The sequence below is a fragment of the Rhizobium sp. BK399 genome, assembly GCF_014194695.1.
Lineage (GTDB): Bacteria > Pseudomonadota > Alphaproteobacteria > Rhizobiales > Rhizobiaceae > Rhizobium.
In genome coordinates, this window is record NZ_JACIAH010000004.1 from 225,381 (window position 1) to 337,939 (window position 112,559).

The 112,559-nt window shown below is 60.5% G+C and carries 113 protein-coding genes; 52 read left to right on the forward strand and 61 right to left on the reverse strand.

Annotated elements, in window-relative coordinates; genetic code table 11:
* Positions 1-38: 38 nt before the first annotated feature.
* The 6 genes from FHT97_RS11835 to FHT97_RS11860 all read right to left on the reverse strand — a co-directional run bounded on the left by FHT97_RS11835 (position 39) and on the right by FHT97_RS11860 (position 6,703).
* A complete protein-coding gene (locus FHT97_RS11835; protein WP_183862331.1) occupies positions 39-1,433 on the reverse strand; it encodes an NAD(P)(+) transhydrogenase (Re/Si-specific) subunit beta in 1,395 nt (464 codons plus the stop codon).
* A gap of 7 nt (positions 1,434-1,440) precedes the next feature.
* Complete coding sequence (locus FHT97_RS11840; protein WP_016557041.1) at positions 1,441-1,839, reverse strand: proton-translocating transhydrogenase family protein; 399 nt, start codon at positions 1,837-1,839, stop codon at positions 1,441-1,443.
* Positions 1,839-2,987 carry a Re/Si-specific NAD(P)(+) transhydrogenase subunit alpha gene (locus FHT97_RS11845; protein ID WP_183862333.1) on the reverse strand — a complete coding sequence of 383 codons (1,149 nt, stop codon included), beginning with the start codon at positions 2,985-2,987 and terminating at the stop codon, positions 1,839-1,841. Before FHT97_RS11845 ends, FHT97_RS11840 begins: the two co-directional genes overlap by 1 nt.
* 101 nt (positions 2,988-3,088) lie before the next feature.
* Positions 3,089-3,313, reverse strand: a complete 225-nt coding sequence (locus FHT97_RS11850; protein WP_114714416.1) for an aa3-type cytochrome c oxidase subunit IV — start codon at positions 3,311-3,313, stop codon at positions 3,089-3,091.
* Between the two features lie 183 nt (positions 3,314-3,496).
* A complete protein-coding gene (locus FHT97_RS11855) occupies positions 3,497-4,249 on the reverse strand; it encodes a hypothetical protein (RefSeq protein ID WP_183862335.1) in 753 nt (250 codons plus the stop codon).
* Positions 4,250-4,399: 150 nt separating this feature from the next.
* Positions 4,400-6,703 carry an EAL domain-containing protein gene (locus FHT97_RS11860; protein ID WP_183755848.1) on the reverse strand — a complete coding sequence of 768 codons (2,304 nt, stop codon included), beginning with the start codon at positions 6,701-6,703 and terminating at the stop codon, positions 4,400-4,402.
* Between the two features lie 330 nt (positions 6,704-7,033).
* Between FHT97_RS11860 and FHT97_RS11865 the strand changes: the two genes are divergently transcribed.
* Both FHT97_RS11865 and FHT97_RS11870 read left to right on the forward strand, forming a co-directional pair.
* A complete protein-coding gene (locus tag FHT97_RS11865; RefSeq protein WP_016557036.1) occupies positions 7,034-7,573 on the forward strand; it encodes a TRAP transporter small permease subunit in 540 nt (179 codons plus the stop codon).
* 21 nt (positions 7,574-7,594) lie between these two features.
* A complete protein-coding gene (locus FHT97_RS11870) occupies positions 7,595-9,133 on the forward strand; it encodes a TRAP transporter large permease subunit (RefSeq protein ID WP_183862337.1) in 1,539 nt (512 codons plus the stop codon).
* Between the two features lie 60 nt (positions 9,134-9,193).
* Here the strand turns inward: FHT97_RS11870 and FHT97_RS11875 are convergent, their stop codons facing one another.
* Positions 9,194-10,303 carry a TRAP transporter substrate-binding protein gene (locus FHT97_RS11875; protein ID WP_114714413.1) on the reverse strand — a complete coding sequence of 370 codons (1,110 nt, stop codon included), beginning with the start codon at positions 10,301-10,303 and terminating at the stop codon, positions 9,194-9,196.
* 294 nt (positions 10,304-10,597) lie between these two features.
* Here FHT97_RS11875 and FHT97_RS11880 point away from each other — a divergent pair, with 294 nt between their 5' ends.
* A complete protein-coding gene (locus tag FHT97_RS11880) occupies positions 10,598-11,374 on the forward strand; it encodes a gamma-glutamyl-gamma-aminobutyrate hydrolase family protein (protein WP_183862339.1) in 777 nt (258 codons plus the stop codon).
* Positions 11,375-11,395: 21 nt separating this feature from the next.
* Here FHT97_RS11880 and FHT97_RS11885 read toward each other — a convergent pair whose 3' ends face one another.
* On the reverse strand, positions 11,396-12,298 hold the full coding sequence (locus FHT97_RS11885; RefSeq protein WP_183862341.1) for an adenylate/guanylate cyclase domain-containing protein: 903 nt from the start codon (positions 12,296-12,298) through the stop codon (positions 11,396-11,398).
* 243 nt (positions 12,299-12,541) lie between these two features.
* On the opposite strand from FHT97_RS11885, the gene FHT97_RS11890 reads away from it, so the two are divergent.
* Positions 12,542-12,913: a hypothetical protein gene (locus FHT97_RS11890; RefSeq protein ID WP_016557031.1), complete on the forward strand. Its 372-nt coding sequence runs from the start codon at positions 12,542-12,544 to the stop codon at positions 12,911-12,913.
* A gap of 48 nt (positions 12,914-12,961) precedes the next feature.
* Here FHT97_RS11890 and FHT97_RS11895 read toward each other — a convergent pair whose 3' ends face one another.
* From FHT97_RS11895 to FHT97_RS11905, 3 genes are all read right to left on the reverse strand, one after another.
* On the reverse strand, positions 12,962-13,909 hold the full coding sequence (locus tag FHT97_RS11895) for a 2-hydroxyacid dehydrogenase (protein ID WP_183862343.1): 948 nt from the start codon (positions 13,907-13,909) through the stop codon (positions 12,962-12,964).
* Between the two features lie 20 nt (positions 13,910-13,929).
* Positions 13,930-14,952, reverse strand: a complete 1,023-nt coding sequence (locus tag FHT97_RS11900; protein WP_016557029.1) for a LacI family DNA-binding transcriptional regulator — start codon at positions 14,950-14,952, stop codon at positions 13,930-13,932.
* Positions 14,953-15,073: 121 nt separating this feature from the next.
* A complete protein-coding gene (locus FHT97_RS11905) occupies positions 15,074-15,592 on the reverse strand; it encodes a MarR family transcriptional regulator (RefSeq protein WP_183862345.1) in 519 nt (172 codons plus the stop codon).
* A gap of 166 nt (positions 15,593-15,758) precedes the next feature.
* Between FHT97_RS11905 and FHT97_RS11910 the strand changes: the two genes are divergently transcribed.
* The 4 genes from FHT97_RS11910 (at position 15,759) to FHT97_RS11925 (ending at position 19,289) form a co-directional block, all read left to right on the forward strand.
* Positions 15,759-16,550, forward strand: coding sequence for a creatininase family protein (locus FHT97_RS11910; protein ID WP_183862347.1), 792 nt, complete (start codon positions 15,759-15,761; stop codon positions 16,548-16,550).
* Between the two features lie 125 nt (positions 16,551-16,675).
* Complete coding sequence (locus tag FHT97_RS11915; RefSeq protein WP_183862349.1) at positions 16,676-17,797, forward strand: GTP-binding protein; 1,122 nt, start codon at positions 16,676-16,678, stop codon at positions 17,795-17,797.
* A complete protein-coding gene (locus FHT97_RS11920; RefSeq protein WP_183862351.1) occupies positions 17,797-18,786 on the forward strand; it encodes a WD40 repeat domain-containing protein in 990 nt (329 codons plus the stop codon). Before FHT97_RS11915 ends, FHT97_RS11920 begins: the two co-directional genes overlap by 1 nt.
* A gap of 5 nt (positions 18,787-18,791) precedes the next feature.
* On the forward strand, positions 18,792-19,289 hold the full coding sequence (locus FHT97_RS11925) for a GNAT family N-acetyltransferase (RefSeq protein ID WP_183862353.1): 498 nt from the start codon (positions 18,792-18,794) through the stop codon (positions 19,287-19,289).
* A 21-nt stretch (positions 19,290-19,310) separates the two neighbouring features.
* Here the strand turns inward: FHT97_RS11925 and FHT97_RS11930 are convergent, their stop codons facing one another.
* Both FHT97_RS11930 and FHT97_RS31550 read right to left on the reverse strand, forming a co-directional pair.
* On the reverse strand, positions 19,311-20,321 hold the full coding sequence (locus FHT97_RS11930; RefSeq protein WP_183862355.1) for a serine hydrolase: 1,011 nt from the start codon (positions 20,319-20,321) through the stop codon (positions 19,311-19,313).
* Between the two features lie 87 nt (positions 20,322-20,408).
* Positions 20,409-20,639 carry a DUF6719 family protein gene (locus tag FHT97_RS31550; protein WP_348649619.1) on the reverse strand — a complete coding sequence of 77 codons (231 nt, stop codon included), beginning with the start codon at positions 20,637-20,639 and terminating at the stop codon, positions 20,409-20,411.
* 614 nt (positions 20,640-21,253) lie between these two features.
* On the opposite strand from FHT97_RS31550, the gene FHT97_RS31410 reads away from it, so the two are divergent.
* The gene (locus FHT97_RS31410) at positions 21,254-21,388 is read left to right on the forward strand and encodes a hypothetical protein (RefSeq protein WP_259128685.1); all 135 of its coding nucleotides are present in this window, start codon (positions 21,254-21,256) and stop codon (positions 21,386-21,388) included.
* A 135-nt stretch (positions 21,389-21,523) separates the two neighbouring features.
* Here FHT97_RS31410 and FHT97_RS11935 read toward each other — a convergent pair whose 3' ends face one another.
* Both FHT97_RS11935 and odc2 read right to left on the reverse strand, forming a co-directional pair.
* Positions 21,524-22,114 (reverse strand): N-acetyltransferase, encoded by a 591-nt coding sequence (locus FHT97_RS11935; RefSeq protein ID WP_183862357.1) that lies wholly within the window; start codon positions 22,112-22,114, stop codon positions 21,524-21,526.
* Positions 22,115-22,253: 139 nt separating this feature from the next.
* Positions 22,254-23,387: an ornithine/lysine decarboxylase gene (gene odc2 / locus FHT97_RS11940; protein ID WP_065694722.1), complete on the reverse strand. Its 1,134-nt coding sequence runs from the start codon at positions 23,385-23,387 to the stop codon at positions 22,254-22,256.
* Between the two features lie 568 nt (positions 23,388-23,955).
* Here odc2 and FHT97_RS11945 point away from each other — a divergent pair.
* The 3 genes from FHT97_RS11945 (at position 23,956) to FHT97_RS11955 (ending at position 26,651) form a co-directional block, all read left to right on the forward strand.
* Positions 23,956-24,849: a LysR family transcriptional regulator gene (locus FHT97_RS11945; RefSeq protein ID WP_183755861.1), complete on the forward strand. Its 894-nt coding sequence runs from the start codon at positions 23,956-23,958 to the stop codon at positions 24,847-24,849.
* 87 nt (positions 24,850-24,936) lie between these two features.
* The gene (locus tag FHT97_RS11950) at positions 24,937-25,578 is read left to right on the forward strand and encodes a DUF1007 family protein (protein ID WP_183862359.1); all 642 of its coding nucleotides are present in this window, start codon (positions 24,937-24,939) and stop codon (positions 25,576-25,578) included.
* 53 nt (positions 25,579-25,631) lie between these two features.
* Positions 25,632-26,651, forward strand: coding sequence for a nickel/cobalt transporter (locus tag FHT97_RS11955; RefSeq protein ID WP_246712616.1), 1,020 nt, complete (start codon positions 25,632-25,634; stop codon positions 26,649-26,651).
* Between the two features lie 16 nt (positions 26,652-26,667).
* On the opposite strand, the gene FHT97_RS11960 is transcribed toward FHT97_RS11955, so the two are convergent.
* The 4 genes from FHT97_RS11960 to FHT97_RS11975 form a co-directional block, all read right to left on the reverse strand.
* Positions 26,668-26,883 carry a hypothetical protein gene (locus FHT97_RS11960; protein WP_183862363.1) on the reverse strand — a complete coding sequence of 72 codons (216 nt, stop codon included), beginning with the start codon at positions 26,881-26,883 and terminating at the stop codon, positions 26,668-26,670.
* Positions 26,880-27,572 carry a GNAT family protein gene (locus tag FHT97_RS11965; RefSeq protein WP_183755865.1) on the reverse strand — a complete coding sequence of 231 codons (693 nt, stop codon included), beginning with the start codon at positions 27,570-27,572 and terminating at the stop codon, positions 26,880-26,882. Before FHT97_RS11965 ends, FHT97_RS11960 begins: the two co-directional genes overlap by 4 nt.
* A gap of 70 nt (positions 27,573-27,642) precedes the next feature.
* Complete coding sequence (locus FHT97_RS11970; RefSeq protein WP_183755866.1) at positions 27,643-28,353, reverse strand: tellurite resistance TerB family protein; 711 nt, start codon at positions 28,351-28,353, stop codon at positions 27,643-27,645.
* A 107-nt stretch (positions 28,354-28,460) separates the two neighbouring features.
* Positions 28,461-29,099, reverse strand: a complete 639-nt coding sequence (locus tag FHT97_RS11975; RefSeq protein WP_183862365.1) for a 2-dehydro-3-deoxy-phosphogluconate aldolase — start codon at positions 29,097-29,099, stop codon at positions 28,461-28,463.
* Between the two features lie 155 nt (positions 29,100-29,254).
* Here FHT97_RS11975 and FHT97_RS11980 point away from each other — a divergent pair, with 155 nt between their 5' ends.
* From FHT97_RS11980 to FHT97_RS11990, 3 genes are read left to right on the forward strand one after another with little or no spacing between them, the layout of a single operon-like run.
* Positions 29,255-29,743 carry a CYTH domain-containing protein gene (locus FHT97_RS11980; protein ID WP_183862367.1) on the forward strand — a complete coding sequence of 163 codons (489 nt, stop codon included), beginning with the start codon at positions 29,255-29,257 and terminating at the stop codon, positions 29,741-29,743.
* Positions 29,721-30,629 carry a CHAD domain-containing protein gene (locus tag FHT97_RS11985; protein WP_183862369.1) on the forward strand — a complete coding sequence of 303 codons (909 nt, stop codon included), beginning with the start codon at positions 29,721-29,723 and terminating at the stop codon, positions 30,627-30,629. The genes FHT97_RS11980 and FHT97_RS11985 overlap by 23 nt, the downstream gene beginning before the upstream one ends.
* A 46-nt stretch (positions 30,630-30,675) precedes the next feature.
* A complete protein-coding gene (locus FHT97_RS11990; RefSeq protein ID WP_183862372.1) occupies positions 30,676-31,617 on the forward strand; it encodes a rhodanese-related sulfurtransferase in 942 nt (313 codons plus the stop codon).
* Between the two features lie 9 nt (positions 31,618-31,626).
* Here FHT97_RS11990 and FHT97_RS11995 read toward each other — a convergent pair whose 3' ends face one another.
* The 3 genes from FHT97_RS11995 to FHT97_RS12005 all read right to left on the reverse strand — a co-directional run bounded on the left by FHT97_RS11995 (position 31,627) and on the right by FHT97_RS12005 (position 35,950).
* Positions 31,627-33,837: an EAL domain-containing protein gene (locus tag FHT97_RS11995; RefSeq protein WP_183862374.1), complete on the reverse strand. Its 2,211-nt coding sequence runs from the start codon at positions 33,835-33,837 to the stop codon at positions 31,627-31,629.
* A gap of 147 nt (positions 33,838-33,984) precedes the next feature.
* A complete protein-coding gene (locus FHT97_RS12000; RefSeq protein ID WP_183862376.1) occupies positions 33,985-34,533 on the reverse strand; it encodes an NADPH-dependent FMN reductase in 549 nt (182 codons plus the stop codon).
* Between the two features lie 43 nt (positions 34,534-34,576).
* Entirely contained in the window at positions 34,577-35,950 is a 1,374-nt protein-coding gene (locus FHT97_RS12005) for a GH1 family beta-glucosidase (protein WP_183862378.1), read from the reverse strand.
* Positions 35,951-36,119: 169 nt separating this feature from the next.
* Here FHT97_RS12005 and FHT97_RS12010 point away from each other — a divergent pair, with 169 nt between their 5' ends.
* Entirely contained in the window at positions 36,120-37,085 is a 966-nt protein-coding gene (locus FHT97_RS12010) for an acetylxylan esterase (protein WP_183862380.1), read from the forward strand.
* The gene (locus FHT97_RS12015) at positions 37,082-37,810 is read left to right on the forward strand and encodes an alpha/beta hydrolase-fold protein (RefSeq protein WP_183862382.1); all 729 of its coding nucleotides are present in this window, start codon (positions 37,082-37,084) and stop codon (positions 37,808-37,810) included. Before FHT97_RS12010 ends, FHT97_RS12015 begins: the two co-directional genes overlap by 4 nt.
* Positions 37,811-37,826: 16 nt before the next feature.
* Here the strand turns inward: FHT97_RS12015 and FHT97_RS12020 are convergent, their stop codons facing one another.
* The gene (locus tag FHT97_RS12020) at positions 37,827-39,428 is read right to left on the reverse strand and encodes an ABC-F family ATP-binding cassette domain-containing protein (RefSeq protein WP_183862384.1); all 1,602 of its coding nucleotides are present in this window, start codon (positions 39,426-39,428) and stop codon (positions 37,827-37,829) included.
* Positions 39,429-39,781: 353 nt separating this feature from the next.
* Between FHT97_RS12020 and FHT97_RS12025 the strand changes: the two genes are divergently transcribed.
* Positions 39,782-40,183 (forward strand): DoxX family protein, encoded by a 402-nt coding sequence (locus FHT97_RS12025; protein ID WP_183755875.1) that lies wholly within the window; start codon positions 39,782-39,784, stop codon positions 40,181-40,183.
* Positions 40,184-40,241: 58 nt separating this feature from the next.
* On the opposite strand, the gene FHT97_RS12030 is transcribed toward FHT97_RS12025, so the two are convergent.
* The 3 genes from FHT97_RS12030 to FHT97_RS12040 form a co-directional block, all read right to left on the reverse strand.
* On the reverse strand, positions 40,242-40,625 hold the full coding sequence (locus FHT97_RS12030) for a hypothetical protein (protein WP_183862385.1): 384 nt from the start codon (positions 40,623-40,625) through the stop codon (positions 40,242-40,244).
* Between the two features lie 124 nt (positions 40,626-40,749).
* Positions 40,750-41,937, reverse strand: a complete 1,188-nt coding sequence (locus FHT97_RS12035; protein ID WP_183862387.1) for a Gfo/Idh/MocA family oxidoreductase — start codon at positions 41,935-41,937, stop codon at positions 40,750-40,752.
* 195 nt (positions 41,938-42,132) lie between these two features.
* Positions 42,133-43,185, reverse strand: coding sequence for a sugar phosphate isomerase/epimerase (locus FHT97_RS12040; RefSeq protein ID WP_183862389.1), 1,053 nt, complete (start codon positions 43,183-43,185; stop codon positions 42,133-42,135).
* Between the two features lie 280 nt (positions 43,186-43,465).
* Between FHT97_RS12040 and FHT97_RS12045 the strand changes: the two genes are divergently transcribed.
* A complete protein-coding gene (locus tag FHT97_RS12045) occupies positions 43,466-45,241 on the forward strand; it encodes a tetratricopeptide repeat protein (protein WP_183862391.1) in 1,776 nt (591 codons plus the stop codon).
* A gap of 63 nt (positions 45,242-45,304) precedes the next feature.
* Here FHT97_RS12045 and FHT97_RS12050 read toward each other — a convergent pair whose 3' ends face one another.
* The 3 genes from FHT97_RS12050 to FHT97_RS12060 form a co-directional block, all read right to left on the reverse strand.
* A complete protein-coding gene (locus FHT97_RS12050) occupies positions 45,305-46,252 on the reverse strand; it encodes a substrate-binding domain-containing protein (RefSeq protein WP_016556996.1) in 948 nt (315 codons plus the stop codon).
* Positions 46,253-46,340: 88 nt separating this feature from the next.
* Complete coding sequence (locus tag FHT97_RS12055) at positions 46,341-47,345, reverse strand: ABC transporter permease (RefSeq protein WP_016556995.1); 1,005 nt, start codon at positions 47,343-47,345, stop codon at positions 46,341-46,343.
* An 80-nt stretch (positions 47,346-47,425) separates the two neighbouring features.
* Positions 47,426-48,949, reverse strand: a complete 1,524-nt coding sequence (locus tag FHT97_RS12060) for a sugar ABC transporter ATP-binding protein (protein WP_183862393.1) — start codon at positions 48,947-48,949, stop codon at positions 47,426-47,428.
* Between the two features lie 169 nt (positions 48,950-49,118).
* Between FHT97_RS12060 and FHT97_RS12065 the strand changes: the two genes are divergently transcribed.
* Entirely contained in the window at positions 49,119-50,150 is a 1,032-nt protein-coding gene (locus FHT97_RS12065; RefSeq protein ID WP_016556993.1) for a LacI family DNA-binding transcriptional regulator, read from the forward strand.
* 21 nt (positions 50,151-50,171) lie between these two features.
* Here FHT97_RS12065 and FHT97_RS12070 read toward each other — a convergent pair whose 3' ends face one another.
* Together FHT97_RS12070 and FHT97_RS12075 are read right to left on the reverse strand one after the other, a co-directional pair.
* Positions 50,172-50,390 (reverse strand): hypothetical protein, encoded by a 219-nt coding sequence (locus FHT97_RS12070; protein WP_183755883.1) that lies wholly within the window; start codon positions 50,388-50,390, stop codon positions 50,172-50,174.
* Positions 50,391-50,520: 130 nt separating this feature from the next.
* The gene (locus FHT97_RS12075) at positions 50,521-51,018 is read right to left on the reverse strand and encodes a helix-turn-helix domain-containing protein (RefSeq protein ID WP_183862394.1); all 498 of its coding nucleotides are present in this window, start codon (positions 51,016-51,018) and stop codon (positions 50,521-50,523) included.
* 113 nt (positions 51,019-51,131) lie between these two features.
* Here FHT97_RS12075 and FHT97_RS12080 point away from each other — a divergent pair, with 113 nt between their 5' ends.
* The 6 genes from FHT97_RS12080 (at position 51,132) to FHT97_RS12105 (ending at position 55,084) form a co-directional block, all read left to right on the forward strand.
* Positions 51,132-51,569: an Ohr family peroxiredoxin gene (locus tag FHT97_RS12080; protein ID WP_183862396.1), complete on the forward strand. Its 438-nt coding sequence runs from the start codon at positions 51,132-51,134 to the stop codon at positions 51,567-51,569.
* A gap of 15 nt (positions 51,570-51,584) precedes the next feature.
* Entirely contained in the window at positions 51,585-52,109 is a 525-nt protein-coding gene (locus FHT97_RS12085; RefSeq protein WP_183862398.1) for a hypothetical protein, read from the forward strand.
* A 150-nt stretch (positions 52,110-52,259) separates the two neighbouring features.
* Positions 52,260-52,424, forward strand: a complete 165-nt coding sequence (locus FHT97_RS12090; RefSeq protein WP_246712608.1) for an antibiotic biosynthesis monooxygenase — start codon at positions 52,260-52,262, stop codon at positions 52,422-52,424.
* A gap of 146 nt (positions 52,425-52,570) precedes the next feature.
* Positions 52,571-53,017, forward strand: coding sequence for a MarR family winged helix-turn-helix transcriptional regulator (locus FHT97_RS12095; RefSeq protein ID WP_183862400.1), 447 nt, complete (start codon positions 52,571-52,573; stop codon positions 53,015-53,017).
* A gap of 94 nt (positions 53,018-53,111) precedes the next feature.
* Positions 53,112-54,107: a nitrilase-related carbon-nitrogen hydrolase gene (locus FHT97_RS12100; RefSeq protein ID WP_183862402.1), complete on the forward strand. Its 996-nt coding sequence runs from the start codon at positions 53,112-53,114 to the stop codon at positions 54,105-54,107.
* 41 nt (positions 54,108-54,148) lie between these two features.
* Positions 54,149-55,084, forward strand: coding sequence for an NmrA family NAD(P)-binding protein (locus tag FHT97_RS12105; RefSeq protein WP_183862404.1), 936 nt, complete (start codon positions 54,149-54,151; stop codon positions 55,082-55,084).
* An 8-nt stretch (positions 55,085-55,092) separates the two neighbouring features.
* Here FHT97_RS12105 and FHT97_RS12110 read toward each other — a convergent pair whose 3' ends face one another.
* The 7 genes from FHT97_RS12110 to FHT97_RS12140 all read right to left on the reverse strand — a co-directional run bounded on the left by FHT97_RS12110 (position 55,093) and on the right by FHT97_RS12140 (position 63,308).
* A complete protein-coding gene (locus FHT97_RS12110; protein WP_183862406.1) occupies positions 55,093-55,482 on the reverse strand; it encodes an ester cyclase in 390 nt (129 codons plus the stop codon).
* A 108-nt stretch (positions 55,483-55,590) separates the two neighbouring features.
* Entirely contained in the window at positions 55,591-56,361 is a 771-nt protein-coding gene (locus FHT97_RS12115) for a phosphodiester glycosidase family protein (RefSeq protein ID WP_183862541.1), read from the reverse strand.
* 143 nt (positions 56,362-56,504) lie between these two features.
* Positions 56,505-57,815: a xylose isomerase gene (gene xylA, locus FHT97_RS12120; RefSeq protein ID WP_183862408.1), complete on the reverse strand. Its 1,311-nt coding sequence runs from the start codon at positions 57,813-57,815 to the stop codon at positions 56,505-56,507.
* 37 nt (positions 57,816-57,852) lie between these two features.
* Complete coding sequence (xylB, locus tag FHT97_RS12125; RefSeq protein WP_183862410.1) at positions 57,853-59,307, reverse strand: xylulokinase; 1,455 nt, start codon at positions 59,305-59,307, stop codon at positions 57,853-57,855.
* A gap of 18 nt (positions 59,308-59,325) precedes the next feature.
* Entirely contained in the window at positions 59,326-60,351 is a 1,026-nt protein-coding gene (locus FHT97_RS12130; RefSeq protein ID WP_183862411.1) for a LacI family DNA-binding transcriptional regulator, read from the reverse strand.
* Positions 60,352-60,498: 147 nt separating this feature from the next.
* Positions 60,499-62,091, reverse strand: a complete 1,593-nt coding sequence (locus tag FHT97_RS12135) for a DHA2 family efflux MFS transporter permease subunit (RefSeq protein WP_183862413.1) — start codon at positions 62,089-62,091, stop codon at positions 60,499-60,501.
* Positions 62,092-62,111: 20 nt separating this feature from the next.
* Entirely contained in the window at positions 62,112-63,308 is a 1,197-nt protein-coding gene (locus tag FHT97_RS12140; RefSeq protein ID WP_183755894.1) for an HlyD family secretion protein, read from the reverse strand.
* A 155-nt stretch (positions 63,309-63,463) separates the two neighbouring features.
* On the opposite strand from FHT97_RS12140, the gene FHT97_RS12145 reads away from it, so the two are divergent.
* The 3 genes from FHT97_RS12145 to FHT97_RS12155 all read left to right on the forward strand — a co-directional run bounded on the left by FHT97_RS12145 (position 63,464) and on the right by FHT97_RS12155 (position 65,933).
* Positions 63,464-64,141: a TetR/AcrR family transcriptional regulator gene (locus tag FHT97_RS12145; RefSeq protein ID WP_183755895.1), complete on the forward strand. Its 678-nt coding sequence runs from the start codon at positions 63,464-63,466 to the stop codon at positions 64,139-64,141.
* Between the two features lie 101 nt (positions 64,142-64,242).
* Positions 64,243-65,082 carry an AraC family transcriptional regulator gene (locus FHT97_RS12150; protein WP_183862415.1) on the forward strand — a complete coding sequence of 280 codons (840 nt, stop codon included), beginning with the start codon at positions 64,243-64,245 and terminating at the stop codon, positions 65,080-65,082.
* A 101-nt stretch (positions 65,083-65,183) separates the two neighbouring features.
* Complete coding sequence (locus FHT97_RS12155; RefSeq protein WP_183755897.1) at positions 65,184-65,933, forward strand: TerC family protein; 750 nt, start codon at positions 65,184-65,186, stop codon at positions 65,931-65,933.
* 31 nt (positions 65,934-65,964) lie between these two features.
* Here the strand turns inward: FHT97_RS12155 and FHT97_RS12160 are convergent, their stop codons facing one another.
* The gene (locus FHT97_RS12160) at positions 65,965-66,897 is read right to left on the reverse strand and encodes a phytanoyl-CoA dioxygenase family protein (protein WP_183862417.1); all 933 of its coding nucleotides are present in this window, start codon (positions 66,895-66,897) and stop codon (positions 65,965-65,967) included.
* Positions 66,898-66,992: 95 nt separating this feature from the next.
* Here FHT97_RS12160 and FHT97_RS12165 point away from each other — a divergent pair, with 95 nt between their 5' ends.
* Positions 66,993-67,820 carry an AraC family transcriptional regulator gene (locus tag FHT97_RS12165; RefSeq protein WP_183862419.1) on the forward strand — a complete coding sequence of 276 codons (828 nt, stop codon included), beginning with the start codon at positions 66,993-66,995 and terminating at the stop codon, positions 67,818-67,820.
* Positions 67,821-67,870: 50 nt separating this feature from the next.
* Here FHT97_RS12165 and FHT97_RS12170 read toward each other — a convergent pair whose 3' ends face one another.
* Entirely contained in the window at positions 67,871-69,439 is a 1,569-nt protein-coding gene (locus tag FHT97_RS12170) for a DHA2 family efflux MFS transporter permease subunit (protein WP_183862421.1), read from the reverse strand.
* A 24-nt stretch (positions 69,440-69,463) separates the two neighbouring features.
* On the reverse strand, positions 69,464-70,663 hold the full coding sequence (locus FHT97_RS12175; RefSeq protein ID WP_183862423.1) for an HlyD family secretion protein: 1,200 nt from the start codon (positions 70,661-70,663) through the stop codon (positions 69,464-69,466).
* Positions 70,664-70,785: 122 nt separating this feature from the next.
* Here FHT97_RS12175 and FHT97_RS12180 point away from each other — a divergent pair, with 122 nt between their 5' ends.
* A complete protein-coding gene (locus FHT97_RS12180) occupies positions 70,786-71,442 on the forward strand; it encodes a TetR/AcrR family transcriptional regulator (RefSeq protein WP_183862425.1) in 657 nt (218 codons plus the stop codon).
* Positions 71,443-71,469: 27 nt separating this feature from the next.
* Here FHT97_RS12180 and FHT97_RS12185 read toward each other — a convergent pair whose 3' ends face one another.
* Positions 71,470-72,018 carry a glutathione peroxidase gene (locus FHT97_RS12185; protein WP_183862427.1) on the reverse strand — a complete coding sequence of 183 codons (549 nt, stop codon included), beginning with the start codon at positions 72,016-72,018 and terminating at the stop codon, positions 71,470-71,472.
* 135 nt (positions 72,019-72,153) lie between these two features.
* Between FHT97_RS12185 and FHT97_RS12190 the strand changes: the two genes are divergently transcribed.
* A complete protein-coding gene (locus FHT97_RS12190) occupies positions 72,154-72,915 on the forward strand; it encodes a hypothetical protein (RefSeq protein WP_183755904.1) in 762 nt (253 codons plus the stop codon).
* 52 nt (positions 72,916-72,967) lie between these two features.
* On the opposite strand, the gene FHT97_RS12195 is transcribed toward FHT97_RS12190, so the two are convergent.
* Positions 72,968-74,002 (reverse strand): aldo/keto reductase, encoded by a 1,035-nt coding sequence (locus FHT97_RS12195; protein ID WP_183862429.1) that lies wholly within the window; start codon positions 74,000-74,002, stop codon positions 72,968-72,970.
* Positions 74,003-74,116: 114 nt separating this feature from the next.
* Here FHT97_RS12195 and FHT97_RS12200 point away from each other — a divergent pair, with 114 nt between their 5' ends.
* From FHT97_RS12200 to lysS, 4 genes are all read left to right on the forward strand, one after another.
* Positions 74,117-74,668 (forward strand): TetR/AcrR family transcriptional regulator, encoded by a 552-nt coding sequence (locus FHT97_RS12200; protein WP_183862431.1) that lies wholly within the window; start codon positions 74,117-74,119, stop codon positions 74,666-74,668.
* 139 nt (positions 74,669-74,807) lie between these two features.
* Complete coding sequence (locus tag FHT97_RS12205; RefSeq protein WP_183862433.1) at positions 74,808-76,577, forward strand: SLC13 family permease; 1,770 nt, start codon at positions 74,808-74,810, stop codon at positions 76,575-76,577.
* Between the two features lie 192 nt (positions 76,578-76,769).
* Positions 76,770-78,227, forward strand: a complete 1,458-nt coding sequence (gene gltX, locus FHT97_RS12210; RefSeq protein ID WP_183862435.1) for a glutamate--tRNA ligase — start codon at positions 76,770-76,772, stop codon at positions 78,225-78,227.
* Positions 78,228-78,243: 16 nt separating this feature from the next.
* The gene (gene lysS, locus FHT97_RS12215) at positions 78,244-79,740 is read left to right on the forward strand and encodes a lysine--tRNA ligase (protein WP_183862437.1); all 1,497 of its coding nucleotides are present in this window, start codon (positions 78,244-78,246) and stop codon (positions 79,738-79,740) included.
* A gap of 64 nt (positions 79,741-79,804) precedes the next feature.
* On the opposite strand, the gene FHT97_RS12220 is transcribed toward lysS, so the two are convergent.
* On the reverse strand, positions 79,805-80,530 hold the full coding sequence (locus FHT97_RS12220; RefSeq protein ID WP_183862439.1) for a hypothetical protein: 726 nt from the start codon (positions 80,528-80,530) through the stop codon (positions 79,805-79,807).
* Positions 80,531-80,711: 181 nt separating this feature from the next.
* On the opposite strand from FHT97_RS12220, the gene FHT97_RS12225 reads away from it, so the two are divergent.
* The 8 genes from FHT97_RS12225 (at position 80,712) to FHT97_RS12260 (ending at position 88,244) form a co-directional block, all read left to right on the forward strand.
* Complete coding sequence (locus FHT97_RS12225) at positions 80,712-81,620, forward strand: LysR family transcriptional regulator (protein ID WP_114714357.1); 909 nt, start codon at positions 80,712-80,714, stop codon at positions 81,618-81,620.
* A 131-nt stretch (positions 81,621-81,751) separates the two neighbouring features.
* Positions 81,752-82,912 carry an ABC transporter substrate-binding protein gene (locus tag FHT97_RS12230; protein WP_183862441.1) on the forward strand — a complete coding sequence of 387 codons (1,161 nt, stop codon included), beginning with the start codon at positions 81,752-81,754 and terminating at the stop codon, positions 82,910-82,912.
* Positions 82,913-83,113: 201 nt separating this feature from the next.
* On the forward strand, positions 83,114-84,100 hold the full coding sequence (locus FHT97_RS12235) for an ABC transporter ATP-binding protein (protein WP_183862443.1): 987 nt from the start codon (positions 83,114-83,116) through the stop codon (positions 84,098-84,100).
* Complete coding sequence (locus FHT97_RS12240) at positions 84,097-85,071, forward strand: ABC transporter permease (RefSeq protein WP_183862444.1); 975 nt, start codon at positions 84,097-84,099, stop codon at positions 85,069-85,071. Before FHT97_RS12235 ends, FHT97_RS12240 begins: the two co-directional genes overlap by 4 nt.
* Positions 85,061-85,876 carry an ABC transporter permease gene (locus tag FHT97_RS12245; protein ID WP_183862446.1) on the forward strand — a complete coding sequence of 272 codons (816 nt, stop codon included), beginning with the start codon at positions 85,061-85,063 and terminating at the stop codon, positions 85,874-85,876. The genes FHT97_RS12240 and FHT97_RS12245 overlap by 11 nt, the downstream gene beginning before the upstream one ends.
* Before the next feature lie 52 nt (positions 85,877-85,928).
* Positions 85,929-87,356 (forward strand): gamma-aminobutyraldehyde dehydrogenase, encoded by a 1,428-nt coding sequence (locus FHT97_RS12250; RefSeq protein ID WP_183862448.1) that lies wholly within the window; start codon positions 85,929-85,931, stop codon positions 87,354-87,356.
* Positions 87,357-87,423: 67 nt separating this feature from the next.
* Entirely contained in the window at positions 87,424-87,918 is a 495-nt protein-coding gene (locus FHT97_RS12255; RefSeq protein ID WP_183862450.1) for an ester cyclase, read from the forward strand.
* A 152-nt stretch (positions 87,919-88,070) separates the two neighbouring features.
* Positions 88,071-88,244, forward strand: a complete 174-nt coding sequence (locus tag FHT97_RS12260) for a DUF1328 domain-containing protein (RefSeq protein ID WP_183862452.1) — start codon at positions 88,071-88,073, stop codon at positions 88,242-88,244.
* 2 nt (positions 88,245-88,246) lie between these two features.
* Here FHT97_RS12260 and FHT97_RS12265 read toward each other — a convergent pair whose 3' ends face one another.
* From FHT97_RS12265 to FHT97_RS12275, 3 genes are all read right to left on the reverse strand, one after another.
* The gene (locus tag FHT97_RS12265) at positions 88,247-89,455 is read right to left on the reverse strand and encodes an adenylate/guanylate cyclase domain-containing protein (RefSeq protein WP_183862454.1); all 1,209 of its coding nucleotides are present in this window, start codon (positions 89,453-89,455) and stop codon (positions 88,247-88,249) included.
* A gap of 71 nt (positions 89,456-89,526) precedes the next feature.
* The gene (locus FHT97_RS12270) at positions 89,527-90,165 is read right to left on the reverse strand and encodes a DUF1345 domain-containing protein (protein ID WP_246712609.1); all 639 of its coding nucleotides are present in this window, start codon (positions 90,163-90,165) and stop codon (positions 89,527-89,529) included.
* A gap of 98 nt (positions 90,166-90,263) precedes the next feature.
* Complete coding sequence (locus FHT97_RS12275) at positions 90,264-90,995, reverse strand: SDR family oxidoreductase (protein WP_183862456.1); 732 nt, start codon at positions 90,993-90,995, stop codon at positions 90,264-90,266.
* 210 nt (positions 90,996-91,205) lie between these two features.
* Between FHT97_RS12275 and FHT97_RS12280 the strand changes: the two genes are divergently transcribed.
* Positions 91,206-92,042, forward strand: a complete 837-nt coding sequence (locus FHT97_RS12280) for an amidohydrolase (protein WP_183862458.1) — start codon at positions 91,206-91,208, stop codon at positions 92,040-92,042.
* Between the two features lie 56 nt (positions 92,043-92,098).
* Here FHT97_RS12280 and tal read toward each other — a convergent pair whose 3' ends face one another.
* Positions 92,099-93,064 (reverse strand): transaldolase, encoded by a 966-nt coding sequence (gene tal, locus FHT97_RS12285; protein WP_016556954.1) that lies wholly within the window; start codon positions 93,062-93,064, stop codon positions 92,099-92,101.
* Between the two features lie 325 nt (positions 93,065-93,389).
* On the opposite strand from tal, the gene FHT97_RS12290 reads away from it, so the two are divergent.
* The gene (locus FHT97_RS12290; protein ID WP_183862460.1) at positions 93,390-94,373 is read left to right on the forward strand and encodes a sugar-binding transcriptional regulator; all 984 of its coding nucleotides are present in this window, start codon (positions 93,390-93,392) and stop codon (positions 94,371-94,373) included.
* 19 nt (positions 94,374-94,392) lie between these two features.
* On the opposite strand, the gene FHT97_RS12295 is transcribed toward FHT97_RS12290, so the two are convergent.
* The 3 genes from FHT97_RS12295 to FHT97_RS12305 all read right to left on the reverse strand — a co-directional run bounded on the left by FHT97_RS12295 (position 94,393) and on the right by FHT97_RS12305 (position 96,425).
* Complete coding sequence (locus tag FHT97_RS12295; RefSeq protein WP_183862461.1) at positions 94,393-94,872, reverse strand: hypothetical protein; 480 nt, start codon at positions 94,870-94,872, stop codon at positions 94,393-94,395.
* Between the two features lie 113 nt (positions 94,873-94,985).
* Entirely contained in the window at positions 94,986-95,858 is an 873-nt protein-coding gene (locus FHT97_RS12300) for a bifunctional helix-turn-helix domain-containing protein/methylated-DNA--[protein]-cysteine S-methyltransferase (RefSeq protein ID WP_183862463.1), read from the reverse strand.
* A gap of 69 nt (positions 95,859-95,927) precedes the next feature.
* Positions 95,928-96,425, reverse strand: coding sequence for a DUF2244 domain-containing protein (locus FHT97_RS12305; RefSeq protein WP_016556951.1), 498 nt, complete (start codon positions 96,423-96,425; stop codon positions 95,928-95,930).
* Between the two features lie 22 nt (positions 96,426-96,447).
* On the opposite strand from FHT97_RS12305, the gene nth reads away from it, so the two are divergent.
* The gene (gene nth, locus FHT97_RS12310; RefSeq protein ID WP_183862465.1) at positions 96,448-97,230 is read left to right on the forward strand and encodes an endonuclease III; all 783 of its coding nucleotides are present in this window, start codon (positions 96,448-96,450) and stop codon (positions 97,228-97,230) included.
* Here nth and FHT97_RS12315 read toward each other — a convergent pair.
* Entirely contained in the window at positions 97,195-97,773 is a 579-nt protein-coding gene (locus FHT97_RS12315) for a TetR family transcriptional regulator (RefSeq protein WP_183862466.1), read from the reverse strand. The genes nth and FHT97_RS12315 overlap by 36 nt on opposite strands.
* 83 nt (positions 97,774-97,856) lie before the next feature.
* On the opposite strand from FHT97_RS12315, the gene FHT97_RS12320 reads away from it, so the two are divergent.
* Entirely contained in the window at positions 97,857-98,282 is a 426-nt protein-coding gene (locus FHT97_RS12320) for a VOC family protein (protein WP_183862468.1), read from the forward strand.
* Between the two features lies 1 nt (position 98,283).
* Here FHT97_RS12320 and FHT97_RS12325 read toward each other — a convergent pair whose 3' ends face one another.
* On the reverse strand, positions 98,284-98,997 hold the full coding sequence (locus FHT97_RS12325; protein WP_183755926.1) for a sulfate transporter family protein: 714 nt from the start codon (positions 98,995-98,997) through the stop codon (positions 98,284-98,286).
* A gap of 227 nt (positions 98,998-99,224) precedes the next feature.
* On the opposite strand from FHT97_RS12325, the gene FHT97_RS12330 reads away from it, so the two are divergent.
* Positions 99,225-100,079, forward strand: coding sequence for a MurR/RpiR family transcriptional regulator (locus FHT97_RS12330; protein ID WP_183862470.1), 855 nt, complete (start codon positions 99,225-99,227; stop codon positions 100,077-100,079).
* A 50-nt stretch (positions 100,080-100,129) separates the two neighbouring features.
* Here the strand turns inward: FHT97_RS12330 and FHT97_RS12335 are convergent, their stop codons facing one another.
* The 8 genes from FHT97_RS12335 to FHT97_RS12370 all read right to left on the reverse strand — a co-directional run bounded on the left by FHT97_RS12335 (position 100,130) and on the right by FHT97_RS12370 (position 109,341).
* Positions 100,130-101,713, reverse strand: a complete 1,584-nt coding sequence (locus tag FHT97_RS12335) for an FGGY-family carbohydrate kinase (protein WP_183862472.1) — start codon at positions 101,711-101,713, stop codon at positions 100,130-100,132.
* Positions 101,713-102,402, reverse strand: a complete 690-nt coding sequence (locus FHT97_RS12340) for an HAD family hydrolase (RefSeq protein WP_183862474.1) — start codon at positions 102,400-102,402, stop codon at positions 101,713-101,715. Before FHT97_RS12340 ends, FHT97_RS12335 begins: the two co-directional genes overlap by 1 nt.
* A gap of 83 nt (positions 102,403-102,485) precedes the next feature.
* Entirely contained in the window at positions 102,486-103,967 is a 1,482-nt protein-coding gene (locus FHT97_RS12345) for a mannitol dehydrogenase family protein (RefSeq protein WP_183862476.1), read from the reverse strand.
* A 105-nt stretch (positions 103,968-104,072) separates the two neighbouring features.
* Entirely contained in the window at positions 104,073-105,071 is a 999-nt protein-coding gene (locus FHT97_RS12350; protein ID WP_183862478.1) for an ABC transporter ATP-binding protein, read from the reverse strand.
* 18 nt (positions 105,072-105,089) lie between these two features.
* A complete protein-coding gene (locus FHT97_RS12355; RefSeq protein WP_016556941.1) occupies positions 105,090-105,920 on the reverse strand; it encodes a carbohydrate ABC transporter permease in 831 nt (276 codons plus the stop codon).
* A gap of 1 nt (position 105,921) precedes the next feature.
* The gene (locus tag FHT97_RS12360; protein WP_016556940.1) at positions 105,922-106,794 is read right to left on the reverse strand and encodes a sugar ABC transporter permease; all 873 of its coding nucleotides are present in this window, start codon (positions 106,792-106,794) and stop codon (positions 105,922-105,924) included.
* A 137-nt stretch (positions 106,795-106,931) separates the two neighbouring features.
* Positions 106,932-108,242: a sugar ABC transporter substrate-binding protein gene (locus FHT97_RS12365; RefSeq protein WP_016556939.1), complete on the reverse strand. Its 1,311-nt coding sequence runs from the start codon at positions 108,240-108,242 to the stop codon at positions 106,932-106,934.
* 145 nt (positions 108,243-108,387) lie between these two features.
* The gene (locus FHT97_RS12370; protein WP_183862480.1) at positions 108,388-109,341 is read right to left on the reverse strand and encodes a sugar-binding transcriptional regulator; all 954 of its coding nucleotides are present in this window, start codon (positions 109,339-109,341) and stop codon (positions 108,388-108,390) included.
* 223 nt (positions 109,342-109,564) lie between these two features.
* On the opposite strand from FHT97_RS12370, the gene FHT97_RS12375 reads away from it, so the two are divergent.
* The 3 genes from FHT97_RS12375 to FHT97_RS12385 all read left to right on the forward strand — a co-directional run bounded on the left by FHT97_RS12375 (position 109,565) and on the right by FHT97_RS12385 (position 112,551).
* Complete coding sequence (locus FHT97_RS12375; protein ID WP_016556937.1) at positions 109,565-110,218, forward strand: response regulator; 654 nt, start codon at positions 109,565-109,567, stop codon at positions 110,216-110,218.
* 2 nt (positions 110,219-110,220) lie between these two features.
* On the forward strand, positions 110,221-111,555 hold the full coding sequence (locus tag FHT97_RS12380; RefSeq protein WP_183862482.1) for an ATP-binding protein: 1,335 nt from the start codon (positions 110,221-110,223) through the stop codon (positions 111,553-111,555).
* A gap of 72 nt (positions 111,556-111,627) precedes the next feature.
* Positions 111,628-112,551 (forward strand): ROK family protein, encoded by a 924-nt coding sequence (locus FHT97_RS12385; RefSeq protein WP_183862484.1) that lies wholly within the window; start codon positions 111,628-111,630, stop codon positions 112,549-112,551.
* Positions 112,552-112,559 lie beyond the last annotated feature (8 nt).

Consider the following 112,559-nt stretch of genomic DNA (forward strand, 5'->3'; position numbering starts at 1 on the left):
CTTATATTTTAACCGAGATCAAGCCGGCTGGCGACGGCTCAGTGGCCGATCGCCTTGTTGATTTCCTCGGTCACCTTCTTGGCATCGCCGAGCAGCATCATCGTGCCATCCTTGTAAAACAGCGTGTTGTCGATACCGGCGTAACCGGAGCCGAGCGAGCGCTTGACGAATAGGCAGGTCTTGGCCTTGTCGACATCGAGGATCGGCATGCCGTAGATCGGCGAGGTCTTGTCGTCGCGCGCCGCCGGATTGGTCACGTCATTGGCGCCGATGACATAGGCGACGTCCGCCTGCGCGAATTCCGAGTTGATGTCTTCCAGCTCGAAGACCTCGTCATAAGGCACGTTGGCTTCGGCCAGCAGCACGTTCATGTGGCCGGGCATGCGGCCGGCGACCGGGTGGATCGCGTACTTCACCTCGACGCCGTTCTTCTTCAGATTGTCGGCCATTTCACGAAGCGCATGCTGCGCCTGCGCCACCGCCATGCCGTAGCCCGGCACGATGATGACCTTGGAGGCGTTCGCCATCAGATAGGCGGCGTCCTCCGCCGAACCGAGCTTGACGGTCTTGTCGGAATTATCCGTGCCACCCGAGACGGTTTCGCCGCCGAAGCCGCCGAGAATGACCGAAATGAACGAGCGGTTCATGCCCTTGCACATGATGTAGGACAGGATCGCACCCGACGAGCCGACCAGCGCGCCTGTTATGATCAGTGCCAGGTTGCCGAGCGTGAAACCGATGCCGGCTGCTGCCCAACCCGAGTAGGAGTTCAGCATCGACACGACGACCGGCATGTCGGCGCCGCCGATCGGCACGATCAGCAGAACGCCGAGCGCCAGCGACAGAACGACGACCGCCCAGAAATCGAAATGGCTTTCCGTTGCCGCGAGACCGGCGATGAAGAGCACGATCAGTGCCAGCAGCGCGATGTTGATGACGTGCCGGAAGGGCAGCATGATCGGCTTGCCGGACATGCGCCCGTCGAGCTTCAGGAAGGCGATGATCGACCCGGTGAAGGTCAAGGCGCCGATCGCGACGCCGAGCGCCATCTCGATCCGTGCCTCGGTGTGGATCTCGCCGATGTTCCCGATGCCGAAGGACGACGGCGTGTAGAGCGCCGACGCGGCGACCAATACGGCGGCAAGACCGACCAGCGAGTGGAACCCGGCAACCAGCTGCGGCATCGAGGTCATCGGAATGACCCGGGCGATATAGGCGCCGGCACCGCCGCCGATGGCGAGACCGAGGACGATCAGCACGAAGCCGCCGAAGGACGGCGTTGCCAGCGTCAGCGTGGTGAGGATGGCGATCGCCATGCCGGCCATGCCGTAGAGATTTCCCTTGCGGCTGGAGGCCGGATGGGAAAGCCCGCGCAATGCCAGGATGAAGAGAACGCCGGAAACAAGATAAAGGAAGGCTGCGATACTGCTCATGCGGTCCTCACTTGTCCTTCTTCTTGTACATCGCCAGCATGCGCTGGGTGACAAGGAAGCCGCCGAAGATGTTCACCGAAACGAGAACGAGCGCGACGAAGCCGAAGCCGGTTGCAAGCCCGCTCGTCGAAATGCCGACCGCCAGGAGCGCACCGACAACGATGACCGAGGAGATCGCGTTGGTGACCGCCATCAGCGGCGTGTGCAGCGCCGGCGTCACCGACCAGACGACGTAATAGCCGACGAAGATCGCCAGCACGAAGATCGCGAACTGGAACACGAAGGGGTCGATCGCGCCGCCTGTGGCGGCACTTGCGGCCTCCGGTGCGTGGGCAGCAGCCGACGTCACGGCATTCACGGCCTGGTTCAATTGCTCCAGCGCCTTGTCCATTGCCTCACTGGCCATCAGTTATCCCCCTTTTTCGCGCCGCCGAATGCCGGGTGCACGACACTGCCGGCATGCGTCAGCATCGTCGCCTTGATCAGTTCGTCCTCGAGATTGAGGGCGACCGCCTTCGTTTCCTTGTTGACCATGGTCTCGAGGAAGGTGACGAGGTTCTTGGCGTAGAGAGCCGAAGCGCTGGCCGCGATCCGACCGGCCAGGTTTGCGTAACCGATGACGCGCACGCCATCGACGTCGGCGACCTTGCCCGGCTTAACGCCTTCGATGTTGCCGCCGCGTTCGACGGCGAGATCGACGGCAACCGCGCCCGGCTTCATCGATTTCAGCATGTCACGCGAGACCAGCTTCGGTGCCGGACGCCCCGGGATCAGGGCAGTGGTGATGACGATGTCCTGCTTGGCGATATGATCGGCGACAAGGGCCGCCTGCTTCGCCTGGTATTCCTTGGACATTTCCTTGGCGTAGCCGCCCGCGGTTTCGGCCGCCTTGAACTCCTCGTCCTCGACGGCGATGAACTTCGCACCGAGCGAGGCAACCTGCTCCTTCGCCGCCGGACGAACGTCGGTCGCCGATACCGCAGCACCTAGACGACGCGCCGTGGCAATCGCCTGCAGGCCGGCAACGCCGGCGCCCATGACGAAGACCTTGGCCGCCGGAACGGTGCCGGCCGCCGTCATCATCATCGGCATGGCGCGGTCGTAGACCGCCGCCGCTTCGATGACCGCCTGATAACCTGCGAGGTTTGCCTGTGAGGAAAGAACGTCCATCGATTGCGCGCGGGTAATGCGCGGCATCAGCTCCATGGCGAAGCTGGAGAGCCCGGCCTTGGCCATGGCTGCGATCGCCTCGTCATTGCCATAGGGGTCCATGACCGCGATCACAATCGCGCCGCTCTTGTAGCCGCCGATCTCGTCGTCGGTCGGACGACGAACCTTCAGCACCACATCGGCGGTTGCTGTCGCACCGACCGAACCCATCCGTGCGCCGACGGCCTCGAACTCCGCATCCGGTATTTTCGACTTGGCCCCGGCTCCCGCCTCGACCACGACGTCAAGGCCAAGACCAATCATCTTCTTTACGGTTTCGACGGACGCAGCAACGCGCGTCTCGTCCCCCGTGGTTTCCTTCGCCACAAAAACAATATTGCCCAACCGCCCCCTCCTCCGGGTCAGCCAGTCTGCCGCAGGCTTCGCCTGCCCAGCCCGAGCATTCAGTCAAAGCTTTGGAAAAAGCGCCCCTCCCCGCGCCGCGCCTAGCGCAGCAGAACGAGGCCAGCGATGAAGACGATCAGCAGGACAACGAGGCCGCCGAGGAAGCCAGCACCGGTGAAGAAGCCAGCCGTCATGCCAAGCAGAAGAGCAACAAGAAACAGCGTGCCGTACTTCGTCGCGGCAAGGAACATGTTGTAAGTCTGCTCATGCTCCTTGTAGTCCATCGGCGCGCCGACTTCGGCAGGTCCCGTGTGATGCTCGGCCATGAATATCGTCTCCCTCAAACTTCCCGGTCGGCACGCAAGCAGCACGACCGTTTGACTGCCATGATTCCCTCGATCCCACGAGGAAATGTCCCTGCAGAGGGATTACACAAAGCGTCGATAAAGCGCAATGCATGAGAATGCCGCAGGCGGGCGACATTCTCAGCCAAATTCAAGCGGATGGGATCACAGGGGAAGATCAGTCCCAAGATCGCCCTCAGCCATGAAACGCGCCGTCGGTATGATGGTCAGCGGCGGCAGCGTGTGATTGGGCGTACGCGAGAACATCATCCGCTGTTCGCTGGCGCTCGAAATGAAGAACGGATAGCGCGTCAGCAGCTTACGGCCGACCTCGATGACGTTGGTCGCCATCAGCGTCAGGTCGAAACCATAGGTCTCGGTCATCCGGCTTGCGACGACGGTGTCGGCGTAGAAGACGCGCTTGTAGAAGGCCGCGTGCGCCGGGCGCACATGCTGCATTACACGGTCCGCGCGAAAATGCGCGGCAGCGACGATGTTCGGACGCAGCGTCAGATAAGGGATCCACGGCATTTCGGTGCTGAGTTCGGGGTCGGCAGCAAAGCGCGCCGGATCGATCAGGCTCAGCCCCGCGTCCAGAAACGCATCCATTTCCGCCGGAAAGATACCGCCCGATTGTGAGACACGGTGGTCCGGCGTCACGTGATGGATGCGAATCGTGCTGACGAGCTGTTCATAATAGTACAGTCCGAAAACATACGCCTGGCTATCGAAATCGGCTTCGTCGATCATGCCTTTGGCGGCGACCGGAAGCACTTCACGGGCCTTGTAGGCCTTGTAGCGCAGGCGCTCCACCGCTTCCATGTCCTCGCCGCTTTCGACGCGACGGTATTCGACGTGGTCCATTATCTCAAGAAGTTTACTGCTGAAATCACTCGTCTTTAAAGGGCTGTCTGCCATAGTTACCCGGTCCGCCTGTTAACGAAGCATTAATCATATGGAACCGGGCGAAGGGCAAGAATGCTTCGAGGATTTGCGTTATATTTGAATTGTTAAGGTTAACGGCCCGCTCTTGAACCAGAGCGCGGTCGGCCGAAGCGGCCGCTCAGATCATGCAACTTTCGGGCGACGACGTGGGGCCGTGCGGCGACTGAGGCTTTGGGAGAGGATGGCGATGTTCTGCGCCGGAACAGCCGGCGAAAAAACGTAACCCTGCACCAGATCGGTGGCACGATATTTGTTGAGCAAGGCCAGTTGCTCGGTGGTCTCGACACCCTCGGTGACGATCTTGAGGCCGAGCTCGCGCGCCAGGTTGACGGTGCCGCGCAGCAACTTGAGGCGGCGCCCGTCCTCGACGATGTTGCGCAGGAACGAGCGGTCGATCTTGACGATGTCGAGCGGCAGCGTGTCGAGGTAGCTGAGGCTGGAGAAGCCGGTGCCGAAGTCGTCGATCGCAATCGTGATCCCGCGCGCCCTGAGTTCCGCGAGAATCGCGCGCACCGCGGCCGGCTCGTCGATCAGGCAGCTTTCGGTAATTTCGAGATGCAATCGCGCGGGCTCGAGACCCGACGCCTCGAGCGCTTCGGAAACGACGGCAAGAATATCCGCGTCGCGCAGGTCGCGCGCCGACAGGTTGACCGAAACGGCGATATGATCCGGCCAGCTCATGCAGTCGGCGCACGCCTTCATGAGGATGAAGCGCGTAATCTCGGAGATGATGCCCATCTCCTCTGCAAGACGAATGAAGACATCCGGAGGGATCGCACCCTTCTCCGGGTGGACCCAGCGCGCCAGCGCCTCGGCGCATTCGATGCGTGTTCCGTCAGCCCTGAACATTGGCTGGTAGGCAATGCTGAGGCCGTGCTTGCCGATCGCCTCGCGCAGATCCGCCTTGAGCTTCTGCTGCTCGATATAGCGGCCATCCATCTCGCGTTCGAAGCCGGCAATGCCGCCGCGCTGTTTTGACTTGCTCTCGAAGAGCGCGAGATCCGCCTTGATGCTCCACTCCTCCATCGCGAAGGCATCGCTCTCGAGAATCGCAAAGCCGGCGCTCAGCGAAACGAGGAACGTGACGTCATCGGCCTCGTAGTTGCCCTGGATGCTCTCATGGAACCGATGAATCTCGGCGTCGAGCGCAGCCATGTCCTTCGCATGCGGGAAGAACAGGATGAACTGGTCACCCATCAGGCGGCCGACGATCGCCTTGCCCGCCTGCTTGGCGATGCGGGCTGCGATGGCACAGAGCAGGCGGTCGCCCGTGATGTGGCCGCGCATGTCGTTGACATGCTTGAACTCGTCGATATCCAGAACCATGAAGCCGACGGGGCCGCGCTTCTTCGGATGCTTGCCTAGGTAGTCTTGCACGAGATGGCTGAAGTACTCGCGGTTCGGCAGGCCGGTCAGCGCATCGAAGCGAACCATGTGCAGGATCTTCTGCTCGGCCTTCACGCGGCTCGATACGTCTTCGAAAATCAACACGGCGCCGCCGTCGGCACGGCGGCTGGCGGAAAACTCCAGCGACAGATCCTCGGGAAAGTGGATCAGCGTGCGCGACAGCTTGCCTTCGGCGACGTGCGTCATCTGCCGCAGGATAAGCTCCGGCTGCGTGGAATCCATAAAGCTGTAGCGGGCGCCGTAGCGCAGCACCGCACCGAGGTCGCGCTCCTTCAAGCGATCCGGATCGCCGATCTTCAGGAGGTCGCAGGCCTTGCGGTTGATGACCTGAATGCGGTTTTCCGGATCGACCATCACCAGGCCGTGCGGCATGTTGTTGAGCGCCGTGTCGAAGCGATCGGCGATCATCGAGATCTGGCGGCGCGCAATGACGTTTTCATAGAGGAACTCGCGCACGCCATTCGCCATTGCTCGCGTCGTCAGGCCGAACGGAATGAGGAAGGCCGACAGGATCGCGCGATAGAAGTCGAGCGCCATCAGGCTGCAAATGATCATCGGCAGACAGCAGGCCAGCGTCTGCAGGTCGATCGCCTTTTGGGATCCGTAGTTTCGGCCGACGACGGAGACCATCGACGCCATGGTGACCGCAATGCAGGCCAGTTCGGCAAACGGATCCTGCAGGAAGAAGATCGCGTAACCGCTGCCGATGCCGAGGATCGCAGCAGTCGAGGCAGCGCCGATGACGTAGACCGTTTCCCAATGTTCGATCTGGTCGCGCGACAGCGTCAGCTTATCGACCTTGTCGAACATGCGGAAGGTGACCATGCGGCCGGCGAAAACCGCAAGAAAACCGAGCGAAAGAACGACGTAGAATGGAGAGCTGGTTTTCAGGGCAACAGCGAGGAAGGCAACCACATGCACGACGACACCCGCGACGAGTGTCATGCGATTCCCGAAGAGGGAACTGACAAACGACAGATAAACGTCGGTAGGGACCCTGTTCGGGTTATGTGGCTTCATCCATACTTTCCCTGTGCGGCGAAACCTTATCCCCAACCCTTTAAAAATTGATTTCGTGTAATCCATACATTTTGTCGAATTTTCCAAAACCCTGGCGTGATTTTTAGCGATTGCAAGGACTTATGCAGCCATGCGGGGAAGTTTTCGCCGTTTCCCGCCTAGCTTCAGGTTGTTTAGATGCTTCAGCACTAACGCCAAGCGGGTTGCGAAAGGCTTATACGACTATATTCCAACATACCCCCTTTGACCTTTCAATTTAAAAAACCGTGGTCTACACCGGTGGAAAGATAAAAGGCGCATAAAACCGCGCGACATAACAGGGGGAATGGCATGCCGGCTTTGCTGACCGTCAGCCGGCTGATCGATGCGGTCAGCCAATTCATGGGCAAATTGTCCGAATACATGGTGCTGCTTTGCTGTCTGATCAGCGCAGCCAACGCGCTGATCCGCTACTCTTTCAACTACAGCTCCAACGGCTGGCTCGAGATCCAATGGTATCTCTTCGCCTTCATCGTCGTGCTAGGCGCAGCCCATACGCTGCGCATGAACGAACACGTGCGCGTGGACCTTATCTACGGCTCCGTCTCCGACAAGGCCAAGATCTGGATCGACATCATCGGGCTCATTGTCTTCCTGATCCCCGCCTGCATCTTCCTGACCTGGCTCTGCTGGCCCTTCTTCCTGGCCTCTTACCTGCAGCATGAGATCTCTGCCAATGCCGGCGGCCTGATCCGCTGGCCGGTCAAGCTCGTTCTGTTCCTCGGCTTCGGGCTGCTGACCCTTCAGGGCATCTCGGAGTTGATCAAGCGGATCGCGGCCCTCACCGGCTACATGCAGATCGACACAACATACGAAAAGCCGCTGCAGTAAGCCGGACCGGGAGGAACACCATTGTTTGATTTCGGCATCATTCCGCCGGCCATGTTCGTGGGCATGGTCCTTTTCATGCTCTACGGCTTTCCGGTCGCCTTTTCGCTGGCTGCCGTCGGCCTGTTTTTCGGCATTATCGGCATCGCCACGGGACATTTCAGCGAAGCCTTCCTGCAGGCGCTGCCGCTGCGCTTTTTCGGCATCGTCTCCAACGATCTGCTGCTCGCCATCCCCTTCTTCACCTTCATGGGCGCCATCCTGGAACGCTGTGGCCTCGCCGAGGACCTGCTCGAGGGAACTGGCAAACTGTTCGGCCGCATTCCGGGCGGCTTGGCTTACGCAGTAATCCTGGTCGGCGCCGTGCTTGGCGCCATCACCGGCACGGTGGCCGCCTCCGTCATCACCATGGGCGTCATCTCACTGCCGATCATGCTGCGCTACGGCTACAGCCCAAGGCTCGCGACCGGCGTCATCGCCGCCTCCGGCACCATCACTCAAGTCATCCCGCCGTCGCTCGTGCTGGTCGTCCTTGCCGACCAGCTCGGCAAGTCGGTCGGCGACATGTATCTCGGCGCCATCGGTCCATCGATCCTGCAGGTCGCGATCTTCATGGGCTATATTCTGGTCCTTTCGATCCTGAAGCCGGCCTCCATGCCGCCGCTGCCGAAGGAAGTGCGCGGCGACTTCAACTGGTCCCTGCTCCTGAGGGTGCTCTCGGGCATGGTGCCGTCGATCGTTCTGATCTTCCTCGTTCTCGGCACAATCTTCATGGGCCTCGCGACGCCGACGGAAGCGGGCGCGCTCGGCGTCGTCGGCGCCATGGTGCTTGCCGCGATGCATCGCCGCCTCACCTGGCCGCTGATGCAGGAAGCGATGCGCTCGACCATGCACATCACTTCGATGGTGGTGATGATCCTGATCGGATCAACCGTCTTCAGCCTCGTTTTCCAGGGCATGGATGGCTCGCGCTGGATCGAGCACATGCTGTCGGGCATCCCAGGCGGCCCGGTCGGCTTCCTGATCTTCGTCAACATCTTCATCTTCGTGCTGGCCTTCTTCCTCGATTTCTTCGAGATCGCCTTCATCGTCATTCCGATGCTGGCGCCGGTGGCCTCCGCCCTCGGCATTGACCTGATCTGGTTCGGCGTGCTGATCTGCGTCAACATGCAGACGAGCTTCATGCACCCGCCCTTCGGCTTCGCGCTGTTCTATCTGCGCTCCATTGCCGATCGTAACGTCAAGACCTCAGACATCTACATGGGCGCGCTACCCTGGGTCTGCATGCAGCTAATCCTCGTCGCGATCGTGATCTTCTGGCCGCAGTCGGTGACCTACTGGCTGGACAAGGGGCCGAAGGTCGATCCGAATTCGATCAAGATCGAGGTGCCGGGCTTCGGCAACAACGGCCTGGGGCTGCCGCCGCTCGGCGCACCGGGCGGCTCGCCACAAATGCCTGGCCTGACCTTGCCGCCGATGAACGGCTTGCCCGGCCAACCGCCGGCACCGGCACCCGCACCGCCGCCGGCAACGGACCTAAGCCAGCCGCCGAAGATCAACTGACAACAAAAAAGCCCCGGATCGAAATCCGGGGCTTTTTCCTTGTCCGTACTGAGCTGCCTGTCAGATCTTGCCGGCGCGCTGCTGGATCATCATGAACGTGTCGAAGGTGTATTCCGACAGCTGTGCCCAGAGATAGGCATCGCGCTTGAACGCGGTCTGGTCCTCGTAGATCTTCTTGAAATACGGGTTCGATGCCGAGATCTCGGCGTAGATGCCGAGCGCAGCCTGGAAGCAGGCTTCCATGATTTCCTGACTGAAGGGACGCAGCGTGGCGCCTTCCGATACCAGCTGTTTCAGCGCCGGCGGGTTCTTCATGTCGTACTTTGCCATCATGTTGGTGTTGGCAAAGGCGCAGGCATCGGTGAGCGCCGCCTGGTAGTGCTTCGGCAGGCTGTTCCACTTTTCCAGATTGAAGAAGGCATGGACGGTCGGTCCACCTTCCCACCAGCCCGGATAGTAATAGTACTTCGCAACCTTGTGCAGGCCGAGCTTCAGGTCGTCATAGGGACCGACGAATTCGGAGGCATCGATCGTGCCCTTTTCGAGCGCCGGATAGATGTCGCCGCCGGCGATCTGCTGCGGAATGACTCCAACCTTGCTGATGACCTGGCCGGCCAGACCGGCGATACGCATCTTGACGCCCTTGAGGTCGTCGAGCGTATTGATCTCCTTGCGGAACCAGCCGCCCATCTGGGCGCCCGTGTTGCCGGCCGGCAGGCCGTAGATGCCCTGCGTGGCGAAGAACTCGTTCATCAGCTTGTTGCCGTTGCCTTCGTAGAACCAGGCATTGGTCAGGCGACCGTTGAGACCGAAGGGGATCGCCGTTCCGATCGCATAGGTTGGATCCTTGCCGACGAAGTAATACGAGCAGGTGTGGGCTGCCTCGACGGTGCCGGCGCTGACGGCGTCAGCGGCCTGCAGGCCCGGAATGATTTCACCAGCCGCGAACGGCTGAATGGTGAAATTGCCGTCAGTCGCCGCGGCAAGATGCTTGGAGATATCGTCGGCCGCGCCATAGATCGTATCGAGGCTCTTCGGGAACGACGACGTCATACGCCAGGAAATCTTGGGGTTCTCTTGTGCAATCGCAGGCGCTGCCAATGCACCTGCAGCAGCAACCGCACCGGCGCCGGCGGTTCCTGCCTTCTTCATGAATGAACGACGATCCATCAAAAACCTCCCGTATAGATGGTACTGCGAGGTGAACCCTCATCTTTGCCCGCAGCGATAGGGGAACTAAGCACGGTGGCGACCGTGTTTCAAGCACTCTCCCATTAGTCTTTGGCATCACGACGGCAATATAGCGGCGAGAAGCATTTCCATCAAAATCAGCGAGTTAGACAGGCCTTGGCGAAACCGGCGGCGGGCAACGCCGTAATTCCGCCCGCGATTGCGCCGAGACGTTGACTTCTAAGCCGTTCTCGGCTCTCACAATAGCAACCGCATCTTCTGACCGGGGTCAAAATGACGAAGCCGATCGTCGCCGTTCCTGCCGATATCCGCACCTTCGACGGTGCGACGTGGCATGCCGTCCAGCATCAATATGTGCGCGCGGCACTCAATGCCGCCGGCGTCATGGCCTTCATCATTCCGGCCTTCGAGGAAGGCTACGGAACGGACGCGATTCTGGACCGGGTCGACGGCCTCCTTGTCTCCGGTTCGGCCAGCAACGTCCACCCGTCTTACTACGGCGCAACCGCGACCGATGCCGACGGCCCCTTCGATATCGCGCGTGATGCCACCACCCTGCCGCTGATCCGCCGTGCCATCGACCGCGCCATTCCGCTGCTCGCAATCTGCCGCGGCATTCAGGAACTCAACGTCGCCTTGGGCGGCACGCTTGCCAGCGAAATCCAGGACCAGCCGGGCATATGGGATCACCGCACGCCAGCCGAGGTTGACCGTGACGGCAAGTACGCGATCCGCCAGAGCGTCTACGTCAAGGAAGGGTCCTGCATCGCGGGCATCGTCGGTCCGGGCGAAATCAGGGTGAATTCGTTGCATCGCCAGGCCATCGCTAAGACGGCCCCGCGCCTGCAGGCGGAGGCAGTGGCCGAAGACGGGACGATCGAAGCGGTCTCCGTGATCGATGCGCCGGCTTTTGCTGTCGGTGTTCAATGGCATCCGGAATACTGGGCCGAGACCGACAAGCCATCGAACCAGATCTTCACGGCCTTCGGCGACGCCGTCAGGGACTACGCGGCTAGCAAGCTACTGAGGGAAAGACACCTGCCTGCCTGACCGCCAGCCAATCGGTCGCTTCTAGCGGCGCATCGCCCATCGCAATCCTACAGTCACGGCCAGGCCCAGAAGCGGCCATATGGCCCAGAATACGCCGTGCCATGACAACAGATTGATCATGACGATCCCGATGCCGACAACCGCGATTCCGGCTATACGCCGGTCAAAACGGTTCTGGCTGCGGACCCACCCCATGGCGACCACAAAGGCAAGGGCAAGAAGCGGCCACGCTGCCCAGAACACGCCCTGCCACGACAGCAGGTTGATTAGCAACAGAGCGATGGCGACAACCGCGAACACGCCGGCCATCTTCCGCACCCTGGGGTCAGACAGGCGGACCGGCTCGGACGCTGCGACAGCCGGCGACGGACCGGCCGCCGGAGCTGGTCCGGCAGATGGTTCTACTCCGATCCGAACGGCATAGCTTGGCACCGCCTCACTGACGTTCTTTACCGTCAGCGCTCCTAGAAAATCGAAGCCGACGGCGACCTTGTTTCGAACCTGATCATAGACGGTATTGGAAATCACGATGCCGCCGGCCGGTGCGGAAGCCTGAAGCCTGGCGGCGATATTGACGCCGTCGCCGTAGATATCGTCGCCCTCGGCGAGGACATCGCCGAGATTAATGCCGATCCTGTAGAGCATCCGCCCGTCCGCCGGCCGAGCTGCGTTCATGCCGACGAGTTCGTTTTGGACGTCGATTGCGGCGCGTACGGCCTCCACGACGCTCGGGAATTCGGCAATCAGCCCGTCGCCCCAGGTATTGATCACCCGGCCGCCATGCGCGTCGATCAGTCGCGACATCGCATCGCGCGACCACTTCAGCATGGCAAGCGTGCCCTCTTCGTCGGCACCCATCAGTCGCGTGTAATCCTGGACATCCGCAGAGAAGATGGTCGTCAGCTTGCGCCGCATTTCGTTCATGATGTCTCGCCTTTACCCAATCAACGCAAGGCCGTCCGAGAAGCGAAATGAATATGCGCGATTGTGATTGATGTAAATTGACGCGACCGAACGTTGCCGAAAAACCTCTCGTGCACGCCCCGCTGACCGCGACATTCTGCCGCAGGCCCATGATCGCGGAACAGCTGTCCCGATGGAGCGTTTCTATCAGTTAGATTGGGTACTACCGGCATTCCGCCGGCGGGCCCGAGTGGGAGGAAAATCATGAAAACGCTGTTGCTCTCAATGGCCGTGCTGGCCACGAGTGCCCTCTCGGCATTTGCCGCCGAACCGGCCAAGATGGTCGATACGAAGATGGGCAAGATCCTGGCAACCGAAAAGGGCATGACCCTCTATACCTTCGACAAGGATGCCAAGGACAAGTCAAACTGCGACAAGGCCTGCCTGAAGAAATGGCCAGCCTTCCATGCCGCGGCCAAGGCCAAGGCGGAAGGCGACTGGACGTTGGTCAAGGCAGCGGACGGCAAGGAAATGTGGGCCTATGAAGGCAAGCCGCTCTACATGTTTGTCGACGACAAGATGGAAGGCGACATGAAGGGCGATGGCATGGGTGGCGTCTGGCATGTTGCCAAATAGCTGAGTCGCCTATCCCGGCGGGCGCGCCTTCGCGCGCCCGCTGGCGAGCTACGCCTTCACCGGAGTCTCTGGTACGGGTGTCAGCGGCTTGCCCTTCCCGAACCACTCGACGAGGTTGTCGACAACCAGATCCGCCATGGCATTCCGTGTCGGCACCGAGCCCGACGCGAGGTGCGGCAGAAGCACCGCGTTCGGCAGATCGAGCAGGTGAGTAGGGACGTTCGGCTCGTCGTAGAAAACATCGAGCCCGGCGGCACCGATGGTTCCGGACTTCAGCGCCTGAGCAAGTGCATCCTCGTCGACTGTCCAGCCGCGCCCTACGTTGATGAAGACGCCGTCAGGACCAAGTGCGGACAGGACTTCCGCATTTATGGTCTTATGGGTCTGTGGTGTCTTCGGGACGATGGAGATCAGCGTATCGACGGCCTCGGCGAGATCCTTCAGCGACGGATAGTAGCCGTACGGCGCATCGGGATGACGCGTGCGCGTGTGATAGCTGATCTTGACCTTGAACGGCTCCAGGCGCTTGGCGATTTCCTGGCCGATCCGCCCAAGGCCGTAGATTCCGACATGCCGCCCCTTGAGGGAGAAACGCGACAGCGGATAGTTCTGCCCTGGCAGCCAGTTGCCGGCACGCAGCCAGTTTTCCGCACGCGGAAACTCGCGGATCGTGTTGAGTAAGAGCCCGATCGCCGTATCGGCGACCTCGTCGTTCAGCACGTCGGGCGTATTGGTGACGATGATGCCCTTGGTCGCAGCATATTTGGCGTCGACGCCATCATAACCGACGCCGAAGCTGGAGATCAGTTCCACGTTCGGAAGACTGTCGATTGCAGGCGCATCGAACGTGCCGGAGACGGCAACACCGCGAATCTTTCCGACCGCCTCCGCGCCAAGCGTCGAGGGATTGCCCTCGATAACATCGAAGCTCTCCTTCAGGCGGGTCAGGACGCGCCCGTGTATCTTCCCTGGAACGAGAACAGCGATGCGGGACATGGCATTTCCTTTTGGCTTACCTAAGGGCGCGGGCGATGAGGACTAGTCGACTGGCGGATGCGCATCTCCGGCTTGATGAGATGGAGCCCGTCAGGCTCGTGGCTGCCGGCCAGACGATCGAGAAGCGCGCGAGCCGCAAGGCGTCCGACTTCGGCCTGGCCATTCCATACCGTCGTCAGCGCCGGCATCGAGATCGACGCTTCCTCGAGGTCATCGTAGCCGGTGACCGAGATATCCTTGCCCGGGACGAGACCGGCGCGGGCAATGCCGTTCATCAGTCCGATCGCGACGAGGTCATTCCAGCAGACGGCGGCCGTCGGCTTCTGCGGCAGCGACAGGAAGTGCACCGCCGCTTCGAAGCCGCCCTGCATCGAGCGCGGGCCGGGGATGCGCAAGCCAGGGTCGACATCTATGCCGGCCTTGCGCAGCGCGTTGACGTAACCCTGGTAACGATCACGCCCCGTCGAGGTCTGGTCGGTGCCGCCGATCATCGCGATCGAGCTGTGGCCAAGGCCGATCAGATGATTGGTGGCGAGCGAAATGCCGTAGCTGTCGTCGCCGCGGTACGTCGGAAGGTCCAAGCCGTCCAGCGAACGGGCAACCAGGATCGCCGGCATGCCATTGTCTTCGGCAAGCTGCATGTCCTCCTGCGGCGTGCCGATCGCCGGCGACATGATGACGCCATCGCCACCGAGCTGCAGCAATGTCTCGATGAAGGTGCGCTGCTTTTCGACCGAGTCGTAATGATTGGACAGGATGAAAGTATGGCGGCTGCGATCGAGCTCGCTTTCGATCGCCTTCAGGATTTCACCGTAGAACGGATTCATGATGTCGTGCACAACGACACCGATGATGCCTGAGCGAGACGTGCGCAGGCTGGCGGCGCGGCGGTTGTATATATAGCCGAGCGCCCGCGCCTGTTCCTTGATTTTGTCTCGGGTGGCGCCAGCCACCAGCGGGCTGTCACGTAAGGCAAGAGATACGGTTGCTGTTGAAATGCCGAGCGTTTCGGCGATCGTCGAAAGCTTGATCTTTTGTGCCACGTGTCCTCCCCAGGCAACGCGCGGATTTCTATGCGCTCAGCCGATGGAGCGGCCGAGCCTTATTAAAATGTTTAATTAAAAGATTAAACGCAGCGAGGCAATTCGTAATTTCACAAATTTGTCAGATTTCCTCAGGCTCGTCGAACGGGATCGCGGCCGACTGCAGATTGGCATCGATGGCCTTCAAGAGACGGACCAGATTGCGGATTTCCTTCTCTGAAAACTCCTGGGTCGCCATGTGGTCGCAGGCCGACGCTGCCGTTTCGATTGCCTGCACGCTGCCGCGACCAAGCTGGGTGAGGTAGACCTTCGTCAGGCGGGCATCTTCCGCGTCCGGCTTGCGCTCGAGGAAGCCTTGCGCCTCCATGCGTCCGATCGTGCGCGTCATGGTCGGCGCCTTGACGCCGAGTTTGTGGGCCAGTCCGCCGGCCGTCATCCCGTCGCTCTCAGCCAGGGAAAGGATCACGCCGTCCTGGCCGGCATAAAGGCCGCTTTCGAGGAGATTGCGCGATAGGACAGTTCGCATCGACCGCGCCGCCTGTGTCAAAGCCGGCGAAAGATCAACGACGGTATATTCGGTCTGGTCCTTCTTCTTGGACTTCTGCTTCTTTCCGTCCTTGTGCTTCTTCCCCATCGCCATCCCTTTGACTTTGCTGCGTTGCGCACCCCTTACGTGTGGGGAGCAGGAACATTCATGATCACCTCCCCCAAATCGATTTCGATTTAAGGGGTTATGCGCTAAGCATTGAGAACGCTGCACAATGACATTGCGCATCATTTCGTCATAAACAAGAGGTCTTAGCCGGATGACGGAGCCTTCTCGCGACTTCGCGGATAACGATACGAACCTGACGCCCGCGGACCGCCGTCAATGGATCGCCGTTCTGCCGCTTGGCGCGCATGAACAGCATGGTCCGCATCTGCCTTTCGATACCGACACCCTGATCGCGAGGGGCATCGTTGCCCGGCTCAAAGCCGCACTTCCCGCCGCCTTGCCGGCGACGTTTCTGCCCACGGAAGAGGTCGGCTACTCGGTCGAGCATATGGACGTGAAGGGCACACAAACGCTGACATATGGCGAGGCCGTCGAGCGCTGGCTGGGCATTGCCCAAAGGCTCGCGGGGACGGGCATCCGCAAGCTGGTGATGCTGAACGCCCATGGCGGAAACTCACCGCTGATGACGATCGTCGCGACCGAAGCCCGAGTCCGGTTCAACATGCTGGCCGTCGCCACCAGCTGGACGCGCTTCGGCGTTCCCGCCGGTGTCATCTCGCCCGAGGAGAAGACGATCGACATCCACGGCGGCGACATCGAGACCTCTGTGATGCTGGCGCTTCACCCCGAAAAGGTGGACATGGAGAAGGCTGCGGATTTCCCCTCCCGCCAGTCCGATTTTGCCGCCCGCTTCAAGCATCTGCGCGCCTACGGCCCGCACGCCTTCGGGTGGAAGATGTCGGATCTCAGCGCATCGGGTGTGGCGGGCAACGCATCGCGGGCGACGGCGGAAAAGGGCGAGGCGCTGATTGCGCATTCGGTAAAAGGGCTGGTCGAACTGCTGCAGGATGTCGACGCATTCGACCCGGCAGAGCTTCATTGAGGCCGCCGCCGCTGCGACGTGATCTTATAACATACGAATCCCTTTGAACTGCCGCGCGCAACTCCTTATATGTGACCGACGAATTTTCAGCCCCGCCCCCGGGCGTGCCATCTCTCGAGGTTCTTATGACCGACGCGATCCCCACCCAGCAGAAGCCAATCCCCGTTACCGTTCTCACCGGCTACCTCGGCGCCGGCAAGACGACCTTGCTCAACCGCATCCTGTCGGAGAACCACGGCAAGAAATATGCGGTCATCGTCAACGAGTTCGGCGAGATCGGCATCGACAACGACCTCATCGTCGAATCCGACGAAGAAATCTACGAAATGAACAACGGCTGTGTCTGTTGCACCGTGCGCGGCGACCTGATCCGCGTCGTCGAAGGCCTGATGCGCCGCCCCGGCCGTTTCGACGGCATCATCGTTGAAACCACGGGCCTTGCCGATCCGGTGCCGGTCGCGCAGACCTTCTTCATGGATGACGACGTTCGCGCCAAGACGGAACTTGATGCCGTCGTCGCCCTTGTCGACGCCAAGCACCTGCCGCTACGCCTGAAGGACAGCCGTGAAGCCGAAGACCAGATCGCCTTCGCCGACGTCGTGCTGATCAACAAGACCGACCTCGTGACGCCGGAAGAACTCGCGCAGATCGAGGATGTCGTCCACGCCATCAACCCATCGGCCCGTGTTTACAAGACCAGCCGCTCGGGCGTCGATCTCGCGCGCGTTCTCGATCAGGGCGCCTTCAACCTGGAGCGCGCGCTGGAAAACGATCCGCACTTCCTCGATCATGACCACGACGATCACGTCTGCGGCCCGGATTGCGATCACGACCACCACCATCATCACCATGCGCATGATCACGATCACGATCATGACCATCATCACGACGATCACGACCATGATCATGACCACCATCACCATGGCGCCGTGTCGCCGATCCACGATGTAACGGTGCAGTCGGTGTCGCTGCGCGGCGGCGAAATGAACCCCGAACGCTTCTTCCCCTGGGTTCAGAAGATCACCCAGACGCAGGGCCCGAACATCCTGCGCCTCAAGGGCATCATCGCCTTCAAGGACGACCCGGAGCGCTATGTCATTCAGGGCGTCCACATGATCGTTGAAGGCGATCATCAGCGTCCGTGGAAGGATGGCGAGAAGCACGAAACCCGCCTCGTCTTCATCGGCCGCGAACTCGACCGCGAAAAGCTCGAGGCTTCCTTCAAGGCGTGTGAGGCGGCAGCCTGATGCCGACAGTTGCCCCGTTTGATCTCGACGGCCATATCCTGGCCGTCGAATTTTTAGGTGACACTCCCTTCTTCGCCAATGCTGCTGGCACCTTTCACCGCCTCGACGGCGGCGAGAAGGTGACCGAAGCCCATCAGGGCATGCTGAGCTGCATCCGCGATCCCGATAGCGAAAGCCTGATTTCCGGCGGCGAAGACGGCAAGGTGCTGCGCATCACGGCCGACGCCAACGTCACAGAACTCGCCAATGCGCCGCGCAAGTGGATTTCCCAGCTTGCCGCCGGCCCGCAGGGCTCCGTCGCCTACTCCTACGGCAAGAGCGCCTTCGTCCGCCTCGCCGATGGTACGACCAAGGAATTTACCGAAGAACGCACCGTCGAAGGCCTCGCCTTTGCGCCGAAGGGCATGCGCATTGCCACGGCGCGCTATAACGGCGTATCGCTGCATTGGGTCGGCACCGCTGCCAAGCCCGTCGACCTCGAATGGAAGGGTGCTCATACCGGCGTCACCTTCTCGCCTGACGGCAACTTCCTCGTCACCACGATGCAGGAAAACGCGCTGCACGGCTGGAAGCTCGACAGCAAGGCCGGCGCCGAGGCCCGCCACATGCGCATGACCGGCTACCCCTCCAAGGTGAAGTCGCTCTCCTGGTCGGCGAAGGGCAAGTGGCTTGCCTCCTCGGGTGCACCGGCCGCCATCGTCTGGCCCTTCCAGGGCAAGGACGGCCCGATGGGCAAGGCACCGCTCGAGCTCGGCACCCGCGCCAACATCATGGCGACGTCGGTCAAGTTCCATCCCGTGGAGGACATCCTCGCAATCGGCTTCATCGACGGCATGATCCTCGCAGTGCGTCTCAACGACAGCAAGGAAGCGCTGCTGCGGCGCCCCGGCAAGGGCGCCATCACCTCGATGAGCTGGAGCAAGAACGGCAAGCTGCTGGCCTTCGCCTCCGAAGCCGGCGATTGCGGCGTCGTCGACATCGCGGCCTAGCCGCCATGCGCCGCGGGATGCAGCAGCCCGACGTTGTCCGGCTTGAGGCCAAACATATGCGAGACGCCGCAATGCTGCGTCGTCTCGCGCTTTCGGAGCGGCTCCCCTGGTTGTCGGATGTTCATACCCCGGAAGAAGACGAGGTTTACTGGCGCACGCAGCTTTTCCCCAACCGCACGATACTCGGCGCCATCTCGGATCAACGGCTCGTCGGAGTTATCGCGTATGGCGAAAATGAAATCGAGCAGCTCTATGTCCTCCCCGAGTTCCAGGCCAGGGGTATAGGCAGCATGTTGCTTCACCGCGCTCAGGAAGAGATGGACGAAATAGAGCTCTGGACGTTCCAGAAGAACACCAATGCGCGACGGTTCTACGAGCGCAACGGTTTTGTCGCCGTAAAAGAGACGGACGGCGCTGGCAACGAGGAGCGGGAGCCTGATGTTCTGTATCACTGGCGCCGCCCGCCGTCATTGAGTGACCAACTGAAGTCTTCGGACACTTAGCCCGCATCCGGCTTTCGCTGATCAGCTTTGGCGGCTGGCAATGATAATCTCGGCCAATACACCATGCAGGGCATCGCGATAGCCGGTGCGCGCGGATGGGCCGGTTTCCTCCGATGTCATAACAACGGTCATCCCGATCGAGGGGACGATATAAAGCATCTGGCCGCCATAGCCCCAAGCGAAATGGACCTCTTCCCCGCCGATCCGGCGTGAGAACCAGCCATAGCCGTAGTCGTCACCAGAGAAGCGCGAATTGGTACGATGCTGCCAGGACTGGGCGATCCAGTCCGCCGGAACGACCTGCGTCCCGTTCGCCGTCCTGCCGCCATTGCGGTAGAGTTCCCCGAAGGCCAGCAGCGAGCGCGCTGTCATCGCCATCTGGTTGCCGCCGAGATAGATGCCTTGCGGGTCCCGCTCCCAGGCACCTATGCGAAAACCGTCGACGGGTGCAAGCCATTCGCGGGCGAGCGCCAGCGTCGACTTCCCGCTGACCTTCGTGAGGATAGCCGAGAGAAGGTGCGTGGAGGCTGTCGAGTAAAGCATCTGACCGCCGGGCTCGTCGTCGAAAGGCTGCGCAAGCGCGAACCGCACCCAATTCTGCGAGGCAACCCAGCGGCCGTAGTTGGGACCGGAGAGCCGCCCAAGCCCCGCCTGCATGGAAAGCAGGTTGCCAATCGTGATCTGGTTGAGACGCGGATCGGGATCGGCAGGCAGGTCGCCCTTCAAGATGGGAGCGATCCGCTGATCGGGGGCCTCAAGGAGCTTCTTCTCGATCGCAATGCCGACGAGGCTCGAAATGATCGATTTCGACGCGGACTTGATGTTGACGGACTCGGTCGTTGTGTGCCCGCGATATCCTTGCTCTGCCACGATCCGACCGTCTCTGGCGACGATCACGGCTTTCAGTGGCTTGAGATCCGTGCGGGACGACAAATTCTCCAGGAGAGCTGCCGTCCGGCCGTTTTCCTGCTGCGCGAAGGCAGCAAACGGCGACAGCAGGACAACGATGAGAAGAGCGAGGCGTTTAATCATTCCGCTGAGCTAGCGTAGCCACACTCCAAAATCATCGCCAGCGCGATGCGCCTCACGCGGACGTGAAGGTTTATGATCGGTGGGCGTTCACTGATGCACGCAAGTGCGGCTGATCGACGACCGTTTCGGCGCCTTTCTGTACTTGGCGATCATGCCGCTCGGACATTTCTTGTCGTCATAAAGCACCGCTTGGCCCGGCTCCAGCGACTCCAAGGTTGGCTTCGATGTGACCGTCCGGATCGCGGCGCTTGCCGGCGCGGAGCTGGCCGCGGCGAGGAGCAAAGAAGTGAACATCAGAACCAAGATTGAACGTCCCATTTGCACACCCTCAAGTTCAACATTGCTAATTTACTATCTTACCGAAAGAAGGCCGGCACAACGAAGCCGAAAGGCGTAAGCCGGCATTCGCGTAGGCGGCCCAAGACGCCGCGCGGAGCAGTGCTTCGCGACGGCTTTGCCGGATCGGAGATGGGCGGGGAGTGCAAATGTCAGGCTGTATCGCCTGCCCGATCGCGTCAGGCTTTCGGCGCCTCGAGATCGGCAGGAGCGTCTCCCGACCCCAATTCCCCCGATGGATCTTCCACCCTGACGGCTTCAGACCCAGCCTTGGCAACCGTCATCGGGCGCCGAAATATGAACGGAAAGCGGACCGGTTCATGAACCCGGCTCCCTGCCCGATGACGAGGAGATCATAGAGCGACCCGGCGTCAGCGAGGAAAACTTCTGCCCAAACTTTCATCTACATGCTTGAATTTATTGCACATTAATGAGAACAAACCGGGAATTCCATCCCCTTCGGGGTGAAACTCAGGTGTTGCTAAAATATCATTAATTTTTGCTCTCACAGTTTTTTGTTCATCTGGCGTTCAGAAAACTCTTGGGAAAGCCGCCTTTTGAGCCCACATTGAACTCCTGAGAATAGGAGTGCATGAATGATTCTAAGGGCCACTGCCGCAGCGACTGTATTCGCGGTTTATGCTTTCACGATGTTCTTCATCGCCGCTATACCTGAAAATGTCGTTCAGACTGCCGGAACTCAAATCATCGACGCAAGCGTCGTGAAATGATTGAAGCCTGAGGGGGCAAGCAGTCGTAAAAGTTTAGGCTACGCGTTCGCCGGCTCTTCCGGCGTCTCTAAACTCGATTTCCAAAAAGCAGGAAACGAAAAAGCCCCTCCCCATCAGGGGGAGAGGCTCTGCCGATCACGCCGCCCTGCGGACCGGGGCGCTTGTCAGCATCCGTCCCGAGGGGACGATCATGCCGGCCGCGCCGTCAAGCCAGCCTTCGATGAGTTGCAGCGCCAGGAAGCGCGAACGTTCGAAAGGGCCCGGCATGACGAGGTGTTGAGCCTTCTCGGCAAAGAAGCCGAAACGCTCGTAGTAAGGGGCATCGCCGACGAGCAGGATGGCGCCGTGCCCACGGTTCTTCGCTTCCAGAATGGCGGCGCGCATCAGTGCCGAACCGACGCCCTTGCCCTCGAAGGTGGAATCGACGGCCAGCGGCCCAAGCAACAGCGCATTGATCGGCGTCGCATCGGCATTAACGCCGGCCTCGATGTTCCATAGACGGACAGTGCCGATGACATGGTTGTCGCGATCACGCGCGACAAGTGCCAGGCCTTCGGCCGGCAGGCGGCCGCGGCGAATCTTCTCCGACGACTTCTTGCGGCGGTTCGGGCCCATGGCGCGATCGAGCAGGTTTTCGCGCGCGACGACATCGCCGGGGTTTTCGGCGTCGATGGTGAAGACAGAAGGCGCAAAATATGCGCGGACAGAATCAAGAACAGCGGCCATCGTGGCCTCCCGAACTCAAAACCGTTTCAAACGGTATCGTCAGATCATTGTGAGGGTGCCGCCCCGGCTGGCTACGGGGCGAGCGTGGTCTTTACTGGCACATAAGCCTTTCTCGGATCTGCGATCCGAGGGTCATGTGCTAGATAATGTAGGCCTTCAGCGGCTCGAAGCCGTTGAACGCGACCGCCGAATAGGTGGTCGTGTAGGCGCCGGTGCCTTCGATCAGGATCTCGTCGCCGATCGAAAGGGTGAGCGGCAGCGGGTAGAGATTCTTCTCATAAAGCACGTCGGCAGAGTCGCAGGTCGGGCCGGCGATGACGCAGGGCTCCATCTCGTCGCCGTCGCGCTCAGTGCGGATCGGGTAACGAATGGCTTCGTCCATCGTTTCGGCCAGACCGCCGAACTTGCCGATGTCGAGGAACACCCAGCGAGCGGCGTCGTTGTCGGACTTCTTCGAGATCAGCACGACTTCCGTCTTGATGACGCCGGCGTTGCCGACCATGCCGCGGCCCGGTTCGATGATCGTCTTCGGCAGGTTGTTGCCGAAGTGGTCACGAAGGCTCTGGTAGATCGCACGACCGTAAGCTTCCGCCGACGGAACGTCGCGCAGGTACTTGGTCGGGAAGCCGCCGCCCATGTTGACCATCTGCAGGTGAATGCCCTGCTTGGCCAGCTGAACGAAGACGCGCTTGGCATCGGCAAGAGCCGAATCCCAGGCATCGACCTTGGTCATCTGCGAACCGACATGGAACGACACACCGTAGGACTCGAGGCCGAGCTGATGAGCGTAGACGAGCACGTCGACGGCCATCTGCGGCACGCAGCCGAACTTGCGCGACAACGGCCATTCGGCGCCTTCGCCATCCGTCAGGACGCGGCAGAACACGCGGGCGCCGGGAGCGGCACGCGAGATCTTCTCGACTTCCTCGTGGCTGTCGACCGCAAAAAGGCTGACGCCGAGCGCATGCGCGCGGGCAACGTCGCGTTCCTTCTTGATGGTGTTGCCGTAGGAGATGCGGGCAGCGGTCGCACCGGCGTTCAGCGCCATTTCGATTTCGGCGACAGACGCGCAATCGAAGTTGGAGCCCATGTCGGCGAGCAGCTTCAGGACTTCCGGAGCCGGGTTTGCCTTGACGGCGTAGTAGATGGCGCTGTCCGGCATCGCATGACGGAAAGCGGAGAAATTGTCGCGCACGACGTCGAGGTCGACCACGAGGCAGGGACCGTCGGGACGTCGGGTTGCGAGAAAGTCGCGGATGCGCTGAGTGGTCATATCAATCCCTTTTCCAATTCCAGAGCTCCGGAAAAACCGGAGGACAAAGGGCAACCAATCACTCGCCTAGGAACCAGCCGGTGGAGACCCCGGAACCTTAGCAAGCGCTTGGACTGCGCAGATGATGAATCAACGCCGCGAAAGCGACATGGATCCGGCTTTGTCTGCCATGGATTGGAGGGGGTTCCCTACCGCACTTCCGGCAATGAAGGTGTGCCTCTTCAGTAACCCCCGCTGATGGAAAGCAGGGAGAGAACAAAAAGGCCCGCACCGTCGTTGCTTCAGGCGTCCTCGCATTTTCCGGTTGGCCGGAATAGCGACTGGAGGGGTTAATTCCAGGTACCTTACCGATTTCCTCACCAATTCGAGGGTTCGGCGGACACCCATGGGCACGTGCGACTTTGGGCTGACCCCGAAATAGGAATATTCGCAGTCATAATCAAGCGGTTTTTTCGGATCTCCCGGCAGAAAATATTTGAACAATACACCGCAATTTGTTCAACGTGGCGAAACGGCCCGCAACTGGCTGATTTGAATGGCGGTTCGGCGCTTTTTTTGGGAGACCACCATGGACACGCTCACTCGCATCCGCGCCTTCATCGATGTCGTTGAAGCGGAAGGCTTTTCGGCCGCGGCGCGGCGCACTGGCCGTTCCAAGGCGCTGCTCTCCAAATACGTTCGCGAACTTGAAGACGAACTCGGCGCCCTGCTGCTCAATCGCACGACCCGCCAGTTCTCCATGACGGAAGCCGGCCACACTTACTATCGCACCGCTTCCGACATCCTGAAGGAGATCGACAACCTCGCCGATCTCGTGCGCGAGAACAACGCGCAGCTGAAGGGCCGGCTGAAGGTCTCCGTGCCTCGCACCTTCGTCGACGCCGATGTCGGCCAATCGCTGATCGATTTCGCCAGGGAAAATCCCGATCTCGCGCTGGAGATTGCCGCCGACGACCGATTCGTCGATCTCATTGAGGAAGGCTTCGACGTCGCCATCCGCGTGACCAAGCTCGAGGATTCCGGCATGATCGCCCGCAAGATCTCGGATTTCCGGGTCCATCTCTGCGCGACAACCGATTTCGTGGAACGTCATCCCGAACTCGCCCACCCCTCGGACCTCTCGAACGTCCCCTTCATCATCGACACGAACTCGCGCAGCCAGGGTAGCATTCGCTTCTACAATCCCGACAACACCTCCTTTGCTGTTGCCGTCACCGGCCCGATGGAAGTCAACAGCCCGCATGCGACGCTACGCGCGGCGCTGGCGGGTATCGGCGTTGCGTTGATTCCCGATTTCATCGCCCGCAAACCGATCGAGAATGGCGAACTGGTCACGCTCTTCAATGATTACATTCCGACCGATCGCGGCATTTATGCTGTCTATCCGCACCGGCGGTATCTGCCGGCCAAGGTGCGCATCTTCGTCGACTATCTTCACAATTGGTTCAAGAAGCACCCCTGAGCTTTGCTGTCCGGGGCCGGTCCCAATTCCGTCCCATTTTCTGGCGAGGATTCAGGGCGCAACGCGATCCCGCAATTAAGAGCACGCATGAAGAAATCGACACTCCTGATGGCGTCGCTCCTGTCGCTTCTGCCAGCCGCCGCCTTTGCGCACCCGCATGTGTTCGTTGAGGCAAGGCTCGAAATAGTCGCTGACGACGATGGCAATGTCGCGGAGCTGCGCAACGTCTGGCGTTTCGACGAGGTCTTCTCGTCCTCCGTCGTCATGGATTTCGACAAGAATACCGACCTGAAACTCGATCCGAACGAGCTGGCCGAGGTCGGCAAGACGGTGCGGGGCTCCTTAGTCGACTACGACTACTACATGAACCTCACGATGGACGGTAAGAACATCAAGGTCGAGAAGCCCGACTTGATCCATGTGGACTACAAACAGGGCCAGCTCCTGATGTTCTTCGCCGTCAAGCCGGCGGAGAAGATGCCGCTCAAGGGACAGCTGACCTTCGGCGTCTATGATCCGACGCTCTACACCTCGATCGACTTTCCGAGCGACAACGAACTGGTCCTCGTCGGCGATGGCTTCAAAAGCTGCAAGCACCAGGTCGTCCGCCCTGATGCTGACCAGGTGATCGCCGAAAACAAGCAATCCTTGACCGACGCCTTCTTCAACGACCCGACGGGAACGAACATGTCGAAGCTCTTCGCGACGCGGCTGGATCTGACATGCTGAGGCACGGGCTTCGCCCGGTTGCGCTCTGCGCCGCATTGGTGCTCGTCGCGGGCATGGCCGTTGCCCATGCACAGTCGCCGCTCGGCATCGGCACGTCGGAACCGAGCTTCCAGCCGACAGGCGGCCCGCTCGCTCCCCTCCTCCTCTACATTAATGCGCAGCAGCAGGCCTTCTATCGTGCACTCACGGGCGCGCTGCGCGCCATGCGTGAGGATTCCTGGCATCTCTGGACACTGATCGGCCTCTCGTTTGCTTATGGCGTCTTCCATGCCGCTGGCCCGGGACACGGCAAGGCGGTCATTTCCTCCTACATGATCGCCAACGAAATCGAGCTGAAACGCGGCGTGTCGATCTCCTTCGTCTCCGCCTTCCTGCAGGGACTGGTCGCCATCGCCCTGGTCGGCGGCGCATGGTTGGTGCTTCGTGGCACTGGAATAACCCTGACCGCAGCAACGCAGGCGATGGAAATCGCCAGCTTCCTCATGGTCATCCTCTTCGGCTGCTGGCTGCTGTTTCGCAAACTGCGGGTGCTTACCGCCGGCATGCCGAACCGCGAGGCCATGGCAACCTCTTCCGGTCCCGTCAGCATGATGCTGGACTGGAAGGATAATGAAGCGCAGACGCAAGGCTCGAGCTACGCCTTCGGTGAAGCCGACGCTCTTAGGGCCGGCCACAAATTCATCGCGGGAATGGCCTGCGAGACCTGCGGGCAATCGCACATGCCCGATCCATCGCTGCTCGGGGCAGAGAAGTTCAATATCCGTGAAGCCTGGTCAGCCATCATTGCCGTAGGCCTGCGCCCCTGCTCGGGCGCGCTTCTGGTGATGACCTTCTCGCTTCTGAATGGGCTCTATCTCGGCGGCGTACTGTCAGTGATCGCCATGTCGCTCGGCACTGCGATAACGGTCGCGATCCTGGCAACGCTTGCCGTCATCGCCAAGGGCACGGCGATGCGGCTTGCCGGCCGCGGCTCGGCGGCTTCGGTATGGATTGGGAATTCGATCGAAATTCTGGGCGCCCTGCTGGTGATTGCCATGGGCGCGCTGCTGCTCGGCGCCTCGCTACAAGGCTAGTCGAACGGCTGCAGCGCTACTTGCCGCGCCGGCGCTGATAGCGTGCTCTCAGCCAGAACACGACGAAGAAGGCCAGGATCAGGCAGGCGCCGACACCGGCAGCAAGATACGGCGAGTAGCTGCCGAGTGCGAGCACGATGGTCGGCATGAAATAGAGGACGATGCCGGCGGCCACGAGAATAAGGGCCGCCGCAATTGCCTGCGAACGGCCTTCCGATTTCGGAGCCGTCATACGGCTGTTTCCTTGCTGATCTCAGCACGAATGTCCTCCAGCCGGCTCCTCTGCTTGCCATCCGCGTCAAAATTGTTGGGAGACAGCCATGCCTCGAACGCCGCGTTCAGGGCGGGCCATTCGGAATCAATCATCGAAAACCACGCCGTGTCGCGGTTGCGGCCCTTGGAAATCATGTGCTGGCGGAACACGCCTTCGAAGGTGAAGCCATAGCGGGCTGCCGTTGTCTTGCTCGCCTCGTTCAGATTATCGCATTTCCACTCGTAGCGCCGGTAGCCAAGCTCCTCGAAGATATGCTTGGCCATCAGATAGTGGACTTCCGTGGAGAGCGGCGAGCGCTTCATATCAGCGCCGTGCGCAACACCGCCCACTTCGATCACGCCGTTGGCTGGATCGGCCCGCATGTAGTTTGCCATGCCGACGATCTTGCCGGAGGCATTGTCGCGGAAGATATGCGTCAGCCAACCCGATTTGGCGACCGACTGCAGCCAGTTGGAGAAATCTTCCATACCGGTAAAATCGGGCTGCGCGAAATAGCGCAGCAGGGGATTGATAGCCATGCCGCCGAGCCCATCCCACAACGCTTGCAGATGTTGTTCGCGAACATAGGGCTCAACCGTGACGAAACGGCCCTTGAGGGTTACCGGCTGCGGTGCCGGGCAACCCTTGAAATTCGATAGATCGCGCATGCGCTCCTCCAGATAAGGACACATGGCTTAGGCCAGCCGCCCGGGAAAGGCAACTGGCCGATTGGTACCCTTACAAACTGATCTTGGCGGATGACACCGTTGCCTCGATGTGATCGACAAGCGCATCGGGAAGGCCGAGACGGCCGGCCAGCAGGTCGAGATAGCCACGCTCGGCGCGCGAATCCGGTTCAATGGTCAAGCGCGATGCGGTATACAGTTCCACCCGCTGCTCCTCGGTCGCCGCGGCGGCAACCAGCGCATCGATGTCGGTCGGCTGCGACAGCTCCCGTTCGATGAAGGCCGCGGCTTCGCCACTGACATCGGCAGCCTTGATCTTGTCGAGAATGAGCGCCCGTTCACCATCGTCGATATGACCGTCGGCCTTTGCCGCGGCGATCATCGCGCGGATGAGAACGAGGACGAACTCGTTGCTTTGAGCCGGTGAAGCCGCCCCGAACCCGGAGTCAGCAGGCGGCGGCAGCACGGCCGTCTTCGGCGGCGGCGCATCGGATGGCGTTGCGGGCGCCTGCCCTGCCTGGTAATTTCTGTAGGCCTGATAGCCGAGGCCGGCGATGGCGGCCAAACCACCGATCGTCAGTGCATTGCCAGCGATACTGCGACCAGTCTTGGTTCCGAGGAGCACGGTCGCAAGCGCGCCTGCCTTCCACGGATTATCCTTGGCCATCTGGATCGCGTCGCCGGCCCGGTCCTTGACGGAACCGCCGACCCCTGGCACCTGCGAACCCAAGAACTGCTCAAGAAGCTTTTTCGCGTCGAACATTCCTCATCATCTCCCTGTCTAGAGGCCAGAGGGGAGATAGGTATTGACGTTGGAAATACAAATGCAGGCGGAACCTCCGCCTGCATGACGCGCGGTTTCCCGCCAAATCAGGCCTTCAGGGCAGCTGCTTCAGACGCAAGCTTGGTGATGCCGACCCAATCGCCAGCGGCGACCAGTTCCTTCGGCGCAACCCAGGAGCCACCGACGCAGATGACGTTCGGCAGAGACAGGTAATCCCTTGCATTCTTCAACGAGATACCGCCGGTCGGGCAGAAGACGGTGCCTGCTAGCGGCGAGGACAGCGCCTTGAGATAAGCAGCGCCGCCAGCCTGTTCTGCCGGGAAGAACTTCAGAACCTGATAGCCTTCCTCGCGCAGCGCCATGACTTCGCTTGCGGTCGCAGCACCCGGCAGCAGCGGAACCGACGACTTGCGCGCAGCGTCGAGCAATTCCTGTGTTGCACCCGGGCTGACGACGAACTTGGAGCCAGCGGCAACCGCAGCATCCCAGTGGGCGGCATTGAGGATGGTGCCAGCCCCGACCTCGGCGCCTTCGACCTCGTCGGCAACGGCACGAACAGCATCTAGCGCAGCCGAAGTGCGCATCGTGATCTCGATTGCCTTCAGACCGCCTGCGACAAGAGCGCGCGCGAGCGAAACGGCGGACTTGACGTCATCGACGATCAGGACCGGAACAACAGGCTGGAGTTTCAGGATGGAAAGGAGCTTTTCTGTCTTTTCGCCCATGGCCGCGTGATCCTTTTGAAACGATTGAATTCGGGATCGGAATAACCCCAAGGGTAAGCTTTGTCGAGCCGAAACACATCTTTGGAATACTATGGGTACCCATGGCGGTAAAATTAGGCTAGCGTAACAAAATCGTCACACAAGGTTCACCGGAAATGGCGAAAGAAATCGAGCGGAAGTTTCTGGTGCACGGCGATGCCTGGCGCGCTGGAGCTGAAACAAAATCCGTTTTCAAGCAAGGCTATATTGCCTCGATGGACGACCGCTCGGTACGCGTGCGCGTACTCGACAATGTGAAGGCGAGACTGACCGTAAAGATCGGCCGGAGCACGCTGACCCGCGAGGAATTCGAATACGACATCCCCGTCGCCGACGCCGCGCAACTGCTCGACGAAGCAATCGGGATCATCATCGAGAAAACCCGGTATCGCGTCCCTCATGGCGGTTTCGTTTGGGAGGTTGACGTGTTCGCCGGGCAGTACCGTGGCTTGGTGATCGCCGAAGTGGAGATGCGCTCGGAGAGCGACAATCCTTCGCTGCCTTCATGGGTCGGCCGCGAGGTCACTGGCGATTTCCGTTACTCAAACCAAGCGCTTGCCACCGAATACGAGCACGATCGGCATGCCCTTTCGCATACGGCCTGACCACAGTTTCACGGCGGAGTTCCGGAAGGCCGCTGCAGGCCAGATGTCTCACGCGATCCGTACACTTGAAGAAAGACCGGAGGGTAAGCACGAGGCGATCCATGCCTTTCGCAAAAACCTGAAGCGCGTGCGTTCCCTTTATCGCTTGGTGTCCAGCGAGGTGCCGGAGTTTCGCGAGCGGGAGAACGCCCGGCTTCGCGATCTCGCAATGTCGCTTTCCGCTATCCGGGACGCGACCGCGCTGATCGAGACTGTCAGGTACCTGAAGACAAACGCCCGCAACACAGCAGAGGCGAAGGCGCTTGGCCGCATCGTCGCAGCCCTCGAAAACCGGCGCGACCATATGGCCGAAGCCGAAGCCGACATTGATCAAAAACTCGCCGAGGCACCGGGCGTGCTGAGGGACGCCATCGCAGCTGTTGAAGAGGTCCACTTCAACGGCGGTCCGCGCAGGAATGCACGGCTTGTCGCCAAGGGCTGGCGCGACACAACATCGAAGGCGAGGAAGGCCATCGAGCATTGCCAGGCCGAAGCTTCGGCGGAAACCTTTCACACATTGCGCAAGCGGGCACAGGACTACCGGGCCTACCAACGGCTGCTCCGGCCACTCTGGCCTGCTGCAATGAAGGCGAAATACGAGGTGACGAGCAGCCTGATCGATCTGCTCGGCCATATCCATGACCTCGACGTGCTATGCGCACTGGTGGAGGCGGAACCACAGCACTTTCCGAATGCAGACGACCTCGCACGTCTGCTCGATGCGATCATCTTCCGCCAGCAGGAAGATCGACGTGCGGCACTCGAGCGGGCAGAAGACGTCTTCGGCGATGATCCGCAGGAGGAAGCGGACAGGATCGAACTGCTCTGGCGCGCGCAGGTGAGCTGAATCGCCCCAATTGCGCAAAAACCCGGAAAGCTGTATTTGCAGCCGCATGACAGACACGCTGACACAACCGACGTCTGCGACGAGCCCCTTCCTCGTTGCGGCTCTCTACCATTTCGTTTCGGCCCCGCGCTTCGAAAGCCTGCGCGAGCCGCTGCAGACGCTTTGCGAGGAAAACGGCGTGAAGGGCACGCTGCTTCTGGCGCACGAGGGGATCAACGGCACGATCGCCGGCCCGGATGCGGGCATCAAGACGGTGCTGGCGTTTCTGCGTGCCCAGCCGGAATTCGCCGCGCTCGAGCACAAGGAAAGCCGTGCATCGAAGATGCCCTTCCTGCGCATGAAGGTGAAGCTCAAGAAAGAGATCGTCACCATGGGCGTCGAGAACATCGACCCCAACAAGGTGGTCGGCACCTACGTCACGCCGCAGGACTGGAATGCGCTGATCTCCGATCCTGATACGATCGTCATTGACACCCGCAATGACTACGAAACGGCAATCGGGATCTTCCGCGGAGCCGTCGATCCGAACACGAAGACCTTCCGCGAGTTCCCGGACTGGGTGCGCAACAACAGCGGCCTGCACAACAAGCCGAAGATCGCCATGTACTGCACCGGCGGCATCCGTTGCGAGAAGGCAACCGCTTTCATGAAGGAGCAGGGCTTCGAGGAGGTTTACCACCTCAAGGGTGGCATCCTGAAATACCTCGAGGAGGTCCCGCAGGAAGAGAGCCTCTGGGACGGCGCCTGCTTCGTCTTCGACGAGCGCGTGTCGGTCGAGCACGGCCTGAAGGAAGGCGAGCACAAGCTCTGCCACGCCTGCCGCAATCCGATCACGGCCGAGCAGATTACATCACCGCAATACGAGGAAGGTGTGTCCTGCAGCAACTGCTACCACACGCGCAGCGAGGACGACCGTCTGCGCTATCGCCAGCGGCAGCATCAGATTGCGCTCGCCAAGAAGCGTGGCCAGAAGCACATCGGCAGCTGAAAGCCTGCGTCAGGCGGCGTTGGTGCGGCGGGTCGTAACCTTCGCCGCGCGGATATGCATCAGCCGTTCCGTGATCTGCTCGGCGGGCATCGGTCGACCGAAGAAATAGCCCTGCAGCGTATCGCAGCCGAAGAGCCGCACCGCGATGCCCTGCTCCTCGGTCTCGATACCTTCAGCCGTGACTGGAATGTCGAGCGAGCGGGCAAGCGCCACGGTCGCCTGCAGCATTTCGCGCTGGCTCTCGCTTTCGAGGATGTTCATGACCAGTGAGCGATCGATCTTGATGCGATCGAAGCCGAACTGCCTGAGATAACCGATGGATGAGAAACCCGAGCCGAAATCGTCGAGCGCAACCTTGACCCCCAGCGTCTTCAGCCGCTCGATCGCCTGACGGGTGCGCTGCGGGTTCTGGATCATGTAGCCTTCGGTGACTTCGAGCGTCACGCGTTTGGCCTCGATCTCCGTCTGCTTCAACACGTATCGGACATAGTCGGCAAAAGCCGGGTTTCGGAACTGCCCTGGCGAGACATTGACCGAGATACGCAGTTCCGGCCATTGCTTGGCGGTTTCACAAGCCTTGCGCAAAACAAAAAGACCCAACGCCTCAATCAGCCCGCTGGTTTCCGCAATGGGGATGAAAACTTCAGGCGAGACGGGTCCGTGGCCCGGACGATTCCACCGCACCAACGCCTCGACGCCAGTCATTTCATGCGTCGCGGCGTCGATCAGCGGCTGATAGGCGATCTGCAAGTCGCCGCCTTCGATCGCCATCCGCAAATCGAGTTCCAGAGCGTTGCGCTCCGCGCGGTCCGCATCCATTGCCGGATCGTAAAGCGTCATGCGCGCGCGGCCGGCTTCCTTGGCCTTGTACATGGCAAGGTCGGCACGACGAACCAGTTCCTCGCGGTCGATCGCGCCGCCTTCCGACATGGCGATGCCGATGCTCGCGCCGATGACAACGACACGCCGGCCGATCTCCAGGGGCTCGGCCAGGAAGTCCAGGATCTGCTCGGAAAGCTGCAGAGCAACCGCATGCTCACTTTCGGAGACAAAAGCGATGGCGAACTCGTCGCCACCGATGCGGGCCAGAACAGCGCCCTCCGGGATGAGCACGTTGAGACCGGCGGCAACCGCGCGGATCAGCTGGTCGCCAGTCCCGTGACCATACGCGTCGTTGACTTCCTTGAAGCCGTCGAGATCGAGGTAAAGGATGAGCACATTGCGGCGTGTATCGGCTGCTTCTGCGACGAAGGCGTCGATCGCCGTTCCAAGCCCGTCGCGGTTCATCAAACCGCTCAACCTGTCACGATTGGCTTCCTCGCGGGCATTGATTTCCTCCGCCTTGAGGCGTCGCAGCGCCAGCCAGCCGATGATGAGGAGGACGATGAAGAACAGGCCGACGAGCCCGACCGCCTTCACGACCATCGGACGAACCTCGCCATAGCCGATATCGCCGGGCGCTCGCGACACCCAGACCAGCTTGCCGAGAGCAACCGATTGCGCGTCGGTGATCGTCACGGAATAAGGAGTTTCGAATTCCGGAGCGACCAGCTTCAACCCGCCAATAACGTAGGTCGCACCAAGCTCCGTAACCTTGTCGGCGTTGAGATGCCTGGCGAAGATGAGGTAGCGATGCTTTCCCGCCGGAATATCGAGCGAGCCCGATTTCTCGCGCACCAGCGCCACGCCAACGACGGCGATCCCAGCTTTCGTGCTGACAAAGCCTGTAGCCTCGGGATTGTCCTGCGGGGCCGCAACCTTCACCTTGTCGAACAGCGTCCAGAGCGAAGAGGAGAAGAAATCATTCAGCGCGCCGTCCATCGGCTTGCCTTCCTGATAGGCCATGATCGGCTTCTTCTCGTCATCGATCACGATCGCCATGTCGAACAGCGAACTGTTGACCGACATCTCACCATAATTGCTGATCGTCCAAGCCATGCCATCGGCGGCATAGACGTTAACGGCAGCGTCATCCCAGGCTGCGTAGTCGTTGAGCGTCGCGCCCAGCTGCATCTCGAAGGTCTTCAGAGCGCCGGACATCGTTTCCCGTGAGCGCTCGTCGTCCAGCACATTCGAACGGTCCGCGACGCGTTGAAGCGCGCTCAGCACGAGAAGGGTGACGATCGCGACGACTATGGCGAAGGAAAAGAGCACGCCAGCGACGGTCGCATGGCGACCGAAGCTTAAACCTCTTTTGTTTCCCCCGAAAATTACCCGCATTCACTGCTCCCCGATTGAGGAAGTCTGCCAGCCAAGGGCTCAAGAAACGGTTAAAGATCGATGTAACGATTAATCATCCGCCTTCCAGCGTGATGACCACAGAAACGCAGAATATTTTTAAATATTTCAAATACTTGTCTGACGCGATCAGATCTTTGGGATATTGATTGCAGCACAGAATTTTACAAGTGCTGATACGAGGGGACCGCTTATGGTGCTTTCGGCCAAGGCGGCTGCCAGCGCGTCGTCCGATTTTCCGAGCAACGGAAGCCGCAAAAAGGCGCCGTCGACGAGGGCGAACGACATCGTCCTCAGCACTTCGGTCAACTGTTCTAGCGCGAAATCGCCGCGATGCGAGGCATGCGCGATCATCACAGGCTTGAATGGCACTTCGTCACGGGACACGAGCCAATCGAGCGCGTTCTTCAATCCGCCCGGCAGGCCATGGGCATATTCCGGACAGGCGACGATGATGCCGTCGGCCGCCCGGATCTTGGCTGCGAACGTTTCAACGATCGCTGGCGTGCTTTCGCCCTCGCGGTCGGGGCTGAAGATCGGCAGTTCGCCGATCAGATCCGAGATCTCGATCGCGACACCTGCAGGTGCGTTGTCGCGGAGGGCTTCGAGCAGCCGGCGGTTGGTCGAAGCCTTTCGCTGGCTGCCGCAGATCGCATAGAGGACGAGCGGCTTTTCCATGCGCTTGGGTTTAAGCCACGGCGCCGATTCGCGCCATGTGCCCTTAGCTGCTCTTGTGGTTGCCCTTCGGGAACTGCGCGGCAAGCTCGCTGTACCACTTGCCACTCTTTTTCACCGTGCGAACCTGCGTGTCGTAGTCGACATGCACGAGGCCGAACCGCATGCGGTAGCCCTCGGCCCACTCGAAATTGTCCATCAGGCTCCAGGCGAAGTAGCCGCGCATCGGATAGCCGTCCTTGATCAGGTCGGCGACCGTATCGAGGTGCTCGCTGTAATAATCCAGGCGCATCGTATCGTTGACTTCTCCCTGTTCGATGCCGGTATTGTCACAGGCACCGTTCTCGGTGATGTAGCACTCCGGCAGCTCGTAGCGACGATAGAGATCCTCAACGACGTTCTTCAGGCCAGGCGCATAGACTTCCCAGCCGATATCGGTCTTCACGTCGCTGACGCGTGGCGCCTCGACGGTCCAAGGGAAATCGCCGTTCTTCGCAGGATCATCGGCGACACGCAGCGGCGTGTAATAGTTGAGGCCCCACCAGTCGAGCTTCTGGTTGATGATCTTCAGGTCACCCTCTTCCACAACAGGCATGCGGTCGCCGAGCGCTTCCAGGAACTCCTTCGGATACTCGCCCTTGAAGACCGGATCGAAGAAGGCACCGTTGTGGAACTGGTGAGCACGTTCCCCAGCCGCCTGATCGGCCGCGCTGTCGGAGCCCGGCATGACGGACATGGCGTTGAGCACGAGGCCGACAGGCACATTGGGCGCTTCCGCGCGGATCGCCTCGACGCCGAGACCGTGCGCGAGGTTCATGTGGTGCATGGCGTGCAGCGCCGCCTGCATGTAGCGCTCGCCCGGCGCATGAATGCCATAGAGATGGCTGAGCCAAACAATGCACCACGGTTCGTTGAAGGTCGCGACGCTGTCGAGGCGGTCGCCGAGGCGGGCCATCACGGTCTTGGCATAGCGCTGGAACGCATATGCCGTCGACCGCGCCGTCCAGCCGCCGTCACCGGCAAGAAGCAGCGGCAGATCCCAGTGGTAGAGCGTTGCGAAGGTCTTGATGCCCCGCGCCTTGCAGCCATCGACGAGGCGATCGTAGAAATCGAGACCTGCCTCGTTCACCGGGCCGGTGCCGTCAGGGATGATGCGCGGCCAGGCGATCGAGAAGCGGTAGGCTTCGACGCCCATGGACTTGATGAGATCGAGGTCCTGATCGAGCCTGTTATAGTGATCGCAGGCGACATCGCCATTGTCGCGGTTGAAGACGCGACCCGGCATGTTGCAGAAGGCATCCCAGATGGAGGGCTTGCGGCCGTCTGCCTTGGAAGCGCCTTCAATCTGAAACGCTGCCGTCGCAACGCCAAAGGTGAAATCGCCCGGGAAGCGGGCAGCAAGGGTCTTCGGATCGATCATGGAAATCCCGTTCTTCATGGTTTCGAGAGGCGGTTTAGCCAAGCGGACCGGTGTTGTACAGGGTGGAAGTAACAACACTGTAACGTTTCAGGTTAGCCATCCCGAGGGCGCCTTACGCATCAGGCGTTCGTGCCTTGCATTGCCCGCCTTTTCGCGAAACAACCCTCACATGAGCATTCCCACCACACACCCCTTCGCTTTCGACCCCACCTACGGCATGACCCTTGCCGACCTCCGAGCGATCGTACCGCCAGAGGCGCCGCCGGGCTTCGACGCCTTCTGGCGGGACCGATACGAAAAGGCGATCGCCACCGACCCACAGCCGGTGCTTCGGAAAAGCAAGCTGACCCATCCCGACTGGCAGGTCCTCGACATCACCTACACTTCGACCGGTGGATTCGGGATCGGCGGTTGGCTGCTCCTGCCGCGGCGGCGGCCGGTGCGCCGCGGGCTTGTCGTCGGCCACGGCTATGGCGGTCGCGACGCGCCCGACTTCGACCTGCCGGTCGAGGAAGCTGCAATCCTTTTCCCCTGCGCCCGCGGCCTGTCGCTCAGCGCTCGGCCACCGATTCCGGCTGATGCGTCGGGCCACGTCCTGCAGGGCATCGCGCGTCCGGACACCTACATTATCGGTGGCTGCATCGACGATCTCTGGCTTGCCGTCTCAACGCTTCTGGCACTTTATCCATGGCTCTCCGGCCACATCGGCTATAGCGGCGTCAGCTTCGGCGGCGGCATCGGCGCGCTGGCGATCCCGTTCGATCCGCGCATCGATCGCGGCCACCTCGTCGTCCCGACCTTCGGCGACCGGGAACAATGGTTGACACTGCCGACCGTCGGCAGCGCCGATTCCGTGCAGACGTACCAGAAGGCACACGGAAGCGTGCTCGACACCCTCCGCATGTTCGACGCCGCCAGTGCTGCAAGCCGGATCAAGGTGCCGATGCTCGCAGCCGTCGCCCTCTTCGACCCAGCCGTGGCACCGCCCTGCCAGTTCGCGGTGGCCAACGCCCTGCCGACATCAAAATATAATGAAACCTTCATATTGGATGCGGGACACTTCGATTATCCCGGAAGCATTGAGCAGAGCGCGATCCTGCGCGAGAAAGTGCGAGATTTCTTCAAGGTGTTATGAACCGGGAGTATCTGCGCTGGCATAGTCCGCGCCTGCATCGCGAGATGGAGTTGCTGGTGTTCGGCCATGCCGGCGCCAAGGTGTTGATGTTTCCGACCCGCGAGGGGCGTTTCTGGGAGTACGAAAGGCTCGGCGTTATAGAGAGCCTTGCCGAAAAGCTGCACGCCGGCCAACTGCAGCTCTACTGCATCGAGGGGCTCGCCGCCGAGACCTTCTACGGCTTCGACCGTCATCCGGCCGACCGCATCCGCCGCCACACGGCCTTCGAAGATTATATCCTGAACGAAGTCCTGCCGCTGATGGCATCGAAGAACGGACATGAGTGCACCATCGTACATGGCTGTAGCCTCGGCGCCTTCCAGGCCGCCAGCCTGGTCTTCCGGCATCCGCACCTGTTCCGCAAGCTGGTTGCCTTCTCCGGCCGCTATGACCTGACGATCAGGGTCGAATCCTTCGGCGATCTGTTCGACGGCTATTACGACGACGCCGTCTATTTCCATACGCCGACGCACTTCCTGCCGGGACTGCATAGCGGCTGGCAGCTGGAAAAACTGCGCGAGGTCGAGATCGTCCTGACCATCGGCGACGCCGACCCGTTCCTCGACAACAACTACCACCTCAGCCGCCTGCTGGCGGAAAAGCAGGTCGGCCACCAGCTGCATGTCTGGAACGGCCGCGCGCATCGCGCAGGCGCCTGGCGCAAGATGGCCGGCCTCTACATCTGATCCGGCAGCCATCTGCCTAGACAAGAACCTCTTCTCCCAGCGGAAGCTGTATCAGTCGCGATATGCCGATATTCTCCAGAAACACCTCATCGTGACTGACGACCAGCAGCGCACCGTCATAGGCCTGAAGGCCAGCCTCGACGGCCGCTATGGAATCGATATCCAGATGGTTGGTCGGCTCGTCCAAAATCAGCAGCGGCGGCGGCTTCGCACCGCCGAGGACGCAGGCAAGCCCAGCGCGCAGCAACTGCCCTCCAGACAGCGTCGACACCTGCTGCAGGGCGGCATCTGCCCGGAACATGAAACGCGCCAGCGCCGCGCGGCAGGCATTTTCGTTGGCGCCGGGATTGAGATTGCGGAAATTCTCGCGGATCGATAGCGATCGATCGAGGAGACTGACGCTCTGATCGAACAGCGAAAAGCCCGTCATGACGGCGACCGTTCCGGACCACGGCTGCAACGCGCCTGTTATCAGGGCCAGCAGGGTCGTCTTGCCGGAGCCGTTCGGTCCGGCGATAGCGACACGATCGGGGCCGGTGATTGTAAGGGAGAGGTTTCGGATGATTGGCGCCTCCGACCGATAGCCGGCGGTGACGCCTTCCAGTCTGAGAACATCCCTGCCGGGCGGCAGTCCCGTTGAGGCGAGCTGAGCCGAGAAAGGCTGCAGGATCTCGATCCGCTTCCTCGCCGCCGAGGCCTCTTCCATCGCCTCCTCGCGACGTTTCTCGCCAAGGCGAACCTTGTTGCCGCTGGTGTTTTCCGCCGCCCGCTTTAGGCCGCCGGCGACGATGCGCGGCATATCCCCACGTGCCGCCTTCTTGCGGCCGTTACGGTCACTGCGGGCCTGCCGTTCGGCGGCGACCTGGGCGCTGCGGGCCACATCGGCAACGCGCCGCTCGGCGTCCGCGAGATCGTGTTCGGCGGCAGCGAGCTCGAGCGACTTGCGCTCCTGAAAGGCACTCCAGTTTCCACCATATCGCCGGGCGCCAAGCGTGGTGATCTCGACGATCGCATCCATGGTTTCAAGCAGTTCGCGATCATGGCTGACAACGATGGCGCCGGCGCGCCAGCCGGCGAGCAAGGCGATCACGGCTTCCCGCCCATCGCGATCGAGATTGTTGGTCGGCTCGTCGAGCACAAGGAGATCGGGATCCGAGAAGACGAGAGCCGCAAGACCCACGCGCGTCCGCTGCCCGCCCGAAAGCGAGGTCAGCAGCGTTTCCGGTTTCGCGTCCAACCCGACGCGTTCGATCGCCGCGGCAATCCGCGCCTCGATCGTCCAATCGGCATTGGCGAGTTCGTCAGTGGTGGCCTCGCCGGCTTCGGCGCGATGAAGGATAGCGAGCGCATCACTGGCGCCGAAGAGATCGGCGACGGTTGCGCCCTCCTCCACCTGAACCGACTGGCGGAGGATGCCGAGGCGTCCGCCAAAGGCAATGCTGCCCGACTGCGGCTGCAGTTCGCCGGAAACGAGCTTCAGCAGCGTCGTCTTGCCGACACCGTTGCGACCGACGAGGCCGGTTCGTTCAGCGCCGAAGCTCAGATCGAGTTGGGAAAGAAGGGTGCGCCCGTCAGGCGTGGACCACGAAAGATTGGACAGGGTAATGGATGCAGGCATGGATAAAGGACTCCCGAATGGCAAGGCGAACTGGCGTTGCGATCGGGGTGAAATCCATTGCTGCACACATCCTGTTGGTATTGGCGATGACCGCAATCTAGGCGGGCACCACGCCAAAATCAAGGCAGCGGATGACGGAGTCAGATCACGGGAGATCGCAGCGTGCTTTCACGCAAGGAACGATCGACCTGTATACGCGCATCCGGCCGCCGAGAGCCGTGCCAGCATGTCAGCGCGCAATCAAATGCTATCATATTGAAAACGCTGATAACGCTGATGTCAGAAGTCGTGAATTTGCGATCCCTGGAAGCCACGCTAGAGAGCAAGGAGGACATCACCACGAAAGGAACCCGATGCTCTCCTCGATCCACCTGGCGCAGCCATATCTCCTCAGCCTGTTGCGCGTCGTCTCCTCGCTCGTGCTCTTCAGCTACGGCACGCAGAAGATCCTGCATTTTCCGGCCGCGGAACGAGTGCCAGACGTAGGCTCGATGTCCTGGATCGCCGGCCTGCTCGAACTGACGCTCGGCTTCCTCGTATTAACAGGCTTCAAGACACGCGCCGCGGCTTTCGTCCTCTCGGGTCTGATGGCTTTTGCCTATTTCATCGGGCATGCCCCAAAAGGGTTCTACCCAGCGCAGAACGGTGGCGTCGCCGCAATCCTGTTCTGCTTTGTCTTTCTCTATCTGGTTGCGGCCGGCGGTGGCCCCTTCAGCATCGATGCGCTCATCAAGCGCAAGCAGGCAGCGGCCTGATCAATACCCGAGCCGAAGCGGCGCGCTCTGCCGCTTCGGCCCACTATGCCGGAGAACGCTAGGGGTTCTGCTTGGCGTCCCTGAGCTTGACCGCCATCGTCACCGTGCCACGCACAACAATGTCGTTTCGCGAACCGCGATTGAGATCGGCGCTGCTGGTGAGGTTGATGATCTGGCAGCTCTCGACCAGCGTCTGCAGGATGAGATCGCATTGCCCCCCAGCCATCATGTAGAAGCCCTTTTGCGCGGCCTTGATCTGTTCCCCGGCTTCCTCCCCGGCCTCGACAGGCACGGACAGGGATACCGTCGTCTGCACGTTCACCGTGCCAGGAACACGCTGGCCGGCATAGAAGTTCGGTGTGCGGTTGGGGACTTCCTGCGACAATGCCGGAGACGCAGCGAGCGCGAAGATGCATGTCAGAATTCGGGCAGAGGCTTTCATCGACCGTTTCTCCATCTGATTGCGCTCATTTCTGCCACAGCATTGTTAAACGACAATGAGCGCGGTCCCTAATATTCTAGGAAGCGCGCCCATTGGTTTTATCCGTGATGTAGTGGAGCGAGGATCAGACCTTGACCCAGGCACCGTTCTTCTTCGAGGAGGCCACGCAGGCCTCCACGAAGGCAACGCCCTTCACACCGTCATCGACCGTCGGATAGACCACGGCCTTATCAACCGCCTTGCCCTTCTTGTGGGCGTTGATGGCATGCGCGGCCTCGGTGTAGATCGTCGCGAAGGCTTCGAGGTAGCCTTCCGGATGACCGGACGGGATGCGCGAAACGCGGGCCGCCGCCGGGCCGGAGCCGGCGCCGTTGCGGGTGATCAGGCGCTTCGGTTCGCCGAACGGCGTGAACCAAAGGTAGTTCGGATCGGCCTGAACCCATTCCAGACCGCCCTTGGTGCCGTAAACGCGGACCTTCAGACCATTCTCATGGCCGGGCGCGACCTGGCTGCACCAGAGCATGCCCTTGGCTGGCTTCTCAGAGCCCTTGGCCTTGAAGCGCAGCATGACGTGGGCGTTGTCGTCCAGACGGCGGCCTTCGACGAAGCTGTCGAGATCGGCCGCAAGGCTGTCGAGTTCGAGGCCCGATACGAAGGAGGCAAGGTTATAGGCGTGCGTGCCGATATCGCCGGTCGAACCGCCTGCACCCGACTGGGCCGGGTCGGTACGCCAGACGGCCTGCTTCGCACCGGTCTGCTCGACGGCTTCCGTCAGCCAGTCCTGCGGATACTCGGCCTGCACCAGGCGGATATCGCCGAGTTCGCCGTTTGCGATCATCTCACGGGCCTGACGGACCATCGGATAGCCGGTGTAGTTATGCGTCAGGATGAACAGGGCGCCGCTCTCGTCGGCGACCTTCTTCAGCTTCTTGGCGTCGGCAAGGTTCGACGTCAGCGGCTTGTCGCAGATGACATGGATGCCGCGACGCAGGAATTCCTTGGCGGCGTCATAGTGCACATGGTTCGGCGTGACGATCGAAACCGCTTCGATGCCGTTCTTCAGCTTCGCTTCGCGGATCGCCATCTCGCGGTAGCTGGAATAGGTGCGCGATGGGTCAAGGCCGAGGTCGCGGCCCGATGCCATCGCCTTTTCCGGCGTCGACGACAGCGCGCCGGCGATCAGGTCGTACTGGTCGTCGATGCGGGCAGCGATGCGGTGCACTGCGCCGATGAACGCGCCGGCGCCGCCACCGACCATGCCGAGACGGATGCGCGGTTCGCGCGCCTGTTCTGTAGATGCTTCAATTGCCATTGGTTCCTCCTGGAAATCTTCTGTCTTGTGCCACGATCGCGCTCCTCAAGCCGCCACCTTCTCCCCACCAGCGGGAGAAGGAATACGCCGCACCTCCCAGTCGCTTGCTTGGGCAGATCCCCTCTCCCCGCCGGCGGGGAGAGGGTTAGGGTGACGGGATGCGCGCAATGTTTCGGCGTTGCAGGCGCTCGCGTCTCAGAGCCCGAGCATGCGGCGGTTGGCAGCCTGGTCCGTACCGCCGGCTGCGAAATCGTCGAACGCTTTTTCAGTGACGCGAATGATGTGCGCCTTGACGAACTCGGCACCTTCGCGTGCGCCATCCTCCGGATGCTTCAGCGCGCATTCCCATTCGACCACGGCCCAGCCGTCGAAGTTGTTGGCCGTCATCTTCGAGAAGACAGCACCGAAATCGACCTGACCGTCGCCGAGCGAACGGAAGCGGCCGGCACGCTCGACCCAGCCCTGGTAACCGCCGTAAACGCCCTGGCGACCCGTCGGGTTGAACTCGGCATCCTTGACGTGGAACATCTTGATCCGGTCTTTGTAGATGTCGATGTTGTCGAGGTAGTCGAGGCACTGCAGGATGTAGTGCGACGGATCGTAGAGCATGTTGGCGCGCGGATGGTTCTTCACGCGCTCGAGGAACATCTCGAACGTGATACCGTCATGCAGGTCTTCGCCGGGATGGATTTCGTAGCAGACGTCGACGCCGTTTTCGTCGGCGTGATTGAGGATCGGCGTCCAGCGCTTTGCAAGCTCGTCGAAGGCGGTTTCGACGAGGCCGGCCGGGCGCTGCGGCCACGGATAGATGAACGGCCAGGCAAGCGCGCCGGAGAAGGTCGCATGCGCCTTGATGCCGAGGTGCTTCGACGCCGTCAGCGCCATCTTCACCTGCTCGACTGCCCATTCCTGGCGGGCCTTCGGATTGCCGCGCACTTCAGGTGCCGCAAAGCCGTCGAAGGCTTCGTCATAGGCCGGATGCACGGCGACGAGCTGGCCCTGAAGATGGGTGGAGAGTTCCGTCACTTCGACGCCGTTCTGGCGGGCAACGCCAGCGAACTCGTCGCAATAATCCTTCGAGGAAGCCGCCTTCTTGAGGTCGATGAGCTGGCTGGCCCAGGTCGGAACCTGCACACCCTTGTAGCCGATATCGGCTGCCCATTTGGTGATCGAATCCCAAGAGTTGAAAGGCGCGGCATCGCCCGCGAATTGTCCAAGGAACAGGCCTGGGCCCTTGATCGTTTTCATGTCAATTCCTCCCTAAAAGATGACCGTAAACGTTTCTGGCAGTGTTCTACCACGCGATTTGAAGTCTGCAAGCCGATTTAGGCGAAACTGCAAATTTGCCCCGCGGGGCGGAAATCGAAAGCGGCCGACTTAACCACGGCCTGCCCCGGGCTGCAAGATGTACGTACCGCATTTCCCGTTCGACGGGTGACCACTGGCGCATCTCGTCTCTGCCCCCGCGACCGCGGCGGTAGACATCGCGTCGTCTCGTGCTACTGTCTTCAGACCAGGAGGTTGGCGCATGACCCGGCGTCTGGCAGCAATCTTGGATGCGGATGTTGTCGGCTTCTCCCGGCTGATGGGCCTTGACGAAAGCGGTACGTTCGCGACGCTGAAAGCGCACAATAGCGAAATCATCGTCCCCGGCATCGGCAGGCATCACGGACGCGTTGTCAAATTTGTTGGCGATGAAGCGCTCGCCGAATTCGCAAGCGTGGTCGATGCCGTCGGCTGCGCCATGGAGATCCAGAAAGCACTGCTTCAACGCAACGAGGCACTCGAACCGGATCGGCGCATGCTGTGGCGGATCGGCATCCACGTTGACGATGTACTGGTTGAGGAAGAGGACATCTTCGGTGATGGCGTGAACGTCGCCGCAAGCCTGCAGGCGCTGGCGCCGCCGGGCGGTATCTGCGTGTCCCAGCAGGTCAACGACCAGATCCGGTCGAAGCTTGACTTCCGGGCAATCGATTTCGGCAATCGCAAACTTAAGAACGTCGATCGACCAATCCGGGTCTGGCGATGGACGGCGGACAGCGAGCAGCTTCCATCGGCTGCCGCATCGAAGCACAAGGGAACGAGGCCTCTGCGCAATCGGCCCTCGATTGCGGTTCTGCCGTTCAGCAACATGTCGAGCATCGAGGAACAGGAACATTTCTCGGACGGCTTCACCGACGAGTTGATCGCCACGCTGGCGCGCTGTCGCTGGCTGCTGGTGGCAGCCCGCAACTCCTCGTTCAGCTACAAGGGCCGCAAGCCCAATGCGCAACAGGTGGCGGAGGACCTTGGCGTCAAGTACGTGCTGGAGGGGAGCGTGCGCCGCGCGGCAGATCGCGTTCGCATTACCGCGCAATTGCTGAACGGCACGGATGGCAGCCTGCTCTGGGCGGAACGCTACGACCGGACGTTGGCCGACATCTTCGAGGTTCAGGACCAGCTGGCATCGGAAATCACCGGAACGATTGAGCCGGAACTCGGTTCCATCGAATTCGCCGCCCTTCGGGGCCGCACCGTGTTGGACATGGATGCCTGGGAAATCTACCTGAAGGGCCTCTGGCATCTCTATCGGTTCACGCTCGACGAATTGAAGACTGCCAAGGCGCTGTTCGAGCAGGCAATCGATATTGATCCGACCTTCGCGCAGGCGCAGGCGCGACTGGCTTATGTTCACATTCAACTCGGCTGGTATGGCCCACTTGATGAACGCGCCGAGCGGATTTGTGATGCGATCGACCTTGCCGAACGCGCCATCATATCCGATCAGAGAGAGCCTGCCGCGCACCTCGCCTTGGGCAGGGCCCTGGCACTTGATGGTGCGACGGAGGCCGGACTTGCGCATCTGCGCAACGCGTTGCAGTTGGACCAAAGTTTTGCGCAGGCCCACTTCGCGCTTGGACAGGTCCTCTGCTACGTCGAACGGCCCACCGAAGGCATAGAGGAGATCAAGGAAGCATTCCGGCTCAGTCCTCGCGATCCGCATCTGTGGACTTTCCATAACGTTCTCGCGCTCGCGAACTATCAATTGGGCAACATGGCGGAAGCGGCCAAGGCAGCGCGTGCATCACTCCGCTCCCCGAACGCAACCTTCTGGCCGGCGATTTTTCTGGCCGCTGCCCTCGGAAGGCAAGGCGAAATGAACGAAGCGCGAGAGGCAATCTCCAGGCTTCATCGCTTCCGGCCGGGTATGACGTGCCGTTACGCCCGCCGAGAATTCTATTTCGGCGACAATCCAGTCATGACCGAAGCTTTCATCGACCGCTGCATCACGGACCTCGCCAAGGCCGGACTGCCGGACTAAAAAGCGACGTTGTCAAAAAAAGACGCCCGTCCTTTCGAACGGGCGCCGCATTGGATTTTCAGATCAGAACGGAGAATCCGGGAAGTAGAAGTCCTTCGCATTGTCCTTCGTGACAAGCGTCGCGTCGAGGACGAAGGTGCCGCGAACCGGAACCTGGCCGTAGAGACCAGCAGCCGTCAGCTCCATGGCCGTGCCAACCATTGCCGGCGGATAAAGAACGTCGACCGGGATCAGCTTGTCGCCGTCCATGACCTTCTTGACCATGTCCTTGGAGCCGGCGCCGGCGACAACATACTTGATGTCGGTACGCTTGGCCTGCTCGATCGCCTGCAGCACGCCGACAGCCATGTCGTCATCCTGGCACCAGACCACGTCGATCTTCGGGTACTTCGTCAGATAGTCCTGCATGACCTTGAAGGCATCGTCGCGGTTCCAGTTACCGTACTGGCGGTCGAGAACCTTGACCTTGGAGCCGGCAATGCCCTTGTCGAAGCCGTCCTGGCGCTGCTGATCGATCGGGATCGGCAGGCCGCGAATGACGACGACTTCGGCGTCCGGCGTCTGCGCAGCGATGTACTTGCCAGCGACTTCACCGAGCGCCGGGTTGTTGCCAGCGACATAAAGGTCACGGACGGTGTCATCGTTGGTCGAGGGCGCACGGTCGACGAGCGCGACGTACTTGCCCTTGCCCTTGACTTCCTTGATGGCGTTGACGAGCGGATCCGGATCCGACGGCAGGATGACGAGGGCGTCGATGCCCTGTGTATCAAGGTCCTGCACAGCGTTCGCCTGGCTGGCGGCATCCGGCGAAGTCTTGACGATGACGTTCAGGCCCGGATGCTGTTCCATCAATTTCTTGGCGATGCGTTCGGCGTGGAACACGACGCCCGAGGTCCAACCATGGTCGGCTGCCGGAATCGAGACGCCGATGGTGAACTTCTTGTCCTGTGCGTATGCGGTACCCGCCAGCGTGACGGCCGCAACCGCAAGACCCAACATGAGTTTGCGCATTCTATTTCCTCCCAATAAACGTCAGGGACTTTTCCTACCCGTCAACCGGACGCCCTGTGATCCCGGCCAATTCCTGGAGCCAGTCCGCTTACGATTTGCGGACCAGCGAGCGCTGCACCAGCATGGCGATGATGATGATCGCACCCTGGATTGCACCGATGAGATATTCGCTGATGAAGTTCGACAGCAGCATGATGTTGCCGACGAGCTCGAGAATGAAAGCGCCGCAGATGGTGCCCCAGACGCGACCGGCGCCACCCTTGAGTGCCGTCCCACCGACGACGACGGCGGTAATCGCCTGCAGCTCCCAGAGGATTCCCGTCGTTGCCGAGGTCGAGCCGAGGCGCGGCACATAAAGCAGCACGGCGATGGCGACGCAGAGCCCCTGGATGACGAAGGCGATGGTGCGCACACGATTGACGGCGATGCCGGAATAGCGCGCCACGTCACTGTTGGAACCGACCGCGACGACATGGCGTCCATAGCGTGTGCGGTAGAGAATGAAGGCTGCCACCGCAGTGACCGCAAGGATGACAACGATCGGCACCGGCACGCCGAGAATGCTGCCGAAATAGGCCGGACGGTAAAGCGTCTGGATATCGGCCGAGCGCAGCGTGATCGCGCCGCCCTGGCTGAGCCATGTTGTTAGGCCACGATAGATGCCCATCGTGCCGAGCGTGGCGATGAACGGCTCAATCCTGCCGACCGTAGTGATCAGGCCGTTGGCCAGTCCACAGAGCGCACCGGCGACGAGCGTGAAGACGACCGCAGCCGCCAGCATCAGCGTCGGATCGGCAATCACGCCGGAATTCATCAAAAGGATCATCAGGCTGGCAACAAAGGCCACCATCGACCCGACGGACAGATCAAGATCGCCTGCGGAGATCACGAATGTGGCGCCGACGGCGATGATCGCGATGAAGGCGCAGCGGGTCGCGACATTGGCAAGGTTGGTGATGCCGATGAAGTTCGGATTGACCAGCGCCCCGACGATCAAGAGCAATATCAGGGCTGCAAAAGGTGCAACGGCCCTGAGATCGATATCCCGCCAGGGGCGACGCCGGATTTCCCTGGTCTCCTCGTTCACGCTCATTTCCAAACCAACCTCCCGCCCCAAATTCGATGGGCATCATATTTTCGCAGCGCGCTTGACGCAGCCGCCTCCCGCCAATGTCAGGCGGCTTTTCTCTTCAATCCGGCGGCGTAACGCATGATCTCCTGCTCCGAGATCTCGTCACCCTCGAGCACGCCAACGATCCGTCCCTCGCGCATCACGGCGACGCGCGTGCAGAGGCCGATCACTTCAGGCATTTCCGAGGAAACGACAATGATGGATCGACCGTCGCGCGCCAATGCCGAGATGAAATGATAGATCTGCTGCTTGGTGCCGACATCGATGCCGCGTGTCGGCTCGTCGATGATGATGATCTCGGGCTCGGTCTCCATGACCTTGGCCAGCAACAGCTTCTGCTGATTGCCGCCTGACATGCGGCCGGCAACGATGTTGGTGTCGCGAACGCGGATATCGAAGCGCCGCCGCGCCTTGGCAAGCGCCTTCGCCTCGCTGCTCGGGCTGAGATAGCCGTGCCGCGAATGCTGGCCGAGCGACTGCAGAGTCAGATTGGTCATCATGCCGGAACGCAGGAGCAAACCCTTCGACTTGCGATCCTTCGTCATGTAGGCAAGCCCGGCGCGGTTGGCTGCATGCACATCGCCCGAAAACACGGATTCACCGCGAATGACGACCTCGCCGGACGCACGCGCCCGCAACCCGGCGATTGCTTCCATCAGCTCCGTGCGACCAGAACCGATCATGCCGGAGAAGCCGATGATCTCGCCCTTGCGAACCTCGAAGCTCGCATCCTGCACATAGCCGGTTGAAACACCTTCGACCCGGAGGACGACGTCCTCGTCGACATTGGGTTCCACTTTGGTGGGATAAAGGCTCGACAGTTCGCGCCCGACCATCAGCTGCGCAATGGATTCGCCGTCGAGCATCGCCGTCGGCGCCGTCTTGACCCACTGGCCATCGCGCAGCACGGTCACCCGGTCGGTGATCTCCATCACCTCGTCGAGCTTATGCGACACGAAGATAAAGCTTGTTCCCTTGTCGCGTAGCTTGCGCACCTGCCGGAACAGGAAATTCGTCTCCTCGCGCGACAGCACAGCGGTTGGCTCGTCCATGATGACGACGCGGGCATCGCGGCTGATTGCCTTGGCGATTTCCACCATCTGCTTGTCGGCGATCGACAATGTGCTGATGATGGCATTCTCGTCGACGTGGGAGCCGAGGAGATCAAGCGCCTTGCGGGTCTCGGCGCGCATGTACCTGCGATCGAGCACGCCGAACCGCGTGACTTCGCGACCGAGGAAAAGGCTCTCCGTGACCGTCAGATGTTCGGCGAGATTGAATTCCTGATGGATGAGAACGATGCCGAGCGCTTCGGCCGCGCCGTTGGCCGGCAACACGACCGGCTTGCCATCCAGCAGGATCTCGCCCGAACTCGGCTGCTCAAAACCGGACATGACCTTGACCAAGGTCGACTTGCCCGCGCCATTTTCACCCATGAGGGCGTGGATCTCACCGGCACGGAGATCGAAATTGACGCTGAAGAGGACTTGCACGCCGCTGAACGACTTGCAGATGCGCCGCGCGGACAACACCACGGGCGCGGCGTCGGCAGAATCCACACTCATTGACTGACTTCCTCCCTGCGGCTCCCATCCGCTTGAAGCCATATGTAAACCTTTACACGACGCATGTAAAGGTTTACATCACTGTTACACACAGATCTGCAGGTCCTGGCATTTGACCTCCCGGCAAGTCTGTGTAGTGTCGCGGCGAAGGCATCCAAGGCAGGACGCAGTGTCGAATTCCACGCCCGCAACCATAGAAGACGTCGCTCGGATCGCCGAGGTTTCGATCGCGACGGTATCGCGGGCGATCCACACGCCGGAAAAGGTCGCCAACTCGACGCGACTGAAGGTCAATCAGGCGATCGCCATCACCGGCTATACGACGAACGCCATGGCCCGCAGCCTGCGCCTCGGCCGATCGAACATGATACTAGTGGTTGCCCCTGATATCGGCGACCCGAACTTCTCCAACATTCTCGTCGGTCTTGAGAACGAAGCGCGTGCCCATGGCTACGGCATCCTGATCGGCCATACGCAGAACGATGCACAGCGTGGCCTCGAATATCTGAAGTTTCTGAATTCCAACCAGGCCGCCGGGCTGATCCTCTTCACCGGCATTTTGCCCTTCGGCCATCAGACGATGACCGCGCGCCTGCCGCCGAGCGTCGGGGTGTTCGAGCCGGTTTTCAACGGCGGCATCCCTTATGTCGGCGTCGATGACGTCGAGGGCGCCAGAAAGGCGGTCGACCTGCTGCTGGCCGAGGGCCATCGCAAGATCGCCTTCATCGGCGATTCGCGGACGCGCCTTGCTTACAGCCGCCGGCGCCAGGGCTACGATGCGGGGCTAGATGCAGCGGGCGTTGCACCGGACGTGCGTATCGTTCTCGAAGGCGACGGAACGCTGGAAAGCGGCCGTCACGCCGTCGAGCAACTGTTCATGCGCGACACCCTGCCGACCGCTTTCATGTGCGTCAACGACCAGACGGCGATCGGCGTTATGATCGGCCTTGGCGCCCGCGGCTACGACATCCCGACCGACTTCTCGGTAACCGGCTTTGACGACGTGCCACAGGCCGTCTTCATGTCGCCGCCGCTGACAACGATCCGCCAACCACGGACTTTGATCGGCAAGCAGGCCATGGCGCTGCTATTGGAGTTCCTCTCTGACGGCCAGCCGGCGGAAACCGAGATCCTGCTGCGTCCAGATCTTGTCGTGCGCAATTCAGTTGGCGCGCCGTCGCGCCGATGGACGAAACGCTGAGCGGGAGCCGATCGCAGGGCGTTATTCGGCCGGCCTGAAAATCCACTTCACAACATACTGCCCGTTTCGCTTCAGTTTTGTCTTGGTCATGACCTCAACCGGTCCGCCGATTGCGGCCTCGGCTGCCTCAAAGGCTTGGCGGGCTTCTGACATTGCCTTGTGATAGACGCTGTTGTCGCGCTTCGGGCTGTCGGCAACCGCTTGCGCGATGGCCGTCAAGTCCCTTTCTCTGCCGGCCATAGCCTAGCCCCCTGATTTGAAAAACGACGGTCTAAGCTTATCGGCGTTCGCTGCGCAAGCGGAACGAAAAAATTGGCTTTTGGCTGCACGGCCGTGGCTCGCACACGGAATCGATGCGGCGTCGCTACCGCTACCGACTGCGCTTGAACGCCTCCCACCGCTCGTCCCGTTCGCGCTGGTAAGCAGAATTAAGCGCCGCGCTCAAATCTTCCCTGCTGATCGGCTTGCCGCAGCTTTCGCATACCGGGCCAAGCCCCGCCGGCTTGCCGCAGGTCAGGTGCGTATATTGGACCGCCCGACCTTCATCCGGCGACTTCATCCAGGTTTCACCCCAAGCGCGTAGCGCCAGGATCACCGGATAAAAAGCCTCGCCCTTTTCGGTCAGATGGTACTCGTAGCGCGGAGGCCGCTCGCTGTAGCGCCGGCGTTCCACAATGCCTTCCGCCTCCAGCGACTTCAAACGCGATGCAATCATCTGCGGCGTCCCCCCGGTCTGCGCCTGGATCTCCTCGAACCGATAACTGCGCATGAAGAGCTCGCGCAGGATCAGTACCGTCCATCGGTCCCCGACCACCGCCTCTGAGCGGGCCACCGGGCATAGCGTATCCAAAACCGATTCCTTGTCCATTTCGCTACTTTCTTTTTCATAGGTACTTGCAACTATGATTTTCATAGCCAACATAAGAAACCGTGGAAGCAAGTGCAATAGGTCCAGACGGACCTACGCCGAGAGGAATGACAATGACCCAAGCCACTCATGGCGGCGAGGCAAACCTCTATACCGCCAAGACCCACACAGTCGGCGGTCGGGAAAGGGGAACTGCTCGCAGTTCCGACGGCAATCTCGACATCAAGCTCGCAATTCCCGGCTCCGAACGAACCGGCAGCAACCCTGAACAGCTTTTGGCAGCGGGATGGTCGGCGGCATGCTTAGAGGGTGCCATTGCCCGCGTCGCACGCAGCAAAAAGATCTCCCTCCCCTCCGGTCCGGAGATCGATGCCGAAATTGACCTCAACCTTGCCGATGATGGCCTCTTTCTGCGGGCGCGCTTGAACGTCCGGCTGGACGGTGTCGATGCGAAGGCAGCGGAGGCAATCGTCGAGCAGGCCCATCTCACCTGCCCCTTCTCGAAAGCGTTGCGAGGCAACGTGGATGTCGAAATCAAACTTACCCCGTAATGAAAGGAACCAGCCATGAGCGATCATGAAATCGTCGATTCAAGCTTTACCGCCATCATCAACGCACCGATCGAGAAGATAGATATTCCGAAATGGTGCTTCACGCTGCCGGAGGATGAATATCAGCGATGCTCGCCGGCTCACATCGCCGCGGGCTTCACCACCGCACCGGACGGCAAGCGCATGTCCATCAACGTCGAGACGATCGGCGGCAGCCTGATGGTTCAGCACTACGTCGAGACGTTGGGTGAAAAGGATCACCTGATCCTTGAGTCGGTTTCGGATATAGTCACACCGACGGGCCGCACGACGATCCATGTGCTTTGGGAACTCAGCGTCAGGCGCATCGACGATCAGACCTGCGAATTCACGAACCACGTTCGTTCCAAGGCAACAGAAGAGTTCAAGGCCTTTCTCGACAGGCAGGGCATCCCCTTCGACGTGTTCCGCGCACAACGGCAGCCGATGTCGATTGCGCACAACAAGGGAGAAACACCCCTTTTCGCTGCGAGCATTGAGCGCGCCGCGCTTCGCAATTAGGCATCTCGGAACGTCAAACTCTGGAGAAAGACATGTCACAGCCGAACGACAGCAAGCAGACGACAGCGCTCCTCTTCGTCGATCGTGCTGCTGAACCACAGGGCGCCCCGCCGTCTCCATGATGAGAGCGGTACCCTGACCTTCGAGGTCATGGTGTCGAACGACGACGAGGCGAAGTTGCATATCTATGAAGTCTACGCTGATGCCGCCGCATTCGAGGCGCATCTGAACAGCTCCTCCATCAGGCAGTTTCGCGAAGAAACCGCGGGGATGGTAGCCGGCATCGTTGTGGCGAAGTCCACGCTGGCGCAATAGGGCCAACTGGAAGAAACGGCGGCGCCGCCTTTCGCCGCCGCTCCAGCCATACGGGCGACCGCTGGAAACGTCTGAAAATTTCCATGTTGACATTATGTTGCATATACATCATATAATTGTCCATGGGAACGAGGACGGAAAGCAAAATGGGCGTGACGAATATCGTCGGCGAGATCACGCAGAACTGTCTGATGACGCGTACGCGTCGTATATCGCGCTTCGCAACCAATCTCTATGACCATGAACTGCGGCACTACGGGGTCAACGCCCCACAGTTCTCGTTGCTTGTGCTGATCGCTAAGCTCGGTAGTGCAAGCCGCGCCGAAATCGGGCGCGCCAACTACCAAGATCGCTCAACGCTGACACGCAATCTCGCCCTCCTCCTGAATGAAGGCTGGATCGAAGAGAAGGTTTCCGAAAAGGGCGGACGGAGGCGTCCGATCATCCTCTCACAAGCCGGCAAGGATCTGCTGACTTCGGCAGCTCCGGCCTGGCGACTAGCGCAGACGAAGGCGCGGGCCTTGCTTGGCGCGGAAGGCGTTGCTGCCGTGCTCGATGTGGCCGACAGCCTGCCACTCGGCCAAGTCGAGTAAAGGAATCACAAATGTTGCATATACAATATCAATAACTTCAATGTTGCATATGCAATTAAGTTGCCGAATACGCTCAACTGAAAGGACCGTTATCATGAGCACCATCGTCAAAGCCGCCGCCGTGCAGATCAGTCCCGTGCTCTACAGCCGGGCAGGCACCGTCGACAAGGTTGTCAGGAAGATCCGAGAACTGGGCAAGCAGGGCGTTCAGTTCGCGACCTTCCCGGAAACCCTCGTTCCCTACTACCCCTACTTCTCCTTCCTGCAACCCGCATTCCAGATGGGCAAGGAGCACCAGCGCCTGCTCGAAGAGTCGGTGACAGTGCCTTCCGCCGAAACGCGTGCCATCGGCGAGGCGGCCCGCGAGGCAAAGATGGTCGTCTCGATCGGCGTCAACGAGCGTGACGGCGGATCGATCTACAATACGCAGCTCCTCTTCGATGCCGACGGTACGCTGATCCAGCGCCGCCGCAAGCTCACGCCAACCTATTACGAGCGCATGATCTGGGGCCAGGGTGACGCCTCGGGACTGCAGGCGGTCGACAGTTGCGTCGGGCGCATTGGCCAGCTTGCCTGCTGGGAGCATTTCCTGCCGCTGGCCCGCTACGCCCTCATCGCCGACGGCGAGCAGATCCACTCGGCGATGTATCCGGGATCGATGTACGGCCAGCTTTTTGCTGACAAGATAGAAGTCAGCATTCGCCAGCATGCGTTGGAATCCGCCTGTTTCGTGGTCAATGCCACGGCCTGGCTCGACGCCGATCAGCAGGCTCAGATCCTGAAGGACACGGGGTCCGCCGGAGGACCGATTTCCGGCGGTTGCTTCACGACCATCGTCAATCCCGAGGGGCAGATCATCGGCGAGCCGCTGACCGCAGGCGAAGGCGAAGTGGTCGCCGATCTCGATTTTGCTCTGATCGACGCGCGCAAGAGGCTCATGGACGCCGCCGGCCACTACAGCCGTCCGGAGTTCCTCAGCCTGCGGATCGACCGCAGGCCGGCCCTCCATGTCCATGATCTGAGCGCACAGCCGAAGGCCGAAGCCTTCCACGCAAGATCTGTTGAGGAAAAGGCCGTCGAGGTTCTCTGAACGCGCGCTGAATTTGAACGAACGGAAAGAAGGCAAGGACCATGACTACTCAATCGTCTCAGGATAGCCCGATCCTCGTAACCGGTGCGGCCGGCGACGTCGGCGCCGTTGGCCGCAACCTTACAGAGATGCTGCTCGCGAAGGGCCACAGGGTGCGCGCCCTGGTCCGCCGGGAGGATGAACGTGCCGAAGCCCTGAGGCGCCTCGGAGCCGAGGTGGTCCAGGGTGACCTGACCGACCTCGCCTCGATGCATCGGGCGATCCAAGGCACAAAGCGTATCTATTTCGGCATGTCGATCTCGGCTGCCTATCTGGAAGCGACGATCAATACCGCGGCCGTTGCGCGCCATCATGGTGTCGAGGCGTTCGTGAACATGTCGCAGATGACCGTTTCGCAAATGAGCATCACCGAGACAACCGACAGCCCGCAACACCGGCTGCACTGGCTTGCCGAGCAAGCCCTGGCCTGGTCCGGTCTGCCGGTGGTTACCGTCCGCCCCACGGCCTTTCTGGAAGGCTTCTTTCTGCGGCTCGCCGCCGACAGCGTCCGGGAACGAGACGAACTCGCATTGCCGCTCGGCAGCAGCAAGACGTCGCCCGTCGCCGCCGCGGATGTTGCAAGGGCTGTCGCCGTGGTCCTCGACGATCCGGCACCGCACATCGGAAAGATCTATAACTTGACCGGCTACGAGTCGGCCGATCTTGACCACCATGCGCGTAGCTTTTCCGAAGCCCTCGGACGGCCTATCCGCTACCGTGACATTCCGCTGCCCGCATGGATTGATGCGTTGAAGAATGCCGGCGTACCGCCGCATCTTGCCAGCCACCTTGCCGTGATGGCGGACCTCCACAAGCAGGGCAGCTACGACCGCATGACCGATGATCTCTTCCAGCTCATCGGCAAGGCACCTGTCAGTATGCAGGAATTCGTAAAACACCATGCCACCGCGTTCACGCGCGGCGGTGCCGCGGGCTGAGGCTATATTTACAGGAGCTGGGATGCGATGGCGGCCTTGTCGATGACAGACCAGACCGCCTCGATCTCCCCATCCCGAAATTCATAAAACACGTTCTCGGTGAATGAGATTCTCTTGCCATTCACCGGTAGCCCAAACAGCAGCCCTATCGGCGTGCAGTCAAACCGCAGGCGGCTTCCGACGCGCGGCGGCTCGGAAACCAGAAAATCGATATCGAAGAAGAGGTCCGGAATCGTTTGAAAGTCACCCTCGAGCATCTGGCGATATCCAGACAATCCGATCGGCTCTCCGTTGTAGCGAACATCCGGATGAACGAACTGTCCGAGCGCCGACCAATTCTGGCTGTTCAGGCAGACGATGTATTCCCGATAGATGGCCGCAAGGTCGGCTTTGGACACGACTCTCCTCCGGTTCTTATGGTACCGGGGCCAATTAGGATGACGCGGAGATTTGGCAACCAGACATGGGCACGATCCGGATGCCCTGAATGCGGCTCATCCGGTGCGCTATTCGACGAGGCCGAACATCGGGCCGAACCCGCCATGCCAAGACTTGTCGTCACGTCCCAAGGCGGGACTGTAGAGCCCGACACCCCGGCCACCATCGAGAAACAGCGCATTCGGGCAGGCCAGATGATCGCGGAACAGGCGCGCGAAATCGTGGAAGTTCACCCTGTCTTCGCTGACCGCGAAGTGCACCACGCCATCGCCACAGATACCGACGCCGCCGCGGCGGGTCTTGTCGGTCGATCCGACGATGAAGATCGGGTTCAGCTTGTTGTCGATCACGAGCATCGGGCCGGATTGCGTGGCGAGCCGGACATCGGGGCGGCGCTTCAGGAATTCCTGGGTCGGAAGTATTCCCGCGGACGTCTCATCGATGAAGAATATGCCATTCGGCTTCTTGTAGAAGTTCGGCACCGGGCCGTCGGCGGGCCCATTGCTTTGCGCGGTGCTGGCTGGCCGCAATTCCCTGCCGTCTTCGACATAGAGCCCGATCGGCGAAAAATCGGGCAGATACATGCCGGCATTGATCGCAAACACTAAGCTCTGCCCGCTCTTTTGAACGGCCTCGTCAACCCCGGAGAAGTCGCGATAGGGTTCTCCAGCCGCGTTCTTCCAGAACAAACGGAGGTCGCTTCCTTTCTCGACGGTGCACACGACATAGGCCTCGCCTTCGAATGTATCCTGCAGGCAAGGCCCTGCGACGGCCGCACCCGCAAACGCGGCAGCGCCCAGCATCGCGGCGCCGGCAAGCATACCCTGTCTGAAGTCCATCGCAGCTTTTCCCTTGAGATCGCCGAGCGGCCCGATACCAGCGATCGCACTTCCACCAAACATGGAAACGGCATCGCCTCAATCAACAAAAAAGGCCGGGGAACCTTCGCTCCCCGGCCCTCTCCTCCACAATCAACCGCCGATCACACGTAACGGTTGACGATGTTTTCGAGCAGCTCCTGCTTGCCGGACTTCGGCTGCGGGTTGATGTCCTTGGCTTCGACCCACTCGGCGATCTGCTCGAGCGAGTATTCGCCGCGGGCGAGCTTCTGGCCTTCGACCGAATCCCAGCCGGCATAGCGGGCGTCGAGCGGACCGGACAGAGCCTTGTCCTCGATCATCTTGGCAGCGGCCTTGAGACCGCGAGCGCAGGCATCCATGCCGCCGATGTGACCGATCAGCAGATCTTCCGCATCGAGCGACTGGCGGCGCAGCTTGGCGTCGAAGTTGGTGCCGCCTGTCGTGAAGCCGCCGCCCTGCAGGACCTGGTAGTAGGCAAGCGCCATTTCAGGAACGTTGTTCGGGAACTGGTCGGTATCCCAGCCGGACTGGTAATCGTTGCGGTTCATGTCGATCGAGCCGAAGATGCCGAGCGCGTTGGCGAGCGCCAGTTCGTGCTCGAAAGAGTGGCCGGCGAGGATCGCGTGGCCCTGCTCGATGTTGACCTTCACTTCGTTTTCGAGGCCGTGGTTCTTGAGGAAGCCATAGACCGTCGCGACGTCGTAGTCGTACTGGTGCTTGGTCGGCTCTTGCGGCTTCGGCTCGATGAGGATCGTGCCCTTGAAGCCGATTTTGTGCTTGTACTCGACGACGAGGTTGAGGAAGCGACCGAGATGGTCGAGTTCCTTCTTGAGGTCGGTGTTGAGCAGGGTTTCGTAGCCTTCGCGGCCGCCCCAGAGAACGTAGTTGGCGCCGCCGAGCTTCATCGTGGCGTCCATGCAGGTCTTAACCGTCGCAGCCGAGTAGGCGAAAACATCCGGATCCGGGTTGGTGGCGGCGCCCGACATGAAGCGGCGGTTGGAGAAGAGGTTCGCCGTGCCCCAGAGCAGCTTGGTTCCGGTCGCAGCCTGCTTTTCGGCGAAATAGTCGACGATCTCGTTCAGGTTCTTCGTGTTTTCGGCGAAGTTCTTGCCTTCCGGGCGCACGTCGGCGTCGTGGAAGCAGTAGAACGGTGCGTCGAGGATCTGGAAGAGTTCGAACGCGACGTCGGCCTTGAGCTTCGCGGCTTTCATCGAGTCTTCGAACCAGGGACGCAGGAAGGTGCGTCCGCCGAACGGGTCGCCGCCCTCCCAAGCAAACGTGTGCCAGTAGGCAACGGCAAAGCGCAGATGGTCTTCCAGGCGCTTGCCGAGAACGACCTCGTCCTTGTTGTAGTGGCGGAAGGCGAGCGGATTGGTGCTCTCAGGGCCTTCGTACTTGATCTTCTGGATGTCGCCGAAGAATCCGGTGCTCATCTCGTGTCTCCTCAGGTTTCGAATTGTTGTTCTGGGTTCAGTGCTGCAGCGATTTGATCGCCGGGTAGAGAGCGCGGTAGCGCTTGTAGGCATCTTCGTAGGCGCCAGAGAGCGCCGCGACGGGCTCGATCGTGCCAGCCGTCTTCGGTGGCGTGCAGACGGCAACCGGATCGGCACCTGTTGCCGCAATCAGGCCGAGACGCGCCGCGCCGAACGCAGCGCCGAAGTCGCCATCGGCGGGCAGGTCGACGGGAACGCCGAGCGCGGTTGCGATCGAGGCCAGCCAGTAGCGCGAGCGCGAGCCGCCGCCGATTGCCGTGACGCGGGAAATATCCGTGCCCGCCGAGCGCAGCGCTTCGAGATTGTCGCGGATGGCGAAGGACACGCCTTCGAGAACCGCCTGGGTCAGCACGACGCGGCTGCTCTCATGCTCGAGGCCGATGAACGCACCGCGGATGACGGCATCGTTATGCGGCGTGCGCTCGCCGGAGAGATAGGGAAGGAAGGTAACGCCTGACGGAGCCTTTAGCGTTTCGCCGAGCTCGGTGGTCAGATCCGCAGCCGACTTTCCAGTCACGCTGGAATGCCAGTTCAGTGCGTCCGTCGCCGAGAGGATAACACCCATCTGATGCCAGGTGTTGGGCAGCGCGTGGCAGAAGGCGTGTACGGCGCTTTCCGGCTTCGGCAGGTAGGCGGCATTGGCCGCAAAGAGAACGCCCGAGGTGCCGAGCGACACGAAGGCCGCGCCATCGCTGACGGTGCCCATGCCGCAAGCCGAAGCCGCGTTGTCGCCGGCGCCGCCGGCAACGACGACGCTTCCCGACATGCCCCACTGCCCGGCCAACTCACCGCGCAGCTTGCCGCCCTGCTCCGTGCCTTCGATCAGGCGAGGCATCTGCTTTTCATCGAGACCCGTCGCCGCGAGAAGCTCAGAGGACCATGCGCGCTTGCCCGTATCCAGCCAGGAGGTACCAGCGGAGTCCGACATCTCGGAGATGTGCTCGCCTGTTAGCCAGAGGCGCAGGTAATCCTTCGGCAGCAGCACCTTGGCGACCTTGGCAAAGATCGCAGGCTCATGCTTGGCAACCCAGGCAAGCTTCGGCGCGGTAAAGCCGGGGAAAACGATGTTGCCGGTCAGCTTGCGGAAGCGCGGATCGGAATCCAGGGCAGCCGCTTCGACATAGGAGCGCGTATCGTTCCAGAGAATGCAGGGGCGCAGCACCTTGTCGTCGGCATCAAGCAGGGTCGCGCCATGCATCTGGCCGGAGAGGCCAATACCCTTCACGGCGGCGAGCTCCTTCGGGTGCTTTGCCTTCAGCCCGGCAACCGCCTCTTCCGTTGCACGGATCCAGTGCGAAGGCTCCTGCTCCGACCAGCCGGAATGCGGGCGCGAAACGTCGAGCGAACCATTGGCCGAACCGATGATCTTCTGATCGCCGTCGATCAGCATGGCTTTGACGCCGGAGGTTCCGAGATCGAGACCCAGATACATGTGTTTCTCCCTTTGCCGTTACGGCAGATTGTCTTTTAGAAAAATGTCGAGGCGGATGCGTTCCTGCGCCTCGATGACGGCAAGCCCGTCCGCCTTCGCCTTGAGGACGCGGATGGCGCTGCGCACTTCATGGCCCGCATTCTGGTTGAGAATTGCGTCAATGGTGCCGTCGAGCAGCGCAGCGCGGGTATGGGCGGTCAGTTCATGGGCGATGACCGTCAGCGACCGATCGACCGCCTTTTCCTTCAACGCCCTGATCAGGCCACGATTACCAGCGCCGAGGCTGTAGACCCCGATGATGCCGCTTTTCTTCGACAGCGCGTCCGCAACCAGCATATACGCCATCTCGGGATCGTCGCGGCCTTCGATGACAGGCAGGATGGAGAGCGATGGAAACTCCGCCGCGATAACGGCGGCAAAGCCTTCGAGGCGTTCGCGATGGTCGCGCACCAGCATCGAACCGGCGAGCACGGCGATCTCGCCCTTTGCGCTACTGAGGAAACGGCCCAGCAGCCGCGCGGCTGTACGGCCGGCAGCGATGTTGTCGACACCGGCATAGTGATGGCGCTGCGAGCCGGTAAGATCGGAGACAAGGGTCACGACGGGAATGCCGTCATTCACCAGTCGGTCGACGGCGTCGCGCACATCAGGCGCATCCGTGGCGACAAGGGCGATCCCCGAAGGCCGCTCCTCGCAAAGCTCATCCAGGACCGTGACGAGCGCGGTCGGATCAAAGGCCGGCACCTCGATCGTGCGAATATCCGTCCGCTCGGCGGGCGAGCGGGCGACGGCGGCGCGTACCTCGTCGTTCAGACCGTGCATGAAGGAGTTGTCGCTGGCCGGGAGGATGAAGACGAGTGGGTAGGTCCGGCCCTTGGCAAGGTTGGCGGCAGCAACGTCCCTGACATAGCCGATCTCGCGAATCGCGTTCTCGACCTTCTCGCGGGTCACGTGGCGTACGCCCGGCCGCTGGTTCAAAACCCGGTCGACGGTCGCCAGGCTGACGCCTGCCGCAGCAGCGATATCGTGAACTGTTGGCCTCATCTTTCCTCCTGACGAGACCTTTAACTCCAAATTTGATGTACGTAAATCAAAAACTGCAAACGTTTCCGTTCACGTCAAATCTTTGTGCAAAAGCAAAGGCCGGCCCGTTGTCCGGACCGGCCTCGCAAGCTGGTTTGATATGCCTTCTTAGTGACCTCCGCCACCACCGCTTCCGCCTTGTGGCGCAGGCTTGTCCAGCATCAAGACACCGAAGATCATCGCAAGGAATAACACGGTCAGCATCAGGAAGACGTCACTGAAAGACAGAACGATTGCCTGTTTCGTAACAAGTCCAACCATCTGCTTGATGGCAACAGCAGCGCCGTCCATGCCGTAGGTGTTGAAGTTCGCCGCCATGTTGTTCATCTGGTCAATCGCCGCCGGATTGCCCCAATCGATATTTTCGCGCAGTCGCTCGTAGTGCACGTCCTGTCGGTTCGTCAGCACCGTGTTGATCACAGCCAGCCCCACCGCGCCGCCAAGGTTGCGAGTCAGATTGAAGAGGCCGGACGCGCCGCGCATACGGGCGGGCGGCATCGTACCGAGCGCGATGTTGTTGATCGGCACCATGCACATCATCAGCCCGAAGCCGCGGAAGATCTGCGGAATAAAGAGTTCGTAGAAGTCCCAATCCTGGGTCAGGTGCGTCATGATGTAGGTGCCGCATGCGAAGCTGACGAAACCGATGACCATCATCAGCCTGAGATCCATCTTCGTCGACAGCTTTCCAGCGATCGGCGCCGTGAAGAACATCGCGAGGCCAGACACGAACATGGTCTCGCCGATCATCAGCGAGTCGTAGCCGCGAATGCGCCCGAGATAGACCGGGTAGATGTAAGTCAGTCCGTAAAGGCCGATGCCCATGACGAAGGAGAACACCGAACCGAAAGCGAAGTTCCGGTTGGTGAAGGCTCTCAGGTCGACCACCGGAAATTCGACGGTGAAGGCCCGATAGAAGAAGACAACGGCAGCAATCGCAGAGGCGATCGCGCCCATGAAAATATAACTGTCGTTGAACCAGTCGTTGGAGTTGCCTTCCTCGAGCACGTATTCCAGCGCACCGAGGAAGACACCCATCGACAGCAGCCCCCACCAGTCAAACTTCTTGATCAGCGCGAATTCCGGCCTGTCGAAATCGATGAAATTCCAGGTAACGATCGTGACGATGATGCCCGGCACGATGTTGACCAGGAACAGCCAGTGCCAGGAGAACGCGTGGCTGAGATAACCGCCGACGGTCGGGCCGATCGTCGGCGCAAGCGTTGCGATCAGACCGATGATCGGCGACACGATGCTGCGCTTGGACGGCGGGAAGATGGTGAAGGCGGCCGCGAAGACCGACGGGATCATGCCGCCGCCGATGAAGCCCTGGATGGCGCGGTACACGATCATCTGGTCGATGTTCGTCGCCGTTGCGCAGAGCGCGCTCGCCATGGTGAACCCTGCAGCCGAGGCCGCGAACAGGTATCGCGTCGAAACGATGCGCGCGAGGGTGCCTGATAGCGGAATCATGATGACTTCGGCGATCAGGTAAGATGTCTGTACCCAGCCGATCTCGTCCGAACCGGCGCTGAGGCCCGCCTGGATTTCGGCAAGCGATGCCGAGACGATCTGAATGTCGAGGATCGACATGAACATGCCAAGCACCATCGCGAAGAAGGCGATGAGCTTGCGTGGGTCCATGTGCTCCGCGGCCGCCGGAGCGGCCGGGATGGTTCCAACTGTTGCGCTGCCGGCCATGGGCCTACCTCGTCAGGATCTTACTTGCCGGCATCCGGCGCGGTGCGCGTATCGACATCGACGACGACACTAAGGCCGGCCCGCAGGCGGCCGCTGTCGAGAGCATCTTGCGGCAGGGCGATGCGCACCGGGACGCGCTGGATAATCTTGGTGAAGTTACCGGTGGCGTTTTCCGGCGGCAGCAGCGAGAAGACCGAGCCGGAGGCCGGCGAGATCGACTCGACCGTGCCAACGATCGGATGATCGCCATAAGCATCGACATGGACGTTGACCTTCGAGCCGGGAACCAGATGCTGGATCTGCGTTTCCTTGAAGTTTGCGTCGATATAGAGCTGACGGACCGGGACAAGCGCCATCAGCCGCTGACCAGGCGATACCAGATCGCCTTCCTGCACCGACCGGTTGCCGACGACGCCCTCATAGGGCGCCTTCAGGATCGTGAAGGAGAGGTCACGGGCCGCCTTATCGCGCGAAAGCTCCAGCTGGCGGATCGTACCCTCGGCTTCGCGGCGCTGCGCCTGCAGGAGTGTGACGTTGGCGTGCGCGGATGCAATCGCCGCATCACCACCAACGAGGTTTGCCTTGGCCTGATCAAGCGCGATGTTAGCCGCATCGAGGTTGGCGGTCGTGCCAACGGACTTGGATTGCAACTCGGCAGCGCGGGTCTGGGTGATCTGCGCGCCGCGAACGGTGGCTTCGAGGGCCGTCTTCTGAGCCTCGGCCTGATCAAGACTTGCCTGCCCGCCGGCGATCTGTGCATCGATGCGCTGCAGCGAGAGCTTTTCCGTCTCGAGGGAAGCGACGGCCTGATCGAGAGCAAGCTTGTAATCGCCGTCATCAAGCGTCGCGAGCACATCGCCTGCCTTGACCTTCTGGTTGGCAACGACGTTCACCTTGGCGACATAGCCGGTGACCTTCGGCGAGATGGTTGCGATGTCGCCTTCGATATAGGCATCGTCGGTCGACACCATGAAACGGCCCGTCGTCCACCAGTCGTATCCGTACCAGGCGGCACCGGCGAGAAGGACAAGGCCGATGATCGGCAGCGCGAGACTGCGCTTTTTCTTCTTTTCGGCGGGAACAGCCTGCGTATCGCCAGGACTCTGCGGCGTGCGCGGTGCTTCCGCAGCAGGGATTGCTACTTCCCGAGCCTTGCCTTCGGCTTCATCGGTTTCGCTGACGATGCGGGCAACATTGGCTTTTGGACTGGACGACATGAGCGACTACCGGGCAAATTGAGTGAATTTAATCGAACTGAACGGTTCGGTTCAGTTGACATAGAACCTTTTTCCATTCATATCAAGATATATCGAACCGATTGGTTCGGTTTTATTAATGAAAAATTCGCTGATGCGAACATGGTTAAGGAGCGATGACAGAGCTTTCCGATACGCGCGTGGACGATACCCCCTCGATAGGTGGCCGTTGGGCCGCTGGCGAAGATCCCGCCAAGCGCAAACAGATTCTCGACGGCGCCCGCCGCGTTTTCATGAAGCTTGGCTTCGATGCCGCGAGCATGAACGATGTGACGCGCGAAGCCGGAGTTTCAAAGGGAACGCTCTATGTCTACTTCGCCAACAAGGAAGAGCTGTTCACGGCGATAATCGAAAGTGAACGGGCCGCCTTCATCGCATCGATGCGCACGACGCTTGAAGAGCATGACGATGTCGAGGAAGGCCTTCACGACTTTGGTGTAAGCTTCATCGCGCACATGACCGATGAAAAGGTCATCAGCGCCATGCGCACGGTGCTCGGAGTTCGTGAGCGCATGCCGGCTCTCTGTCAACGTTTCTTCAAAGGGCCGGAGAACCTCCGGACTATCCTGCACGATTATCTCGAGCGCTACGTTCAGACCGGGCAATTGCAGATCGAAGACATCGACTTGGCTGCGGGGCAATTCCTGGATCTCTCCAGTGGCAGCTTCTTCAAGTTTCGGCTCTTCGGCAGCATGGAACAACCGCCGTCGGGACCCGAGATAGAGCGTGTCATCTGTGGCGCCATCCGCGTTTTCATGGCCGCCTATGGCGCCAAGCGGAGCGATCCCGCCTGAGCTTTTGATTTCCTTCCCCATCCGCGCCAGAATCCCGCAACTGGGATCAAACGCGGTCTGCTGCCCTTCGCTATGAAGGAAATGCAGCCAAGGGAGAAAGAATGAGCGCCGTCGCACGAGCGATCTGGTTTATCGAAAGTCATTTCGGCAACGACATTACTCTGGAAGAGATTTCGGACGTTGCCGGGCTTTCGCGCTACCATCTTTCGCGCGTCTTCGGACTCGTCACCGGTCGTTCGATCAGCAGCTATATCCGCGCCCGCCGCCTGAGCGGTGCGGCACGGATGCTGGTCAACCAGCCGGCCAACATTCTCGAGGTTGCCCTCGACGCGGGTTATGGCTCGCACGAGGCGTTCACCCGTGCCTTTCGCGACCAATTCGGCGTCACGCCGGACGCCGTGCGCAAGCAAGGGCACATACACAACCTCGCACTTCTGGAACCTATCCGCATGGACCCCGCTCGCCTTCCCGAACTCGAACCGCCGCGCTTCGAAACCTTGCCGCCGATGCTCTTTGCCGGCTTGCAGGAGACCTACCCCTATGGCGGCAATGCCGCGATCCCCTCGCTGTGGCAGACATTCAATGTGCATTTCGGCAGCATTCCCGGCCAGATTGGCAATGTCGCCTATGGCGTCTGCACACATATTGAAGGAGAGGCGGAAAAATTCCGCTACATGGCAGCCGTGGAAGTCAACGACGGCAGCGACCTGCCCGACGGCTTTGTCACCTTGAAAATCCCTGGCCAGCGCTATGCGGTCTTTGCCCATCGCGGCCATGTCTCGGGCATTCCGGCGACGATGCACCGGATCTTCGGGGAGTGGGTGCCGAACTCCGGTATGGAATTTAGCAGTCTGCCCGACATGTTCGAGCGCTACGACGAGCGTTTCGATCCCTATACCGGCATGGGTCTGACGGAAATCTGGATCCCCATCAAGGAATAAAAGTCACTCGGCTTTCGTATATCCCCTTGCGCGCTTGCCAAGGCAGGACGCGTCCGTACATTGCGAGCGTCAGATTCTGTGGCGCAAGGGGATAAACGCTGATGCAAGATATCATGATGCTCGTTCAGGACCCGGCCGCATGGGTGGCTCTCGTTACCCTCGTGGTGATGGAAGTGGTCCTCGGGATCGATAACCTCATCTTCATCTCGATTCTCACCAACAAGCTTCCGCCCGAACATCGCGAAAAAGCGCGCAAGGTCGGCATCGGCCTTGCCCTCATCATGCGTCTTGCTCTCCTCGGCACCATTGCCTGGATCGTCAAGCTGACGACGCCGATCTTCGAACTGTTTGGCCACGGCTTCTCCTGGAAGGACATCATCCTCATCGCTGGTGGTCTTTTCCTGCTATGGAAGGCGACGAAGGAAATCCATCACAACGTCGATCCGGCCGATCACAACGAAGATTTCATTGGCACTGCCGCGACGGCCGGCTTTACAGCCGCAATCGGCCAGATCCTGCTACTCGACCTCGTCTTCTCGGTCGACAGCATCATCACCGCCGTCGGCATGACGCCGCACCTGCCGATTATGGTCGTCGCCGTGATTGCCGCCGTGACCGTCATGCTGGTTGCCGCAACGCCGCTCGCGAACTTCATCGAGAGAAACCCGACCATCGTGATGCTGGCCCTCGCCTTCCTGATGATGATCGGCACGACCCTGATCGCCGAAGGCATGGGCTTCCATGTTCCGAAGGGTTACGTCTATGCCGCGATGGCCTTCTCCGCCTTGGTGGAAGTGCTCAACATCTTCGCCCGCAATGCTCGCCAGCGGAAAAAGCAAGGCAGTCACTAAAATGCTGAGGGCGCGGTTCTGGGGCCGCGCCCTACAGCATGTCCCCCAAACTCCAGTGGTTGCTCCAACGCGCGTCGATCTCGTCATCGACGTTCTGGTAGCGTATATCTGTCGACAGTCTGATCCGGTTCGAAGCACTCTGGTTGGTGGTCGAGGCATGGATCATGTACGGGCTGTGCAACACCACGTCTCCGGCCTCGTAGTCAGCGATCAGCCAGCGCGTGTCGAAGCGCTCCGCCATCTCGGGAAGGTCCTTTGAAACCCAGCCGCCCTCGGTCATGTTGCGATTGAAGGCGCTGATCCTCTCCTCGGCGGAGAGATCCTGGCTCTTCCTGGCGAACGCCTCCTCCATGCGCGCGCCGATGGCATGCGACCCCTCGAGGTAGACGAGGCCGCCCATATCGACCGGTGTATCGCCGATCGGAATCCAGGCCGTCACCAGCCGGCTCGTACCGCCGCGCAGATAGACGAGATCGTAGTGAGCAGGCGTGGCGGTCGTCGTGCCGGGCTGGGTGAAACGCATAATCTTCCGCTTATGCAAATAGGAAATCCCCGAGAGGAACTCGTCCATAAACTGCCCAAGCCGCCTCTGGGCACAAAAGCCCTCGAAAGCAACCGAACGCACGAGCGACATGAGGATGCGATCCACTTGGCTTTTGTCCGGCACCGCATTGGCGGACAGCCCCATCATCGGATCGGAGCCGGGCGCGATCAGCCCGCCACGCGCCAGATGCGCGAAAACCCAGCCGCGAAAGGCGTTGACGGCAGCGGGATCGAGAAACCGCTTCAACCAGACATAACCGTGTTCGTGATACAGCCTGCGGATCGCCTCCACGCCGATCGACGGATCCGTCGGCTCCAGCGCCCCCAGCCGGTTCGGAACGGTCGAAAGGATCTTTCCGTTGGCGACTAGGTCGATTGCCGGCGCTTGAGTTGACCCGCGATCTAAGGCGAGACTTGACATTCCGATCACTCCCAAAGTGAGATAGAAACGCTGGAAATCTGAAGGTAACAAAAGAGGTTCGCCATGGACGAAAGGCGTTACTGGACTTTTCGCTCATGATGGACGGTCCGATTGCTCTCTACCGTTCCCCCTCTTCCGACCGGACGGCAATCGCGGTCGCGGGATTCGGACGCCAGCGTATCGGAACGCGTATCATCAACCGCCGCCTGCTCATGCATGCGGTCGTGTTGGTGGAAGCCGGACGCGGCACGCTGCAGACGGTGAAGGCCGGCATACAAGAGATCAATGGCCCGTCGCTCTTCTGGCTGCCCGCCGGCACATTGCATTCCTATGGTCCCGCCCAGAATGAAAGCTGGGAGGAGCGATGGGCGCTCTTCGAGGGGACATTGATGGCGGACCTGATCGGCCAGCGCCTAATTTCGATAACAGCGCCGCTCGTGCGCCTGCACAATGTTCGAGAGATGCAGCATCTCTTCGGCGCGCTGCACTCGGACTTCGCCGCAGGCGATCCGCTCGGCCTCGCATCGGCAGCGGCAACGCTTCACCGCATTGCCATCCAGGGCGCGCGCCAGGCAAACACGCGCAGGGACGATGGCGGGGAACTAAAGCTGGAATTGGTGATCGAAACCCTGCAACGTCGTGCATTCGAGCCGATCGATATGCATTCCCTAGCACAGGAATTCGGCGTGTCTCCGGCAACACTGCGACGTCGGTTCCACACCGCTCTCGGCCTGTCGCCGAAAGCGTTCCAGCTGCGCCTCCGCATCGACCGGGCGAAGCAGTTATTGGCAACATCCGATCTTTCGATCGAGGCGGTCTCGCACGCCATCGGCATTGACGACGCGTTCTATTTTTCGCGGCTGTTTCAGGATCGCGAACATTGTTCACCGAGCGAGTTTCGTCGCCAGCACCGCCGGTTATAAAACGAGGGCCGGCTGACGCCGGCCCTCGCTCGCGATTTGACGAATGGCGGTCAGTGCGCGCCGGCGCCGCCGGCCTGCGTCTTCCGCGTGAAGAGCAAGGCGAACGCGGCGATCGCAAGCACTGCGCCGATGACGGCGAACGTGTCGCTGAAGCCGAGGATCAGCGCCTGGCGCTTGACGATCTGACCCAAGGCGACGATGGCCTTTTGGGTGGCGAGTGCCGGGTCCGAAACACCGTGCGCCAGAAAATAGTTCGTCGTCTGGGTGAGCCGGTCGCGAACCTCGTCACGGGCAAGCGTCACCGACTGACCGATGATGTTCGAATGGAACTGCTCGCGCTTCGTCAGGATCGTACCCAGCGAGGCAGTGCCGACGGCGCCGCCGAGGTTGCGCAGCATATTCGTCAGGCCCGAGGCAGCCGCAGCGTCCGCTGCAGCGATGCCGCCCGTGGTGATGGCGGTGACCGGCGTGATGACGAGTGCCTGACCCATGGCGCGCACGATGTTCGGGATCCAGAACTGGTCGCCTGCATTGTCGGGCGACAGCCAGATGTTCATGAAGCAACTGATGGAAAAGACGCTCACGCCGACGACGGCGAGCACACGGACGTCCACGCGCTTCATCATCCAGGGGATCAGAGGGATCAACATCAACTGCGGCAAACCGGTCCATGCGAGAACGTTGCCGATCTGCTCGGCGTTGTAACGCTGCACTTGGCCGAGATATTGCGGGACAATGTAGACGGAACCGAACAGGGCCACGCCGACCAGCACGTTGACGAAAACACCGATGCCGAAATTGCGCTGCTTCAGCAGGCGCAACTTCACCAGCGGCTTTTCGACCTTGAGCTCGATCCAGATGAAGGCTGCAAGGAAGACAAAGGCAACAATGCTCAGCTTGATGATGAAGGGCGAGGAGAACCAGTCGTCCTTGTTCCCTTCCTCGAGCACCGTCTGCAAGGCGGAAAGGCCGATTGCCATGGTGGCGATGCCCGCCCAGTCGCCTTCCTTCAGCAAATGCAACTGCATCGGTTGCTTCTGCAGCGTCAGAGCAAGGGCCACCGCCATGATGGCGCTCGGAAGGGTATTGATGAAGAAGATCGTCTGCCAGCCGTAGTTCTCTGTAAGGTATCCGCCGATCGTCGGCCCGATGGCAGGCGCGAAGGTCACGGACAGCGCAAAGAGCGCCAGGCCGAGCGGCTGCTGGCTCTTGGGCAGCTTGGTCAGAACCATGGTGAAAGCCATAGGGATCAGGACGCCGCCGGCGAACCCCTGGAGGCCGCGAAACAGGATCATCGTGCCAAGGTCGTGTGCGAACGCACAGGCCATTGAAAACAGCGGAAAGAGGATGGAATTGACGAGAATGTAGCGGCGAAACGAGAAGACGCTGCTGAAATAGGCCGTCAGCGGTATGACGACGATCTCGCCGATCAGATAGGAGGTGGAGATCCAGGCGCCGTTGTCGACGCCCGTTCCGATACCGCCCTCGATGTTGAGCAGCGAAGCATTGGTGATCTGAATGTTGAGAATTGCCATGAACGCGCCGATCATGCCGGCGCAAACGGCTATCCAATCCTTGGTGCTGGCTCGGGGCTGGGAGACTGCAATTGAAGTAGACATGACAAGATCCTCATCCCGCGCCTGTTACGCTCCATGAGCTGTATCGGCGGCCTTGGTGTCGATGCTTGGCTGCACCGACATGCCAGGGCGAAGATCGCCATTGGCAGTGTCTTTGCCATCGAGCACGATCTTGACTGGGATACGCTGCACGACCTTGGTGAAGTTGCCCGTAGCGTTGTCAGGTGGCAGCAGAGCGAATTCCTGGCCACTTGCCGGCGCGATACTGTCGACATGACCGCGATATGTTCGGCCCGGGAACGTATCGACTTCGATTTCGACCGGCTGGCCGGCATGCACGTCGGTCAGCTGTGTTTCCTTATAGTTCGCAATAATGTAGGCCGCGCTGACGGGAACGACCGACATCAGCTGTGTGCCTGCCTGAACGTATTGGCCGACGCGCAGGGTGCGGTTCCCGACGGTGCCATCGACCGGCGCGACGATCGTCGCGTAAGAGAGGTTGAGTTCGGCCCGATGCTCGATCGCCTGGCTTCGGGCCAGAGTGGCCTTTGCCTGCGCAAGCTCGGCGTTCAGAAGATCGACCTGCTTGACCGCGGCGTCGAGGGCGGCCGTATCGCGCACGATCGTCGCCTGAGTGGCGGCGATCTGCGACGCGGCCTGCTGGGCGGTCTGGACCGGGGCATAGCCGCTTGTGGCGAGGCTCGAATAGCGCTTGTTGTTCTGCTCGGCGAAAGTCTCGTTCGCCTTGTCAACCTCGACGGTGGCGCGGGCGGCGGCGATCGTCGATTGCTGGATCTCGAGGGCGGCCCGCTTCGCGCTCAATGTGGCCGTCGCGGCGGCAACGTCCGCCTTTGCCTGATCGAGCGCTGTGCGGAAATCGCGGTCGTCGATGCGTGCAAGCGGCTGACCAACCCTGACCGGTTCGTTGTCCCGCACAAGCACCTCGGCGAGATAGCCGGAGACCTTGGGGGCAATCGCGCTGGTGTCCGCCTTCACATAGGCGTCGTCTGTCGACACATGGAAACGGCCGACCGTCCAGTAATCGTGTCCGTAGTAAGCACCGGCGGCGACGATTGCGAGCGCAGCCGCACCGAGCAGCAACGACCGGCCCGGTCGGCGCTTGCGGGCTTGCTTGCCCTCAGAGGCGGCAACCGGCGCCGCCACTGGCAGCGGCTTGCCGGCTTCGAGGGTTTCCGGCGCTATCTCTGCCACCGTTTCGGTGGCTGGGGCGTTGTTGTTCAGAGCATGCAGCTTCTGGATGGTCATTGTTTTCTCCGGATCAGGGTCGCCGTGAGAGGAAGCTGCGGCCGTGATGCATAAAAGGAAAATTGACGTTTTCCAAAATATTCACTATAAAGTCGATGTCAACACGAATTTGGAAAATAGTGATGGTCCAAAATCACGAAATCGAGAGAAAGCCGCGTGGCAGACCGCAAATGCGCTGCGACGAGGACACCCGGAGCGTCATCATCGAGGCTGCAAGCCGGCAGTTTCATGAAAATGGATTCGCAACCGCCAGCATCGCGGCGATTGCCCAGGAAGCGGGCGTATCGACGAAGACGCTCTACCGCCTCTTTCCAACGAAGGCCGATCTTTTCTCGGACCTTATTTCCGATCGCATTGGCCGTTTTCTGCTGGCGCTCGACCCGACTACGCTTGCGGCAGCTGATCTACGCCAAGGGTTGGAGCGGATGCTGATGGCCTACGGCATGCTGACGCTCTCGGAAGATACGATCACCATGATACGGCTTGTGATCGGCGAGTCCGATCGCTTCCCGGAGATCGCGAATTCGTTCTACGAACGAGCCGTAGTCCGAACCAATACGCTGATGGAGGGATGGCTGCGCAGGCAGATCGAGCGCGGTGCGATCGCCCTCGAGGATCCGCATGCCGCATGCGGCATGTTGCGCGGGATGATGACCATGGAGCCGCAGCGCGCGACAATGCTGCGCCAGCGGCCCGCGCCTGGGATCGAAGAGATCGCCAACCGGGCAAAGATGTGCGCTGATCTGTTTCTGAACGGGGCGGCCGTCGTCCATGCATGACGGCCGCGCTTGCTGTTCGCTACAGCGTCAGGCCGACGCTGCCAGTTCCTTGTCGATCGCCAAGACCAGTCGCTGATCTTCCGCCGTGATATCAGGCGCAAACCGCGCCACGACCTTGCCATTGCGACCAATTAGAAACTTTTCAAAGTTCCAGAGGATATCGCTCTTGTCGCCGGTCTCGATCCCGTGAGTACGCAAGCGCTCCCGCATCGGGCCGTCCCCGACCGCGGTGCCGGCGGAAGTTGTCAGCAATTGATAGAGCGGGTGCTTGTCATCGCCCTTGACCGAGATCTTTGAGAAGATCGGAAACTTAACGTTATATGTGAGGGTGCAGAACTCAACGATCTCGGCATCCGTGCCCGGTTCCTGCCCCTTGAAATTGTTCGCTGGAAAGGCGGCGATCACGAAGCCGCGCTCGCGCTTGTCCTCATAGAGCTTCTCAAGTCCTTCGTACTGGACCGTCAGGCCACATTTGGAAGCGACATTGACGACCAGGATCACCTTGCCGCGGTGATCGTTCAGGGTCGTCTCGCGACCGTCAGCCAGCTTCACCGGTATGTTCAAAAGATCCGTCATTGCTATCTCCAGCATGAATTCCGCGGCGGAAGCTATACCCACCGGTGCATTTGTCCAGCCGTCCGATAGCGTCCACTGGCAAAATCAAACAAAACAGCTAGTTTGCCCCAAGAGCAGAGGAGGGCGCGACGAAAGATGGGGCTGGAATTGCTGGTGGCGGCCGCTGTTTTCGCTTTGCTCATGACAGCCTCGATCGGAACGATGCTGACCTACTCGAAGTTGCCGGTTCATCACCGCCAGGACGAGACCAATACGGTCGTCCGGCTCGTCGCCAACATCTTCGTCGTGATGACATCGCTCGTCTTTGGCCTGATGATCAACTCGTCAAAGAATACCTTCGGCGAGATCGACAAGAACGTTCACGCCTTCGCGACGCAGATCATTCTTCTCGACAGGACCTTGCGCACCTACGGCCTCGAAGCCACCGAAACCCGCAAGCGGCTGCAGAATTACGTCGAGAAAGCCCTCACCAATCCTGCACGTACGGCGCCGGATCCATTGGTCAAGAGTGACCGGACGACCGAATTTGCCCTCAATGCCGTCGGCGACGGTCTTTCGCTGATCAGGCCGTCCGACCCCGGACACGTTGCGCTGTGGAACGACGCCCGCCAGCAGTACCAGAGGATCGTGGAGCAGCGATGGGTCATCGTCGAACAGTCGGAAGGCGTCATTCCGAGGCCCCTCATTAGCATGCTGACAGCATGGCTGACGTTGATCTTTGCGAGCTTTGGCTATCGAGCGCCGAGAAACATCATCGTCGTGCTGATGTTCTCGATCTCGGCGCTGCTGATATCGCTGTCGATCTTCGTCGTGCTCGATATGGATATCCCATTCTCAGGCTGGATTCAGATCTCCGACACGCCTCTGCGCAGGGCGCTGGCCGAGCTGCAACAATAGCGGCTCCGAATCCCGTGCCGCCGCCACGAGACGGCACGACTCGCCTTCGGCGTCAGCGAACGGCAACCGTTGGCCAGTCAATGAAATCGGCCTTGGCCCCGGCAAGCGTATCGCGGCTGCGGGAGACCACGTCATGCGGGAAACCGAGCGGTATGGCGCTCGCTTCGTCGAGGCGCCGGACCTGTTCATCGGTTAGCTTTACATCAAGCGCTGCGAGGTTGTCCGACAGCTGCGCCGCCGTACGCGGTCCGATGATTGGCAGCGTGCCTTTGTGCAACACCCAGGCGATGGCAACCTGGCCGGCGGAGACGCCGGTCTCCTCGGCAATGGCAAGCACCGCGTCGACTGCTGCGGTCTTGCGGGCATCGCTTTCGGCATGAATAACGACGCCAAGTCCCTGCTTCCGGCCGGTTTCGCCCTTGCGGTACTTGCCGGTCAGCAGCCCGCCGCCGAGCGGCGACCAGCCGACAGTACCCAGACCAAAGGCGGCCGCCATCGGCAGAAGCTCGCGCTCGGACGTACGCTCGACAAGGCTGTATTCCAGTTGCAAGGCCGACAACGGCGCCCAACCGCGCAGCTCCGCAAGCGTCGCACCCGTCGCCACGCGCCAGGCCGGAAAGTCGGAGAGGCCAGCGTAGAGGATCTTGCCCGAGCGGACGAGATCGTCGAAGCCGCGCATGATTTCGTCGATCGGCGTCACCGCATCAGGCATATGGGCCCAGAGGAGATCGATGCGATCGGTGCCGAGCCGCTTCAGGCTCGCTTCGACTGATTGCACCATCGCCTTGCGGCTGTTCCCGGTAGCCTGCAGGCCGGCGCCATGACGATCCCCGAGCGAGAACTTCGTCGCGACGACGATGTCATCCCGGTCGCTGGCGATGAATTCGCCTAGCATCGTCTCAGACTGGCCGAATTGATACTGATCTGCCGTATCGACAAAGTTGCCACCCGCATTGCGGTAGCCATCAAACACGACTTTAGCCTCCTCACGGCTCGAGCCGTAGCCCCAGCCGGTTCCGAAGTTGCCCGTGCCGAGTGCCAGGCTGGAGACGCGAAGGCCGGTCCGGCCGAAGATCCTGTATCGCATTGTCATCGTCCTCTTTCGTTGGTCATCACTTTTTAAATTACGGTCGTCATTCATTTGCAATGAAATGACGAACGTCATATAATTTGTCAAGAGCAAATCAGGAGAGGCCAAAAAATGCGCCCAACCAAGGAACAGGCAGACCAAAACCGCAAGCGGATCATCGACGCGGCCGGAAGGCTGTTTCGCGAAAAGGGAATCCATGCGGTCGGCGTCGATGAGGTTATGAAAAGCGCCGGACTTACGCATGGCGGCTTTTATGGTCATTTCAAATCGAAGGGCGACCTCGCGGCCGAAGCTTTGAGCTACGCCATGGATGAAAGCCTGAGATCGGAGGAGGATTTTCCCTCGGTCGCGGCGTTGGCCGAGACCTACCTCTCCAAAGCGCATCGAGACGAAGCCGAAAATGGCTGCACAGTGGCCTCCCTCGGCCCGGAACTTGCGCGTCTGCCAAGCGGAAAGCGTGGCGTGATCGCCAGTTATGTTAGGAAGCGCATAGATCAGATGGAGACATTGCAGGAAAAGACCGGCGACCAAGCCGATCGCGGCAAAGCGATTGCCGATCTTGCAAGTCTCGTAGGCGCCCTTGTCATGGCGCGCGCGGTCGATGACGAGGCTCTCTCTAACGAAATTCTCGCGGAAACCATCCGCATCGTCGGTAACGGCTGAGATCGTTATCCCCATCCCGATCGCTGACGTCTGTCCGAGCTTTTGCGCACCGCCGGGGATTGAATAGCCGACGGCGCGGTACAGTTATGACTTCACGGCAGGAGGTTCTCTGCTGCCGAGTTTCAGTTTTCGGAAGAGCATGACGACCCAACAGATACTCGCCTTCGGCGTCATCGGCCTGATGATGGCGGTCTTCATCTGGGACCGGTTTCGCTATGATCTGGTTGCATGTTGCGCTTTGGTGCTGGCCATCTGTGTCGGCATTGTGCCTTTCGACAAGGCATTTTCCGGCTTCAGCGACGATATTGTCATCATCGTCGGCAGTGCGCTCGTGGTCAGTGCCGGTGTGGCGCGTTCGGGCATCGTCGACAGCACGATCAAGCGCTTGTTCCCCAACCTGACCAAGCCACACGCGCAGCTCGCCTTGCTGCTCATCGTCGTTGCGGTTCTATCGGCCTTCATCAAGAATATCGGCGCGCTGGCGATCATGATCCCGGTCGCCTTCCAGTTTGCCCGAAAGAGCGGGAGGTCGCCGTCGCTCTACCTGATGCCGATGAGCTTTGCCGCGCTTCTCGGCGGGTTGATGACGCAGATCGGCACCTCACCGAACATCGTGGTCTCGCGACTTCGCGGCGAAATCACCGGAACACCCTTCACGATGTTTGACTTCACACCCGTCGGCGCGACGCTTGCTCTGGTCGGTATCGTCTTCTTGATCTTTTGCCACTGGCTCGTTCCCGAGCGACAGAACGAGAACCCATCGCTTGAGGAAGCGTTGGATTTGAAGAACTATTTCTCCGAAGCAACGGTGGTCGAAGGCTCCGGCTTCGAAGGCAAGAAGCTTAACGAAATCCTGCAGCTCGGAGATGGCGAAGTGGTCGCAACCGCGATCCTTCGCGGGCATTCGCGCCTCTCGCCATTCCCCGATATTCTCCTGAAGCCAGGCGACACGATCCTGCTGGAGGGGCGTCCTGAAGCCTTGGACCGCGTCGTTTCCAACGCCAAGCTCAAGCTTTCAGGCAAGCCGATCCCCGAGGCAAAGACGGAAGGTGACGTGACTTCGATCGAAGCAGTGGTCTCCTCCGAGTCCATGCTGATCGGCTGGTCCGCGCGCCAGCTCTCGCTCTGGAACCGCCGGCGCATCAACCTGCTTGCGGTCAGCCGACACGGCCACCGGCTGACGGAACGGCTGAGCGAAGTCACGCTGCGCGCCGGCGACGTTCTTGTGTTGCAGGGCAGCCGTCGAAACCTGCCGGCCTTCCTGCAGGAATTCTCCTGTCTTCCGTTGGCGCAGCGCGAGATCATGCTTGGGACGCCACGCAGGGCCTACGTGCCGCTGCTGATCCTCGGGATTGCCATGGCAGTGACGGCGGCCGGAATGGTTCCGGTTTCGGTCGCCTTCTTCTGCGCGGCGCTGGCGATGGTGGTTTTCCGGGCAGTCCCTCTCGCCGAGGTCTACAAGGCGGTGGACGGCCCGATCCTCATCATGCTTGCCGCCCTGATCCCCGTCTCCGACACATTGCGAACGACCGGCGGCAGTGATCTGATTGCCGGGTGGCTTGGCCATTTTGCGGCCCAGATGCCGCCCTTCGGCGCATTGGCGCTGATCGTCATTACCGCCATGGCGGTGACCCCGTTCCTCAACAACGCCGCAACTGTCCTGGTCATGGCGCCGATAGCGGCGAGCTTTGCCCACACCCTCGGCTATAGACCGGAAGCCTTCCTGATGGGGGTCGCCATCGGGGCCGGCTGCGATTTCCTGACGCCGATCGGCCACCAATGCAACACGCTGGTCTTCGGTCCCGGCGGCTATCGTTTCAGCGACTACCCCCGCCTCGGCCTGCCGCTGTCCTTCATCATCGTCCTCGTCAGCGTACCGGTTCTTCTGTACGTCTGGCCGGTTCGTTGACCCAACTGCCCATTTTCCTTGACGCGCGCGGTCGAATATGGCCTTAAGGCCAGCCAAATGGGCAATCGGCGGATGAACGGGGGCAGTGCCCTTTTCCGGCCGGTTTCCTGATCCAGTTATCTGCATTCTTTCCGGCCGAACGTCGCTTTCTCAGGAAAAGCCGTCCGGCATTCATTTGACGGGCACATAAAAATGACAGCTTCCGGCGTCCGCGTCCGCATTGCTCCCTCGCCGACCGGCGAGCCGCATGTTGGCACTGCTTACATCGCACTCTTCAACTATCTTTTCGCCAAGAAGAACGGCGGCGAGTTCATCCTGCGCATCGAAGACACCGATGCCACGCGCTCGACACCGGAATTCGAGACGAAAGTGTTGGACGCGCTGAAATGGTGCGGCCTTGAATGGAAGGAAGGTCCCGACATCGGCGGCCCCTACGGCCCCTACCGTCAGTCCGACCGCAAGGACATCTACACGCCCTACGGCCAGGAACTGCTCGACAAGGGCCATGCCTTCCGCTGTTTCTGCACGCCCGAGCGTCTTGAAAAGATGCGCGAAGAGCAGCGCGCCGCCGGCAAGGCGCCGAAGTATGACGGTCTTTGCCTGAAATACTCCGCCGAAGAGGTCAGCGCCAAGATGGCCGCTGGCGAGGGCTCGGTCATCCGCATGAAGATCCCGACCGAGGGCTCCTGCGACTTCACCGACGGCGTCTATGGCGATGTCAGCATTCCGTGGGATTCGGTCGACATGCAGGTCCTGATCAAGGGCGACGGCATGCCGACCTATCACATGGCGAATGTCATCGACGACCATCTGATGAAGATCACCCATGTCGCCCGCGGCGAAGAGTGGTTGGCTTCGGTACCGAAGCACATCCTGCTTTACCGCTATTTCGGTTGGGAACAGCCGGTGTTCATGCATCTTTCTCTGATGCGCAATGCCGACAAGTCGAAGCTCTCGAAGCGCAAGAACCCGACGTCGATCTCCTATTACTCCGCTCTCGGCTACATTCCGGAAGCGCTGATGAACTTCCTCGGCCTGTTCTTCGTGCAGATCGCCGAAGGCGAAGAACTGCTTGATATGGACGAGCTCTCCGAGAAGTTCGATCCTGAGAACCTTTCCAAGGCCGGCGCGATCTTCGACATCCAGAAGCTCGACTGGCTGAACGGTCGTTGGATCCGCGAGAAACTGTCGGAAGAAGAATTCCAGGCCCGCGTGCTCGACTGGGCGATGGAGAACGATCGTCTGAAGGCCGGCCTGCGCCTGTCGCAGTCGCGTATCTCCAAGCTTGGCGAACTGCCTGATCTCGCGGGCTTCCTGCTGAAGTCCGATCTCGGTGTCGACCCCTCGGCTTTCGCCAAGATCAAGTCGCCGCCGGAAGAGATCCTCGAGATCCTCAACACCGTGCAGCCGGATCTCGAAAAGATCCTGGAATGGAACGTCGAAACAATCGAAGCCGAACTGCGCGCGATTGCCGATCGCATGGGCAAGAAGCTGAAGGTCATCGTGGCCCCGCTCTTCGTTGCCGTATCAGGCTCGTCGCGCTCGCTGCCGCTGTTCGACTCCATGGCGATCCTCGGTCGCTCCGTCGTGCGCCAGAGGCTGAAACTGGCCTCTCAGGCAGTCGCCTCCCTCGTCGGCCCGAAGAACTGAACCGGACGTTTGCATCATGACCGAAAAGACTGAAACAGCGACCCTGTCCTCCGACGCAACAGAAGTCCGCGCCCAGAAGCTGAAGCTGCTGCGCGAACAGATCGGCGACGTCTATCCGGCGCATTTCCACCGGACGATCACGAATGCCGAACTGGCGGAGAAGTACAAGGATCTCGAAGCTGACGTTGAAACGCAGGATGTCGTGGCCGTTGCCGGTCGCGTCTATTCCTCGCGCAATTCAGGCATGTTCATGGATATCCATGACGCCGGCGGCAAGATCCAGATCTTCAGCCACAAGGACGTGACGCCGGAAGAAGCCCGCAACATGCTCGGCATGATCGATATCGGCGACATCATTGGTGTAACAGGCACCGTGCGTCGCACCAAGCGCGGCGAGCTGTCGATCAACGCCCGCGAAATCACCATGCTGACCAAGTCGCTGCTCCCCATGCCGGAGAAGTGGCATGGCGTTTCCGACATCGAGATCCGCTATCGCAAGCGTCACCTCGACATCATGACCAACGAGGAATCGAAGCTCCGCTTCCAGCAGCGTTCGAAGATCGTTTCCGGCATCCGCCGCTTCATGGAAAACGACGGCTTCATGGAAGTCGAAACGCCAATGCTGCATTCGGTCTACGGCGGCGCCACGGCAGACCCATTCAAGACGCACCACAACACGCTGAAGCAGGATATGTATCTGCGCATCGCTCCGGAATTGTTCCTGAAGCGCACGCTGGTCTCCGGCCTCACCGACAAGGTGTTCGAGATCAACCGCAACTTCCGCAACGAAGGCGTCTCGACACGGCACAATCCTGAATTCACGATGATGGAGTGCTATTGGGCCTATGCCGACTACGAGGACATCATGGACCTCGTGGAGCGGATGTTCGAAAGCATCGCGCTGTCGATCCACGGCACGACGGACTTCCCCTTCGGCGACAAGACGATCTCCTTCAAGGGTCCGTTCAAGCGCGTGCCGATGCCCGATGCCGTCAAGGAAGTGACCGGTCTCGACTTCCTCGCCATGAAGACGGATGAGGAAGCCCGTTCAGCCGCCAAGGCTGCCGGCTTCGCGGTCGAGAAGGACTGGACCTGGGGCGAATGCCTTGCCTTCATCTTCGAAGAGAAGGTCGAAGCGACGCTCATCCAGCCGAGCCACGTCACCCATTTCCCGAAGGACATCTCGCCCTTCGCCAAGGAAGTACCGGGCGAGCCGCGCCTCGTCGAGCGCTTCGAGACCTATTGCAACGCCTGGGAACTCGGCAACGCCTTCTCGGAGCTCAACGATCCGGAAGAACAGCGCCGCCGCATGGTCGAGCAGCTGGAGCAGGCGCATGCCCGCGGCGAAAAGGAAAAGCAGCTGGACGACGAATTCCTCGATGCGATCGACCAGGGCATGCCGCCCGCAGGTGGCCTCGGCATCGGCGTTGACCGCCTGATCATGCTGCTCACCAACGCCCCGTCGATTCGCGACGTCATCCTCTTCCCGGCTCGCCGCAGCAAGGCTGACTGAGCCGGTTTATGCGGAATAGACAAAGGCGGCAGCCCCGGGCTTGCCGCCTTTTTGTTGAAGTCTGTTAGTGGCCGGCAGCAGGCGCGGCTTCCGCCGCGGCGGGTTCTTCGGCCGGCGCGGAACCATGCTCACCGCCTTCCGCCGGTTTCTCTTCCTTCGCCTCGCCGTTTTTTCCGCCCTTCTTGCCCTCGCCTTCCCCGCCCTTCGTGGCAGCAACGGCGATCGGATCGATACAGTCCGTATAGTCCCTGAAGGACGCATTCATCGCGGTGATCTCGTCCTCCGGCAGATCGACGCGCTCGCCGAAGAAGAGTCCATTCGCGGCAGCCTTTCCATCGTAGTAGCGCGCGGTATAGGTCTTGGCGTCCGCGCTTTCGAGCACGGAATCGGGATGCGGGATATAGACGACGTCGGCGCCGATCGCCCGACCGCGAATGTCCGAGCGCAACGTCGGTCCGTTAGTATCGAGAACCACGACCTGCACGAGATCGGGTTTCTGCGCATCGTAAATCGCTTTTGCCACGCGAAGCGCAGTCTTGACCCGCATCATGCCGTCGGTCGGTTCGGTCTTGATATACTTGCGGATCCAGACGCGGTTCTGCTTCTTGATGGTAACGAGATTGACGTCGGTGCAGGTCAGCCCATTGCTTGCTTCGACGGAGGGACCGAGGATATTGTCCTTGCCGATATAAACAGCGGCACCGCCGGAGACGCCCCCAAGGAGAGCGACGCCAGCGATGATAAACACCAATTTCCGGGAAGGCCGGAAGATGCGCAGTAAGGCCCTCACGCCAACTGCTCCGCCATTAACAAGCTCCAACGCAATACGAGTGGCTTCGACGCTAGAGAAATGACGTTTCCGAATACTTAAACGCGACCTCCAAGTTTGCGTCAGTATGGGATTAGTACCAAAAAAGGTCCAAGCTTTCCCGATGCTTGCCAACGTCCTCGCGGCCATGCTCTAACGGCGCATGGCCTTCACGCTTCGCCAGATCCAGTATTTCGTCGCCGTCGCCGAACAAGGCTCCGTAACGCGTGCCGCGCAGAACCTTTCGATCTCGCAATCCTCGGTTACGGAGGCGTTGAAGGAACTGGAAACCGACCTTGGGGTCGAGCTCTTCGAGCGCCATCCGCGCGGCCTGACGATCACTCACAACGGCCATCAGTTCCTGCGGCATGCGACCAAGATCCTCGCAAGCGTCTCTGATGCGCGCACCAGCTTCTCTGGCAAGCAGAACGAGCTTTCAGGCACGCTCAACATCGGCGTCACTTCGCTCGTTGCCGGCTACGTGCTCTCAGACCTGTTGGCCCGCTATCGCCGCGCCTGCCCGGGCGTCGAAGTCAGCGCCATCGAGGACAATGGCGGCTATCTCGAACATCTGCTGGTCGGCGGCGAGCTCGATGTGGCTGTCATGGTCATTTCCAACCTGCGTGACCGCATGGCCCTGCAGGCCGAAATCCTGGAAACGTCGCCTTATCGGTTGTGGCTGCCCATGGGCCATCCTCTCGTTTCCGCGGACATCATTTCCGTCGCCGACATTGCCCGCGAACCGCTGATTATGCTGACCGTCGACGAAATCGAGGAAAACACCGGCAAACTGCTGTCGGCGCTCGGTGCCCGTCCGCATGTTGCCTTCCGCACGCGCTCGGTGGAAGCAGTTCGCAGCCTGGTCGCGACGGGCGCCGGGGTGGCACTGTTGCCTGATCTCGTCTATCGCCCCTGGTCGCTCGAAGGCGATCGAATCGAGAGCCGCGACGTGTCCGGCTCGCTGCCAGTCGTGCAGGTCGGCATGGTCTGGCGCAAGGGGTCGAGCCTGCCGCAAGCGGCGCGCGATTTCGTCGGCATAGCCGAAGCGCTGCGGTCCGGTCGGCCGCGTTGACGATTGGTCGCGATATCGGAAATTCCGATATCGGCTTTCTGATAAATGAATTTGCGAAACCGGAGAATTCGGCGCACTTTTCTAACCGGGAACATAACGCCACGAAAAGTGGCAAAACCGGGAGACATCAGATGAAATATCTTCTGAAATCGTGCACGGCTGCCGTCGCGAGCCTGAGCTTCGTGACGCAGGTCGCGGCCGCCGAACCGCTGAAGGCACTGGGCAAGGGCGAAGGTGCGGTCAGCATCGTCGCTTGGGCGGGCTACATAGAACGCGGCGAAAGCGACAAGAGCTACGACTGGGTCACCAGCTTCGAGAAGGAAACCGGCTGCAAGGTCTCCGTCAAGACGGCCGCGACCTCGGACGAAATGGTCTCGCTGATGAACGAAGGCGGGTTCGACCTCGTCACCGCCTCCGGCGATGCATCGCTTCGGCTGATCGCCGGCAAGCGGGTCCAGCCGATCAACACCGATCTGATCCCGAGCTTCAAGAACGTCGACCCCCGCCTGCAGAAGGGCCCTTGGTACACCGTCAAGGACGTCCACTACGGCGTTCCCTATCTCTGGGGACCGAACGTGCTGATGTACAACACCGACGCCTTCAAGGGTAAGGCACCGACCAGCTGGAAGGTCGTGTTCGAGGAAGAAACGCTTCCGGACGGCAAATCCAACAAGGGGCGCATCCAGGCCTATGACGGCCCGATCTATATCGCCGATGCCGCCCTTTACCTGATGGCCCACAAGCCTGAACTCGGCATCAAAGATCCCTACGAGCTGAACGAAGATCAGTACAAGGCTGCGATCGAGCTGTTGCGCGGCCAGCGCAAGCTCGTTTCGCGCTACTGGCACGACGCGATGATCCAGATCGACGACTTCAAGAACGAAGGCGTCGTCGCCTCCGGCTCCTGGCCGTTCCAGGTCAACCTGATGCAGGCCGACAAGCAGAAGATCGCCTCGACTTTCCCGGAAGAAGGGGCGACCGGCTGGGCTGACACGACCATGCTGCACGTCGACAGCGAGCATCCGAACTGCGCCTACATGTGGATGGAGCATTCGCTGCAGGCCAAGGTCCAGGGCGACGCCGCTGCCTGGTTCGGCGCCGTGCCGTCGGTTCCCGCCGCCTGCAAGGGCAACGAACTGCTGACCGACGAAGGTTGCGCAACCAACGGCTACGACCACTTCGACAAGATCAAGTTCTGGAGAACGCCGACTGCGAAGTGCACGACGCAGAATGAGTGCGTACCCTATCACCGTTGGGTCTCTGACTACATCGGCGTAATCGGCGGACGATAACTTCATCCGCAACCTCGTCTTCTCCTCACTCGGGGAGAGACGCCCTGCGAGGGCAGACGAGGGGACAACCGAACAAAAGAGCGGACGTCAGCGCGGGGGCGCGATGACGGAACGCCGGGTTGCCCCCTCGTTAGAGCCTTTTGGGCCACCTTCTTCCCACTGCGAAGAAGTCAAAACAAACACGACATTCCGGAGCTTACCATGACCCCCGCCGTCCGTTTCCAAAAGGTCTCGCGCCATTTTGGCCAGGTCCGCGCCGTCGATGGCGTCGATCTCGAAATTGCGCCGGGCGAATTCTTCGCCATGCTTGGCCCATCCGGTTCCGGCAAAACCACTTGCCTGCGCCTGATCGCCGGCTTCGAACAGCCGACGGGCGGCCACATCGAAATCTTTGGCGAAACGGCCGAGGGCATTCCGCCCTATCGCCGCAACGTCAACACCGTCTTCCAGGACTACGCGCTGTTCCCGCACCTCAATATCCTCGACAATGTCGCCTACGGCCTGATGGTCAAGGGCGTCGGTAAGGCCGAACGCACCAAAGCCGCCGAACAGGCGCTGGAGCTGGTGAAGCTTCCCGGCTATGGCGCACGCAAGCCCGGTCAACTGTCCGGTGGCCAGCGGCAACGCGTTGCGCTCGCCCGCGCTCTTGTCAACAAGCCGAAGGTGCTCCTCCTCGACGAACCGCTAGGCGCGCTCGACCTGAAGCTGCGCGAGCAGATGCAGGAGGAGCTGAAGAGCCTGCAGCGTGCGCTCGGCATCACCTTCATCTTCGTCACCCACGATCAGGGTGAGGCGCTGTCGATGGCCGACCGCGTCGCCGTCTTTAACAATGGAGGCATCGTCCAGGAGGGCACGCCGCACGATATCTATCGCCGCCCGAAAACTCGTTTCGTCGCCGATTTTGTCGGCTCCTCCAATGTCATTGCGCCCGACCTGATGACCGCGCTCGGCGGCGAAAAACGCTGGGCGAGCCTCCGTCCCGAAGCGATCCATGTCGCGGACGAAGGTGTCGAGGCGCGCGTCGAAAATGCAAGCTTCCTGGGGGCCGCAACCCGTCTGACGGTCGCCGCCAAAGGCACGCGCCTGCACGTGATGCTGCCCGCCGGCGCCAACGTGCCTGATGTCGGCGCGAACGTCCGCCTCGCCTGGCAGCGGGTCGACGTGCACTACATGGATAACGCAGCATGACCGCCATTGCACTGACGAAGCCGGCCGAACTGCGCGAAACCTCGATCCTACCCGGTCGCGGCGGTTTCTTCGGCGGGCTGTCCGACGCCTTCTGGCGGCACCCGAAGCTGCTGCTTTTCTTGATGCTCACGCCGCCCCTGCTGTGGCTCGGCATCATCTATATCGGCTCGCTGATTGCGCTGCTCCTGCAGAGCTTCTTCTCGATCGACGATTTCTCCGGCCTGGTGAACTATGAGTTCACGCTGGCGACTTACGCGCAGCTCCTCAGCCCGACGAATTTCGACATCATCATCCGCACGATCATCATGGCGGCGCTGGTGACGCTGGCCTCAGCCGTCGTCGCCTTTCCGATCGCCTATTATGCAGCCCGCTATGCGCAGGGCAAATGGAAGGCGCTGTTCTATCTCGGTGTGATGCTGCCGCTCTGGTCCAGCTATCTCGTGAAGATCTACGCCTGGAAACTCATCCTCGCGAAGGAAGGCATCCTGACCTGGATCTTCGACAAGCTGTATCTGTCCTGGCTGCTCGACGGCGTCCTCAACCTTCCTGTGGTCGGCGGCAATTCGCTGTCGGTCAGCTATCTCGGCACATTTCTCGTCTTCGTCTATGTCTGGCTGCCCTACATGATCCTGCCGACACAGGCTGCACTCGAACGCGTGCCCGGCAACCTCATCGAGGCCTCGTCCGATCTCGGCGCCACCCCGAGCCAGACCTTCCGCACGGTGCTGTTCCCGCTGGCGTTGCCCGGCATCGTCGCCGGCTCGATCTTCACCTTCTCGCTGACACTAGGCGACTACATCATTCCGCAGATCATCGGCTCGTCGCGTCTCTTCATCGGCCAGGCGGTCTATGCGCAACAAGGCACGGCTGGCAACGTCCCGCTCGCCGCCGCCTTCTCCGTCGTCCCAATCGTCATCATGGCCATCTATCTCTGGCTAGCCAAGAAACAGGGGGCCTTCGATGCGCTCTGACCGCTCACAGCGTTCGCCGCTGCTCCTGAAGATCGCCGCCGGCGGCGGCCTGCTCTTCCTGCACCTGCCGATCCTCCTGATCTTCGTCTACGCCTTCACGACAGAAGAGAAGAGCTATCAATGGCCGCCACCGGGCCTGACGACGCAGTGGTTCGGGATCGCCTGGAACCGCCCGGATGTCTGGGCAGCGCTCGGACTGTCGGTGCAGGTCGCGGTGATCGCCACATCGATCGCGCTGGTGCTCGGCACGCTTTGCGCCGCCGCTGTCAGCCAGACGAAGTTCTTTGGCCGTGAAGCGATCTCGCTGCTGGTCATCCTGCCGATCGCGCTCCCCGGTATCATCACCGGCATTGCGCTGCGCTCCGCCTTCAGCCTGTTCGACATCCCGTTCTCGGTCTGGACGATCGTGCTTGGCCACGCGACCTTCTGCGTCGTCGTCGTCTACAACAACGCCGTCGCCCGCTTCCGCCGCACCTCGGGATCCCTGATCGAAGCGTCGATGGATCTTGGTGCCGATGGCTTCCAGACCTTCCGGCACGTCATCCTTCCGAACATTGGCACGGCGCTTCTGGCCGGCGGTATGCTCGCCTTCGCGCTGTCCTTCGACGAGGTCATCGTCACCACCTTCACCGGCGGCCAGCAATCGACGCTGCCGATCTGGATGCTCGAGGAACTCATCCGCCCGCGCCAGCGCCCTGTTACCAACGTGGTCGCGATGGTCGTCGTGCTCGTCACCTTCCTGCCGATCCTGGCAGCCTACTACCTCACTCGCGACGGCGACCAGGTCGCCGGAGCCGGCAAATAAACAGGAAGCGGGATAACCCCCATCCCGCCCCTCAAAGACAAGGGAGAACAAAATGGACACCGCGATGCTGATTGGGTCCCGCTTCGAAGCGGGTACGGAAACGGAAGAGCACATCCTGAACCCGAAGACGGGTGAAACAGTGCTTGACCTGCCGGAAGCCTCGCTTGGCCAGATCGACGCCGCCGTGGACGCGGCGGAAGCCGCGTTCAAGCAATGGTCGCAGACGACGCCGGGCGAACGCTCCAACTACCTCCTAAAGATCGCCGATGCGATCGAGAAGGACGCCGCAGGCTTCGCAGCCCTCGAAGCACTGAACTGTGGCAAGCCGATCAATGCCGTGCTCAATGACGAAATCCCCGCGATCGTCGATTGTTATCGCTTCTTCGCCGGCGCGGTGCGCAACCTGCACGGCCCGGTCGCCGGCGAGTACCTGCCCGGCCACACCTCGATGATCCGCCGCGATGCCGTCGGCATCGTCGGGTCGATCGCGCCCTGGAACTACCCGCTGATGATGATGGCCTGGAAGCTGGCGCCGGCGATCGCCGGTGGCAACACCGTCGTCTTCAAGCCTTCGGAGCAGACGCCGCTGACGGCGCTGAAGATGGCGAAGCTGCTCTCCGAAATCCTGCCGGAGGGCGTCGTCAACGTCATCCTCGGCCGCGGCGAAAGCGTCGGCAACGCGCTGATCAACCACCCGAAGATCTCGATGGTCTCGATCACGGGCGACGTCGCAACCGGTAAGAAGGTGCTTCAGGCAGCCGCCAAAACCGTGAAGCGCACCCACCTGGAACTCGGCGGCAAGGCCCCAGTCATCGTCTTCGCCGACGCCGATATCGATGCCGTGGTCGCAGGCATCCGCACCTTCGGCTACTACAATGCCGGCCAGGATTGCACCGCCGCCTGCCGCATCTATGCCGACGCGAAGGTCTACGACAAGTTCGTCGCCGACCTCTCCTCGGCCGTCTCCTCGATCAAGTTCAACCAGGCTGATGACACTGAAAACGAGATCGGCCCGCTGATCTCCAAACGCCAGCGTGACCGCGTCGAAAGTTTCGTTGCCCGTGCATCCGAGCACAAGCACATGGAAATCACCACCGGCGGCAAGACCTCCGGCGACAAGGGTTTCTTCTACACGCCGACCGTTATCGCCGGCGCCACGCAGGACGATGAAATTGTTCGCCGCGAGGTCTTCGGCCCCGTCGTCTCGGTTACCCGCTTCACCGAAGTCGAGGATGCCGTCACCTGGGCCAACGACAGCGACTACGGCCTCGCTTCGTCGGTCTGGACCAAGGACATCAGCCGCGGCATGAAGATGGCAGCCCGCCTGCAATATGGCTGCACCTGGATCAACACTCACTTCATGCTCACCAACGAGATGCCGCATGGCGGCTTAAAGCAGTCCGGCTATGGCAAGGACATGTCGGTCTACGCGTTGGAAGACTACACGGCCGTCCGCCACGTCATGATCAACCACGGTTGATCCGCGCGGCTGGGCAGACGGTCCGGCCGCAATTCAAAAACAGAACAATGTACAAAGGGGAGTCCACATGAAACGCCGTACCATTCTTGCCGCCTTTGGCGGCATATGCCTCGCCTCGACGTTTGGCGGCGCACCGGTCTATGCCGCCGAGCAGACGCCGCTTGAGGTCGTCCAACAGTATCTCGCCGCATGGAACGCGCATGATGCCACCAAGGCCGCTTCCTACTTCGATGAGAAGGTCAGCTACTACGACGCATCCGTCGGCAAACCGACAGTCGGCAAAGCAGAAGCCAAGGCTGCCGTGATCGACAGCTTCATGGCGGCGGTACCAGACTTGAAATGGGTGATGCGTGGCGACCCGATCGTCAGCGGAAACAAGGTCTCCTTCGAGTGGACCTTTTCAGGAAAGAACAGCGGCGCCTGGGCGGATGGGACCAAGGCGACTGACAAGTCCTTCTCCTTCGACGGCGCCTCCGTCTTCGTCATCGAGAACAACGCGATCAAGCAGCAGTCGGATTATTACGATGCCCTTGGTTTCTACAAGCAATTGGGCCTGATGTAACGACCCATACGGAATGGCGACGCTCCTCGAGGGCGTCGCCACAAGCCCTCCGCTGCATCCGCAACCTGCACCCGCGGATTGCGGAAAAGAGCGTATGGAACAAATTTCCTCGCGCTGCGTCATCTAAGCGATGAACAAAGAGGAAAAAATCCATGCTTAAATGGGCTCTTATATTCTTCGTTATTTCGCTGATTGCCGGTTTCTTCGGCTTCTCCGGCATATCGGCCGCGACGGCGACAATTGCGCGCGTTCTTTTCGGCATCGCGCTGGTGATCTTCCTGATCTTCCTGGTTCTGGCGCTGATGGCCGGCAATGCTGTGCTTTAGCCTCACGTTCTGCGTTGGGCAGCAAACAGAGGCACAGAGTCCTTGAAGCCTTTCAGGGACACAGCTCCCAGACCCTGGAAGGCGAGACCGCGTACTGCCGCTTCGGCGGCAGTACGCGTATTCAGGCAGACAAGAGTTTGAGACGGCCCGGCAACTGCGGAAACGCGTGCCGCGAGATTGACCGTCCTCCCGAAAATATCGCCATCGCGCGGTACCACCTGGCCCGTCGCGACACCGACCCGCACAGGCGGAAGATCGCATTCACGGCTTTGCTCCACCAAGGATAGCGATGCCTCGACTGCCGAAGCCGCGTCGGGGAAGAGCATCATGACTCCATCGCCCAAAGGCTTGACGATCCGTCCATCGAATGAGCAAGAAAGCCGTTGCGCGATCGCCTCGAAACGAGCGGCCTTCTCGGCGGCGGGTGCATCACCGATCTCATGCGTCAATCCGGTGAACCCCGACAGATCGGCAAAAGCGACTGCTGGCAAGCTGTCTTCGTCCTCCGGCTCCAGACCATGTTCGCGCAATGCATCCTGGAGCCTGCCAACGATATTGTCGAAGACAGCCTCTTCAAGCATTCGTCGTTGCAACAGGAAGAGCACCCGAAAGCCGATCCGCTGAAGAGCAAGACGCTTGGCCGCGGAGATCTCCAGAAGGTGATGGTAACTCAGGCCGGCATTCAGCATTGGCTCTTCGACTTCGGCCCGGAAGAGGTCGCGCATCGTCTCGACGCAGCGCCGGACCGAATGCCCAAAGACGCGCAAGACACGCTCCATTCCCGCAGCCGAGGCGCCAAGCTGCATGCATTCGGCGATAAGCCGGACGAACTCCAAATCGTCCTCGCGAAGTGAGCGCTCCGCCGACAACGGCGGCAAGCTTGCGCTGGCCCTGAGACCGTTCAACGTATCGAGGTCGACGGTTCCAGCCGCCACTTCGTCTGCTACCGATGCGCTCGTCATGCTTACCGGTTCGAACATCACTTGACTGGCGAATTCGAACGAGAAGATTTTTCTTCTTAGCCCTTCCGCCAGAATGTCAGGGCCGATGCCCGCGTCCTGCAGAGCAAGGATCAGGCGGAGCCTACTGACATCGCTGAGTGAGTATCCATGCACGCCGGGACCGATGATCTGCCGTTGCTCGAGATCGTCAAGCCGAGCGTCGTCGCAGCCGGCAAGCACCAACAATCTCTGACGCGGCAACGCTTCCATGACGGCAACCTTTGGGGAAGGAGATTGCTTTCTACCCCAAATCCGTGCGCCCCTCCACGCAGCCAAAGGGGTTAGAGCAGACTCGCCCCAACATTGATGGCTAGCGCCAGGATCGTCGTGTTGAACAGAAACGACAGTATGGAATGCAGCAGCGTCAGCTTCCGCATCGTCACCGATGTCGTCGCGACATCCGCCGTCTGCGAGGCAACGCCGATCGTGAAGGAATAATAGAGAAAATCCCAATAGATCGGCTCTTTCGTGCTCTCCGGAAACTTCAGTCCATCGCCTTTGTGGGAACCGCCATAGTAGCGGTGCGCGTAGTGAACGGTGAAGAGCGTGTGCAGGAAGAACCAGGAATTCAGGATGGTGACGATCGCCACCAGCGCCCGGGCCAACGCTTCGCTCGGTCCCGCTTCCTTGGCGAAGTGCAACTCGAGCGCGATGCCGGCGATACTGGCGACGGCAGCCAAAATTGACAACGCCAGCAGGACGACGTCCGAAATATCGAGGTCCTCAGCGCGTTTGCGGATGCTCGCGACACTCGCGCGCAACATTCGCCGCCAGGTCAGCGCGGTAAAAACGATGGCACTGACGTTCCAGGCGACGATCAGGTTTTGCGGATTGACCTCCCGGCTGGTCAAAAGCAGAAACGTCACCAGCCCGGCGGCCACGGCGACGACAAAGACCATGTGTTTGCGAACCTGCCCCATTCCGTGACTTCCCCGGTCGCACACGTCTTCTTAGGCGAGCGCGCGTACTGCAAGATTGCCTTTGATATCAGCTTGATGGCAGCGCGAGCAATATGGCCTCAGCCAGTCCAGCCCCCATCGACGACATGGATCTGACCGGTCGTAAAGCCTGCCTCGTCGCCAGAAAGATAGGTCACAAGGGCAGCGATCTCTTCCGGTGTCGCAATGCGTCCCATCGGCTGGCGAGCGATGAAATCCTTCAGTGCCTTGTCGTAATCGCCCGTGGCACGCAAGCGATCGTGCAGCGACGGGCTATCCACCGTGCCGGGGCAGATGGCGTTGGCGCGAATGCCCTTCGCCACAAAATCCGAAGCGATCGACTTCGTGAGCCCGATGACGGCAGCCTTCGATGCACTGTAGGCGAAGCGATTGGGAACACCCTTCACGCTGGAAGCAACCGAAGCCATGTTGACGATCGACCCTTTGCCTTTCTCCAGCATGCCCGGAAGAAAAGTACGGCAGGTCGTATACATCGCCTTGGCATTGAGGTTGAAGGAGAAATCCCAGTCCTTTTCCTCGCAATCCAGGATTGTGCCGGCATGAACGAAGCCGGCGCAATTGAAGAGAACGTCAACCGGGCCAATCTCGGTCGCGAAGGCTCGGACAGCGTCGCCATCGAGTACGTTAAGAATGTGCTTCTCGGCGCCCTCAAGCGTGGACAGCGTCTTCTCGTTGATATCAGTCGCATAGACATGCGCGCCGAGCGACAGGAAACGCTCTGCGCTCGCTCGACCAATGCCCTGCCCTGCCGCCGTGATGACGACCTTCTTGCCTTCCAGACCGTGGCTCATACGTCCTCCCAAAGAATCCAGCGCTTGCGACGCGTTCATTCATATGCAAACAATATATTCAGATTGGCGTCAACCTGGGTGGAGCAGAGTTGCACGCCGGAGGAAGCCTAATCAATCTCATGTCGCCGGGCATGACAAATCTGGTCGCGGAACGCCGCCCGACCGATATGCTTATGTCTGCGGCAGTTATCATGCAGTGGGAGGAACAGCATGCTTTTCGACACACACCTGCACATCGTCGATCGGCAGGCGCTTGACTATCCCTGGCTTTCGAGCGCCGGAGATCTCAATCGAGATAGTCTCTACGAAGACTATGCACGCGATGCGATGCGATGTGGGATCTCCAACGTCCTGCACATGGAGGTGGATGTCGCACCCACCCGCATCGATGATGAGACGAGCTACGTCAATGAGGTCAGCCGTCGTCCAGGTAGCCTCGTGCGCGGCGTCATCGCCGCATGCCGACCGGAGGAAGACGGGTTCGAGGCGTATCTCGAGCGATCGCTCGCCGATCCCTTCATCAAGGGGTTCCGCCGCGTCCTGCATGTAGCACCCGACGATACGGCCGCCCGACCGCTGTTTCGCGAGAACGTCCGGCGCCTCTCCGGCACCCGCATGACGTTCGACCTCTGCGTCTTCCCGCATCAATTCGAAACCATCCTCGCACTTGTCGATCATTGCCCGGACGTTCGCTTCATTCTCGACCATTGTGCCAATCCGCCGATCAAGGAGGGCATGAACGAAGTCTGGCGCAAGGGTGTCACGGATTTTTCCCGGCGCCCGAACGTAACCGCAAAGGTCTCCGGCGTCGTCGCGTATGGTGATCTTGAAAAATGGTCGGTCGACAGCCTGCGCCCCTATGTCGAGCATACGATCGGAAGCTTTGGCTGGGATCGTGTCGTCTGGGGAAGCGACTGGCCGGTCTGCACGCTGGGTGGCGGGCTGACACCCTGGGTCGCGGCCACCCATGCTCTGACTGCAGGCTGCAGCCCGGAGGAGCGCGATAAGTTCTATCAGGCCAATGCCAAGCGCATCTGGTCGATATGAAACAAAAAGGGCGGCGCCATCGGCGCCGCCCTTTCAGTTTAGTTCGCCCGACAACCTTAAGCGGCTGCGAGCTGCAGTTCCTTCTGAACATTACCACGCAGCGTACCGAGGTCTTTGGCGAAGGCACGGATGCCTTCAGCAAGCTTTTCGGTCGCCATCGCGTCTTCGTTCATCATCCAGCGGAAGGTCTTTTCGTCGACGGTGATCTTGGGAGCAGGCTTCGTCACGTCAGGCGAGAGCTTACGCTCGAGCTTACCCTGGTCCTTGGAGAGTTCGTCGAGGAGGTTCGGCGCAATCGTCAAGCGATCGCAACCGGCCAAGGCTTCGATTTCGCCGGCGCTGCGGAACGACGCGCCCATGACGATCGTCTTGATGTCGTTGGCCTTGTAGTAGTTGTAGATGTCGCGAACGGAAATGACGCCCGGATCTTCCTCGGGCGTGAACTCCTTGCCGGTCGACTTCTTGTACCAGTCGAGGATACGGCCGACGAACGGCGAGATCAGGAACACCTTGGCGTCGGCGCAGGCGATCGCCTGGGCCTTCGAGAAGAGAAGCGTCAAGTTGCAGTCGATGCCTTCTTTCTGCAGGATCTCGGCCGCACGAATGCCTTCCCAAGTCGAAGCCAACTTGATGAGGATGCGGTCACGCTCGATACCGCGTTCCTTGTAGGCAGCGATGATCGAACGTGCCTTGGCAAGCGATGCTTCGGTATCGAAGGAAAGGTCCGCATCGACTTCAGTCGAGACGCGACCCGGAACGAGTTTGACGAGCGCAGCACCGACGGAGATCGCGAGACGATCGGCAACGGCTGCGGAAACGGCCTCTGGATTGCCGCCCTGCTTCTTGCCCCAGGCAACGGCTTCCTTGACCGTGTCTGCAAACATCGGCGTGCCCAGTGCTTTGAGGACGATGCTTGGGTTCGTCGTGCAATCAACCGGCTTCAGACGGGCAACAGCTTCGATGTCACCGGAATCGGCAACGACGGTGGTCATTTCGCGGAGTTGGTCAAGCTTGGATGTCATGGTTACTGGTCCTTTTGACTTGAGCTGCGAGCCGGCGCCTATTCGACCGGCAAAATAATCTACGAACAAGCGGTCAGTATGCTGCACATCGGGCTGCGCTCGTCTTGCTCAAACGAACTGCAACGTGAGGGACAGTTGCACCTTACCTCCTCGGACGCATAAGGGCGACTTCTTCGCGGCGACTATCGCTACTACCACCTAGATATGTCAAGGACATTTGTGCATTTCAATTGACATAAGTGTCACACCCGTCATTATCAGGCGCAACACCGAACCTGTCCTGGCTTAATGGTAGATCTAGGGCGCATTTCGCTCCGGAGGAGATGTGGTCAAGCTCAAACGCGGCACGCACACTGCCTATTCCGAGGCCTCCTCTCTCAGGCTGCGTGCGGCCTGGCTCTATTACAACCAGGGCCTGACCCAGAAGGATGTCGCCGAACAACTCGGCATCAGCCGCACGACGGTGATCCGCCTGCTCGACGAGGCGATGAAGCGCAGCGAAGTTCAGATCTGGATCAACGACTCGATCGGCGACTGCGTCGAATTGTCCGTCAAGCTCGAACGTACCTATGGTCTCGATGAGGCGATTGTTGTGCCGGCGCCGGCAAGCCCTGACGCCAATTCAATGGCAAAGAGCGTCGGCTTGGCGCTCGGCCAGTTCCTCTCCGAAGCCATTCCTGACAATTACACGATTGGCGTCGGCTGGGGGCGCACGATGACAGCCTCGCTCTCCAGCTTCCGGCCGCCCCGCCGCGACAATTGCAAGGTCGTCTCGCTGCTCGGCGGAGTCGTCGCTGTCCACCAGACGAACCCGATCGACTACACCTGGCGGCTGGCAAGCCAGCTCGGGGCGGAGTGCTACATGTTCCTCGCCCCGCTGCTGGTGGATTCGACGGAGACCAAGCGGAACCTCATCGAGAAATGCGGGCTCGATACGATCTATCGTCTGGCCGAAACGCTTGATCTCGCGATCGTCAGCTGCGGCGATATCGGCCCGCATTCCACCTCTCTATCGGAAGGCTGGATCTCCAAAGCGGAGCTGCAACAACTCATCGACGCCGGCTGCGTCTGCGATACGATGTTCAACTTCCTCGACCAGGGCGGCAACACGATCGATCACTCGATCAACAGCCGCGTCATGTCTGTGGACCTCGATACTTTGAAGAAGGCCAAGCACATCGTGCTGTCATCGGGCGGTGCGCATCGCGCCGTGGCTATCCGGGCGACGATCAAACGCATCGGCTGCAATACCCTCATCACGGACGAGAGCGCCGCCAAGGCGCTGTTGGCCCTGGCGGAAGCATCTTAGCGGCTTCCAGAGCAGGCCGTTATTGCAACTGGCAGAGACGCGACAATTGCGATTGCGCCCAGTTCCGCGCAAAATCCTGGGTGTCCGGTAGCTCCGACAGGAGGCTTCCGATCTCGCCATCGATCTCTATGTGGGTGTCCGTGATCTTGCACGCTCCCACATCGAGCGAGACCGTGGCGACGACCTTGCCCTCCACCGGTGCCATCTGAAAGAGCGCATTGTTACCGGTCTCGCAGGTCAAAAGCGCCGTTGCCTTCACGGATGCGAGATTGGCTCCCGTCGAACAGACATCTGCGGACACAACCTTGAAGCCGCTGGTTCGATTGGGCCCCACGGGAAGCTGCTCGCATAGCTGCGCGGTCGATATCGCTCGCGCGACCTCCGGCCATTGCGGACTACTCATCGCCGACTTGCAGCCCGCCCAGGCTGGAACGAGCGATAGCGCGAGCAGGCCAACGGCAATGCCCGCGATCTTGCATGGCTTTTCTCCAGAGTTCATTTCCGCCTCCTCGAGCCCCAGCTCGGAATCAAACCGGTGATTCCTGAGTTTTTGATGGCGGGACTCTCAGGGGAGGTAACGTATCCACAGCTTGGATGGATGCGTGACTGCGGTCACGCGTGCGCCGCCTCCCAGCCCAGCATCGCCCGCTTGCGCGTGAGGCCCCAGTGATACCCCGTCAAAGCCCCGCTCTTGCCGAGTGCGCGGTGGCAGGGAACCACGAAGGAAATCGGGTTTGCGCCAACCGCTGCGCCGACGGCGCGCATTGCCTTCGGCCGGCCGATGTCATTGGCGATATCACTGTAGGTCACGGCTCTGCCGAAGGGGATCTTCAGCAAGCTTTCCCAAACCTGCACCTGGAAATCGGTGCCGATCAGGACGACTCGCAACGGCTGATCGCAGGTCCAGCGGCCCGGCTCGAATATTCGCTCTGCATAAGGCGCCGTTGCCTCTGTATCCTCGACATAACTAGCGTTCGGCCAACGGCACGTCATGTCGTCAAGGCAGGCCGCCTCGTCTCCGAGATCGCTGAAGGCAAGTCCCGCGAGACCCCGGTCGGTTGCCATCACAAGCGCAACGCCGAATGGCGACGCATGGAAGCCATAGCGGATCGTCAACCCGCCGCCTTTCGCCTTCCACTCTCCGGGCGACATCGCCTCATGCGTGACGAAGAGATCATGCAGGCGGCTTGGGCCGGAAAGCCCGACTTCGATAGAGGTCTCCAGCAGAGGCATTGCTTCCTCGCGGAGCAGCCGCTTCGCATGGTCGAGCGTGACCGCCTGCAGGAAAGCCTTTGGAGACAGACCGGCCCAGCGGGTAAACGTCTTTTGCAGCTGCGTCGGCGATTGGTTGAGCCGCGCCGCCATCGTTTCGAGGGACGGCTGATCGCGGTAGTCCTCGGTGATGAGTTCGATCACCCGGCGTACCGTCTCGTAGTCGGAACCGTCAGGGGTGATATCGGTGTTCAGCTTGGCTACCATGTTCATGATCTTTCTCCTTACACCAAGGAGATAGTCAAGTGGCCGCCCGCAAACCACCCGTTTCTTGCGCGTCGATCAAATCCGTTGCTTGACGGTGGCAAGCGCGCCTTTGAAGGCCTTGGCAAAGCTCTCGCGGTCGTCAGGGTTCAGGAAAGAACCGATATCCGTGCCCTTTCCTTCGCCTGTTATATGCATGGAAAGGATGCCGATTTCCTGATGCCGGCGAACGAAGAAGCGCGTCCAGAAGGGATTGAAATGATGTTCGACCATCCGCCCGGAGGGCGCGAACTTGCGCACCGAGATATCGCTCCGCGACACCGTCACTTCCTCCCGCGCACGGCCGGCACGGTAGTTCAGCCAGAAGGCGCCGTAGAGCAGCAGGAAATCCAGCCCAAAAAAGAAGCCGATCGGCCAAGCGCCAGTCGCGACGAAGAACATGCCGTACATCAAGCACACGGCGCCGGTCAAAAGCAGCAACACTTTGAAGCCTTTGCGACCGAGCGACCGGTACGGAAAAAGCTCGGCAGCAAAAACAGGTTGTTCGTTGGCCCTATCGGCGTTGCTTTCCATCATGGCTGGCAAGTATAGATTTTACATGCCAACTCCGAAACTCAAATCATCAGCCACATCGCCGCAGAACTCAAAAGTGATCATTCGCCGCAAGAAGCCGGCCACGGTCCGTTCGGCCTATTCCGAGGCTGAGCGCGAGGAGATCTTCCGCCGCTTCTCCATCCAGCGGCCGGAGCCGAAGGGCGAACTGGAGCACACCAATCCCTTCACGCTGGTCGTTGCCGTGGCCCTCTCCGCCCAGGCGACAGATGCGGGCGTCAACAAGGCGACGCGCGCCCTGTTCAAGATCGCTGACACGCCTGAAAAAATGCTGGCGCTCGGGGAGGAAAGAGTACGCGATTACATCAAGACGATCGGGCTCTACCGCAACAAGGCGAAGAACGTCATCGCTCTATCGCAACTGCTGGTCGACAAATTCGGCGGCGTCGTGCCGCAAACGCGCGACGAACTGATGACACTACCTGGCGTCGGTCGCAAGACCGCCAATGTCGTGCTCTCCATGGCCTTCGGCCAGGCAACGATGGCGGTGGACACCCACATCTTTCGGATCGCCAACCGCATCAAGCTGGCACCGGGCAAGACGCCTGACGAGGTAGAGGAACGCCTGATGAAGGTGGTGCCGAAGCACTACCTCTATCATGCCCACCACTGGCTGATCTTGCACGGCCGCTATACCTGCAAGGCGCGCAAGCCGGAATGTGAACGTTGCGTGATTGCCGACATCTGCAAGTCGCCCGAGAAGACGTGCGATGTGCCGGCGGCGTTGGTCGAGTTACCGCGACAGGTTATAGGAGAGGCCGTCGAGTAAGGCGGCAATCGCCTGCTCATACTCGCTGCGTTCCTCACCGGCTGCGATTGCGATCGCGGCGCGGTCGAAGGCGGCCGAAAGAAGCCGCGCGATCGGCTGCAGCACGGGGCCTCCGCCTGGAAGATATGCTTCGAGGCCCCGTTGGAGCGTGGCTTCAGCGTTCTCCTCGTCGATGACGCCTGCATCGCGAAGGCCAAGGACGGCGGGTGCCTCCAGCAGGAGCAGTTTCGTTCGCCCTTCGTCCGCCAATGCATCGAAATATGCAGAGCCGCCCTCGAGCAATGCCTGACGGGGCGTCAGATCACCGGAGGTGCGCGCTTCGATCGCCTCAGCAACCGCTGCGGCTTCCCGTTCGACCACCGCTCGAAACAGTGCCTTCTTGTCCTCGAAGTGATGATAGAGCGCGCCGCGCGTCACCCCCGCGGCGGCGACGATATCTGGCGTCGCCGTATCGCCATAACCTTTCTCCACGAACAAGCGGCGCGCGGCGTCGAGCAAAGCCTGTTTCGTCTGTTCAGTGCGCTCGCGATTGCTTCTGCTCATAGGAATCTCTTTACATACAATCTGCACGTATGTTAATTACAAAACATGCAGATTGTATGAAAAAACGAGCAGAGGGAAAAGAGATGAAATCGACCAGCTACTATCCCGTAATCATGACTGACCGGGTCCACGAGACAGCTCGCTTCTACATCGGCCATTTCCGCTTCAAGGCGCTTTTCGAAAGCGATTGGTACATTCACCTGCAGTCGATGGACGACGAGCACGTCATCCTCGCAATCCTCGACGGCAGCCATGAGACGATCCCGGAGATCGCACGCGGCAAGGTCTCCGGACTGCTTCTCAATTTCGAAGTAGACGATATCGACGCTATCTATGCGGCCTGCGGAGAGGCGAAGTTGCCGATCCTGAAGCCGATCTGCGACGAGGATTTCGGACAGAGACACTTTATCACGGCCGACCCGAACGGGGTTCTGATCGACATCATCAAGCCGATACCGCCGAGTGCCGAATACGCTGCAATGTACGACGCCTCAGCCCTGCCAACCTGACCTAGCCGCGAAAGCCCGCATCCTCGCGGGAGATCAGCTTATGCAGGTGCACCATTAGTCCGGCAGCGAACAGCGGCGTCAGCAGATTGACGATCGGGATGGCAAGGAACGCCGCAATGACGAGCCCCGCGAGAAACACCGTCGCCGCATGCTTCGCCCGGAACGACCGCGCCTCCTGCGGTGAGCGGAACCGCATCGCCGCAAACTCGAAGAATTCGCGGCCGAGCAGGTAACCATTGACGAGAAAGAAGGCAATCAGGTTGACGCCCGGCACAAACAGCAGAAAAAGCGCGACGACATTGCCGACGATGACAATGCCGAGAAACTTGATGGAACTTGCGAGAGCCGGACCGAGCGGCATCGCGGTGCCGGCCGGGTCCGAGGGATAGTCCCGCTTTTCGATAACCTCGGCTACGTCGTCGAGAAACAGCCCGGCAATCAGCGCCGTTACCGGGGATAGCAACAGGGCCAACCCGAGCGCCAGTCCAATCCCGGCTGCGATCGCAAACACGAAGCCCAGCCACCCGGCCCAATCTGGCATGGCCGGAAAGAAGCTCGCAACCCACGGGAAAACGAATGACATAAAAGCACTTCGCAATGCTAGCCAAAGCCCTACGAGCACCAAAAGAGTCAAACCCAGGACCTTCCAAAAGACTGAACGTGTCTCCGCTGCAAAAAGATTGACAAGGGATAGTCGAGCGGCCTCTAAGATCATCCTGGGGTCTCCGGTTGCAATAACCATGTAGGAATCTGAAGTTTGAACGGCAAGGCTGAAATAAATCCGGCCGATCGCCCCAAAACTTGTCGGGAAACCTATGTTAATATATAGTAATTTATCATCTAAGATTGCTTTATCCTGAGACGCAGCTTTCGGAATAGTTGCAAGCGACGGGGGTTGCCCTGCTTATCCGGGAATTGCTTCGGAAGATCTGGACGGCTGACGTGGAAGATTTTGTTCAAAAGCTCCGCCAATATGCCAAGTCCGGCACCCCGGCCGAGCGACGAATCGCGAAGTACTTCTCCGAACACCTGAACGATCTGCCGTTCGAAACAGCCGCTTCGGTTGCCGATCGCCTGGATCTCAGCCCAATGACAGTGGGCCGCTTTCTGCGCGCGCTCGGCTATCAGGGACTCGACAGCGTCAAGGTCCACATCCGTGAGACAACGGCCATCTCGCCGACGCAGATGCAGGCATCTCTCACTGAGCTGCAAACCGATGCTACCGCCGGCAAGCCGCTCGCCGTACTCGTCTCCGAACAGATTCAGGCATTGCACCACATCTACCACCTGACCGGCCAGCCGCAGTGGACCGAAGCTGTTTCGATGATCTCAGCCGCTCATGAGGTCTTTATCGCTTCGCATGCGCGCCTGTCCGGTTTCGCATCACACTTCGCCCAGCGATTGACATATGCACGCGATGGCGTGCATGCGCTTGATGGTACGGGCAGCCGCTTCGCCGAGCTCTTCGCACGGCTCGATGGCAATGATGCCCTGCTCGTGGTGATTGATAGCCGCCGTTTCGGCAAGGCCCGCCTGCTCGCCCGCACGGCACGGCGCTACGGATACAAGGTCATTCTGGTTACCGCACAAGGAGCCAACTGGATACCAGATCAGGCCAATCTCGTGCTGGCCCTTCCGCCCGCCCGCTCCGAGGACGCCGACAACCTGCCGCCATTGATGGCCTTGCTCGACTGCTTGTCGGAAACCGTCATTGCTGCCGCAGGCGACGAAGCGAGCGCCCGCACCCGCCGCATGGTGGAATTTGGCAGCATGCTGGGCGAAAGCGGAAACCGCTAGATCGGGCCTCCGATAGGGTTGTCCGGTCAGACCGAGGCGACCGATTGGCCCTACTCCATCGCCTCCAGCTCGGCGCGGTGACGATACATGGCAAGTAACCTGCGATAATCGCGGTCGTAAAGCGCCTGCTTTGCTGCATCCGGCAGCCGCTCTTCGCCGCCGGGATACATCGCCGCTCCCGCTTCTGCGAGATCAGCATAGAGGCCACACGCCACGGAAGCCGCCATCGCCGTGCCAAGGAGCACCGCCTCGTTCATCTTAGGCACCACGACCTTGCAACCGGTGGCATCCGAATAGAGCTCCATCAGCACCGAATTTTTCACATGGCCGCCGGCGACATGCAGGGTGTCCGGCACATAGCCGTACTCTTTCATCCGCTCCAGGATGTGGCGTATCCCGAGCGCTATCCCCACTGCGGTACGCCAATACAGCGCGCAGAGCCCGTCGAAGGAGGTGTCCAAGGTCAGGCCGCTTACCGCGCCGACGGCATGCGGGTCAGCGAGCGGCGAGCGGTTGCCGTGAAAATCCGGCAGGACGAAGATCCGCGCACCGAATTCGTCCCCCTCGTCGGCGCGGAGCTGCGCGATCCTAAGGACGATCTTCTGGTGCAATGCCGCGCTCGGCTCGCCGCCGGCCGCGTGCATCCGTACGATATGGTCGAGCAGCGCGCCCGTCGCCGATTGCCCTGCTTCGACCAGCCAGGTTTCTGGAAAGACTGCTTCGTAGTACGGGCCCCACATGCCGTGGCTTGGCTTGCGCTCGCGCGAGAACGAGACGATGCAACTCGACGTGCCAGCGATCAGGGCCAGCTGGCGCTCTAGCCCGCGGGCATCGCGCGCCTCGCCGCCGAGTGTGCCGAGTGCTCCGGCATAGGCATCGATCATGCCCGAGGAAACGTGGCACGCCGTCGTCAATCCCAGCGCCGAGGCGGCCTCCTGCGTCAGGGTCCCGACACTCTTGCCAACCGCCACCGTTTCCTCCGGCAGCCGTCCGCGTTCCAGCAGGTCGTCGAGCCCGATCTGCTCGAGAAAGTCCTTCTGCCAACCTTTGTTGAGATGCGCCAGGTAGTTCCATTTGGCTGTCAACGTGCAACGCGAGCGGGCCAAAGCACCTGTCGCCTTCCAGGTCATGAAATCCGCCAGATCGAAGAGATAGCCGGTGTTCATCCAAGTGCCGGGCAACTTCTTCTTCAGCCACATCAGCTTCGGCATTTCCATTTCCGGGGACATGAAATGGCCTGAGTGCTCCAGCACCGGATGCTGCGTCGCCGTGCAGAAATCGGCCTCCCTCAGTGCCCGGTGGTCGAGCCAGACGATGGTGTCGAAACGCCGTTCGCCGCCGGTCGAAACACTGATCTGATTGCCGTCGACATCGCGCACGACGAGCGAGCAGGTGGCGTCGAAGCCAATAGCGCCGACCGATGCCGGCGCAGCCCCCGATTGCTCCATTGCCTTGCGCACAGCAATGCAGACTGCCGACCAGATGTCTTCGGAATCGTGCTCGGCGTGGTTTTCACGCGGTCGGTTCATGATGATCGGGTGTTCGGCCTTGCCCAGTAGCGCGCCGCGAGCGTCGAAGACGCCGGCGCGCGCACTGCCCGTGCCGATATCGACCGCAACCACATGCTGAGGCATTAAAGGTGCATCCCGTCCTGCTTATGTTTGCGGACAAGGTGTATCAATTCCGGCATCGCGTCAAACACGGCTTCGGGCGAAAGCCGGTCAAGTTCAGCGCGATAGCCGGAAAAATTGGCGTGTGAACCACCGGTGAAGGCAAACACCCTCATGCCTGCGGCCTTGGCCGCCTCTATCCCGGCGGGGCTGTCTTCGACCACGACGCAACCTGCCGGATCGACATTCATTTCACGCGCCGCATGCAGGAACAGGTCCGGGGCCGGTTTGCCGTTCTTGACCATCGTTGCACTGAAGATATTCGGCAACCGATCGATCAAACCGGTGACCGTCAGCGACAGACGGATGCGCTCGACCTGGCTGGAAGAGGCGACGCAGCACGGAATACCGAGAGTGTCGATCGTCTCGGCGATCCCGTCCATCGGTTTCAGCTCCTTGCGAAAGCGGGCGTAGAGATCTGTGCGAATCTGCTCGAGGAATTCCTGGCCCGGGTGGACGTTGTATTCGGTCTTCATCGTCTCGATCACCGTCGCCAGACTGCGTCCGAGGAAGCGGCCGTAGACCTCTTCCTCGGTGATCGGGATGTTGAGATCGTTCATCGCCTTGACAAGAACGCTGACCGATATCGGTTCGCTATCGACGAGAACGCCGTCGCAATCGAAGATGACCAGCCGTGTTTCAGCCTCTGCCATGGCAGACCCATTCGCAATTGGTGCAGGAAAGTTCCAGCCGCCGGACTTGGCGGACGCGGCGGCAAGAATGCCGCCACTAGACCTTACACAGCAAGCTTGTTGTCGAGATAAAGCTGCAGGGTTTCGCGCGTGCCTTTTTCCCACAGCGTTTTCAGCGCGTGGGCAAAACGCTTGCGGAACAGTTCTGATTTCGACACCTCGCCGAAGATGTCGTCGAAGGCGAGGAAGGCCATTGGATCGCTCTTGGCTTTCAGTGCGGCCGCATGCAGGCGATCGGCGCTGGCGTCGTTGAAGACGATGTCCTTGCCGCTGTCGGTCTTGCCCGCGAAATAGCGGCACCACAGCGCCGACACGAGCGCCAGCCCGACGACATCCCGGCCCTGGTTGAGGTTGTCGAGCGTGGACGGCAAAATGAACTTTGGCTGCCGGTTTGATCCATCCTGCGCCAGGCGCGGGATGGTGTCGGCGATCTTCGGATTGAGAAGGCGATGCTCGATCAGCGCAAAATAGTCGGTCAGCGAGGTATTCGGGACCGGCGGAACGATCGGGATAATCTCGTCCTTCTCGAGCTTGGCCAGGAATGCCCGAATCAGCGAATCCTCCATCGAGTCGTGGACGAAGTGGATGTCCATCAGCGCTGCCGGATAGGCAATCGCTGCGTGGCCGCCATTGAGGATGCGGATCTTCATATGTTCATAGGGCGTCACATCGGGAACAAAGGTCACACCGACCTTCTCCAGCGCCGGTCGTCCGGCGGTGAACTTGTCTTCCAGCACCCACTGCTTGAACTCTTCGCAATAGACCGGCCAGTTATCCTCGATGCTGAAGACATCCTTCAACAAATCGATTTCACGCTGGCCTGTCGCCGGCGTGATGCGGTCCACCATGGCATTCGGGAATGCGACGTTCGCCTTGATCCAGTCGGCAAAGGCAGGATCTGACAGGCGTGCTGTACCAACGACGGCATTCGACGTGACGACGCCGTTATGCGGAATGTTGTCGCAGGACATGACGGTGAAAGGCACGATGCCCTTTTCCTTGCGCGCCTTGAGGCCCGCGACAACAAGACCGAAGACGGTCTTCGGCTCGGAAGGGTTCTGGCCGTCCGCAGCGATTGCCGGATGACCCGGATTGAACTTGCCGGACGCGTCGATGAAATAGCCGCCTTCGGTGATCGTCATCGAAACGATACGGATCGTTGGATCGGCGAGCTTGGCGATGATCGTCTTGGCATCGCCAACAGGCAGAATGTCGATCATTGGAGCGGTAACGCGCGCGGCCGTCTTGTTGTTGTCCTGCTCGACGACGGTCGTCAGGAAGTCCTGGGCGGCGAGCTTTTCGCGCATTGCCGCGTCGGAAGGAAGAATACCCGCGCCGATGATCGCCCAATCGTGATCCTGGCCCTGATTGAAGAGGTCGTCGAGGTAGATCGCCTGGTGAGCGCGGTGGAAGTTGCCCACGCCGAAGTGCACGATGCCCGCTTTCAGCGACGCCCGCTCATAGGTCGGTACGGCGGCCGTCTTTGCCGCCTCGGAAAGCGTTGCCAGCGATAGTTTGCACGTCATGTTTCAGTCCTCTTGAAGGTCTTCGGGATCGGCTGCGATCCCGATATCGGCATGCCGGGCATTTGTCCGGCGCGCGCTCTTTTCCCCAACCCGGCACCAATACTCTCAGATGGTGAGGCCACCTTCGTTGAATTTGTGGATCCGCGTCTTGTCGGGCGTCAGATAAACGATGTCCCCAGCCTTGGCCGGGAAATCGCCACCGCCGCGCGCTGTGACGTGGCCGATACCCTCGACATCGACATGCAGGAAGGTGTCGGCGCCGAGATGCTCGGCAACCATGACCTTGCCCTTCCAGTCGCCAGTCTCCATCGACAGCAGCACGTGCTCGGGCCGCACGCCGATCGTGTTCGCGCCAAGCTGCGCGGCATACTGGCCTTTGACGATGTTCATCTTCGGCGAGCCGATGAAGCCCGCGACGAAGAGGTTTCGCGGCTTGTGATAGAGCTCCAGTGGCGAACCGACCTGTTCGATGTTGCCGCGGTTCAGCACCACGATCTTGTCGGCCATGGTCATGGCCTCGACCTGGTCGTGAGTGACGTAGATCATCGTCGTCTTGAGCTGCTGATGCAGTTCGCTGATCTCAAGGCGCATGTTGACGCGCAACGCCGCATCGAGGTTCGACAGCGGCTCGTCAAAGAGGAAGGCCGACGGCTGGCGCACGATCGCACGACCGATTGCTACGCGCTGGCGCTGACCGCCCGAGAGCTGGCGCGGCTTGCGTTCGAGATAGTCCGTCAGATTCAAGACCCGTGCGGCATCAGCGACCTTTCGGTCAATTTCCGCCTTGTCGACGTTGGCCATCTTCAGCGGAAACGCGATGTTGTTGCGCACGCTCATATGCGGATAAAGCGCATAGGATTGGAACACCATTGCCAGCCCACGCTCCGACGGAGCTTTCTCGGTTGCATCCTTGCCGTCGATGACGATCTTGCCGTCAGACACGTCTTCAAGACCTGCAATGAGGCGGAGAAGCGTGGACTTGCCGCAGCCCGAGGGACCGACGAAGACGACGAACTCACCGTCCTTGATGTCGAGGTCGATCGACGGGATGACCTTGGCTTCGCCGAAGACCTTCGAGACTTTCTGAAGGGTAATGCTGCCCATGTTTCTCTCCCTGATATCTTATTTCACCGCGCCGAAGGTCAGGCCGCGGACGAGTTGTTTTTGCGAGAACCAGCCGAGGATCAGGATCGGGGCGATCGCCATGGTCGAAGCTGCCGAAAGCTTGGCATAGAACAAGCCTTCGGGGCTGGAGTAGGAAGCGATGAACGCCGTCAACGGCGCCGCTTTCGAGGCACTGAGGTTCAATGTCCAGAAGGCTTCGTTCCAGGCCAGGATGATGTTCAGGAGCAGTGTCGAGGCGATGCCGGGCACTGCCATCGGCGTCAGCACGTAGATGATCTCCTTGGCAAGCGAGGCGCCGTCCATGCGGGCAGCTTCGAGGATCTCGCCGGGAATTTCCTTGAAGTAGGTGTAAAGCATCCAGACGATGATCGGCAGATTGATCAGTGTGAGGATGATGACAAGGCCGGTGCGGCTATCGAGGAGTCCGGAATTGCGGAACATCAGATAGATCGGGATGAGGGCGCCGACCGGCGGCATCATCTTCGTCGACAACATCCACATCAGGACGTCCTTGGTCCGCTTCGTCGGCGAGAACGCCATCGCCCAGGCAGCCGGAATGGCGATGATCAGGCCGATCAGCGTCGAGCCAAAGGAGATGATCACCGAATTCATGAAGTGGCTGAGATAGTTGGAGCGGCTCTGTACTTCCGAATAGCTCTCCGTCGTCCAGTGGAAGAACAGGAACTGCGGTGGCGAGGCGATAGCATCAGCTTCCGTCTTGAAGCTCGTCAGGAACGTCCAGAGGATCGGGAAGAATATCAGGATGCCGAGCGTCCAGGCGATGGCGGTCATGACGACCTTGCGCTGGGTTGTGACTTTTCTAGCCATCTCAAGCCTCCAGATTCTTGCCGACGAGGCGTACGAGGAAGATCGCAACGATATTGGCGAGGATGACCGCCACGATACCGCCCGCCGAAGCGCCGCCGATATCGAATTGCAGGAGCGCCTGCACATAGACCAGATAGGTGAGGTTCGTGCTCTGCGTGCCCGGCCCGCCATTGGTGGTGACCAGGATTTCGGCGAACACCGAGAGCAGGAAGATCGTCTGGATTAGGATGACGACCGTGATCGCGCGGGCCATGTGCGGCAGGATGATGTAGATGAACTTCGAAACGACGCCGGCGCCATCCATCTCGGCGGCTTCCTGCTGCTCTTCGTCCAGCGATTGCAGGGCGGTCAGCATGATAAGCGTGGCAAACGGCAGCCATTGCCAGGCGACGATTAGAATGATCGAAAAGAGTGGTGCATTGGCAAGCCAGTCATAGGGCTGCATTCCAAGCGCCTTGGCGAGATGCGCGAAGAGCCCGTTGACCGGGTTCATGAACATGTTCTTCCACACCAGCGCGGCAACTGTCGGCATGACGAAGAAGGGAGCGATCACCAGGATGCGAACGATGCCCTGCCCGTAGATATCCTGATTTAGAAGCAGCGCGAACGCGATGCCGCCCACGACGGTGATCAGGAGCACGCCGAGCACTAGCAGCAGGGTATTGATGAGCGCGGAGAAAAAGGCCGGATCGGTCAGGAAGTATTTGTAATTGAGGAAGCCGACGAAGGTTTCCATCCCCGGGCTGAGCAGATTGTAGTTCAGCGTCGAGAAATAGATCGTCATCACAAGGGGGACGATCATCCACAGGAAGAGGAGCACAACAGACGGTGCGATCATCATTCGCGCTGCGGAGCGGGTATGTAACGTTGCCATGGCGATGACCGATCCTGTTCAAATGGGTAGCCGGCTGCAGGGCAGCTGAGAAAAAAGGGGGTCGCCGACGCAGTTTGGGCAATTCGGCGACCCAGACGGGCGGGGATGTCAACTTCCCCGCCTTCTCAGGAGGTTAGTTATTTGATGTAACCAGCCTTGGTCATTTCGCGGGTCGTCAACTGCTGGGCGCTCTGCAGTGCCTGATCGACCGAGACCTGGCCGGCAAGAGCTGCCGAGAACTGCTGGCCGACGGCGGTGCCGATCCCCTGGAATTCAGGGATAGCGACGAACTGGACACCGACATAGGGCACCGGCTTGACGGTCGGCTTTGTCGGGTCAGCTGCATTGATGCTGTCGAGCGTCATCTTCGCGAACGGTGCTGCTTTCTGATAGTCGGCGTTGGCATAGAGCGAAGAGCGCGTCCCCGGAGGTGCATTCAACCAGCCTTCCTTCTCGGCGACCAAGTTGGTGTAGTCCTTGCTGGTTGCCCAGGCGACGAACTTTTCAGCTGCTTCGACCTTCTGCGAGCCTGCAGGGATGGCGAGGTTCCAGGCCCAGAGCCAGTTGCCGCGCTTGCCGAGGCCCTTGTCCGGAGCCAGAGCGAAGCCGACCTTGTCGGCGACGGTGGATTCCTTCGGGTTGCTGACGAAGGAGGCAGCAACGGTCGCGTCGATCCACATGCCGCACTTGCCGGTCTGGAAGAGCGCAAGGTTCTCGTTGAAGCCGTTCGAGGACGCGCCTGGAGGGCCAGCTTCCTTCATCAAGTTGACGTAGAAGTTCAGCGTGTCCTTCCACTCGGCCTGATCGAACTGCGGCTTCCACTGCTCATCGAACCAGCGTGCGCCGAAGGAGTTCGACATGGCCGTCAGGAAGGCCATGTTTTCGCCCCAGCCGGCCTTGCCGCGCAGGCAGATGCCGTAGATTTCCTTGTCCTTGTTGGTGATCTTCTTCGCGGCATCCGCAATGAAATCCCAGGTCGGCGCGTCGGGCATCTTCAGGCCAGCGGCATCGAACAGGTCCTTGCGGTACATGACCATCGAGCTTTCGCCGTAGAACGGTGCGGCATAGAGCTTGCCGTCGGCGGTCAGACCACTGCGGATAGCCGGCAGCAGGTCGTCGGCATCGTAGTCCTTGCCGAGATTGTCGAGCGGCAGCAGCCAGCCCTGTTTTGCCCAGATCGGAACTTCGTAAGTGCCGATCGTCAGAACGTCGTACTGACCGCCCTTGGTCGCGATGTCGGTCGTAACCTTCTGGCGCAGGACGTTCTCTTCGAGGGTTACCCACTCGAGATCAATATCGGGGTTCTTTTTCTTGAAGTCGTCCGTCAGCTTTTGCATCCGGATCATATCGCCGTTGTTGACGGTCGCGATTGTCAGCGTCTCGGCCGAAGCCATGCCGGCAAACGCCAGTGCTGAGCAGGCGCCCAGCAGGAGAGTTCTCAATGTCATATCTTCCTCCCAGAAGATGAGTGCGAGCATTCGCTTTGCTCATGGGCAATTACTCGCTCAAGGGAAAGAAATGTCAATCACCATTCGTTGCTGCATGAGCGAAGAACGATGTTATCTTGTTGAATTTAAAGAATTAAATATTTGCTCATGTCTTGAGCAAATATTCGGCCGTGTCCTCATCCGTGATCAGCGCGTTGATCTGATGGCCTGTTACGGCAGCCCTGATCGCCTTGAATTTGCGCTTGCCCTTGGCGATTCCGATAACGGTCGACGACTCACGTGAGGGGATCGACGCGGAGGCCACCCGCTCGTTGATCGGATTGTCGAGGAGCTTCCCCTCGCTATCAAACACCCAGCCACAGATCTCGCCGACGGCACCGTTGCGCATCAGCTCCATCATCTCGTCCTTCTCGAGAAAACCGTCGATACAAAGCGGCCCGTCGATGCCGAGCTCTCCGATGCCGACAAACGTCACGTCTGCCTGTGCGCTGATCTCTAGCGTCGAGCGAACGAGCTGCTGGCCGTGCAGGGTTTCCCTCTCATCCGCCGAGGTGACCAGAACCGGCAGCGGCATCGGAAAGTGTCGAGCCTTCACCGCGTCAGCCATGCTGAAGATGACGTTGTAGTAAGCAGCGGAGCCATCGGGCGCAATATTGCCGGTCAGCGATACGATGCGGTGACTGGGACATTCGATGGCGGGAAGTTGGTCGACGGCCGCCTTCAAGGTTCGTCCTGTTCCAACTGCGAGCACGATAGGGTCAGGGCGCTTGAGCCAGCGCTCGATTTCCGCTGCGGCGGCCTCCGCGATGCCGACCGTCGTCGAACTGGAGCCCGGGTCGCTTGGCACGACCTCGACATGCTTCAGGTTGAACTTCTTGCGCACGGCATTGGCGAGTTCGAGACAGGCGGCGATTGGATGGTCGAGCCGCACTTTTATCAGCCGTTCGGCAACCGCGAGCGAGACAAGGCGCTGTGCCGATTGCCGTGAAATCCCCATGGAAGAAGCAATCTCATCCTGCGTCCGCCCTGCCACATAGTAGAGCCATCCCGCGCGCGCCGCGTCGTCTAGCCGCCCCGAAGTCTCGGATTTTCTTACCATCAGTCTCTACCATGCTGAAAAGATCGGCCACAGCCGACGCGGATATGCATATTGCGGCAGATCAAACCAGAATTCGGGCAAATGTCGAGTGCATTGAGAAATTGCACAGCCTATTTTGACATGCCTGGCGAGGGCCGCATGCCATCGGCTTGTCATCTTTGTCGATCAACCTTGCTTGACCGAGGATTGAACTGCAAGCTAACTGGCATCGAGGAAAAAAGCTGTGCGAATTCTGCTGGTTGAGGATGACAGAATGATTGGTGGCGCGGTGAGGGATCACGTCGCTGCGGCCAATCATGCCGTCGACTGGGTGCAAAATCTGGGTGACGCCGACGCAGCCGCGGGACCTGTCGATTACGGGCTCATTCTTCTCGATCTCCAACTCCCGGATGGCAGTGGCGTCGCGTTTCTACGCGGCCTTCGAGAACGCGGGCTGAAGACACCTGTCATCATTCTGACTGCACGAGATCAGATCTCGGACCGCATCGACGGACTGAATGCGGGAGCCGACGACTACCTGGTGAAGCCGTTCAACCTTGACGAGTTGGAAGCGCGTATCATGGCGGTCGCTCGCCGCTATGATGCCAACCCGCATCCGGTCGTCCGCATCTCGGACATTGAAATCAACCGGCCCCTGCATCAGATCTCGGTCGCCGGCGAAACGATCATCCTGACGAGCCGTGAATGGGCGGTACTCGATCTGTTGACGGCTCGCCCAGGCGCGATCGTCCCCAAAGATCGGATCGAGGAAGCGCTCTACGCATTCGGTTCGGAAATCGAAAGCAACACCGTCGAGGTCTATGTGAGCCGTCTGCGCAAGAAGATCGGCAAGGACAGGATCCGCACTGCCCGCGGCATCGGCTACACACTCGGATGAAGATGAAGCGCGAACGCAGCATCACTGGCCCGCTCATTCTCGCCCTGACGACCGTCATGGTCGTCTTCTGGCTTGCCGCGATCGGCCTCAGCGTCCGCGTGATGCAGCACGAGTTCGATGAGATTTTCGATAGCGCGCAGCAGGAGACCACCGAGCGTCTCCTGGCTTTGATCCTTGACGATTTGAACCAGCGTGCGGACGTCGATCCGCGCAGCGTCGCCATGCTCAACACTGCCGCCAGTCGAGAATATCTGACTTATCAGGTCCGCGACGCCAGCGGCAAGGTAGCACTGCGTTCGAATGATGCTCCGGCAGAGCCTTTCGATGCACCGCTTCGCACGGGCTTCTATGACACGACGACAGCACGAATCTACACCGAGATGACGGCTGACGGCTCCCTTTTTCTGCAGGTGGCCGACCGGTTCAAGAACCGCCGCGAAGCCGTTCGCGAAAGTTCCGTCACCTTGCTCATCCCATTGGTCGCCCTTATTCCCGCCAGCATCTTTGCGATCTGGTTCATCGTCGGGCGGGCGCTTCGGCCGATCGAGGAACTTCGGCGAGATATCGGGACGAAAGACAGTGGCAACATGGCTGAGGTCGACGATCGGGGTCTGCCGGTCGAACTGAGGCCGATCGCAAGATCGGTCAACCTTCTCCTCGGACGCCTGCGTGCCGCCCTCGAAGCAGAGCGCGAATTCACCGCCAACAGTGCTCACGAGTTGAGAACGCCGATCGCCGGAGCGCTTGCACAGACGCAGCGGCTTATCGAGGAACTGCCGTCCGGCGCAACGCAGGACCGCGTCCGGCAGGTTGAGGCTTCGCTGGTCAATCTCGGCCGTCTGGCAGAGAAACTGCTGCAGCTTTCCCGCGCGGAAGCCGGCATCGGCGGAAGCGCAAGTGCAGTCGACCTGCGCCCGGTCCTCGACATGGTGGTCACCGATTTCCAGCGCGACAGCCGCACGAATGGAAGGCTTCAATACTCCGCGGCGCCGGACGCAAAGCTCGTCCGCACTGCCGACATGGATGCCTTCGGCATTGTCACGCGAAACCTGATCGAGAATGCCCTGCTCCACGGCGATCCGGACCTCCCCGTCAATGTCAGTCTCGAAAGCGGCGGCATCGTGCGCGTTGTGAACGGCGGGCCATTGATCCGAGAGGCTGAGATGGCTGGACTGAAAAAGCGCTTCAGCCGCGGCAAGACGAGTGCGTCCGGCTCCGGCCTCGGGCTCGCTATCGCCGACCGTATCGTCTGCCAGATGGGCGGGACACTGGAACTGCTATCACCGGCGACGGGAGCGAAAGCCGGCTTTGAAGCAAAAATGACCCTACCGGCCTAGCCCGGTTTCGGCTTGCAAAACCTGCCGAAGGGTGCGAGCAGACGCAGAGGCCATCCAAACAGCAGAACCCAAATGATCATTTCTTTTGACATCGGCGGCTCCGCCATCAAGGGCGGAGTGGCGCACTCCGAAGCCGACATCACGCCACTTGGCCGGCGCCCGACCCCCAAGGACGATTTTGCCGCCTTCGTCGAGACGCTGCGTGCCATCATCGCCGAAACCGGCGAGAAGCCGACACGCCTTGCCTTCTCCATCGCAGGCGTCGTCGACCCGGACACGCAAAGGCTGACCTGCGCCAACATTCCCTGTATTCACGGCCGCGATCTCGCCGCCGACCTCGAAGCTGAACTCGGCCTGCCGGTCGTAATTGCGAATGATGCCGACTGCTTCGCCATGGCGGAGGCCGATCTCGGCGCCGGGCGCGGCCACCGCATCGTTCTGGGCGCCATTCTCGGAACCGGCGTCGGCGGCGGTGTGGTTGCGGATGGACGACTGATCAATGCCGCGGGCGGCTTTGCCGGTGAATGGGGACATGGTCCGGCCCTGGCGTCTCATGCCGGCAATCCGCCCGTCGCGATTCCAGCCTACCCCTGCGGCTGTGGCCAGAAGGGGTGCGTCGATACCGTCGGCGGCGCTCGTGGTCTCGAGCGCTTGCATAAGACGCTGCATGACATCGATCTCTCCAGTCAGGAGATCATCGATGATTGGTTGAAGGGCGAGTCCCAAGCGGCGCGCACCATCGATGTCTTCATCGATCTTGTCGCCTCGCCGCTCGCGCTAACAATCAACATCACCGGCGCGACCATCGTTCCAGTCGGCGGCGGGCTTTCCAATGTCGAAGAGCTGCTTGCGGAGCTGGACAAGGCAGTTCGGCAGCGCATCCTGCGCAAATTCGATCGACCGCTCGTGGTCCGCAGTGAATGCCGCGTCGAGCCCGGCCTGATCGGCGCCGCGCTGCTCGGCCTGAAAGCGGAAGCCGCCCACCTCGCAGCTTGAGCCAAAAG

Coding starts and splice junctions, on each gene's coding strand:
- FHT97_RS11835 (WP_183862331.1), bottom strand. CDS start 1,433: ATGAGCAGTATCGCAGCCTTCCTTTATCTTGTTTCCGGCGTTCTCTTC.
- FHT97_RS11840 (WP_016557041.1), bottom strand. CDS start 1,839: ATGGCCAGTGAGGCAATGGACAAGGCGCTGGAGCAATTGAACCAGGCC.
- FHT97_RS11850 (WP_114714416.1), bottom strand. CDS start 3,313: ATGGCCGAGCATCACACGGGACCTGCCGAAGTCGGCGCGCCGATGGAC.
- FHT97_RS11855 (WP_183862335.1), bottom strand. CDS start 4,249: ATGGCAGACAGCCCTTTAAAGACGAGTGATTTCAGCAGTAAACTTCTT.
- FHT97_RS11860 (WP_183755848.1), bottom strand. CDS start 6,703: ATGAAGCCACATAACCCGAACAGGGTCCCTACCGACGTTTATCTGTCG.
- FHT97_RS11865 (WP_016557036.1), top strand. CDS start 7,034: ATGCCGGCTTTGCTGACCGTCAGCCGGCTGATCGATGCGGTCAGCCAA.
- FHT97_RS11875 (WP_114714413.1), bottom strand. CDS start 10,303: ATGGATCGTCGTTCATTCATGAAGAAGGCAGGAACCGCCGGCGCCGGT.
- FHT97_RS11880 (WP_183862339.1), top strand. CDS start 10,598: ATGACGAAGCCGATCGTCGCCGTTCCTGCCGATATCCGCACCTTCGAC.
- FHT97_RS11885 (WP_183862341.1), bottom strand. CDS start 12,298: ATGAACGAAATGCGGCGCAAGCTGACGACCATCTTCTCTGCGGATGTC.
- FHT97_RS11890 (WP_016557031.1), top strand. CDS start 12,542: ATGAAAACGCTGTTGCTCTCAATGGCCGTGCTGGCCACGAGTGCCCTC.
- FHT97_RS11895 (WP_183862343.1), bottom strand. CDS start 13,909: ATGTCCCGCATCGCTGTTCTCGTTCCAGGGAAGATACACGGGCGCGTC.
- FHT97_RS11905 (WP_183862345.1), bottom strand. CDS start 15,592: ATGGCGATGGGGAAGAAGCACAAGGACGGAAAGAAGCAGAAGTCCAAG.
- FHT97_RS11910 (WP_183862347.1), top strand. CDS start 15,759: ATGACGGAGCCTTCTCGCGACTTCGCGGATAACGATACGAACCTGACG.
- FHT97_RS11915 (WP_183862349.1), top strand. CDS start 16,676: ATGACCGACGCGATCCCCACCCAGCAGAAGCCAATCCCCGTTACCGTT.
- FHT97_RS11920 (WP_183862351.1), top strand. CDS start 17,797: ATGCCGACAGTTGCCCCGTTTGATCTCGACGGCCATATCCTGGCCGTC.
- FHT97_RS11925 (WP_183862353.1), top strand. CDS start 18,792: ATGCGCCGCGGGATGCAGCAGCCCGACGTTGTCCGGCTTGAGGCCAAA.
- FHT97_RS11930 (WP_183862355.1), bottom strand. CDS start 20,321: ATGATTAAACGCCTCGCTCTTCTCATCGTTGTCCTGCTGTCGCCGTTT.
- FHT97_RS31550 (WP_348649619.1), bottom strand. CDS start 20,639: ATGGGACGTTCAATCTTGGTTCTGATGTTCACTTCTTTGCTCCTCGCC.
- FHT97_RS31410 (WP_259128685.1), top strand. CDS start 21,254: ATGATTCTAAGGGCCACTGCCGCAGCGACTGTATTCGCGGTTTATGCT.
- FHT97_RS11935 (WP_183862357.1), bottom strand. CDS start 22,114: ATGGCCGCTGTTCTTGATTCTGTCCGCGCATATTTTGCGCCTTCTGTC.
- odc2 (WP_065694722.1), bottom strand. CDS start 23,387: ATGACCACTCAGCGCATCCGCGACTTTCTCGCAACCCGACGTCCCGAC.
- FHT97_RS11945 (WP_183755861.1), top strand. CDS start 23,956: ATGGACACGCTCACTCGCATCCGCGCCTTCATCGATGTCGTTGAAGCG.
- FHT97_RS11950 (WP_183862359.1), top strand. CDS start 24,937: ATGAAGAAATCGACACTCCTGATGGCGTCGCTCCTGTCGCTTCTGCCA.
- FHT97_RS11955 (WP_246712616.1), top strand. CDS start 25,632: ATGGCCGTTGCCCATGCACAGTCGCCGCTCGGCATCGGCACGTCGGAA.
- FHT97_RS11960 (WP_183862363.1), bottom strand. CDS start 26,883: ATGACGGCTCCGAAATCGGAAGGCCGTTCGCAGGCAATTGCGGCGGCC.
- FHT97_RS11965 (WP_183755865.1), bottom strand. CDS start 27,572: ATGCGCGATCTATCGAATTTCAAGGGTTGCCCGGCACCGCAGCCGGTA.
- FHT97_RS11970 (WP_183755866.1), bottom strand. CDS start 28,353: ATGTTCGACGCGAAAAAGCTTCTTGAGCAGTTCTTGGGTTCGCAGGTG.
- FHT97_RS11975 (WP_183862365.1), bottom strand. CDS start 29,099: ATGGGCGAAAAGACAGAAAAGCTCCTTTCCATCCTGAAACTCCAGCCT.
- FHT97_RS11980 (WP_183862367.1), top strand. CDS start 29,255: ATGGCGAAAGAAATCGAGCGGAAGTTTCTGGTGCACGGCGATGCCTGG.
- FHT97_RS11985 (WP_183862369.1), top strand. CDS start 29,721: ATGCCCTTTCGCATACGGCCTGACCACAGTTTCACGGCGGAGTTCCGG.
- FHT97_RS11990 (WP_183862372.1), top strand. CDS start 30,676: ATGACAGACACGCTGACACAACCGACGTCTGCGACGAGCCCCTTCCTC.
- FHT97_RS11995 (WP_183862374.1), bottom strand. CDS start 33,837: ATGCGGGTAATTTTCGGGGGAAACAAAAGAGGTTTAAGCTTCGGTCGC.
- FHT97_RS12000 (WP_183862376.1), bottom strand. CDS start 34,533: ATGGAAAAGCCGCTCGTCCTCTATGCGATCTGCGGCAGCCAGCGAAAG.
- FHT97_RS12005 (WP_183862378.1), bottom strand. CDS start 35,950: ATGATCGATCCGAAGACCCTTGCTGCCCGCTTCCCGGGCGATTTCACC.
- FHT97_RS12010 (WP_183862380.1), top strand. CDS start 36,120: ATGAGCATTCCCACCACACACCCCTTCGCTTTCGACCCCACCTACGGC.
- FHT97_RS12015 (WP_183862382.1), top strand. CDS start 37,082: ATGAACCGGGAGTATCTGCGCTGGCATAGTCCGCGCCTGCATCGCGAG.
- FHT97_RS12020 (WP_183862384.1), bottom strand. CDS start 39,428: ATGCCTGCATCCATTACCCTGTCCAATCTTTCGTGGTCCACGCCTGAC.
- FHT97_RS12025 (WP_183755875.1), top strand. CDS start 39,782: ATGCTCTCCTCGATCCACCTGGCGCAGCCATATCTCCTCAGCCTGTTG.
- FHT97_RS12030 (WP_183862385.1), bottom strand. CDS start 40,625: ATGAAAGCCTCTGCCCGAATTCTGACATGCATCTTCGCGCTCGCTGCG.
- FHT97_RS12035 (WP_183862387.1), bottom strand. CDS start 41,937: ATGGCAATTGAAGCATCTACAGAACAGGCGCGCGAACCGCGCATCCGT.
- FHT97_RS12040 (WP_183862389.1), bottom strand. CDS start 43,185: ATGAAAACGATCAAGGGCCCAGGCCTGTTCCTTGGACAATTCGCGGGC.
- FHT97_RS12045 (WP_183862391.1), top strand. CDS start 43,466: ATGACCCGGCGTCTGGCAGCAATCTTGGATGCGGATGTTGTCGGCTTC.
- FHT97_RS12050 (WP_016556996.1), bottom strand. CDS start 46,252: ATGCGCAAACTCATGTTGGGTCTTGCGGTTGCGGCCGTCACGCTGGCG.
- FHT97_RS12055 (WP_016556995.1), bottom strand. CDS start 47,345: ATGAGCGTGAACGAGGAGACCAGGGAAATCCGGCGTCGCCCCTGGCGG.
- FHT97_RS12060 (WP_183862393.1), bottom strand. CDS start 48,949: ATGAGTGTGGATTCTGCCGACGCCGCGCCCGTGGTGTTGTCCGCGCGG.
- FHT97_RS12070 (WP_183755883.1), bottom strand. CDS start 50,390: ATGGCCGGCAGAGAAAGGGACTTGACGGCCATCGCGCAAGCGGTTGCC.
- FHT97_RS12075 (WP_183862394.1), bottom strand. CDS start 51,018: ATGGACAAGGAATCGGTTTTGGATACGCTATGCCCGGTGGCCCGCTCA.
- FHT97_RS12080 (WP_183862396.1), top strand. CDS start 51,132: ATGACCCAAGCCACTCATGGCGGCGAGGCAAACCTCTATACCGCCAAG.
- FHT97_RS12085 (WP_183862398.1), top strand. CDS start 51,585: ATGAGCGATCATGAAATCGTCGATTCAAGCTTTACCGCCATCATCAAC.
- FHT97_RS12090 (WP_246712608.1), top strand. CDS start 52,260: ATGGTGTCGAACGACGACGAGGCGAAGTTGCATATCTATGAAGTCTAC.
- FHT97_RS12095 (WP_183862400.1), top strand. CDS start 52,571: ATGGGCGTGACGAATATCGTCGGCGAGATCACGCAGAACTGTCTGATG.
- FHT97_RS12100 (WP_183862402.1), top strand. CDS start 53,112: ATGAGCACCATCGTCAAAGCCGCCGCCGTGCAGATCAGTCCCGTGCTC.
- FHT97_RS12105 (WP_183862404.1), top strand. CDS start 54,149: ATGACTACTCAATCGTCTCAGGATAGCCCGATCCTCGTAACCGGTGCG.
- FHT97_RS12115 (WP_183862541.1), bottom strand. CDS start 56,361: ATGGACTTCAGACAGGGTATGCTTGCCGGCGCCGCGATGCTGGGCGCT.
- xylA (WP_183862408.1), bottom strand. CDS start 57,815: ATGAGCACCGGATTCTTCGGCGACATCCAGAAGATCAAGTACGAAGGC.
- xylB (WP_183862410.1), bottom strand. CDS start 59,307: ATGTATCTGGGTCTCGATCTCGGAACCTCCGGCGTCAAAGCCATGCTG.
- FHT97_RS12130 (WP_183862411.1), bottom strand. CDS start 60,351: ATGAGGCCAACAGTTCACGATATCGCTGCTGCGGCAGGCGTCAGCCTG.
- FHT97_RS12135 (WP_183862413.1), bottom strand. CDS start 62,091: ATGGCCGGCAGCGCAACAGTTGGAACCATCCCGGCCGCTCCGGCGGCC.
- FHT97_RS12140 (WP_183755894.1), bottom strand. CDS start 63,308: ATGTCGTCCAGTCCAAAAGCCAATGTTGCCCGCATCGTCAGCGAAACC.
- FHT97_RS12145 (WP_183755895.1), top strand. CDS start 63,464: ATGACAGAGCTTTCCGATACGCGCGTGGACGATACCCCCTCGATAGGT.
- FHT97_RS12150 (WP_183862415.1), top strand. CDS start 64,243: ATGAGCGCCGTCGCACGAGCGATCTGGTTTATCGAAAGTCATTTCGGC.
- FHT97_RS12155 (WP_183755897.1), top strand. CDS start 65,184: ATGCAAGATATCATGATGCTCGTTCAGGACCCGGCCGCATGGGTGGCT.
- FHT97_RS12160 (WP_183862417.1), bottom strand. CDS start 66,897: ATGTCAAGTCTCGCCTTAGATCGCGGGTCAACTCAAGCGCCGGCAATC.
- FHT97_RS12165 (WP_183862419.1), top strand. CDS start 66,993: ATGATGGACGGTCCGATTGCTCTCTACCGTTCCCCCTCTTCCGACCGG.
- FHT97_RS12170 (WP_183862421.1), bottom strand. CDS start 69,439: ATGTCTACTTCAATTGCAGTCTCCCAGCCCCGAGCCAGCACCAAGGAT.
- FHT97_RS12175 (WP_183862423.1), bottom strand. CDS start 70,663: ATGACCATCCAGAAGCTGCATGCTCTGAACAACAACGCCCCAGCCACC.
- FHT97_RS12180 (WP_183862425.1), top strand. CDS start 70,786: ATGGTCCAAAATCACGAAATCGAGAGAAAGCCGCGTGGCAGACCGCAA.
- FHT97_RS12185 (WP_183862427.1), bottom strand. CDS start 72,018: ATGACGGATCTTTTGAACATACCGGTGAAGCTGGCTGACGGTCGCGAG.
- FHT97_RS12190 (WP_183755904.1), top strand. CDS start 72,154: ATGGGGCTGGAATTGCTGGTGGCGGCCGCTGTTTTCGCTTTGCTCATG.
- FHT97_RS12195 (WP_183862429.1), bottom strand. CDS start 74,002: ATGCGATACAGGATCTTCGGCCGGACCGGCCTTCGCGTCTCCAGCCTG.
- FHT97_RS12200 (WP_183862431.1), top strand. CDS start 74,117: ATGCGCCCAACCAAGGAACAGGCAGACCAAAACCGCAAGCGGATCATC.
- FHT97_RS12205 (WP_183862433.1), top strand. CDS start 74,808: ATGACGACCCAACAGATACTCGCCTTCGGCGTCATCGGCCTGATGATG.
- gltX (WP_183862435.1), top strand. CDS start 76,770: ATGACAGCTTCCGGCGTCCGCGTCCGCATTGCTCCCTCGCCGACCGGC.
- lysS (WP_183862437.1), top strand. CDS start 78,244: ATGACCGAAAAGACTGAAACAGCGACCCTGTCCTCCGACGCAACAGAA.
- FHT97_RS12225 (WP_114714357.1), top strand. CDS start 80,712: ATGGCCTTCACGCTTCGCCAGATCCAGTATTTCGTCGCCGTCGCCGAA.
- FHT97_RS12230 (WP_183862441.1), top strand. CDS start 81,752: ATGAAATATCTTCTGAAATCGTGCACGGCTGCCGTCGCGAGCCTGAGC.
- FHT97_RS12235 (WP_183862443.1), top strand. CDS start 83,114: ATGACCCCCGCCGTCCGTTTCCAAAAGGTCTCGCGCCATTTTGGCCAG.
- FHT97_RS12240 (WP_183862444.1), top strand. CDS start 84,097: ATGACCGCCATTGCACTGACGAAGCCGGCCGAACTGCGCGAAACCTCG.
- FHT97_RS12245 (WP_183862446.1), top strand. CDS start 85,061: ATGCGCTCTGACCGCTCACAGCGTTCGCCGCTGCTCCTGAAGATCGCC.
- FHT97_RS12250 (WP_183862448.1), top strand. CDS start 85,929: ATGGACACCGCGATGCTGATTGGGTCCCGCTTCGAAGCGGGTACGGAA.
- FHT97_RS12255 (WP_183862450.1), top strand. CDS start 87,424: ATGAAACGCCGTACCATTCTTGCCGCCTTTGGCGGCATATGCCTCGCC.
- FHT97_RS12260 (WP_183862452.1), top strand. CDS start 88,071: ATGCTTAAATGGGCTCTTATATTCTTCGTTATTTCGCTGATTGCCGGT.
- FHT97_RS12265 (WP_183862454.1), bottom strand. CDS start 89,455: ATGGAAGCGTTGCCGCGTCAGAGATTGTTGGTGCTTGCCGGCTGCGAC.
- FHT97_RS12270 (WP_246712609.1), bottom strand. CDS start 90,165: ATGGGGCAGGTTCGCAAACACATGGTCTTTGTCGTCGCCGTGGCCGCC.
- FHT97_RS12275 (WP_183862456.1), bottom strand. CDS start 90,995: ATGAGCCACGGTCTGGAAGGCAAGAAGGTCGTCATCACGGCGGCAGGG.
- FHT97_RS12280 (WP_183862458.1), top strand. CDS start 91,206: ATGCTTTTCGACACACACCTGCACATCGTCGATCGGCAGGCGCTTGAC.
- tal (WP_016556954.1), bottom strand. CDS start 93,064: ATGACATCCAAGCTTGACCAACTCCGCGAAATGACCACCGTCGTTGCC.
- FHT97_RS12295 (WP_183862461.1), bottom strand. CDS start 94,872: ATGAACTCTGGAGAAAAGCCATGCAAGATCGCGGGCATTGCCGTTGGC.
- FHT97_RS12300 (WP_183862463.1), bottom strand. CDS start 95,858: ATGAACATGGTAGCCAAGCTGAACACCGATATCACCCCTGACGGTTCC.
- FHT97_RS12305 (WP_016556951.1), bottom strand. CDS start 96,425: ATGATGGAAAGCAACGCCGATAGGGCCAACGAACAACCTGTTTTTGCT.
- nth (WP_183862465.1), top strand. CDS start 96,448: ATGCCAACTCCGAAACTCAAATCATCAGCCACATCGCCGCAGAACTCA.
- FHT97_RS12315 (WP_183862466.1), bottom strand. CDS start 97,773: ATGAGCAGAAGCAATCGCGAGCGCACTGAACAGACGAAACAGGCTTTG.
- FHT97_RS12320 (WP_183862468.1), top strand. CDS start 97,857: ATGAAATCGACCAGCTACTATCCCGTAATCATGACTGACCGGGTCCAC.
- FHT97_RS12325 (WP_183755926.1), bottom strand. CDS start 98,997: ATGATCTTAGAGGCCGCTCGACTATCCCTTGTCAATCTTTTTGCAGCG.
- FHT97_RS12335 (WP_183862472.1), bottom strand. CDS start 101,713: ATGCCTCAGCATGTGGTTGCGGTCGATATCGGCACGGGCAGTGCGCGC.
- FHT97_RS12340 (WP_183862474.1), bottom strand. CDS start 102,402: ATGGCAGAGGCTGAAACACGGCTGGTCATCTTCGATTGCGACGGCGTT.
- FHT97_RS12345 (WP_183862476.1), bottom strand. CDS start 103,967: ATGACGTGCAAACTATCGCTGGCAACGCTTTCCGAGGCGGCAAAGACG.
- FHT97_RS12350 (WP_183862478.1), bottom strand. CDS start 105,071: ATGGGCAGCATTACCCTTCAGAAAGTCTCGAAGGTCTTCGGCGAAGCC.
- FHT97_RS12355 (WP_016556941.1), bottom strand. CDS start 105,920: ATGGCTAGAAAAGTCACAACCCAGCGCAAGGTCGTCATGACCGCCATC.
- FHT97_RS12360 (WP_016556940.1), bottom strand. CDS start 106,794: ATGGCAACGTTACATACCCGCTCCGCAGCGCGAATGATGATCGCACCG.
- FHT97_RS12365 (WP_016556939.1), bottom strand. CDS start 108,242: ATGACATTGAGAACTCTCCTGCTGGGCGCCTGCTCAGCACTGGCGTTT.
- FHT97_RS12370 (WP_183862480.1), bottom strand. CDS start 109,341: ATGGTAAGAAAATCCGAGACTTCGGGGCGGCTAGACGACGCGGCGCGC.
- FHT97_RS12380 (WP_183862482.1), top strand. CDS start 110,221: ATGAAGCGCGAACGCAGCATCACTGGCCCGCTCATTCTCGCCCTGACG.
- FHT97_RS12385 (WP_183862484.1), top strand. CDS start 111,628: ATGATCATTTCTTTTGACATCGGCGGCTCCGCCATCAAGGGCGGAGTG.